At 65.1% G+C, this 108,511-nt stretch carries 121 protein-coding genes (2 of these 121 only partly in view); 60 read left to right on the top strand and 61 right to left on the bottom strand.

The features are described 5' to 3' along the window. The 5 genes from CLM60_RS07415 to CLM60_RS07395 all read left to right on the top strand — a co-directional run. Positions 1 to 1,655, top strand: partial view of a sodium:solute symporter family protein gene (locus CLM60_RS07415; protein WP_095588525.1) — the 3' portion only. It extends 112 nt beyond the left edge of the window; the window shows 1,655 of its 1,767 coding nt (coding positions 113-1,767); its start codon lies off the left edge, out of view; it ends in the stop codon at positions 1,653 to 1,655. A gap of 88 nt (positions 1,656 to 1,743) precedes the next feature. Next, positions 1,744 to 3,564 carry a putative nucleotidyltransferase substrate binding domain-containing protein gene (locus tag CLM60_RS07410; RefSeq protein WP_425427215.1) on the top strand — a complete coding sequence of 607 codons (1,821 nt, stop codon included), beginning with the start codon at positions 1,744 to 1,746 and terminating at the stop codon, positions 3,562 to 3,564. A gap of 24 nt (positions 3,565 to 3,588) precedes the next feature. After that, positions 3,589 to 4,113, top strand: coding sequence for a hypothetical protein (locus tag CLM60_RS07405; protein WP_095588523.1), 525 nt, complete (start codon positions 3,589 to 3,591; stop codon positions 4,111 to 4,113). Next, positions 4,113 to 4,505: a response regulator transcription factor gene (locus CLM60_RS07400; protein ID WP_095588522.1), complete on the top strand. Its 393-nt coding sequence runs from the start codon at positions 4,113 to 4,115 to the stop codon at positions 4,503 to 4,505. The genes CLM60_RS07405 and CLM60_RS07400 overlap by 1 nt, the downstream gene beginning before the upstream one ends. After that, positions 4,495 to 6,570, top strand: a complete 2,076-nt coding sequence (locus CLM60_RS07395; RefSeq protein WP_095588683.1) for a 3'-5' exonuclease — start codon at positions 4,495 to 4,497, stop codon at positions 6,568 to 6,570. The genes CLM60_RS07400 and CLM60_RS07395 overlap by 11 nt, the downstream gene beginning before the upstream one ends. Here the strand turns inward: CLM60_RS07395 and truA are convergent. Beyond that, entirely contained in the window at positions 6,563 to 7,330 is a 768-nt protein-coding gene (truA, locus tag CLM60_RS07390; protein ID WP_095588521.1) for a tRNA pseudouridine(38-40) synthase TruA, read from the bottom strand. The two genes, CLM60_RS07395 and truA, sit on opposite strands and share 8 nt — an antisense overlap. Positions 7,331 to 7,534: 204 nt before the next feature. Here truA and CLM60_RS07385 point away from each other — a divergent pair, with 204 nt between their 5' ends. Next, complete coding sequence (locus CLM60_RS07385; protein ID WP_095588520.1) at positions 7,535 to 8,950, top strand: YcjX family GTP-binding protein; 1,416 nt, start codon at positions 7,535 to 7,537, stop codon at positions 8,948 to 8,950. Next, positions 8,947 to 9,978, top strand: a complete 1,032-nt coding sequence (locus CLM60_RS07380; protein WP_095588519.1) for a YcjF family protein — start codon at positions 8,947 to 8,949, stop codon at positions 9,976 to 9,978. Before CLM60_RS07385 ends, CLM60_RS07380 begins: the two co-directional genes overlap by 4 nt. On the opposite strand, the gene CLM60_RS07375 is transcribed toward CLM60_RS07380, so the two are convergent. Beyond that, on the bottom strand, positions 9,960 to 12,362 hold the full coding sequence (locus CLM60_RS07375) for a calcium-binding protein (RefSeq protein WP_176473821.1): 2,403 nt from the start codon (positions 12,360 to 12,362) through the stop codon (positions 9,960 to 9,962). The genes CLM60_RS07380 and CLM60_RS07375 overlap by 19 nt on opposite strands. Positions 12,363 to 12,673: 311 nt before the next feature. On the opposite strand from CLM60_RS07375, the gene ileS reads away from it, so the two are divergent. After that, positions 12,674 to 15,640: an isoleucine--tRNA ligase gene (ileS, locus tag CLM60_RS07365; RefSeq protein ID WP_095588516.1), complete on the top strand. Its 2,967-nt coding sequence runs from the start codon at positions 12,674 to 12,676 to the stop codon at positions 15,638 to 15,640. 33 nt (positions 15,641 to 15,673) lie between these two features. Here the strand turns inward: ileS and CLM60_RS20880 are convergent, their stop codons facing one another. The 4 genes from CLM60_RS20880 to CLM60_RS07350 form a co-directional block, all read right to left on the bottom strand. Further along, positions 15,674 to 15,832: a hypothetical protein gene (locus CLM60_RS20880; RefSeq protein ID WP_176473820.1), complete on the bottom strand. Its 159-nt coding sequence runs from the start codon at positions 15,830 to 15,832 to the stop codon at positions 15,674 to 15,676. Between the two features lie 2 nt (positions 15,833 to 15,834). Beyond that, positions 15,835 to 16,143, bottom strand: a complete 309-nt coding sequence (locus tag CLM60_RS20875) for a hypothetical protein (protein ID WP_095588515.1) — start codon at positions 16,141 to 16,143, stop codon at positions 15,835 to 15,837. Further along, complete coding sequence (locus CLM60_RS07355; protein WP_095588514.1) at positions 16,143 to 17,723, bottom strand: GMC oxidoreductase; 1,581 nt, start codon at positions 17,721 to 17,723, stop codon at positions 16,143 to 16,145. The genes CLM60_RS20875 and CLM60_RS07355 overlap by 1 nt, the downstream gene beginning before the upstream one ends. Positions 17,724 to 17,911: 188 nt before the next feature. Then, a complete protein-coding gene (locus tag CLM60_RS07350) occupies positions 17,912 to 18,832 on the bottom strand; it encodes a manganese-dependent inorganic pyrophosphatase (RefSeq protein WP_095588513.1) in 921 nt (306 codons plus the stop codon). Between the two features lie 102 nt (positions 18,833 to 18,934). Between CLM60_RS07350 and CLM60_RS07345 the strand changes: the two genes are divergently transcribed. The 3 genes from CLM60_RS07345 to groL all read left to right on the top strand — a co-directional run bounded on the left by CLM60_RS07345 (position 18,935) and on the right by groL (position 21,713). Continuing rightward, a complete protein-coding gene (locus tag CLM60_RS07345; RefSeq protein WP_095588512.1) occupies positions 18,935 to 19,624 on the top strand; it encodes a DUF2161 domain-containing phosphodiesterase in 690 nt (229 codons plus the stop codon). A 115-nt stretch (positions 19,625 to 19,739) separates the two neighbouring features. Continuing rightward, complete coding sequence (locus CLM60_RS07340; RefSeq protein ID WP_095588682.1) at positions 19,740 to 20,027, top strand: co-chaperone GroES; 288 nt, start codon at positions 19,740 to 19,742, stop codon at positions 20,025 to 20,027. 45 nt (positions 20,028 to 20,072) lie between these two features. Next, positions 20,073 to 21,713: a chaperonin GroEL gene (gene groL / locus CLM60_RS07335; RefSeq protein WP_095588511.1), complete on the top strand. Its 1,641-nt coding sequence runs from the start codon at positions 20,073 to 20,075 to the stop codon at positions 21,711 to 21,713. A gap of 71 nt (positions 21,714 to 21,784) precedes the next feature. On the opposite strand, the gene CLM60_RS07330 is transcribed toward groL, so the two are convergent. The 4 genes from CLM60_RS07330 to CLM60_RS07315 form a co-directional block, all read right to left on the bottom strand. Continuing rightward, positions 21,785 to 22,657: an SDR family oxidoreductase gene (locus CLM60_RS07330; protein ID WP_095588510.1), complete on the bottom strand. Its 873-nt coding sequence runs from the start codon at positions 22,655 to 22,657 to the stop codon at positions 21,785 to 21,787. Beyond that, on the bottom strand, positions 22,654 to 23,115 hold the full coding sequence (locus CLM60_RS07325) for a MarR family winged helix-turn-helix transcriptional regulator (RefSeq protein ID WP_095588509.1): 462 nt from the start codon (positions 23,113 to 23,115) through the stop codon (positions 22,654 to 22,656). Before CLM60_RS07325 ends, CLM60_RS07330 begins: the two co-directional genes overlap by 4 nt. Beyond that, a complete protein-coding gene (locus tag CLM60_RS07320; RefSeq protein ID WP_095588508.1) occupies positions 23,115 to 23,405 on the bottom strand; it encodes a putative quinol monooxygenase in 291 nt (96 codons plus the stop codon). Before CLM60_RS07320 ends, CLM60_RS07325 begins: the two co-directional genes overlap by 1 nt. A gap of 125 nt (positions 23,406 to 23,530) precedes the next feature. Beyond that, positions 23,531 to 23,803, bottom strand: coding sequence for a DUF1127 domain-containing protein (locus tag CLM60_RS07315; protein ID WP_095588507.1), 273 nt, complete (start codon positions 23,801 to 23,803; stop codon positions 23,531 to 23,533). Between the two features lie 111 nt (positions 23,804 to 23,914). On the opposite strand from CLM60_RS07315, the gene CLM60_RS07310 reads away from it, so the two are divergent. From CLM60_RS07310 to CLM60_RS07300, 3 genes are read left to right on the top strand one after another with little or no spacing between them, the layout of a single operon-like run. After that, on the top strand, positions 23,915 to 24,790 hold the full coding sequence (locus tag CLM60_RS07310; protein ID WP_217983277.1) for a LysR family transcriptional regulator: 876 nt from the start codon (positions 23,915 to 23,917) through the stop codon (positions 24,788 to 24,790). Between the two features lie 44 nt (positions 24,791 to 24,834). Continuing rightward, positions 24,835 to 25,980 (top strand): alpha-D-ribose 1-methylphosphonate 5-triphosphate diphosphatase, encoded by a 1,146-nt coding sequence (locus tag CLM60_RS07305; RefSeq protein WP_095588505.1) that lies wholly within the window; start codon positions 24,835 to 24,837, stop codon positions 25,978 to 25,980. Between the two features lie 13 nt (positions 25,981 to 25,993). Then, on the top strand, positions 25,994 to 26,854 hold the full coding sequence (locus tag CLM60_RS07300) for a DMT family transporter (RefSeq protein ID WP_095588504.1): 861 nt from the start codon (positions 25,994 to 25,996) through the stop codon (positions 26,852 to 26,854). On the opposite strand, the gene CLM60_RS07295 is transcribed toward CLM60_RS07300, so the two are convergent. After that, positions 26,824 to 27,273, bottom strand: a complete 450-nt coding sequence (locus tag CLM60_RS07295; RefSeq protein ID WP_095588503.1) for an NUDIX domain-containing protein — start codon at positions 27,271 to 27,273, stop codon at positions 26,824 to 26,826. The genes CLM60_RS07300 and CLM60_RS07295 overlap by 31 nt on opposite strands. Positions 27,274 to 27,350: 77 nt before the next feature. Between CLM60_RS07295 and CLM60_RS07290 the strand changes: the two genes are divergently transcribed. Further along, complete coding sequence (locus tag CLM60_RS07290; RefSeq protein WP_095588502.1) at positions 27,351 to 28,073, top strand: lipase family protein; 723 nt, start codon at positions 27,351 to 27,353, stop codon at positions 28,071 to 28,073. Positions 28,074 to 28,077: 4 nt separating this feature from the next. Here CLM60_RS07290 and CLM60_RS07285 read toward each other — a convergent pair whose 3' ends face one another. From CLM60_RS07285 to CLM60_RS07275, 3 genes are read right to left on the bottom strand one after another with little or no spacing between them, the layout of a single operon-like run. Beyond that, positions 28,078 to 29,157 (bottom strand): 5-(carboxyamino)imidazole ribonucleotide synthase, encoded by a 1,080-nt coding sequence (locus CLM60_RS07285; RefSeq protein WP_095588501.1) that lies wholly within the window; start codon positions 29,155 to 29,157, stop codon positions 28,078 to 28,080. After that, a complete protein-coding gene (purE, locus tag CLM60_RS07280; protein WP_095588500.1) occupies positions 29,150 to 29,638 on the bottom strand; it encodes a 5-(carboxyamino)imidazole ribonucleotide mutase in 489 nt (162 codons plus the stop codon). The genes CLM60_RS07285 and purE overlap by 8 nt, the downstream gene beginning before the upstream one ends. A gap of 50 nt (positions 29,639 to 29,688) precedes the next feature. Continuing rightward, complete coding sequence (locus CLM60_RS07275; RefSeq protein ID WP_095588499.1) at positions 29,689 to 29,910, bottom strand: YdcH family protein; 222 nt, start codon at positions 29,908 to 29,910, stop codon at positions 29,689 to 29,691. A gap of 161 nt (positions 29,911 to 30,071) precedes the next feature. Between CLM60_RS07275 and CLM60_RS07270 the strand changes: the two genes are divergently transcribed. The 3 genes from CLM60_RS07270 to CLM60_RS07260 are packed head-to-tail and all read left to right on the top strand — an operon-like array spanning position 30,072 to position 31,624. After that, positions 30,072 to 30,488: an Hsp20 family protein gene (locus CLM60_RS07270; protein WP_095588498.1), complete on the top strand. Its 417-nt coding sequence runs from the start codon at positions 30,072 to 30,074 to the stop codon at positions 30,486 to 30,488. Positions 30,489 to 30,500: 12 nt separating this feature from the next. After that, complete coding sequence (locus tag CLM60_RS07265) at positions 30,501 to 30,728, top strand: DUF1150 family protein (protein WP_095588497.1); 228 nt, start codon at positions 30,501 to 30,503, stop codon at positions 30,726 to 30,728. Further along, positions 30,728 to 31,624, top strand: a complete 897-nt coding sequence (locus CLM60_RS07260; RefSeq protein WP_095588496.1) for a PhzF family phenazine biosynthesis protein — start codon at positions 30,728 to 30,730, stop codon at positions 31,622 to 31,624. The genes CLM60_RS07265 and CLM60_RS07260 overlap by 1 nt, the downstream gene beginning before the upstream one ends. Before the next feature lie 120 nt (positions 31,625 to 31,744). Here CLM60_RS07260 and CLM60_RS07255 read toward each other — a convergent pair whose 3' ends face one another. From CLM60_RS07255 to trxB, 3 genes are all read right to left on the bottom strand, one after another. After that, positions 31,745 to 33,823, bottom strand: coding sequence for a bifunctional sulfate adenylyltransferase/adenylylsulfate kinase (locus CLM60_RS07255; RefSeq protein ID WP_095588495.1), 2,079 nt, complete (start codon positions 33,821 to 33,823; stop codon positions 31,745 to 31,747). A 153-nt stretch (positions 33,824 to 33,976) separates the two neighbouring features. Further along, entirely contained in the window at positions 33,977 to 34,480 is a 504-nt protein-coding gene (locus CLM60_RS07250) for an RES family NAD+ phosphorylase (RefSeq protein WP_095588494.1), read from the bottom strand. A 4-nt stretch (positions 34,481 to 34,484) separates the two neighbouring features. After that, positions 34,485 to 35,426, bottom strand: coding sequence for a thioredoxin-disulfide reductase (gene trxB / locus CLM60_RS07245; RefSeq protein ID WP_095588493.1), 942 nt, complete (start codon positions 35,424 to 35,426; stop codon positions 34,485 to 34,487). Between the two features lie 180 nt (positions 35,427 to 35,606). Between trxB and CLM60_RS07240 the strand changes: the two genes are divergently transcribed. Further along, complete coding sequence (locus tag CLM60_RS07240) at positions 35,607 to 36,107, top strand: Lrp/AsnC family transcriptional regulator (protein ID WP_095588492.1); 501 nt, start codon at positions 35,607 to 35,609, stop codon at positions 36,105 to 36,107. On the opposite strand, the gene CLM60_RS07235 is transcribed toward CLM60_RS07240, so the two are convergent. The 5 genes from CLM60_RS07235 to lgt all read right to left on the bottom strand — a co-directional run bounded on the left by CLM60_RS07235 (position 36,108) and on the right by lgt (position 40,158). Further along, positions 36,108 to 36,902: a Hint domain-containing protein gene (locus CLM60_RS07235; protein ID WP_095588491.1), complete on the bottom strand. Its 795-nt coding sequence runs from the start codon at positions 36,900 to 36,902 to the stop codon at positions 36,108 to 36,110. Positions 36,903 to 37,170: 268 nt separating this feature from the next. After that, positions 37,171 to 37,293: a hypothetical protein gene (locus tag CLM60_RS21315; RefSeq protein ID WP_281256668.1), complete on the bottom strand. Its 123-nt coding sequence runs from the start codon at positions 37,291 to 37,293 to the stop codon at positions 37,171 to 37,173. Positions 37,294 to 37,457: 164 nt separating this feature from the next. Then, complete coding sequence (gene pgeF, locus CLM60_RS07230; protein WP_095588490.1) at positions 37,458 to 38,213, bottom strand: peptidoglycan editing factor PgeF; 756 nt, start codon at positions 38,211 to 38,213, stop codon at positions 37,458 to 37,460. Beyond that, positions 38,210 to 39,274 carry a class I SAM-dependent methyltransferase gene (locus CLM60_RS07225; RefSeq protein ID WP_095588489.1) on the bottom strand — a complete coding sequence of 355 codons (1,065 nt, stop codon included), beginning with the start codon at positions 39,272 to 39,274 and terminating at the stop codon, positions 38,210 to 38,212. The genes pgeF and CLM60_RS07225 overlap by 4 nt, the downstream gene beginning before the upstream one ends. After that, complete coding sequence (gene lgt, locus CLM60_RS07220) at positions 39,271 to 40,158, bottom strand: prolipoprotein diacylglyceryl transferase (protein WP_095588488.1); 888 nt, start codon at positions 40,156 to 40,158, stop codon at positions 39,271 to 39,273. The genes CLM60_RS07225 and lgt overlap by 4 nt, the downstream gene beginning before the upstream one ends. A gap of 95 nt (positions 40,159 to 40,253) precedes the next feature. Between lgt and CLM60_RS07215 the strand changes: the two genes are divergently transcribed. Next, a complete protein-coding gene (locus CLM60_RS07215; RefSeq protein ID WP_095588487.1) occupies positions 40,254 to 40,499 on the top strand; it encodes an accessory factor UbiK family protein in 246 nt (81 codons plus the stop codon). On the opposite strand, the gene CLM60_RS07210 is transcribed toward CLM60_RS07215, so the two are convergent. Further along, positions 40,500 to 40,745: a hypothetical protein gene (locus tag CLM60_RS07210; protein WP_141246478.1), complete on the bottom strand. Its 246-nt coding sequence runs from the start codon at positions 40,743 to 40,745 to the stop codon at positions 40,500 to 40,502. A 183-nt stretch (positions 40,746 to 40,928) separates the two neighbouring features. Here CLM60_RS07210 and CLM60_RS07205 point away from each other — a divergent pair, with 183 nt between their 5' ends. From CLM60_RS07205 to CLM60_RS07180, 6 genes are all read left to right on the top strand, one after another. Then, positions 40,929 to 41,594, top strand: coding sequence for a hypothetical protein (locus CLM60_RS07205; protein ID WP_095588485.1), 666 nt, complete (start codon positions 40,929 to 40,931; stop codon positions 41,592 to 41,594). Positions 41,595 to 41,819: 225 nt separating this feature from the next. Next, positions 41,820 to 42,323, top strand: a complete 504-nt coding sequence (locus CLM60_RS07200; RefSeq protein ID WP_095588484.1) for a type III secretion system chaperone family protein — start codon at positions 41,820 to 41,822, stop codon at positions 42,321 to 42,323. Positions 42,324 to 42,351: 28 nt separating this feature from the next. Continuing rightward, the gene (gene proC, locus CLM60_RS07195) at positions 42,352 to 43,173 is read left to right on the top strand and encodes a pyrroline-5-carboxylate reductase (protein ID WP_095588483.1); all 822 of its coding nucleotides are present in this window, start codon (positions 42,352 to 42,354) and stop codon (positions 43,171 to 43,173) included. Continuing rightward, entirely contained in the window at positions 43,170 to 43,508 is a 339-nt protein-coding gene (locus CLM60_RS07190; RefSeq protein WP_095588482.1) for a tRNA-binding protein, read from the top strand. The genes proC and CLM60_RS07190 overlap by 4 nt, the downstream gene beginning before the upstream one ends. Beyond that, on the top strand, positions 43,508 to 44,464 hold the full coding sequence (locus tag CLM60_RS07185) for a 2-hydroxyacid dehydrogenase (RefSeq protein ID WP_095588481.1): 957 nt from the start codon (positions 43,508 to 43,510) through the stop codon (positions 44,462 to 44,464). The genes CLM60_RS07190 and CLM60_RS07185 overlap by 1 nt, the downstream gene beginning before the upstream one ends. A gap of 29 nt (positions 44,465 to 44,493) precedes the next feature. After that, on the top strand, positions 44,494 to 46,038 hold the full coding sequence (locus CLM60_RS07180) for an acetolactate synthase large subunit (RefSeq protein WP_095588480.1): 1,545 nt from the start codon (positions 44,494 to 44,496) through the stop codon (positions 46,036 to 46,038). On the opposite strand, the gene CLM60_RS07175 is transcribed toward CLM60_RS07180, so the two are convergent. After that, complete coding sequence (locus tag CLM60_RS07175) at positions 46,035 to 46,613, bottom strand: thymidine kinase (RefSeq protein ID WP_095588479.1); 579 nt, start codon at positions 46,611 to 46,613, stop codon at positions 46,035 to 46,037. The two genes, CLM60_RS07180 and CLM60_RS07175, sit on opposite strands and share 4 nt — an antisense overlap. 373 nt (positions 46,614 to 46,986) lie before the next feature. Here CLM60_RS07175 and CLM60_RS07170 point away from each other — a divergent pair, with 373 nt between their 5' ends. Beyond that, positions 46,987 to 47,463: a hypothetical protein gene (locus CLM60_RS07170; protein WP_095588478.1), complete on the top strand. Its 477-nt coding sequence runs from the start codon at positions 46,987 to 46,989 to the stop codon at positions 47,461 to 47,463. Positions 47,464 to 47,466: 3 nt separating this feature from the next. Here CLM60_RS07170 and CLM60_RS07165 read toward each other — a convergent pair whose 3' ends face one another. The 4 genes from CLM60_RS07165 to CLM60_RS07150 form a co-directional block, all read right to left on the bottom strand. Continuing rightward, positions 47,467 to 48,591 (bottom strand): beta-ketoacyl-ACP synthase III, encoded by a 1,125-nt coding sequence (locus tag CLM60_RS07165; RefSeq protein ID WP_095588477.1) that lies wholly within the window; start codon positions 48,589 to 48,591, stop codon positions 47,467 to 47,469. Between the two features lie 68 nt (positions 48,592 to 48,659). Beyond that, a complete protein-coding gene (locus CLM60_RS07160; RefSeq protein ID WP_095588476.1) occupies positions 48,660 to 48,941 on the bottom strand; it encodes a DUF6455 family protein in 282 nt (93 codons plus the stop codon). Beyond that, positions 48,934 to 49,191 carry a DUF6455 family protein gene (locus CLM60_RS07155; protein ID WP_095588475.1) on the bottom strand — a complete coding sequence of 86 codons (258 nt, stop codon included), beginning with the start codon at positions 49,189 to 49,191 and terminating at the stop codon, positions 48,934 to 48,936. The genes CLM60_RS07160 and CLM60_RS07155 overlap by 8 nt, the downstream gene beginning before the upstream one ends. Positions 49,192 to 49,275: 84 nt before the next feature. Continuing rightward, positions 49,276 to 49,986 (bottom strand): M48 family metallopeptidase, encoded by a 711-nt coding sequence (locus CLM60_RS07150; RefSeq protein WP_095588474.1) that lies wholly within the window; start codon positions 49,984 to 49,986, stop codon positions 49,276 to 49,278. Between the two features lie 105 nt (positions 49,987 to 50,091). Between CLM60_RS07150 and CLM60_RS07145 the strand changes: the two genes are divergently transcribed. Continuing rightward, positions 50,092 to 50,349: a hypothetical protein gene (locus CLM60_RS07145; RefSeq protein ID WP_095588473.1), complete on the top strand. Its 258-nt coding sequence runs from the start codon at positions 50,092 to 50,094 to the stop codon at positions 50,347 to 50,349. A gap of 49 nt (positions 50,350 to 50,398) precedes the next feature. Here the strand turns inward: CLM60_RS07145 and CLM60_RS07140 are convergent, their stop codons facing one another. Continuing rightward, a complete protein-coding gene (locus CLM60_RS07140; RefSeq protein ID WP_095588472.1) occupies positions 50,399 to 51,097 on the bottom strand; it encodes a response regulator transcription factor in 699 nt (232 codons plus the stop codon). Beyond that, the gene (locus CLM60_RS07135; RefSeq protein ID WP_095588471.1) at positions 51,094 to 52,665 is read right to left on the bottom strand and encodes an ATP-binding protein; all 1,572 of its coding nucleotides are present in this window, start codon (positions 52,663 to 52,665) and stop codon (positions 51,094 to 51,096) included. The genes CLM60_RS07140 and CLM60_RS07135 overlap by 4 nt, the downstream gene beginning before the upstream one ends. 186 nt (positions 52,666 to 52,851) lie before the next feature. Here CLM60_RS07135 and CLM60_RS07130 point away from each other — a divergent pair, with 186 nt between their 5' ends. From CLM60_RS07130 to CLM60_RS07110, 5 genes are read left to right on the top strand one after another with little or no spacing between them, the layout of a single operon-like run. Next, the gene (locus CLM60_RS07130; RefSeq protein ID WP_095588470.1) at positions 52,852 to 54,081 is read left to right on the top strand and encodes a glycosyltransferase family protein; all 1,230 of its coding nucleotides are present in this window, start codon (positions 52,852 to 52,854) and stop codon (positions 54,079 to 54,081) included. A gap of 16 nt (positions 54,082 to 54,097) precedes the next feature. Then, complete coding sequence (locus tag CLM60_RS07125) at positions 54,098 to 55,339, top strand: glycosyltransferase family 4 protein (RefSeq protein WP_095588469.1); 1,242 nt, start codon at positions 54,098 to 54,100, stop codon at positions 55,337 to 55,339. Next, on the top strand, positions 55,339 to 56,493 hold the full coding sequence (locus CLM60_RS07120; RefSeq protein WP_095588468.1) for a glycosyltransferase family 4 protein: 1,155 nt from the start codon (positions 55,339 to 55,341) through the stop codon (positions 56,491 to 56,493). Before CLM60_RS07125 ends, CLM60_RS07120 begins: the two co-directional genes overlap by 1 nt. Continuing rightward, positions 56,490 to 58,307, top strand: coding sequence for an ABC transporter ATP-binding protein (locus CLM60_RS07115; RefSeq protein ID WP_095588467.1), 1,818 nt, complete (start codon positions 56,490 to 56,492; stop codon positions 58,305 to 58,307). The genes CLM60_RS07120 and CLM60_RS07115 overlap by 4 nt, the downstream gene beginning before the upstream one ends. Next, positions 58,291 to 60,360 carry a phosphotransferase family protein gene (locus CLM60_RS07110; RefSeq protein ID WP_176473819.1) on the top strand — a complete coding sequence of 690 codons (2,070 nt, stop codon included), beginning with the start codon at positions 58,291 to 58,293 and terminating at the stop codon, positions 60,358 to 60,360. Before CLM60_RS07115 ends, CLM60_RS07110 begins: the two co-directional genes overlap by 17 nt. 54 nt (positions 60,361 to 60,414) lie before the next feature. On the opposite strand, the gene CLM60_RS07105 is transcribed toward CLM60_RS07110, so the two are convergent. Next, positions 60,415 to 60,666: a DUF167 domain-containing protein gene (locus tag CLM60_RS07105; RefSeq protein WP_095588465.1), complete on the bottom strand. Its 252-nt coding sequence runs from the start codon at positions 60,664 to 60,666 to the stop codon at positions 60,415 to 60,417. A gap of 205 nt (positions 60,667 to 60,871) precedes the next feature. Here CLM60_RS07105 and CLM60_RS07100 point away from each other — a divergent pair, with 205 nt between their 5' ends. Together CLM60_RS07100 and CLM60_RS07095 are read left to right on the top strand one after the other, a co-directional pair. After that, positions 60,872 to 61,450, top strand: a complete 579-nt coding sequence (locus CLM60_RS07100) for a nitroreductase family protein (protein ID WP_095588464.1) — start codon at positions 60,872 to 60,874, stop codon at positions 61,448 to 61,450. Continuing rightward, complete coding sequence (locus CLM60_RS07095; protein WP_095588463.1) at positions 61,447 to 62,172, top strand: EI24 domain-containing protein; 726 nt, start codon at positions 61,447 to 61,449, stop codon at positions 62,170 to 62,172. Before CLM60_RS07100 ends, CLM60_RS07095 begins: the two co-directional genes overlap by 4 nt. On the opposite strand, the gene CLM60_RS07090 is transcribed toward CLM60_RS07095, so the two are convergent. Next, entirely contained in the window at positions 62,102 to 62,398 is a 297-nt protein-coding gene (locus tag CLM60_RS07090) for a DUF1467 family protein (protein ID WP_095588462.1), read from the bottom strand. The two genes, CLM60_RS07095 and CLM60_RS07090, sit on opposite strands and share 71 nt — an antisense overlap. Continuing rightward, on the bottom strand, positions 62,398 to 62,802 hold the full coding sequence (gene mce, locus CLM60_RS07085; RefSeq protein ID WP_095588461.1) for a methylmalonyl-CoA epimerase: 405 nt from the start codon (positions 62,800 to 62,802) through the stop codon (positions 62,398 to 62,400). Before mce ends, CLM60_RS07090 begins: the two co-directional genes overlap by 1 nt. A 142-nt stretch (positions 62,803 to 62,944) precedes the next feature. Here mce and CLM60_RS07080 point away from each other — a divergent pair, with 142 nt between their 5' ends. Beyond that, a complete protein-coding gene (locus CLM60_RS07080) occupies positions 62,945 to 63,646 on the top strand; it encodes a response regulator (protein ID WP_095588460.1) in 702 nt (233 codons plus the stop codon). Here the strand turns inward: CLM60_RS07080 and CLM60_RS07075 are convergent. Both CLM60_RS07075 and aspS read right to left on the bottom strand, forming a co-directional pair. Beyond that, entirely contained in the window at positions 63,643 to 64,359 is a 717-nt protein-coding gene (locus CLM60_RS07075; protein WP_095588459.1) for a GNAT family N-acetyltransferase, read from the bottom strand. The two genes, CLM60_RS07080 and CLM60_RS07075, sit on opposite strands and share 4 nt — an antisense overlap. A 68-nt stretch (positions 64,360 to 64,427) precedes the next feature. Further along, entirely contained in the window at positions 64,428 to 66,203 is a 1,776-nt protein-coding gene (gene aspS, locus CLM60_RS07070) for an aspartate--tRNA ligase (RefSeq protein WP_095588458.1), read from the bottom strand. Positions 66,204 to 66,375: 172 nt separating this feature from the next. Between aspS and CLM60_RS07065 the strand changes: the two genes are divergently transcribed. Continuing rightward, the gene (locus CLM60_RS07065) at positions 66,376 to 67,575 is read left to right on the top strand and encodes an SAM-dependent methyltransferase (protein ID WP_095588457.1); all 1,200 of its coding nucleotides are present in this window, start codon (positions 66,376 to 66,378) and stop codon (positions 67,573 to 67,575) included. Here CLM60_RS07065 and CLM60_RS07060 read toward each other — a convergent pair. Then, entirely contained in the window at positions 67,572 to 68,234 is a 663-nt protein-coding gene (locus CLM60_RS07060; protein ID WP_095588456.1) for a CPBP family intramembrane glutamic endopeptidase, read from the bottom strand. The two genes, CLM60_RS07065 and CLM60_RS07060, sit on opposite strands and share 4 nt — an antisense overlap. 128 nt (positions 68,235 to 68,362) lie before the next feature. Between CLM60_RS07060 and carB the strand changes: the two genes are divergently transcribed. The 6 genes from carB (at position 68,363) to CLM60_RS20870 (ending at position 75,301) form a co-directional block, all read left to right on the top strand. Next, entirely contained in the window at positions 68,363 to 71,686 is a 3,324-nt protein-coding gene (gene carB, locus CLM60_RS07055) for a carbamoyl-phosphate synthase large subunit (protein WP_095588455.1), read from the top strand. Positions 71,687 to 71,691: 5 nt separating this feature from the next. Further along, complete coding sequence (locus tag CLM60_RS07050) at positions 71,692 to 72,774, top strand: hypothetical protein (RefSeq protein WP_095588454.1); 1,083 nt, start codon at positions 71,692 to 71,694, stop codon at positions 72,772 to 72,774. A 169-nt stretch (positions 72,775 to 72,943) separates the two neighbouring features. Further along, a complete protein-coding gene (locus tag CLM60_RS07045) occupies positions 72,944 to 73,780 on the top strand; it encodes an autoinducer binding domain-containing protein (RefSeq protein WP_095588453.1) in 837 nt (278 codons plus the stop codon). Positions 73,781 to 73,870: 90 nt separating this feature from the next. Then, positions 73,871 to 74,158, top strand: a complete 288-nt coding sequence (locus tag CLM60_RS07040) for a hypothetical protein (protein ID WP_095588452.1) — start codon at positions 73,871 to 73,873, stop codon at positions 74,156 to 74,158. Between the two features lie 76 nt (positions 74,159 to 74,234). Then, positions 74,235 to 74,999, top strand: a complete 765-nt coding sequence (fabI, locus tag CLM60_RS07035) for an enoyl-ACP reductase FabI (RefSeq protein WP_095588451.1) — start codon at positions 74,235 to 74,237, stop codon at positions 74,997 to 74,999. 140 nt (positions 75,000 to 75,139) lie between these two features. Beyond that, entirely contained in the window at positions 75,140 to 75,301 is a 162-nt protein-coding gene (locus CLM60_RS20870; RefSeq protein ID WP_176473818.1) for a hypothetical protein, read from the top strand. On the opposite strand, the gene CLM60_RS07030 is transcribed toward CLM60_RS20870, so the two are convergent. The 15 genes from CLM60_RS07030 to CLM60_RS06965 form a co-directional block, all read right to left on the bottom strand. Beyond that, positions 75,270 to 76,079: a division plane positioning ATPase MipZ gene (locus tag CLM60_RS07030; RefSeq protein WP_095588450.1), complete on the bottom strand. Its 810-nt coding sequence runs from the start codon at positions 76,077 to 76,079 to the stop codon at positions 75,270 to 75,272. The two genes, CLM60_RS20870 and CLM60_RS07030, sit on opposite strands and share 32 nt — an antisense overlap. 213 nt (positions 76,080 to 76,292) lie before the next feature. Continuing rightward, a complete protein-coding gene (gene rpmE, locus CLM60_RS07025) occupies positions 76,293 to 76,514 on the bottom strand; it encodes a 50S ribosomal protein L31 (protein WP_095588449.1) in 222 nt (73 codons plus the stop codon). 11 nt (positions 76,515 to 76,525) lie between these two features. Then, on the bottom strand, positions 76,526 to 76,909 hold the full coding sequence (gene rplS, locus CLM60_RS07020) for a 50S ribosomal protein L19 (RefSeq protein WP_095588448.1): 384 nt from the start codon (positions 76,907 to 76,909) through the stop codon (positions 76,526 to 76,528). Between the two features lie 261 nt (positions 76,910 to 77,170). Continuing rightward, complete coding sequence (locus tag CLM60_RS07015; RefSeq protein WP_095588447.1) at positions 77,171 to 77,479, bottom strand: EthD family reductase; 309 nt, start codon at positions 77,477 to 77,479, stop codon at positions 77,171 to 77,173. 85 nt (positions 77,480 to 77,564) lie between these two features. Continuing rightward, entirely contained in the window at positions 77,565 to 78,368 is an 804-nt protein-coding gene (gene trmD / locus CLM60_RS07010; RefSeq protein WP_095588446.1) for a tRNA (guanosine(37)-N1)-methyltransferase TrmD, read from the bottom strand. After that, positions 78,358 to 78,873, bottom strand: coding sequence for a ribosome maturation factor RimM (rimM, locus tag CLM60_RS07005; protein WP_095588445.1), 516 nt, complete (start codon positions 78,871 to 78,873; stop codon positions 78,358 to 78,360). The genes trmD and rimM overlap by 11 nt, the downstream gene beginning before the upstream one ends. After that, a complete protein-coding gene (locus tag CLM60_RS20865; RefSeq protein ID WP_176473817.1) occupies positions 78,870 to 79,013 on the bottom strand; it encodes a hypothetical protein in 144 nt (47 codons plus the stop codon). The genes rimM and CLM60_RS20865 overlap by 4 nt, the downstream gene beginning before the upstream one ends. A 145-nt stretch (positions 79,014 to 79,158) precedes the next feature. Continuing rightward, positions 79,159 to 79,545, bottom strand: a complete 387-nt coding sequence (rpsP, locus tag CLM60_RS07000) for a 30S ribosomal protein S16 (RefSeq protein WP_095588444.1) — start codon at positions 79,543 to 79,545, stop codon at positions 79,159 to 79,161. 72 nt (positions 79,546 to 79,617) lie between these two features. Further along, the gene (locus tag CLM60_RS06995) at positions 79,618 to 79,914 is read right to left on the bottom strand and encodes a chorismate mutase (protein ID WP_095588443.1); all 297 of its coding nucleotides are present in this window, start codon (positions 79,912 to 79,914) and stop codon (positions 79,618 to 79,620) included. After that, complete coding sequence (locus CLM60_RS06990) at positions 79,907 to 80,512, bottom strand: GNAT family N-acetyltransferase (protein WP_095588442.1); 606 nt, start codon at positions 80,510 to 80,512, stop codon at positions 79,907 to 79,909. Before CLM60_RS06990 ends, CLM60_RS06995 begins: the two co-directional genes overlap by 8 nt. 1 nt (position 80,513) lies before the next feature. After that, on the bottom strand, positions 80,514 to 81,041 hold the full coding sequence (locus CLM60_RS06985) for a GNAT family N-acetyltransferase (RefSeq protein ID WP_095588441.1): 528 nt from the start codon (positions 81,039 to 81,041) through the stop codon (positions 80,514 to 80,516). Beyond that, positions 81,041 to 81,631: a GNAT family N-acetyltransferase gene (locus CLM60_RS06980; protein WP_095588440.1), complete on the bottom strand. Its 591-nt coding sequence runs from the start codon at positions 81,629 to 81,631 to the stop codon at positions 81,041 to 81,043. The genes CLM60_RS06985 and CLM60_RS06980 overlap by 1 nt, the downstream gene beginning before the upstream one ends. 115 nt (positions 81,632 to 81,746) lie before the next feature. After that, on the bottom strand, positions 81,747 to 83,234 hold the full coding sequence (ffh, locus tag CLM60_RS06975) for a signal recognition particle protein (RefSeq protein WP_095588439.1): 1,488 nt from the start codon (positions 83,232 to 83,234) through the stop codon (positions 81,747 to 81,749). A 159-nt stretch (positions 83,235 to 83,393) separates the two neighbouring features. Further along, the gene (locus tag CLM60_RS06970) at positions 83,394 to 83,906 is read right to left on the bottom strand and encodes a hypothetical protein (protein ID WP_095588438.1); all 513 of its coding nucleotides are present in this window, start codon (positions 83,904 to 83,906) and stop codon (positions 83,394 to 83,396) included. A gap of 44 nt (positions 83,907 to 83,950) precedes the next feature. Then, on the bottom strand, positions 83,951 to 84,535 hold the full coding sequence (locus CLM60_RS06965; protein WP_095588437.1) for an FMN-dependent NADH-azoreductase: 585 nt from the start codon (positions 84,533 to 84,535) through the stop codon (positions 83,951 to 83,953). A gap of 99 nt (positions 84,536 to 84,634) precedes the next feature. On the opposite strand from CLM60_RS06965, the gene CLM60_RS06960 reads away from it, so the two are divergent. Both CLM60_RS06960 and CLM60_RS06955 read left to right on the top strand, forming a co-directional pair. Further along, positions 84,635 to 85,516, top strand: coding sequence for a LysR family transcriptional regulator (locus CLM60_RS06960; RefSeq protein WP_095588681.1), 882 nt, complete (start codon positions 84,635 to 84,637; stop codon positions 85,514 to 85,516). 2 nt (positions 85,517 to 85,518) lie between these two features. After that, positions 85,519 to 86,424 (top strand): DMT family transporter, encoded by a 906-nt coding sequence (locus CLM60_RS06955; protein WP_095588436.1) that lies wholly within the window; start codon positions 85,519 to 85,521, stop codon positions 86,422 to 86,424. Between the two features lie 37 nt (positions 86,425 to 86,461). Here the strand turns inward: CLM60_RS06955 and CLM60_RS06950 are convergent, their stop codons facing one another. Then, the gene (locus CLM60_RS06950; protein WP_095588680.1) at positions 86,462 to 86,785 is read right to left on the bottom strand and encodes an ArsR/SmtB family transcription factor; all 324 of its coding nucleotides are present in this window, start codon (positions 86,783 to 86,785) and stop codon (positions 86,462 to 86,464) included. A gap of 105 nt (positions 86,786 to 86,890) precedes the next feature. On the opposite strand from CLM60_RS06950, the gene CLM60_RS06945 reads away from it, so the two are divergent. From CLM60_RS06945 to CLM60_RS06920, 6 genes are all read left to right on the top strand, one after another. Then, complete coding sequence (locus CLM60_RS06945) at positions 86,891 to 87,787, top strand: DMT family transporter (protein WP_095588435.1); 897 nt, start codon at positions 86,891 to 86,893, stop codon at positions 87,785 to 87,787. A gap of 180 nt (positions 87,788 to 87,967) precedes the next feature. Then, positions 87,968 to 88,309, top strand: a complete 342-nt coding sequence (locus CLM60_RS06940) for an AtpZ/AtpI family protein (protein WP_095588434.1) — start codon at positions 87,968 to 87,970, stop codon at positions 88,307 to 88,309. Further along, the gene (locus CLM60_RS06935) at positions 88,299 to 89,057 is read left to right on the top strand and encodes a F0F1 ATP synthase subunit A (protein WP_095588679.1); all 759 of its coding nucleotides are present in this window, start codon (positions 88,299 to 88,301) and stop codon (positions 89,055 to 89,057) included. Before CLM60_RS06940 ends, CLM60_RS06935 begins: the two co-directional genes overlap by 11 nt. Before the next feature lie 48 nt (positions 89,058 to 89,105). Next, positions 89,106 to 89,330: a F0F1 ATP synthase subunit C gene (locus CLM60_RS06930; RefSeq protein ID WP_095588433.1), complete on the top strand. Its 225-nt coding sequence runs from the start codon at positions 89,106 to 89,108 to the stop codon at positions 89,328 to 89,330. Positions 89,331 to 89,414: 84 nt separating this feature from the next. Then, positions 89,415 to 89,975, top strand: coding sequence for a F0F1 ATP synthase subunit B' (locus CLM60_RS06925; RefSeq protein ID WP_095588432.1), 561 nt, complete (start codon positions 89,415 to 89,417; stop codon positions 89,973 to 89,975). A 5-nt stretch (positions 89,976 to 89,980) separates the two neighbouring features. Beyond that, the gene (locus CLM60_RS06920) at positions 89,981 to 90,538 is read left to right on the top strand and encodes a F0F1 ATP synthase subunit B (protein ID WP_095588431.1); all 558 of its coding nucleotides are present in this window, start codon (positions 89,981 to 89,983) and stop codon (positions 90,536 to 90,538) included. 63 nt (positions 90,539 to 90,601) lie between these two features. Here the strand turns inward: CLM60_RS06920 and CLM60_RS06915 are convergent, their stop codons facing one another. From CLM60_RS06915 to CLM60_RS06905, 3 genes are all read right to left on the bottom strand, one after another. After that, a complete protein-coding gene (locus tag CLM60_RS06915; protein WP_095588430.1) occupies positions 90,602 to 91,372 on the bottom strand; it encodes a FadR/GntR family transcriptional regulator in 771 nt (256 codons plus the stop codon). Between the two features lie 100 nt (positions 91,373 to 91,472). Beyond that, complete coding sequence (locus tag CLM60_RS06910; RefSeq protein ID WP_095588429.1) at positions 91,473 to 92,138, bottom strand: YiaD family glycine zipper/OmpA-like lipoprotein; 666 nt, start codon at positions 92,136 to 92,138, stop codon at positions 91,473 to 91,475. 114 nt (positions 92,139 to 92,252) lie between these two features. Further along, positions 92,253 to 93,098 (bottom strand): methylated-DNA--[protein]-cysteine S-methyltransferase, encoded by an 846-nt coding sequence (locus tag CLM60_RS06905; RefSeq protein WP_095588428.1) that lies wholly within the window; start codon positions 93,096 to 93,098, stop codon positions 92,253 to 92,255. Positions 93,099 to 93,191: 93 nt separating this feature from the next. On the opposite strand from CLM60_RS06905, the gene nth reads away from it, so the two are divergent. Both nth and CLM60_RS06895 read left to right on the top strand, forming a co-directional pair. Next, positions 93,192 to 93,836: an endonuclease III gene (gene nth / locus CLM60_RS06900; RefSeq protein WP_095588427.1), complete on the top strand. Its 645-nt coding sequence runs from the start codon at positions 93,192 to 93,194 to the stop codon at positions 93,834 to 93,836. Then, positions 93,833 to 94,819 (top strand): adenosine kinase, encoded by a 987-nt coding sequence (locus CLM60_RS06895; RefSeq protein WP_095588426.1) that lies wholly within the window; start codon positions 93,833 to 93,835, stop codon positions 94,817 to 94,819. Before nth ends, CLM60_RS06895 begins: the two co-directional genes overlap by 4 nt. A gap of 3 nt (positions 94,820 to 94,822) precedes the next feature. Here CLM60_RS06895 and CLM60_RS06890 read toward each other — a convergent pair whose 3' ends face one another. Together CLM60_RS06890 and CLM60_RS06885 are read right to left on the bottom strand one after the other, a co-directional pair. Then, the gene (locus CLM60_RS06890) at positions 94,823 to 96,439 is read right to left on the bottom strand and encodes a DUF4034 domain-containing protein (RefSeq protein ID WP_141246476.1); all 1,617 of its coding nucleotides are present in this window, start codon (positions 96,437 to 96,439) and stop codon (positions 94,823 to 94,825) included. 86 nt (positions 96,440 to 96,525) lie between these two features. Then, the gene (locus CLM60_RS06885; RefSeq protein ID WP_095588424.1) at positions 96,526 to 97,344 is read right to left on the bottom strand and encodes a sulfotransferase family protein; all 819 of its coding nucleotides are present in this window, start codon (positions 97,342 to 97,344) and stop codon (positions 96,526 to 96,528) included. 131 nt (positions 97,345 to 97,475) lie between these two features. Here CLM60_RS06885 and CLM60_RS06880 point away from each other — a divergent pair, with 131 nt between their 5' ends. Next, a complete protein-coding gene (locus tag CLM60_RS06880) occupies positions 97,476 to 99,053 on the top strand; it encodes a DUF5928 domain-containing protein (RefSeq protein ID WP_095588423.1) in 1,578 nt (525 codons plus the stop codon). An 8-nt stretch (positions 99,054 to 99,061) separates the two neighbouring features. Next, on the top strand, positions 99,062 to 99,442 hold the full coding sequence (locus CLM60_RS06875) for an HIT domain-containing protein (RefSeq protein WP_095588422.1): 381 nt from the start codon (positions 99,062 to 99,064) through the stop codon (positions 99,440 to 99,442). Between the two features lie 9 nt (positions 99,443 to 99,451). On the opposite strand, the gene CLM60_RS06870 is transcribed toward CLM60_RS06875, so the two are convergent. Continuing rightward, positions 99,452 to 100,396 carry an ABC transporter ATP-binding protein gene (locus tag CLM60_RS06870; RefSeq protein WP_095588678.1) on the bottom strand — a complete coding sequence of 315 codons (945 nt, stop codon included), beginning with the start codon at positions 100,394 to 100,396 and terminating at the stop codon, positions 99,452 to 99,454. A 97-nt stretch (positions 100,397 to 100,493) separates the two neighbouring features. On the opposite strand from CLM60_RS06870, the gene CLM60_RS06865 reads away from it, so the two are divergent. Next, positions 100,494 to 100,676, top strand: coding sequence for a zinc-finger domain-containing protein (locus tag CLM60_RS06865; RefSeq protein WP_095588421.1), 183 nt, complete (start codon positions 100,494 to 100,496; stop codon positions 100,674 to 100,676). Position 100,677: 1 nt separating this feature from the next. Here CLM60_RS06865 and CLM60_RS06860 read toward each other — a convergent pair whose 3' ends face one another. Then, complete coding sequence (locus CLM60_RS06860; protein WP_141246475.1) at positions 100,678 to 101,634, bottom strand: acyltransferase family protein; 957 nt, start codon at positions 101,632 to 101,634, stop codon at positions 100,678 to 100,680. Between the two features lie 177 nt (positions 101,635 to 101,811). On the opposite strand from CLM60_RS06860, the gene polA reads away from it, so the two are divergent. Next, a complete protein-coding gene (gene polA, locus CLM60_RS06855) occupies positions 101,812 to 104,628 on the top strand; it encodes a DNA polymerase I (protein ID WP_425427214.1) in 2,817 nt (938 codons plus the stop codon). Positions 104,629 to 104,974: 346 nt separating this feature from the next. On the opposite strand, the gene CLM60_RS06850 is transcribed toward polA, so the two are convergent. Beyond that, positions 104,975 to 105,637 carry a PEP-CTERM sorting domain-containing protein gene (locus tag CLM60_RS06850; protein ID WP_095588419.1) on the bottom strand — a complete coding sequence of 221 codons (663 nt, stop codon included), beginning with the start codon at positions 105,635 to 105,637 and terminating at the stop codon, positions 104,975 to 104,977. A 171-nt stretch (positions 105,638 to 105,808) separates the two neighbouring features. Then, positions 105,809 to 106,408 (bottom strand): DUF1285 domain-containing protein, encoded by a 600-nt coding sequence (locus CLM60_RS06845; protein ID WP_095588418.1) that lies wholly within the window; start codon positions 106,406 to 106,408, stop codon positions 105,809 to 105,811. Between the two features lie 60 nt (positions 106,409 to 106,468). Here CLM60_RS06845 and CLM60_RS06840 point away from each other — a divergent pair, with 60 nt between their 5' ends. The 3 genes in view from CLM60_RS06840 to CLM60_RS06830 are tightly spaced (at most 2 nt apart) and all read left to right on the top strand, a layout consistent with a single transcriptional unit that may run on beyond the window. Next, positions 106,469 to 107,476: an AAA family ATPase gene (locus CLM60_RS06840; protein ID WP_095588417.1), complete on the top strand. Its 1,008-nt coding sequence runs from the start codon at positions 106,469 to 106,471 to the stop codon at positions 107,474 to 107,476. 2 nt (positions 107,477 to 107,478) lie between these two features. Continuing rightward, positions 107,479 to 108,348 (top strand): DUF58 domain-containing protein, encoded by an 870-nt coding sequence (locus CLM60_RS06835; protein WP_095588416.1) that lies wholly within the window; start codon positions 107,479 to 107,481, stop codon positions 108,346 to 108,348. After that, positions 108,348 to 108,511 carry the beginning of a DUF4159 domain-containing protein gene (locus CLM60_RS06830; protein ID WP_095588415.1) on the top strand. It continues 2,599 nt past the right edge of the window, so only the first 164 of its 2,763 coding nucleotides appear in the window; its start codon is at positions 108,348 to 108,350; the stop codon falls past the right edge of the window. Before CLM60_RS06835 ends, CLM60_RS06830 begins: the two co-directional genes overlap by 1 nt.

The following is a 108,511-nucleotide window of genomic DNA, read 5'->3' as shown; positions in this document are numbered from 1 at the left end:
GGGGCATCCACCCCGTCACCAACGGTATGGCAACCGCGGCAGACTGGATGTCGGCGGCCTCGTTCATCTCGATGGCGGGCCTGATCGCGTTTACCGGCTATGACAACAGCTCGTTCCTGATGGGCTGGACCGGCGGCTATGTGCTGCTGGCGCTGCTGCTGGCGCCCTACCTGCGCAAGTTCGGCAAGTTCACCGTTTCGGAATTCATCGGTGACCGCTTCTACAGCCCGACCGCGCGTCTGGTTGCGGTGATCTGCCTGATCGTGGCCTCGGTCACCTATGTGATCGGCCAGATGACCGGTGTGGGCGTGGCCTTTGGCCGCTTCCTCGAGGTGTCGAACACCACCGGCCTTCTGATCGGTGCGGCGGTCGTGTTCGCCTATGCGGTGTTCGGCGGCATGAAGGGCGTGACCTATACCCAGGTGGCACAGTACTGCGTGCTGATCGTGGCATACACCATTCCCGCGATCTTCATCTCGCTGCAGCTGACCGGCAACCCGATCCCGGCCCTGGGCCTGTTCGGCGAGCACACCGCTTCGGGTGAACCGCTGCTGGCCAAGCTGGATTCGCTGGTCGAGGAGCTGGGCTTCGCGAACTATACCGGCCACCATGGCGACACCTTCAACATGGTGCTGTTCACCCTGTCGCTGATGATCGGTACCGCGGGTCTGCCGCACGTGATCATGCGCTTCTTCACCGTGCCGAAAGTGGCCGATGCACGCTGGTCCGCCGGCTGGGCGCTGGTCTTCATCGCGCTGCTGTATCTGACGGCCCCGGCCGTGGGTGCGATGGCACGCCTGAACCTGATCACCACCGTCTTCCCCGAAGGCACCGCATCGGCCCCGATCGACTACGAGGCCCGTCCCGACTGGATGGCCACGTGGGAGAAGACCGGCCTGCTGAGCTTCGAGGACAAGAATGGCGACGGCAAGATCCAGTGGTACAACGATGGCTCTGACGCCTTCGCTGCGACCGCGACCGAGCGTGGCTGGGCCGGATCGGAGCTGACCGTGAATCGCGATATCCTGGTTCTGGCCAACCCCGAGATCGCACAGCTTCCGGGTTGGGTCATCGCACTGGTCGCGGCCGGTGGTCTGGCGGCGGCGCTGTCGACGGCGGCAGGTCTGCTGCTGGCGATCTCGTCCGCTGTGTCGCATGACCTGATCAAGGGCGCCATCAATCCGAACATCTCGGAAAAGGGCGAGCTTCTGTCGGCGCGGATCGCAATGGCGGTGGCCATCGTCGTGGCAACCTATCTGGGTCTGAACCCGCCGGGCTTTGCGGCGCAGACCGTTGCGCTGGCCTTCGGTCTGGCGGCGGCGTCGATCTTCCCGGCGCTGATGATGGGCATCTTCTCGAAGCGGATCAACAACACCGGCGCGGTTGCCGGGATGCTGGTCGGCCTGCTGACGACGCTGATCTACATCTTCCTGCACAAGGGCTGGTTCTTCATCCCCGACACCAACAGCTTCACGGATGCAGATCCGCTGCTGGGTACGATCAAGTCGACCTCGTTCGGCGCGGTCGGGGCGCTGCTGAACTTCGCAACTGCCTTCATCGTGTCGAATGCCACGAAGGCGCCGCCGCAGGAGATCCAGGATCTGGTCGAAAGCGTGCGTATCCCGCGTGGGGCAGGCGCTGCTGTCGATCACTAAATCCTTGTGATTTGACCCACGTCATTTGAAAACCGGAATGCCCCCCGATACGGTCGGGGGGCGTTTTATTTTGACAAGGACACCCGCCTTGAGCGACCCCGCCCCCATCGCCGATTTCCTGTCGCATGTGCACCCCTATGACAGCCTGCCGCCCGCGGAACTGACCCGGGTCGCGACGGCGTTCATCCGCAAGCCGATGCGCGCGGGCGACCGGATCTACAGCTTCGGCGAGCCGCTGGACGGGCTTTACGTGGTGCAGGAAGGCGCGGTCGAGGTGTCGGACCAAAGCGGTAATGTCGTGTCGTTACTGGGGCCACGCAACAGTTTCGGCGAACGCGGCCTGTCGCGCGACGGCTATGCCGCGACGACCGCCGATGCCAAGCAGGACGGCGCGGTGCTGGTCCTGCCGCCGGACGAGTTCCGGTTCATGCTGGACGAGCATCCGTCGTTCCGGCGTTTCTTTGACCGCTCGCGCCCGGCCGAGACCAAGCGTTCCGACCTGGCCACCTCGCGCGTGTCGGCGCTGATGGCGCGCGATCCGATCACCTGCCCGCCGGGGGCGCGGGTGCTGGACGCGGCGCAGTTGATGAAGTCGCACAACGTGTCCTGCCTGGGCGTGACCGAACAGGACCGGCTGGTCGGCATCATCACCACAAGCGACATGGTCAACCGGGTGCTGGCGGCCGGGCTTTCGGGGGATGTTCCCGTGCGCCAGGTCATGACGCCCGATCCCATCACGCTGGCGCCCGGCGCCCTGGGCACCGACATCCTGCATGTGATGATCGAGCGCCGGATCGGGCATCTGCCGGTGGTCGAGGATGGCCGCATGATTGGCGTGGTCACCCAGACGGATCTGACCCATTTCCAGGCGCTCAGCTCGGCCACGCTGGTTCAGGACATCGCCACCGCGCTGGACGCGCGCGAACTGGCCGACATCACCGCCCGTATCCCGCAATTGCTGGTGAACCTTGTGGCGTCGGGCAACCGGCACGAGGTCGTGACGCGGCTGATCACCGATATCGGCGACGCCTGCACCCGGCGGCTTCTGGCGCTGGCCGAGGCGAAGCTGGGTCCGCCGCCCGTGCCCTATCTGTGGCTCGCCTGTGGCAGCCAGGGGCGGCAGGAACAGACCGGGGTCAGCGATCAGGACAATTGCCTGTTCCTGTCGGACGACATGCGGCCCGAACACGATGCCTATTTCGCCGCGCTGGCCAAATTCGTGTCCGACGGGCTGGATGTGTGCGGGTATTTCTATTGCCCCGGCGACATGATGGCCACCGCCGACCGCTGGCGCCAGCCGGTGCGGGTCTGGCGCGACTATTTCAAGACCTGGGTCGACAAGCCCGACCCGATGGCGCAGATGCTGGCCAGCGTGATGTTCGACCTGCGCCCCATCGGCGGGGATGAAAGCCTGTTCTCGGGGCTGCAGGCGGAAACGCTGGAAATGGCGTCGAAGAACTCGATCTTCGTGGCGCATATGGCGTCGAACGCGCTGAAGCACACGCCGCCCCTGGGCCTGCTGCGCGGGATCGCGACGATCCGCTCGGGCGAGCACAAGAACCAGCTGGACATGAAGCATAACGGCGTGGTGCCGGTGGTGGATCTGGGGCGGATCTATGCGTTGCAGGGACAGATCACGGCGGCCAACACCCGCGCGCGTCTGGAAGCCGCCGAAAAGGCCGGGGTGGTCAGCGCCAGCGGCGCGCGCGACCTGTTGGATGCCTATGATCTGATCGCGCAGATGCGGCTGGAACATCAGGCGGGTCTGGTCAAGGCGGGCAAGGCGCCCGATAACTATCTGTCGCCATCGGCGCTGTCGGATTTCGAACGCAGCCATTTGCGCGACGCCTTTGTGGTGGTGCGGACCATGCAATCCGCCATCGGGCATGGAAGAGCGGCGCCGGCCTGATCGGCCGGCTTGGGAGGAGTGAACATGTTTTTCGAGTTGGTGGCGACATTGGTTGCCGGTGTCGGGGCCGCGGGCGTCGTGATGTTGTTGAACCGGACCACCGGCGGTCGCCTGCCGCGCTGGGCGATGCCGGTGGGGGCGGGGCTGGCGATGATCGCCATGGCGATCTGGAACGAATACACCTGGTTCGACCGCACGGTGGCGACCCTGCCCGAGGGGGTCGAGGTGACCTCGACCGTCGAAAGCCGGTCCTTCTATCGGCCCTGGACCTATGCCGTGCCCTTCGTGCAGCGCTTTGCGGCGGTCGATGCGGCGGCGGTGCGCCGGCACCCGGCCGCGCCCGACATGCGCGTGACCAGCACGGTGCTGATGAGCCGCTGGTCGCAGCCGGTGCAATTGCCCGTGGTCTATGACTGCGCCGCAAATCGCCGCGCGGGCGGGGATGTTCCGTTTGATCTGGGCGCGGACGGCACCGTCACCGCCACCAACTGGCAGGACGTGGCGCCCGACGATCCCGCCCTGCGCGCGGTCTGCGACGGGGACGGCTGATGACGGGCAAATCCATCCTGATTGTCGAGGACGAGGACAATATCGCCCTGGCGCTGCACCATCTGCTGGGCCGCGAGGGCTATCGCCTGTCGCGGGTGGCCGATGGTGCGCTGGCGCTGGACGCGGTGCGCGATCAGCGCCCCGATCTTGTGCTTCTGGATGTGATGCTGCCGAACGTGTCGGGCTACGAGATCTGCCAGGCCCTGCGCGCCGATGCGGATCTGGCCGATCTGCGGATCCTGATCATGACCGCGCGCGGCACCGAGATCGAGCGCCGCAAGGGGCTGGCCATGGGCGCGGACGGATTCATCACCAAACCGTTCGAGCTGACCCAGCTGCGGCAAGAGGTGGCCCGGCTGCTGACCGATGGGGGGACGGCGGATGAAGCTTGAGAAGCTGAACCTGCGGCTGCGGGTCTTTCTGTTCTTTGCCTTTCTGGCGCTGGCCTGTGTCGCGGTGATCTTCGGTGGGCTCACCTTGGGCTATCAGCGCGCGCAGACGCCGCAGGCGCTGTCGGGCTTCGTGCTGGCCGGGGCGGTCTCGGGGTTCGGCGTTCTGGGGCTGGTGACCTGGGTCTGGTTTCTGTTCGACGAAAACGTGGCCCGCGCGATCCAGCGGCTGGCGGGCGGGTTGCTGACCCGCGCCCATGCCGATGTGATCGACGGGATCGACCAGGACGCTGCGCGCTATCTGGGCGATCTGGCGCCCGCCGCGCAGGCGGTGACCGAAAACCTGTCCGAAACCCGCCAGAAGCTGGCCGCGGCGGTGGAACGGGAAACCGAACAGCTGGCCCAGGAAAAGGCGCGGCTGGCGGCGCTGCTGGCCGATGTGCCCGAAGGGGTTCTGTTGTCATCCGGCGCGCATCAGCTTGTGTTTTACAACGGGTCGTCCGTCGCGCTTCTGGCCGATGACGACGCCGAACCGGCGCTGAACAAATCGGTGTTCCGCTATCTGCGGCCCGGCCCGATCAAGGCCGCCTATCAGCGGCTGCGCGCGGGCGAAGAGGGCGCCTCGACCAGCCTGCTCTGCGCCACCGCGAAAGAGGGCCGCGTCCTGTCGGCCCGGATGCGCCTGCTGCGCCAGCACGATTGCGAGATCAACGGCCCCGGCTATGTGCTGACGCTGCGCGATGTGACCGGCGATCTGGCGGTGCATATGGGGCGCGAGGCGCTGCTGGCCGACATTTTCGACCGCATCCGCCGCCCCGCCGCCAACCTGCAGACGGTCATCGACGCCACCGCCGAGGGCGCCCCGCTGGGCGACGCGCTGGCGGACGAGGTCTCCAGCCTGACCCGGTCGGTGGCCGAGCTGGGCGCGCGCTATGACCAGTCCCGCGCCAGCTGGTGGCCCAAGGGCGAACACCGCGCCGCCGATATCGTCGACGGGATCACCGCGCAACTGGCCCATGACGATATCACCGTGACGGCGGATGCCGACAAGCTGCGGCTGGTCTGCGACGCCTATCAAATCGTCGCGCTGGTCGCGGCGATGTCGGAATACCTGGTCCGGGAACAGGGCGCGGCGGTGCTGTCGCTGCTGATCTCGCCCTCGGACATCGCGGGCGAGGCGCAGATCACCATCGGCTGGCAAGGCGGGCCGCTGCCCTTCGGCACGCTGGACCGCTGGCTGGACCGGCCGCTGGATGTGGGCGTGGCCGACATGACCGGTCGCGCGGTGCTTCAGGCGCATGGCACCGACATGTGGCCCGAACCGGGCAAGGTGGGCCGGTCGGTCCTGCGCCTGCCGATCCGCCAGGCCCAGCCCGAGACCGATGGCCCGGCCGTCGACCCGCGCGCGGCGATCTATGATTTCGACCTGCTGGCCGCCGATGTCAGCGACGACCTGCTGTCGACCCCGCTGCGCGATCTGACCTATGTGGTCTTCGACACCGAAACCACCGGGCTTCTGCCCGAACAGGGGGACGAGATCGTGCAGATCGCCGGCGTCCGCCTGGTCAATGGCCGCCGCGTGGCGGGCGAAAGCTTCGACAGCCTGGTCAATCCCGGCCGCTCGATCCCGCCCGCCTCGACCAAGGTGCATGGCATTACCGAGGCGATGGTGGCCCATGCCGACCCGATCGAATCCGTCGGGCGGCGGTTCCACCGCTTCGCCGAAGGCGCGGTGCTGATCGCCCATAATGCGCCTTTCGATATGGCATTCCTGAAACGCCACGCGCGCGGCATCGGCGCCAGTTTCGACAACCCGGTGCTGGATACGGTGCTGCTGTCGGCGGTGCTTTACGGTCAGACCGAAAAGCACACGCTGGATGCGCTGACCGAACGGCTGGGCATCGCCATCCCGCCCGATCTGCGCCACACGGCCATGGGCGACACGGTGGCCACGGCAGACGCGTTCCTGAAAATGCTGCCGATCCTCAAGGGGCAGGGGATCGAAACCTTCGGCGACATCCTGACCGCGGTGCGCCGCCACAAGCGCCTGCTCGAAGACCTCAACTGAACGGGTCTTCGGGGTAGCCCACCCGCGCCAGGTACAACCCCTGCGGCGGGCAGACGGGGCCACAGGCCGCGCGGTCGCACGCCTCCAACGCGTCCTTCACATCGCCCGGCGCCCAGGATCCGGCGCCCACACGTTCCAGCGTGCCGACAAAGCTGCGCACCTGGTTGTGGAGGAAACTGCGGGCGCGGACATGGAACCGGAACTCGCGCCCCTCGGGGATATCCACCGCCTCGATATCCAGCGCGTCCAGCGTCTTGATCGGGCTCGCCGCCTGACAGATCGAGGCGCGGAAGGTCGTGAAATCATGCCGCCCCAGCAGATGCCGCGCGGCTTCCTGCATCGGCTCCAGCTCCAGCGGATACTGCACCTGCCAGACCTTGCCGCGCTCATGCGTGACCGGCGCGCGGCGGCTGACCAGCCGGAACAGATACTGCCGCTCGACCGCTGAAAACCGCGCGTGGAAATCATCTGCCACCCGCACCGCCCGCAGGATCGCGACCGGGTCGGGTTTCAGATGATGGTTCAGCGCCTCGGATAGCCGGAACGGGTCCCAATCCTTCGCCATCTCGCAATGGGCCACCTGGCCCAACCCATGCACCCCCGCATCGGTGCGCCCGGCGGCGGCGATGGATGGCACATTCGCCTCCAGCTTGGCCAAGGCGGCCTCGACCGCGCCCTGCACGGATGGCTGGTCGGCCTGACGCTGCCACCCCGCAAAGGGCGCGCCATCATATTCGATTTTCAGGGCATATCGCGGCATGGCCCCCCGGTTAGCCTGCTTTGCCGCCCAACGCAATCGGCGCCCGCCCCCCTTCTTCTTGGCACCAATACTCCGGGGTGAATGGGCCGTAAGGCCCAGAGGGGCAGCGCCCCTTCCCCCCGAAAACATCCGCGCCGCGACAAGAGCGGTTTTCCTTTCCCGCCCCCGTGCCTATCTTGAGGCCAGATACAAAGGGGCAGTTGCGTGATTGGTGAACTGGCAGACGGACTGGTGCGCGGGGTCGGGAACGTGACCGACAGCGTGACGGGCGTGTTTTCCGACCCGGTGATCCGGCTGGGGGTGACGGGCCTCAGCCGCGCGGGCAAGACGGTGTTCATCACCTCGCTGGTCGCCAACCTGATGGACCGAGGCCGGATGCCGCAATTACAGGCCGCCGCGACGGGGGCGATCCGCACCGCCTATCTGCAGCCGCAGCCCGACGACACGATACCGCGCTTCGACTATGAAACCCACCTGGCCGCGCTGACGGGCGCCGAACCGCATTGGCCCGACAGCACCCGCGCGGTGTCGGAATTGCGCCTGTCGCTCAAGGTGCAGCCCAGCGGGTTGCTGGGCGCGCTTTCCGGGCCGCGCACCGTGCATCTGGATATCGTCGATTACCCCGGCGAATGGCTGCTGGATCTGGGCCTGCTGGACAAAAGCTTCGCCGACTGGTCGGCCGAAACCCTACAGCGGCTCCAGACCCGCACGATGGCCAGGGATTTCCTGGCGCAGCTGGCCGCGACCGATCCCACCGCCAATCTGGACGAACCGGCGGCACAGGCGTTGGCCGCGGGCTTCACCGATTACCTGAACGCCGCGCGCGAAGCGGGGTTTTCCGACTGTACCCCGGGGCGGTTCCTGCTGCCGGGGGAACTGGCCGGATCGCCCGTGCTGACCTTCGCGCCGCTGCCCGCAACGGAAAAACCGCCGCGCGGGTCGCTCTGGCGGGAATGCGAACGCCGGTTCGAGGCGTATAAGCGCCAGGTCGTCAAACCCTTCTTCCGCGACCATTTCGCCAAGATCGACCGCCAGGTCGTGCTGGTCGACGCGTTGGGCGCGATCCATGCCGGGCCACAGGCGCTGGACGATCTGCGCCGCGCGATGGCCGATATCCTGGGCGCGTTCCGGCCCGGGCGCAACGCGTGGCTCAGCACGCTTTTGCTGGGCAAGCGGGTGGAAAAGATCCTGTTCGCCGCGACCAAGGCCGACCATCTGCACCACACACAGCACCCGCGCCTGACCGCGATCATGACCGCCCTGATGCGCGAGGCGAAGGACCGCGCCGATTTCGCCGGCGCGAAAACCACCGCCATGTCCATCGCCGCCCTGCGCGCCACGGTCGAAGAAACCCTGACCCATGACGGGCGCGATCTGGATTGCGTGCGCGGCACGCTTCTGGACAGCGGCAAGCAGGCCGCCATGTATCCCGGCGAACTGCCTCAGGATCCCGCCCATCTGCTCAGCGCGGCGCGGGCGGGGCGCGACACGTGGCTCGATGGCGATTACAGCATCATGCGTTTCGCGCCCGCCCGGCTGACCCTGAAACCGGGCGAGGGGCCACCGCATATCCGGCTGGACAAGGCCGCCGAATTCCTGATCGGAGACCGCCTGACATGACCAATGGCCCCGTGCTGATCGACCTTGAGGATGCGTCGAAGGAAACCCCCGCCACCGCGCCGCCGGTGCCGGATCTGGCGACGGATGTGCCCACGGGGCGCGCGATGCAGACGCTGGCGGTGCTGGGCGCGCGCCGCCCCTCGCCGCTCTCGCGGTTCTTCTGGTGGGCGGTGGGCGCGCTGATCAGCTTCGTGGTGTCGGTGGCCGCATGGGATTTCGTCACCACGCTTCTGGACCGCAACACGGTGCTGGGCACGGTCGCGCTGACGCTGGTGGGGCTGGTGCTGTGCGCGCTGCTGCTGGTGGCGCTGCGCGAGCTGTCGGGCTTTGCGCGGCTGCGGCGGCTGGATGGCGTGCACAAGGCCGCGAATGCCGCGATTGCCGAGGGCGACCTGAAGGCCGCGCGCGCTGTGGTCGACAAGCTGGAACAGCTTTACGCGGGCCGGGACGAGCTGAAATGGGGCCGCGACCGGCTGGCCGAACGCCGGGCCGAGGTGTTCGACGCCGACGGCCTGATCGGCCTGGCCGAGGCCGAACTGCTTGCGCCGCTCGATACCGCCGCCCGGGCCGAGGTCGAGGCCGCCGCGCGCCAGGTCGCCACCGTAACCGCGCTGGTGCCGCTGGCGCTGGCCGATCTGATCACCGCGCTGACCGCCAACCTGCGGATGATCCGCCGCATTGCCGAGATTTATGGCGGGCGCTCGGGGCTCTTGGGCAACTGGCGGCTGACCCGCACGGTGATGACGCATCTGGTGGCCACGGGCGCGGTCGCGGTGGGCGACGACATGCTCGAGCCGCTGATCGGCGGCGGCATCCTGGGCAAGCTGTCACGCCGCTTTGGCGAGGGGATGGTCAACGGCGCCCTGACCGCCCGCGTCGGCGTCGCCGCGATCGAGGTCTGCCGCCCGCTGCCCTTCCTGCACGAAAAGCGCCCCTCGGTCCGCAAGCTGGTGCAGCGCGCGCTGTCGGGCCTGTTCGGGTCCGACAAACACGCCGAAGGGCGCGCGGATCAGAACATCAACTCGTAATATTGCGTCGGGATGTATTCGTGAATGTCGGCCTCGGTGGCGCGTGCGGCGGCATCGCTGCTGAACGCATCGGCTTCGGAATCGCGCAGCGTGGTGCCGCCGAACCGGTTCAGTGACAGACCGTCGATCGACCCGTCGGACAGGTCCTGCTCGTACCGTCCCAGATAAAGGACAAAGTCCCCGTCCAGATCGGCGTCGAATTCCAGCGTGACCTCGCTGTCGCCAGTGATTTCCGCATGGACAATATCCGGCACGCCGCTCCCGACCCGATGCGCCGAATTGTACAAGTCGAACCCGAAGTTATCCGGCGCGGAGACACCGGCCGCGGCGGAAAACGCGGACGAATCCGCGATCAATTGCCCCTCGACCCCTGAGAAGGTGACCTCGAGCGTGGTGGCAGAGGTTTTCCGAACGCTTTCGATCAGAATGGGTGCATCTTCGCTACCGCTCAGGACATCGTACCATTTGGCGCCGATGCTTTGTCCCATCAGGTGATAACCTTCCGGGCTGAGATGCGTGTAATCGCTGCCGATTTTTGACGGGTTGCTTGCCTGGAACTGGAACTCGGACGTGCCGAAATGGACGTTTTCGTTATCGACGATGGTTTCGATCTGGCTGATCGAAACCTCTTTTTCGCCATAGCCGCGCATCTGGGACAGGCTGATCAGCGTGTCGACATCGGTGCCATAGCTCGCATCGGCAACCGCGTCGACCATCTGGAAATAGGTTTCCAGCAGGTATTGATACCCGAATGTCGCATGGTCGAGATGGGTATCGGCCTGGCCCTGTATATAGGTCAGCGCAAGCGTCGGAAGAAGGTCATAGCCCTGGGCCTGGGCCTCTTCCACAGCCAGTTCAAGCTGGATGCGGAAATTGTCGAAAAGCATCGGCGCGGCGTCGAAGCTGGCATAGAAATCGGCCTGGCCCGCGTTGTTGACAAAGTGGTCATAGGCGCCGCTGTCGTTCTGTACGACGAACACCTGTCCGGTTGCGGTCGCGGCCAGTGCGGCATCGGTGCTGGCGTAAAGATCGGATTGCGATGTCATCAGTTGCAGGATCGAAACGCCGCCGGTTCCGGCGTGGAAATGCCCAATGGTGGGGGCGCTCAACCCGTCGGCGGCATAGCCGTCCAGAACCTGCTGGACCATGCCCGAGGCGTGGGTTTCGGTCTCGTGCTCCTGCAGCGGCTGAAAGCCCTGAAAGGCGGCGCTGTCCACCTCGTTCTTCAACCAGCCCCGGCCCGAAATCCGGTCATTGCCGAAATCCAGTGCCAGCGCCAGCGTCGGGTCGACGGCCGTATCGGTGACAACGCCGCGGTCTGGCCAATAGGTCACGCCGACCGACAGCGATTGCCCCGCCGACACCATCAGCAGGAATTCCGGCGCGGCGGTCTGGGCGCCGGGTGTTTCCAGAACGATCGCGGTTGCGCCGGTGCCGTCGCTGTAATCGATCGTGACCTGCCCGTCGCCCTCGGTCACGCTGAAGCGGCTGTCATCTTCGGCCAGTTCGAACAGATCCTCCAGGCTGGAGACGCGGTAAAGGCTCTTGCCGCCGACATTGCGAAAGGACAGCGAATCCGTGCCGAATTCGAAATCGGTGATCCGGTCGATATCGCCATCCTGCGCGGCGTCGAAAAACGTGTTTCTGCCGCCGAACAGAAAGCCATCCGCGCCCTCGCCGCCGGTCATCGTGTCCGATCCGATACCGCCTGCGATCTTGTCTTTGCCGTCGTTCCCGTTGATCAGGTCGCCGCCATCGGTACCGATCAGGTAATCGTCATGCTGCGAGCCGCGGATATCGGCAGCGGCGCCCTTGGCGTTCAGATAGATCTTTTCGTCCGCGTCGGTGAAATCGTGCACATTCGCGTCGGCGGGGGGCGCGGTCGCGAACCGCACCACGATCTGACGGCTGGCGGTACCGTCGTCATAGCCGATGGTCAGCTGGCTGTCGCTTTGATCGGTGATCGTAAAAGCAGGGTCCTGCGCGGCCAGCGCCAGCATGTCGTCAAGCGTCCTGAGGCGCAGGAACGGCACGCCCGCGACATGGCGCAGGGTCAGTACATCGACGCCCAATTCGAAATCCGTGATCAGGTCGCTCTCGCCGCTTGCGGATGCATCGACAAACTCGGTCTTGCCACCGATCGTGAAGGCATCCTGTCCCGCGCCGCCGGTCAGGATGTCATCGCCCGTGCCGCCAGTCAGGGTGTCATCGCCCGCGCCGCCCGCAATCAGATCGCCGCCGTCACCGCCCATCAGCCGGTCGTCGAAGGACGATCCGGTGATCGTGTCGGCGCCAGCCTTGCCCGAGACCAAAACGCCGCCGGTTTGCAGGGAAAAGTCGAGCGTGTCGTCGGATTTCGATCCGTAGAATGTGGATGCGGGCACTGGTTACTCCGGAATTCAGATGGCGGTCAAAGCGTCGGTTTGGATTAACTTTTTAAAAACGACCGGGCTGACCGCAAGGCCTTTTTCCGGCCCGGCGCGGGTTGGGTCCGAGAGGTGACAAAACTGCACACAGACGATGCTTTACTGCCCCCCGGTCGCATCATATAACGCCCCTCATGACACGCGCATTTGCGATCATCATTCGAATTACCAACCCGGCGCTCTGACACCCATGAGCCGCCGGGACAAGGCGTTTGAGCCCTCGCGCCGCCCCTCGCTGACAGATCAAGATGAGCCAAGGACCACAGGACATGTGCGCCGATACGCCTGACTACAAAGACACGCTGAACCTGCCCGAAACCGAATTCCCGATGCGCGCGGGCCTGCCCAAACGCGAGCCCGCCTGGCTGGACCGCTGGGCCAGGATCGGGGTGTACGACCGCCTGCGCGACACCGCGGGCGACCGCAAGCCGTTCATCCTGCATGACGGCCCGCCCTATGCCAACGGCCACCTGCATATCGGCCACGCGCTGAACAAGACGATCAAGGACATGATCGTGCGCAGCCATCAGATGATGGGCTTCGACAGCCGCTATGTGCCGGGCTGGGATTGTCACGGGCTGCCCATCGAATGGAAGATCGAGGAGCAGTACCGCAAGAAGGGCCGCAACAAGGACGATGTCGATGTCGTCGATTTCCGCCAGGAATGCCGCAAGTTCGCCGAGGAATGGGTGGATATCCAGCGCGATGAGTTCAAGCGGCTGGGGATCACCGGCAACTGGGCCGACCCCTATCTGACGATGGATTACCACGCCGAGGCGGTCATCGCCGAGGAGTTCATGAAGTTCCTGATGAACGGCACGCTCTATCAGGGCTCCAAGCCCGTGATGTGGTCGCCCATCGAACAGACCGCCCTGGCCGAGGCCGAGGTCGAATATCACGACAAGGAAAGCTTCACGATCTGGGTGAAGTTCCGGGTCGTGGACGCGCCGTCGGCACTTTTGGCTGTTGGGCCTGATGGCCAAATTTGCGGCGAACAAAGAAATGGTCCATCTTTGGAAGATGCTCACGTTGTGATCTGGACAACCACGCCTTGGACGATCCCGTCGAACAAGGCGGTCGTCTATGGTGAAAGCTTCGACTACGGTCTTTACGAAGTCACCGGAACACCCAACGAGTGTTGGGCCGAAGTGGGTGAAAGGTTTATCTTGGCTGACAAGCTTGCCGCTGATGTGTTGAAGCGCGCGCGCCTTGAAGACAGCCAGTGGAGGCGCGTCCGCACGGTTCCTGCCGACGAACTTGCCGGTCTGTCCTTGCAGCACCCGCTGGCCGGCGCCGAGGGCGGCAATGGCGAATGGGACGACATCCGCGACTTCCGCGCCGCCGATTTCGTGACCGACACCGAAGGCACGGGCTTTGTGCATTGCGCGCCCTCTCACGGGATGGAGGAATACGAGCTTTACCGCGATCTGAACATGCTGGATCAGGTCATCACCTATAACGTGATGGACGATGGCAGCTTCCGCGCCGATCTGCCGTTCTTTGGCGGTAAATACATCCTGTCGCGCAAGGGCGGCGAGGGGGATGCCAACAAGGCGGTGATCGACAAGCTGATCGAGGTCGGCGGCCTGCTGGCGCGCGGCAAGATCAAGCACTCCTACCCGCATTCCTGGCGGTCCAAGGCGCCCGTCATCTATCGCAACACGCCGCAATGGTTTGCCGCCATCGACCGGCCCGTGGGCGATGGGCAGGACACCTATGGCACCACCATCCGCACCCGCGCGCTCAGCTCGATCGACAAGCTGGTGAAATGGTGGCCGCAAAGCGGGCGCAACCGCCTGCATTCGATGATCGAGGCGCGGCCCGACTGGGTGCTGAGCCGACAGCGCGCCTGGGGCGTGCCGCTGACCTGTTTCACCCGCAAGGGCGCGCTGCCCACCGATGACGGGTTCCTGCTGCGCGACGATGCCGTCAACGCCCGCATCAGCGCCGCGTTCGAGGCCGAAGGCGCCGATTGCTGGTACGCGGCGGGCGCCAAGGAACGGTTCCTGGGCAATGAGTACAATGCCGAGGACTGGGAGCAGGTCTTTGACGTGCTGGACGTGTGGTTCGACAGCGGCTCGACCCACGCCTTTGTCCTGCGCGACCGGGCCGATGGCGCGCCCGACGGGATCGCGGATGTCTATATGGAAGGGACCGACCAGCATCGCGGGTGGTTCCATTCCTCGCTGCTGCAGGCCTGTGGCACGCTGGGCCGCGCGCCCTATCGCAACGTGGTGACCCATGGCTTCACGCTGGACGAGAAGGGCAACAAGATGTCCAAATCGCTCGGCAACACGATCCTGCCCGAAGAGGTCGTGAAGCAATACGGCGCCGATATTCTGCGGCTGTGGGTGGCGCAGACCGACTATACCGCCGACCAGCGGATCGGGCCCGAAATCCTGAAAGGGGTCGCCGACAGCTATCGCCGGTTGCGCAACACGATGCGGTTCATGCTGGGCTCGCTTTCGGCCTTTTCCGAGGCCGACCGTGTGGACGCCGCCGACATGCCGGAACTGGAACGCTGGGTGCTGCACCGGCTGGCGCAGCTGGATCACAAGGTGCGTACCGGCTATGCCCAGTTCGATTTCCAGGGTGTGTTCCAGGCGCTGTTCAATTTCTGCACCGTGGAGCTTTCGGCGTTCTATTTCGATGTGCGCAAGGACGTTCTGTATTGCGATGGGGATACGCCCGAACGCCGCGCGGCGCGCACGGTGCTGGATATCCTGTTCCAGCGTCTGACCACCTGGCTGGCGCCGATCCTGGTCTTCACGATGGAAGAGGTCTGGCTGGAACGGTTCCCGGGCGATGACAGCTCGGTCCATCTGGTCGATTTCCCCGAAACGCCCGCCGATTGGCTGGACGAGCCGCTGGCGGCCAAATGGGACGGCATCCGCCGGGTGCGGCGGGTCGTGACCTCGGCCCTGGAAATCCAGCGCCGCGACAAGGTGATCGGTGCCAGCCTGGAGGCCGCGCCGGTCGTTCACGTGCGCGAGGCCGAGGTTCTGGCGGCGCTGAAATCGGTGGATTTCGCGGATGTCTGCATCACCTCGGACGTGGTTCTGACCGGCGACCCGCTGCCGGCCGAGGCGTTCCGCCTGCCCGAGGTCGAAGGCGTCGGCGTGGTCTTCGAGAAGGCCGAGGGCGAGAAATGCCAGCGCTGCTGGAAGATCCTGCCCGATGTGGGCAGCCACAGCCATCCGGGCACCTGCGCGCGCTGCGACGCCGCGCTTGGGTAACTTTACTGCCCGGCCCTTGATGGGCCGGGCGGATCACCGCGCCCCGCGCCGCATGTGGCGCAGCCCGGCCAGCGCACAGATCAGTGCCAGCAGCAAAAGCAGCGCGCTGAGCGTATAGAAGCTGGCCGGCAGGATGCGCCCCATGATGGGGATCAGCAGCAACAGCAGAACGGCAAGGATCAGCCCGCGCATCGTCACGACCCCGCGGTCTGGGCGATATGGGCGAAAAACCGCGCCTCGGTCCGGGCCAGCATCCAGCCATCGACGATCACGGTGCGCCCGCGTGCGAAATCCTGACGGCTGCGCGCGGGCAGGTCGCGGATCCGGCGGGCGGCCTGGGCGGCGGACAGGGGGCGGACCCCGGCGGCCAGTGCGGCGCGTCCGATCGCTGCGGCGCTTTCCAGCGCGGTGAACGGGGCGGCGGTGGCGGATGCGGGCCATCCGGCCAGCAGCGCCGATGCGGCACCGGCCAGCGCCTCGCGCCGGGACAGGGACAGAGTCATCACATTGCCTCCTTCAAATGATCGGCCAGGCGGATCGCCATGGCCGTGATCGTCAATGTGGGCGTGGCGGCGCCGTGGGTGGGAAAGACCGAGCTGCTGGAAATATAAAGGTTCGATATCCCGTGAGCCTTGCAATTCGCGTCGACCACCCCGGTCCTGGGGTCGTTCGACATCCGTGTCGTGCCGCAATGGTGTTTGCCGTGCCAGATCGGGCCGGGCCATTCGCTGTCATCGCGCAGGATCTGGCTCCAGACCCGGCCATAGCCCAGGCGGCCCATCTCCTCGGCCAGGATCTCGGTCGCGCGGCGATAGCTGGGCAGGGTGCCCTCGTGGAAACGCCAGTCCAGCCCGCAGCGGCGCTGGCCAAAGATATCGTCTCGCTCGTCGATCAGCACCACGCGGCTGTCGGGTTCGGGAATGGATTCCACCACCAGCCAGGGTTCGAACCAGTTGCGGTCGATCAGATCCTGCTTGTCGCCCCTGACATTCTGGAAAAGCGCGTTGGTCGCGCCATCCATGTCGGTCAGCACATTTTGCAGATGCATGCCCAGATGGTCGATTTCGCGCCCCTGCAGCGCCTGCTTCAGCCGCAGCATGGCGATCTTGCCGGGGGAGCGCTGGGGGTTCACGAAGGTGAAGAACAGGAAATTCGGCAGCTGTTCCTTGCGCAAGATATCGGCCGAGGCGCGGATCGCCCCGCGCAGATAGCCGCCTTCGACCTCGGTACTGTCGATATAGGGGCGCAGATGCGCGCCCTTGTCCGGCAGCAGCACGGTCATCGGCGGCCGTATCGAGGCATGGTCCATGAAGAACCGCCCCACCAGGTCATTGCCATTGCCCAAGCCCGCCGTCTGAACCGCGTTCGACAAAAGCAGAAGCCGGGGGATTTCGATCCCGCCCGCAGCCAGGATGTATTTCCTGGCCGTCACCCGGAATTCAGGGCCATCCAGGCCCGAGGCGCGGATGCCCGTCACCTCGGACGCGGTGTCGTTGGTCGCGACTTCGAGCGCGGAGGCGTTCAGTATGACGCGCACATTCTGCGCGGCCCTCAGCTGGTCCTCGTAAACATAGCCGAAGGCGGTCGGCGGGCTTTCGGCGAAGATGAAGGATTCCAGTTTCGCCGGGTCGAAATCGATCTTGTTGAAATCCAGCCGCGCGGCGTTTTCCGGTGTGTCATAAAGCCCGTCCGACGGGGTTTCGACCCGTGCCTGCGCGCGCAGGTAATAGGGGTCCAGATCCTGTCGCGTGATCGGCCAGCCGGAATGGGGGATGCCGGGGCGTTCCTCGAAATCGATGGGCTCCAGCGGCATGGAATTGCCCGCCCAGTGATTGGTCGAACCGCCCAGCATCCGCAGGCGCGAGTCGACCAGCGCGGTGGAGTCGATGCCCAGATTGGGACCGTCATAAAGCGACTGCGCCCTGTCGTCGAAGCCGATGAAGCCGGCTTCCAGCAGCACGACGTCAAGCCCCGTGCCGATCATTTCAAGCGCGATCGAAATCCCGGCGGCACCGCCGCCGACAATACACAGATCGCATTGGAGTTCCGTGCCCTGCGAGAGCACGCCAGAGTCAATAATCATCTCAGCCCGAAGCAAATCAATAAACTATCCGAAAAGACTAGAGAGCGAATTTTGCGCCGATCAAGCGATTCCGCGCCCCAAATGCGAAAACTGATCCAAAATGGCAGGGTGCGGGAAAAAGAGGGGGGTAAAAAAACGGCAAAGGGCGCCCGAAGGCGCCCCAAACCCGATCCGTTATGTCGGTCCGGTCAGACCTTGAGGTTCGGGATGATCTGTTTCTTGCGGCTCATGATGCCGGGCAGAACGACGCTGTCGCCGGTGACGGTGGCGCCAAAGGATTTCTCGGCCACGCTCTTCACCAGGTCGCTGGGGATCAGCAGGGTGGATTCTTCCTTCAGGATGTCCACGACGAACAGCAGCACCTCGTCCACGCCGTCTTCCTTGGCGACATCGGCCATCGACGCGATCAGGCTGTCCTTGCGGCCCAGCGGGATTTCCGGCGCGGTGGTTTCCAGCACGCTGACGCGGAACTTGGTGTCGCCCACGGCGTATTCCTTGCTGTCCATGCGGATCAGCTCTGCGTCCGAAAAGGCCGAGACATCGGATTTCGCGGCGAACATCTCGGTGGCATAGGCGGTCAGGTCGACGCCCAGGTCAGCGGCCAGCTTTTCGGCCAGATCCTTGTCCTGATCGGTGGTGGTGGGGCTGCGGAATTCCAGCGTGTCCGACAGGATGCAGGACAGCATCGCGCCCTTGATGTTTTCGGGCATCTTGGCCGCGTTGTCGCCCATCAGGTTGTACATGATGGTCGCGGTACAGGCCAAAGGCTTGATGGTGATGTCGATCGGACCGTTGGTTTCCAGCCCGCCGGTCAGCTTGTGGTGGTCGATGATCTGGATCACGTTGGCGTCGTTGATCGCGTCGGGCAGTTCGGCAGGGTTGTTGGTGTCGACGATGACAACGTCATCCTCGGCGGTGACAGTCGAAATGATCTGAGGCTTGTCGAAACCCCATTTTTCCAGCACGAAGGCGGCCTCGGTGTTGGGTTCGCCCAGCAGCTTGGCTTCGGCGGGGGTGCCGCGCACCTCGGTCAGGTACCAGGCCCAGATGATGGGCGAGCCGGTGGAATCGGTGTCGGGGGATTTGTGGCCGAATACTTTGATGGTCATGTCACTGTCCGGATAAGATGAATTTCGGCGCCGTTATAGGGCGGGCGCGCGGGCTTGTCACGGGGGCGGTTGCCGCATCGCAGAAGAAGGAGAAGGCAGGGGATGTCCGGGCCGAAGGAAACCGATCTTTATCCGCCGGTAAAGGCGTTTCTGGAAGGCCAGGGATACGAGGTCAAGGCCGAGATCGGCGCGGCTGACGTGGTGGCCTGCCGGGAGGGCGAAGCGCCGGTGATCGTCGAGCTGAAGACCGGGTTCAGCCTGAGCCTGTTTCACCAGGGCGTCGCGCGGCAGGCGGTCACCGATCTGGTCTATCTGGCGGTGCCGCGCGGGCAGGGCCGGCGGTTCGGCAAGGCGCTGACCGACAATGTCGCGCTGTGCCGGCGATTGGGGCTGGGGCTGTTGACCGTACGGCTGCGCGACGGGCTGGTCGAGCCGCATCTGGACCCCGCGCCCTTTACGCCGCGCAAATCGCCCCGGCGCCAGCAGCGGCTATTGCGCGAATTCGCCCGGCGGGTGGGCGACCCCAATACCGGCGGGGCGACGCGGGTGGGGCTGGTCACGGCCTATCGTCAGGACGCGCTGTGCTGTGCGCGGCACCTGTTCGCGCAGGGCCCGACCAGGGGCGCGCTGGTGGCGCGGGCCACGGGGGTGGGGCGGGCCACGCAGATCATGCGCGACGATCATTACGGCTGGTTCGAGCGGGTGGAAACCGGTATCTATCAGTTGACCCCCAAGGGCGCGCAGGCCCTGGCGCAGTATCACGACGCGCTGCCCGATCCCGCCAAGGGGTGAATTTTCCCGGAAAATCCGTTGACTCTGGAAAGTCACAACCTTAGCTACGATGCGTTAGCACTCGAAGGAGGTGAGTGCTAATAAATGAAAACCTCGAACGATGGAGCGTTCCAAAATGGCATTTACTCCGCTGCACGACCGGGTCCTGGTCGAACGTGTCGAAAGCGACGAGAAAACCGCCGGTGGCCTGATCATCCCCGACAGCGCAAAAGAAAAACCCGCCGAAGGCATCGTTGTCGCCGTTGGCGCGGGTGCAAAGGACGAAGATGGCGACCGGATCGCCATGGATGTCAAGGCAGGCGACAAGATCCTGTTCGGCAAGTGGTCCGGCACCGAAGTCACGGTCGACGGCAAAGAGCTGCTGATCATGAAAGAATCCGACATCATGGGCATCATCGCCTAAGTCGCCGATCAATCCCAATTTTCCATTTAGTCAGGAGCAATCAACATGGCTGCTAAGGACGTCAAATTCGAAACCGATGCCCGCAACCGCATGCTGGCCGGTGTCAACATTCTGGCCGACGCCGTCAAGGTGACCCTGGGCCCCAAAGGCCGTAACGTCGTCATCGAAAAATCCTTTGGCGCACCGCGCATCACCAAGGACGGTGTGACCGTTGCCAAGGAAATCGAACTGGAAGACAAGTTCGAGAACATGGGCGCGCAGATGGTGAAAGAAGTCGCCAGCCGCACCAATGACGAAGCCGGCGACGGCACCACCACCGCAACCGTTCTGGCCCAGGCCATCGTGCGCGAAGGCCTGAAGCAGGTCGCCGCCGGTCTGAACCCGATGGACCTGAAGCGTGGCATCGATCTGGCGACCTCGAAAGTGGTCGACGCGATCAAGGAAATGGCCCGCGAAGTCAAAGACAGCGACGAAGTTGCGCAGGTCGGCACCATCTCGGCCAATGGCGAAGCTGAAATCGGCCGCCAGATCGCCGACGCGATGCAGAAGGTCGGCAACGAGGGTGTCATCACCGTCGAGGAAAACAAAGGCCTGGAAACCGAGACCGACGTGGTCGAGGGGATGCAGTTCGACCGTGGCTACCTGTCGCCCTATTTCGTGACCAACCCCGACAAGATGATCGCGGAGCTGGAAGACTGCATGATCCTGCTGCACGAGAAGAAGCTCTCGTCGCTGCAGCCGATGGTGCCGCTGCTGGAATCGGTGATCCAGTCGCAGAAGCCGCTGCTGATCATCGCGGAAGATGTCGAAGGCGAAGCGCTGGCGACCCTGGTCGTCAACAAGCTGCGCGGCGGTCTGAAGATCGCAGCCGTCAAGGCACCGGGCTTCGGCGATCGCCGCAAGGCCATGCTGCAGGACATCGCGATCCTGACCGGCGGTCAGGTCATCAGCGAAGACCTGGGCATGAAGCTGGAAAGCGTCACCATGGACATGCTGGGTACCGCCAAGAAAGTGGCGATCACCAAGGACGAGACCACCATCGTCGACGGTGCCGGTGAAAAGGCCGAGATCGAAGCGCGCGTGGGTCAGATCCGCACCCAGATCGAAGAAACCACCAGCGACTATGACCGTGAAAAGCTGCAGGAACGCGTGGCCAAGCTGGCTGGCGGTGTGGCTGTCATCCGCGTTGGCGGCATGACAGAGGTCGAAGTGAAAGAGCGCAAGGACCGTGTCGATGACGCGCTGAACGCGACCCGCGCGGCCGTTCAGGAAGGCGTGATCGTGGGCGGCGGTGTTGCCCTGGTTCAGGCCGGCAAGGTTCTGGACGGTCTGACCGGCGACAATGCCGATCAGAACGCCGGCATCACCATCGTGCGCAAGGCCATCGAAGCGCCGCTGCGCCAGATCGCCGAGAACGCCGGTGTCGACGGCGCCGTGGTTGCGGGCAAGGTGCGTGAAAGCGCCGAAAGCTCGTTCGGGTTCAACGCGCAGACCGAAGAGTATGGCGACATGTTCAAGTTCGGCGTGATCGACCCGGCCAAGGTGACCCGTACCGCGCTGGAAGATGCGGCATCGGTTGCCGGTCTGCTGATCACCACCCAGGCCATGGTTGCCGACAAGCCCGCCAAAGAAGGCGCCGGCGCACCGGCAATGCCCGACATGGGCGGCATGGGCGGCATGATGTAAGCCATCCCGGTCTTATCGACCAACGAAGGGCCCGCAGCGATGCGGGCCCTTTTGCTTTTGCGGGATCAGGATCAGGCCGCCGGGATCATCGGGCGCAGCGCGGTGATCAGGTCGCGCTGGGGTTCCTCGGTGCCCGCGTTGATGCGCAGCAGCCCCATATCGTCGCCCACCGGCGCGCGCAGCGGCGCTGGGCCGTCGCTGGCCACCAGATCGGCGATGCGGCGGGCCACGTTGGCGGCATCGTTGATCTCTTCGCCCCGGTCGAACAGGCTGTGGAACATCTGCAGCAGGTTGTCGCGCCCGTCGGCCATACCGTCATAGCTGTTCAGGCAGTTCTGATCGCCCGGTGCGGGCGGGTTGTCGACCAGATCGGTCCGGTGCCCGCCGGGTTCGACGATGGTGGTTCGGATGCCCAGCCCCTCGATTTCATAGTGCAGCGATTCCGCATAGCCTTCGAGCGCCCATTTGCTGGCGCAGTACAGCCCGAAATAGGGGATCGCGACCCGCCCGGCTGTCGAGCTGAGGTGGATAAGCTGCCCGGCCCGGCGCCCCCGCATGAAGGGCAGAACGGCGCGCGTGCAGCGCATCGCGCCCAGCACGTTGACCTCGAAACAGCGCTGGGCGTCGGCGGGGGTAAAGGCCTCGGTCAACCCCACGGGCATGACGCCGGCATTGTTGATCAGCACGTCGATCGGCTGGCGTGCCTCGATCATCGACACGGCGGATTGCACCGCGCCATCGTCGGTCACGTCCAGATCCACCGGGATCAGCTCCAGCCCCCGCTCCGCCGCCCATTGCGACAGCGTGGCGGCGGTCTCGGCGTTGCGCCCGGCCAGTTCGCGCATCCCGGCGTAAACGCGGTGCCCGGCCTCGGCCAGGGTCTGGGCGGTCAGGTAACCGATGCCACGGCTGGCGCCGGTCAGAAGTACGGTCTTGGTCGTCATGGTCTTTCCTTCGTGTCTTGTCCGGCATCGCCGGGGTCGGATTGCAGAATGCGAAAATAGTCGGGCAGCAGCCGCTCCAGCGCGGCGGCCCCCTTTGGTGTGATCTGCACCGGCTTGGCGCGGGCATCGTCGATCTTGTCGCCATAGGCGATCAGCCCCTTGCGCAGCAGCGATTTCATCGCGGTGCTGAGCACGGGTTTCGACACATCCATCTTCTGGGCGATTTCGGCCGCCAGGTGATGGTCGCGCGTCTTGTCCCGGTGCAGGATCATCAGGATCAGGAACTGCGTCTGCGACAGGTCGTGTTGGGCCAGGTATTTCTCGATCCGCCGGATCAGCAGGCTGGCATCGCGCAACAGGTGCAGCGCGGCATTGGTCTGGTCTGGATCGACATGGTCATAGGTCGCAGCATAGCCGTCGATCATCTGGCGCGTCGGCAGGTCCTTGAGGAAGAACATCAGGCCACCGGCGTCATCTTGATCACCGCGGGCGGGTGGGCCAGCCAGTCGCCATAGCTGGCGAAAACGCTGGTAATATAGGGTTCGGCATAATGGGCCTGCAACGCGGCCTCGTCCTGCCAGGTTTCGACCAGGTAAAGGTTCGCATCGCCGTCGTTCCCGGCGTGCAATTCGAACCGGTGGCATCCGGGCTCTTCGCGGGTGGGCGCAAGGATCGACTTGAGCGAGGCTTCAACCTGATCGCGAAATTCCGGTTTCGGCGTGATGGTGGCAAAAACGCTGAGGGTCATGGGGGGCTCCGTATTTAGTTATGATGCTAACTATATGTGCGGCGAAACCCGTTTCAATGGCGGCGGCGCAAAAAAAAGACCCGCCATTTGGCGGGCCAGTCAGGGGAAAAGGTATCCGTGCGGCATCAGTGGCTGTGCAAGGCCATGCGGCGCAGCTCTTGCGCGGCGTTTTGCGACAGCGGCAGGCCGGCGGCGCGTTCGACATCGGCGCGGGTGACACCGATATCGCGCAGGATCGCGTCGTCCTTGGACAGAAGGTTGCGGAACGCGGCGCGGTTCTGGCGGTGTTGTGCGCGGGCGCGGAGCCGCCGCCGCAGGGTATCGACCAGATCGCCGATACGTGCGGCGCGCGGACGTGTCGGGGTCAGGAAAAACATATCGCGGGTCAGATGGAACATCGGGTGTCTCCTTGGCTGTGTGCATCTGATGCCAAGATGAGGGCTTGCCTGAGTTCAATCAAACGAATAGATTTGCATCTATCGTTCATTAATATTGAAAGGTGCGGATCCGTGAATGTTCATGCCACCCCACAGGTGCCCCTGCTGGATCTGGACCTGTTGCGCACCCTGATCGCCATCGCCGACAGCGGCAGCTTCTCGGCCGCCGCCACACAGGTTCTGCGCACGCCCTCGGCCGTGTCGATGCAGGTCAAGCGGCTGGAGGATCTGCTGGGCCGCCCCGTTTTCATCCGCGACAGCCGGTCGGTCGCGCTGACCGCCGATGGCGAGCGTGTGGTCGAACACGCGCGTCGGATGCTGGCGCTGAACCGTGACCTGATGGCCCAGTTCATCGACCCCGGTCTGGTGGGCGAGGTGCGCATCGGCGCGCCCGACGACGCGGTCGAAGGGCACCTGACCGAAGCATTGCAGCGGTTTTCCTGCACTCATCCGGGCGTGGTGGTGAATGTGGTGGTCGATGGCACAAGCCGTCTGATCGAACGGGTCGGGGCGCGCCAGATCGACATCGCCGTGATCTCGTGCCAGCCGGGCGACAGCCGCGCCGAGCCGCTTTTTACCGAACAGCTGGTCTGGGCCATGCGCAAGGGCGGGGTGGCCGCCGAACAGAACCCGATCCCGATTTCGGTCTGGGAGGAGGGCTGCGTCTGGCGCAAATACGCGACCGAGGGGCTGGAGGCGCAGGGCCGTGAATACCGCGTGGCGTTCCTGAGCGCGCATCTGGCCGGGCAGAAGGCCGCGATCATGGCCGATCTGGCCATCGCGCCGATCCCGCGGTCCGCTTTGGGGGGCGATGTGGTCATGGCGCGGGCCGATCTGAACCTGCCGCCCCTGCCGGAATACATGCGCGGCATGATCGTCACCGGCGATCCCGCGCCCCCGGTACAGGCCGCTGCCGATCACCTTCGTGCGAGCTTTGCGAACTATTGAAACGCGGGGTTTTCTTTGCGCGCGGGGCCGGGCAATAGGGGCCTATGGATTTGCCAGAACTGGAACTGACCGGCGCCCGCGTGCTGCGCCCCGATGGCTGGGATGACGGCCCCGTCGCCATGGGCGGTGGTCGGATTTCGGGCGGTGGCGGGCGACAGGTCGATCTGTCCGGCTGCCTGATCCTGCCGGGCATTGTCGATCTGCATGGCGATGCGTTCGAACGCCACCTGGCGCCCCGGCGCGGCGCGATGACCGATCTGGGCGCGGGCTTTGCCGCGCTGGATGCCGAACTGGCCGCGCAGGGCATCACCACCGCCGTTCTGGCGCAGTTCTATTCCTATGAGGGCGGGATGCGCCGCCCCGATTTCGCCGAGCGCATGGTCGACGCGCTGGCCGTGGCGCGGCCCGGGCTGCTGACCGACATGCGGCTGCAATTGCGGTTCGAAACCCACATGCTGGACGATTACGACCGGGTGCAGGCGCTGATCGACCGGGCCGGGATCGGCTATGTCGTCTATAACGATCATCTGCCGCATGATGCACTGGCCGCCGGAAAGAAGCCGCCGCGCCTGACCGGGCAGGCGCTGAAATCCCGCCGCAGCCCCGAGGCGCATCTGGCCCTGATGCAGGACATGCATGCGCGCCGCGACCAGGTGCCCGCCGCGCTGGCCGCCCTGTCGGAGCGGTTGCTGGCCAAGGGCGTTCTGCTGGGCAGTCACGACGATGCCACGCCCGAGGTTCGCGCGGGCTTCCGCGAAATGGGCGTGCGGATTGCCGAGTTTCCCGAAACCCGCGACGCCGCGCAGGCCGCAAAGGACGCGGGCGATCCGGTGATTCTGGGCGCGCCCAATGTGATGCGCGGCGCCAGCCACGCGGGCAATGTCAGCGCCATCGAGCTGATCCTGGACGGGATCGGCGATGCGCTGGTGTCGGATTACCACTATCCCGCGCCCTTGCGCGCGGCCTTTGCGCTGGGCGACCGGGGTCTGCCGCTGGAGCATGCCTGGCCGCTGGTTTCCGCCGGTCCCGCCGCGATCCTGGGGCTGGATGACCGGGGGCAGCTGGCGCCGGGCAAGCGCGCGGACCTGATCGTGGTGGACAGTGCGAACCGACGGGTCGGGGCGACATTCGTGGCCGGGCGGCTGGCCTTTGCCGCGGGCCGGATCGGCCATCAGTTGATGCAAGGCTAGGGGAGGGGCGGCGATGCGGCTGTTGTTGTTGGGATTTCTGACCATGAGCGCCTTTGCCGCGAATTCGCTGCTGAACCGGGCCGCGCTCAGCGATCAGGGGATCGGCCCGGCGCAGTTTGCCAGCATTCGGTTGGCGGCGGGGGCGGCGATGCTGCTGATCCTGCTGGCGCTGCGCGAAAGGCGGCTGGTCTGGCAGCCGCGTGCCGACCCGCGCGCGGTGGCGGGGCTTTGGGCCTATATGCTGGGGTTTTCCTTTGCCTATGTCAGCCTGCCGGCGGGGCTGGGCGCGCTGATCCTGTTCGGCGGCGTGCAGATCACCATGTTCGGCGGCGCGGTGCTGGGCGGCGAGCGGGCGCCGCTGGCCCGCTGGCTGGGCGCGGCGATCTCTTTGGGTGGTCTGGGGCTGCTGTTCGCGCCCGGCGCGGGCGGGCCGATTTCGCCCGTGGGGGCGGGGCTGATGGCGCTGGCCGCGATCGGCTGGGGTGTCTATTCGCTGCGCGGGCGGGTGGTGCGCGATCCGCTGGCGGCGACATCGGTGAATTTCGTCTGGGCCCTGCTGGCCAGCCTGCCGGTTCTGGCGCTTTACGGCTGGGACGCGGCGATCACCCCGCGCGGCGTGGCATTGGCGGTGATCTCGGGCGCGGTGACATCGGGGATGGGCTATGCGCTGTGGTACGCGATCCTGCCGCCGCTGGGCGCGACACGCGGGGCGCTGGCGCAGTTGAGCGTGCCGGTGATCGCGCTGGCTGCGGGCTGGGTGTTTCTGGCGGAGCCTGTGGGCCTGCGCGCGGTGCTGGCGGCGCTGCTGGTGCTGGGCGGCGTGGCGGTGGGGCTGGCGGGCCCCTATTTCACCAGCCGTTCCAGCGGGTCATAACGCAGCGGCGCGTCACCCCATGCAACCGCTGGCAGGCTGTCGGGTTTGAACCGCAGGCCCGCCATTTCATCCCGGCTGACCAAGCGGCGGCGGTTCACGATCCCTTCGGGGTCGCGCCATGTGTCGTCCAGTTTGCCGGAGCGGATCGTGGCGCGAAAGAACACCTCGACCTGGTGAAACCCGTCATCGGGGTTGTGGAATTCATTGACCAGACAGGGCGTGCCGACATCGATGCGCAAACCGGTTTCCTCATATACCTCGCGCGTCAGGGTGTCGGGCAGGGAATGTCCGCGCGCCACCCCGCCGCCGGGGGCACACCACAGGTCGCTTTGCCCGCCGGGATAGGCGTTGACCAGCAACAGGCGGTTTTCGTGCAGGATGACGGCGCGGGCGGCCAGTCGCGGGCTGGGATCGGTCATGCGCGCAGCCTGTCGCCATCGCCGGGGTCAGGCAAGCCTTACCTCGTAATCGCGGGCGAAATCCCTAACTTGGAAGGATGCGTGTGTTTCTGACCCTTGTGCTGTTGTTTTTGCCCCAGGCCGTACTGGCCGATTGTGTCGTGTTGCTGCATGGGCTGGCCCGTGGGTCGGGATCGATGGTCGTGATGGCCAACCGGCTGGAGGCCGCGGGCTATCGCACCGTCAACCAATCCTATCCGTCCACCACCGCGCCCATCGATGCGCTGAGCACAGCGGCCGAAATCGGCGCGGCGCGCTGCGGCCGGACGGAGCCTGTGCATTTCGTCACCCACTCCATGGGCGGGATCATCCTGCGCGACTGGCTGGCCGAGGGGCGCCCGGCCAATCTGGGCCGCGTGGTGATGATGGGGCCGCCCAATGGCGGGTCAGAGCTGGTCGACCGGCTGGGCGGGCTGCCGCCATTCGAATGGGTGAACGGCCCGGCAGGGCTGGAGCTGGGCACCGGACCCGACAGCGTGCCGAACCGCTTGCCGGCGGTCGATTTCGATCTGGGCGTGATTGCGGGGGCGCAGTCGATGAACCCGGTCTATTCCGCGATGATCCCGGGGCGCGACGATGGCAAGGTGGCGGTCGCGCGGACCGCCGTGCCGGGCATGCGCGACCACATCACCCTGCCGGTGACGCATACCTTCATGATGATGGATCCGGTCGTCATCGCGCAGGTGGAACATTTCCTGTCCCATGGCGCGTTTCAGCAGGATCTGACGCTGACCGATGTGATCCGCGCGATGGCGGACTGACGCCTTACGCCGATTTCGGCCCCAGCACCCGGTTGGCGTGGCCCATCTTGCGGCCCGGTTTCACATCCGCCTTGCCGTAAAGATGCAGCGCAACCGCCGGGTCGCGGGCAAGCTCCGGCACCTGGTCCATGTCATCGCCGATCAGGTTCAGCATCTGCACATCCGAATGGCGCGAGCCGTCGCCCAGCGGCCAGCCCGCGACAGCGCGGATATGCTGTTCGAACTGGTCGATGACACAGCCGTTCTGGGTCCAGTGGCCGGAATTGTGGACACGCGGGGCGATCTCGTTCACGACCAGCCCGGCGGGTGTCACGAACAGCTCCACCCCCATCACGCCCACATATTTCAGATGGGTCAGGATCTTGCCCGCCAGCAGCACCGCATCGGTGCGCTGCGCCGATGTCAGCCGCGCGGGCAGGGTGGTGGTGTGCAGGATGCCGGCCTTGTGAACATTCTCGCCCGGATCGAAACAGGCGACCTCGCCCGTGGCCCCGCGTGCGGCGATGACCGAAACCTCGTGGCTGAAATCGACGAACCCTTCCAGGATCGCGGGGGCACCGGCCATGTCGGCCAATGCGGTGGCGGCGTCATCGGGGCTGTTCAGCCGCGCCTGTCCCTTGCCGTCATAGCCGAAGCGGCGGGTCTTCAGGATCGCGGGCAGGCCGATTTCCTCAACGGCCTCGGCCAGGTCGACCGCATCATCGACGGCGGCGAAGGGCGCGGTGGTCAGACCCAGATCGGTCAGGAACGCCTTTTCGATCAGCCGGTCCTGGCTGACGCGCAGGGCATCGCGGCCCGGGCGCACCTTGCGCAGGGTTTCCAGCAGGTCGAGCGCCGCGACGGGGATGTTCTCGAACTCATAGGTGATGACATCGACGCTTTGGGCAAAGGCGCGCAGGGCGGCCTCGTCCTCGTAAGGCGCGGTGGTCACGGCATGGGCCACGTCGCCAGCGGGCGGGTTGGCGCCCGGCTCGAATATATGGCTGCGCAGGCCCAGGCGGGACGCCGCGACCGACAGCATGCGGCCCAGCTGGCCGCCGCCCAGAATGCCGATGGTGGCGCCGGTGGGAAGCGGCTCAGTCATCCTGCGGCTCCTCGGGGATCGAGGCCGACAGCGCGTCGCGCCAGGCATCCAGCCGGGCGGCCAGCGCATCGTCCGATACCGCCAGGATGCCCGCCGCCATCAGGCCCGCATTGGCCGCGCCCGCCGCGCCGATGGCCATGGTGGCCACGGGGAACCCCTTAGGCATCTGCACAATGGAATACAGGCTGTCGACACCCGACAGCGCCTTGGTCTGCACGGGCACGCCGATCACCGGCACGCGCGTCTTGCTGGCCATCATGCCGGGCAGATGCGCCGCACCGCCCGCGCCCGCGATGATCACCTTCAGCCCGCGATCGACGGCGGATTTGCCGTAATCCCACAGCCGGTCCGGCGTGCGGTGGGCCGAGACGATGCGCGCCTCGAACGGCACATCGAGCTGATCCAGAATATCTGCGGCTTCCTTCATGGTAGGCCAGTCCGATTGGCTGCCCATGATGATGCCCACGCACGGTTTGCTCATCCTGCCCTCGTCCGTTCTTCGCGAGCGCGCACTATAGCCGGATCAATCGGTTACGCAATGATGTCGGGGATCAGCTGATCTTCGATGGCCGAGATCACGTCCTTCAGCGTCAGTTTGCGCTTTTTCAGACGTTTGATGGCGAACTGATCGGCCGGGCTGCCGCGATCTTCCATCGCCTGGATGGCGTCGTCCAGGTCGCGATGTTCGCGGCGCAGCACCTCGAGCTTCACGCGCAGCACCTCTTCGCTGTTCATTTCGCTGGAAACGTTCATGCCCTGCCTGAGTCGGTTGGTCGTCAGAGTGGTTACGATAGCGTTTTTCGGCCCTTGCGCAAAGGCCGCCCTTGCAGCAGGCCCGGCGCGGCCCCATATTTTCAACAGGTCGCCGCAATCGGGGCCGAATACACGGTGTCGCTGACTTTAGGACTTGCCGCATGACGAAACTGACGCTTGGCTCGCACCCGTTCCTGCTGGGGTTCGAGCAATTGGAACGCCTCGTGGAACGGACCGCGAAATCCGGGAACGAAGGCTATCCGCCCTTCAATATCGAACAGACGCGCGATCATGCCTATCGCATCACGCTGGCCGTGGCGGGGTTCCGCGACGAGGACATGTCGATCACGGTCGAGGACCGGCAATTGGTGATCCGTGGCCGCCAGCCCGAGGACGAGGGCGACCGTGTCTTCCTGCATCGCGGCATTGCCGGGCGGCAATTCCAGCGGTCCTTCGTGATGGCCGACGGGGTCGACGTGGTGGGGGCGACGATGGAAAACGGGCTTTTGCATGTGGATCTGGAACGTGCGCAGCCTGAAACGGTCGTGCAGACCATCCAGATCAACAAGCAAGCGTAAGGAGGTCGTGAGATGAATACGAAATATGATTTCAATGACACCGGCGCGGATCGCATCGTCTATGTCCGTGCCGTGAATGTGGCCGATCTGCCCGCCGAGGTGCAGGAGCAGGCCCAAGGCGCCGAACAGCTTTATGCGGTGCATGACGCCAGCGGCGAACGCCTGGCGCTGGTCGCCGACCGCCGGATGGCGTTCATCCTGGCGCGCCAGAACGACATGGCGCCGGTGCCCGTCCACTGATGCGGCATCTGGCCTGTGACTGGGTCGATGCCTTTACCGACCGTCCCTTTGGCGGCAATGCCTGCGCCGTGGTGCATGACGCCGCGGCGCTGCCGCTTGAGGACCGCCTGGCGCTGGTCCGCGAAACCTCGCTTTCGGAATGTGCTTTTTTGGTGGGGTCCGAGCGGGCCGATTTCGGGGCGCGCTATTACCTGACCGACCGCGAGATTCCGATGGCCGGCCACCCGACCATTGCCACCGTCGCATCGCTGATCCATCGCGGGCTGGTCGATATGTCGACAGGTGCTGCGCGCTTCACGCTGGAGGTCGGCGCAGGTGTGTTGCCGATCGAGGTGGTACGCAGGGATGGGGCCGATATCATCACCATGACCCAGGCCGCGCCGGTCTTTGGCCCGACATTCGATCCGGCCGAGATCGCCGCGATCTATGGGCTGGCGGCGGGCGACGTGATCGGCCGCCCGCAGATCGTGTCGACCGGCACGCCCTTTTGCATCACGTTGCTGCGTGGGCAAGATGCGCTGCGGCGGGCGGTTCTGGATATCGATGCGCTGCACGCGTTCCGCGCGGTCAGCGGCGAGGGGCGCGCCGACCTGATGGAGCCGTTCCTTGTGACGCGCGAGGGCGCGACACCGGCGGGCGACACGTTCAGCCGATTGCTGATGGCCCCGCCCAGCCCGGCCGAGGATCCGTTCACCGGCTCGGCCACCGGCTGCATGGCGGCCTATCTGTGGCATCACGGGCTGATCGAAGGGCCGGAATTCACCGCCGAACAGGGCCACCACATGGGCCGCCCCGGACAGGCGCGGGTTGCCGTTCTGGGGCCGCGCGATGCGATCACCGGTATTCGTGTCGGTGGACAGGGGCGGGTGCTGATGTCGGGCGATCTGCTGCTGTGACCGGTTGCATTTGGGGCGCTGCCCCAAACCCCGGGATATTTGCACCAAGAAGAAACAAGGCATGAAAAAACCGCCGCAGGGTGCTGCGGCGGTTTGGTGTTTTCGGGGGGCGCGCGCGTGTTATTGCGCGGCGATCAGCCCCATGCTTTCCAGCTTCAGGATCACCTGATGCGCGCAGTTGTCGACATCCACACCTTCGGTGTTGACGACCAGCTCGGCGTTTTCAGGGGTTTCGTAGGGGTCCGAGATCCCGGTGAATTCCTTGATCTTGCCTTCGCGGGCCAGCTTGTAGAGCCCCTTGCGGTCGCGGCGCTCGCATTCTTCCAGGCTGGTGGCCACGTGCACCTCGGTGAAGGCGCCATAGGCTTCGATCATCTCGCGCACGGCACGGCGGGTCGCGGTATAGGGCGCGATGGGCGCGCAGATCGCGATACCGCCGTTCTTGGTGATTTCCGAGGCGACATAGCCGATGCGTTTGATGTTGATGTCGCGGTGTTCCTTGGAGAAGCCCAGTTCCGACGACAGGTGTTTGCGCACCACGTCGCCGTCCAGCAGCGTCACCGGGCGGCCGCCCATTTCCATCAGCTTGACCATCAGCGCGTTGGCGATGGTGGATTTGCCCGAGCCGGAGAGACCGGTGAAGAACACGGTGAAGCCCTGTTGGCTGCGCGGCGGCTTGGTGCGGCGCAGTTCGCGGACCACTTCGGGGAAGCTGAACCATTCGGGGATTTCCAGCCCCTCGGCCAGGCGGCGGCGCAGTTCGGTGCCCGAGATGTTCAGGATGGTGACGTTGTCGCGATCCTCGATCTCGTCATTGGGTTCGTACTGGGCGCGTTCCTGGACATAGACCATGTGTTTGAAATCGACCATTTCGATGCCGATTTCTTCCTGGTGTTCGCGGAACAGGTCCTGCGCGTCATAGGGGCCATAGAAATCGTCACCGGCGCTGTTCTTGCCGGGGCCGGCGTGGTCGCGGCCGACGATCATGTGGGTGCAGCCGTGGTTTTTCCGGATCAGTCCGTGCCAGACGGCCTCGCGCGGGCCGGCCATGCGCATCGCCAGGTTCAGCAGCGACATGGTGGTGGTCGAAGCCGGGTATTTGTCCAGCACCGCCTCGTAGCAGCGCACGCGGGTGAAGTGATCGACATCGCCCGGTTTGGTCATGCCGACAACGGGGTGGATCAGCAGGTTGGCCTGGGCTTCCTTGGCCGCGCGGAAGGTCAGTTCCTGGTGCGCGCGGTGCAGCGGGTTGCGGGTCTGGAAGGCCACGATGCGGCGCCAGCCCAGCTTGCGGAAATAGGCGCGCAGCTCGTTGGGCGTGTCGCGGCGGGCGCGGAAATCGTAGTGCACGGGCTGCTGGATGCCGGTCACCGGACCACCCAGATAGACGGGGCCAGCCACGTTGTGCAGATAGTTCACCGCCGGATGCGCCAGATCGTCGGCGCCATAGACCTTTTCAGCCTCGCGCGCCTTGTTGGGCAGGTATTTGTCGGTGATCGACAGGATGGCCAGGATCACGCCTTCCTGGTCGCGCAGGGCGATGTCCTGACCCGGTTCGATGCTGTCGGCGAAGTCCTGGGTCACGTCCAGCGTGATCGGCATCGGCCACAGCGCGCCATCCTTGGTGCGCATGTTTTCCACGACGCCTTCGTAATCGTCCTGGGTCAGGAAGCCCTTGAGCGGGTAGAAGCCGCCATTCATCAGCAGTTCCAGGTCGCAGATCTGGCGCGGGGTCAGGTCCCAGCTGGGCAGCTCGGCGGCCTCCATCTTCAGCTTCTGGGCGCTTTCGTAAGACACGTAAAGCTCGGGGATCGGCGCGAGGTTGTTTTCCATGAGGTGGGTCCTGTGTTTGAGCGGAACCAGTCCGCTGTTGGTTCCGGTAAGCTCGGCATGCAAGGCGTCGTATTCGGCCAGCTTGCCAGCAAGGAAACGATCTGTGAGCCGCGCTTTTTCCGCCCCGCCCCGGGGCGTCAACGCATAGGCAAAGCGTTGACGCTTGTCGGGGCCCGCGCGTTCGCTGATCTTGATCAGACCGGCATCGGCGGCGGTGCGCAGAAGTGCGTTCAGACGCCCCAGCGAGATCCCGATCGCGGCCGCGGTCGCACGCTGCGAGGCCTCTGGCGCCGTATCGAGCTGACGCAGAAGCCGGAAGAGCTGGTCTTCCTCGGCCGAAATGGGTTTTGTCACTGGCGACGTCATAACTGGCGACTCAAAATGTGTTCACGCGTGAACACATCGCATAAGCGGGCGCCAAGGCAAAGCCCTAATTGCCCGAAGGGGCGGAATCGCCCATCCGTTGCAATGCTGCAACGCGGCATCTGCGACAATCGCGCCCGGTGCGCGGCTTTGTTGTCAGGTGGGCTGTGGCCAGGGCCGGGGCGGTCCGGCGCGGGTCAGTTGGGCGGCGCCGTCTGCGTTCCAGCGAAACAGGGTCAGGTGGGTGCGGGCGGGTTCGGCGCTCGAGGCATAAAGCATCCCGTCCAGCCCCAATGCGCGCACCCGGTCGCTGATCGCCCATGTGGGCGAGGGCTGGCCAAGGGCGCGCAGGCTGTGCCAGTCGATGGCGCGATGTGTCGTGTCGATCCCCAGCCGGGCGGTGGCCACGGGGTCGCGCAGATCGACGATACGGGCGTTTCGGACGTTCAGCGGAAAGATCGCGCGCGGCGGGTCGTCCGGGCGCATATAGCGGCGGGTGCCCAGAACCGTGCCCGCGCGGCTGGTCGACAGATAGATCGCCCGCTGCCCGCCATGGTGTGACCGCCCTTCGGGCGCGGTGGCCGGGGCGAGCACATCGCCCGCCCGGGCCAGGAATGTCATCCACCAGCACCGCCCGTTGAAGACGATGCTGCCCTGCATGGGCTTATTCCTGCTCGGCCAGGTAGCGTTCGGCTTCCAGCGCGGCCATGCAGCCCATGCCGGCGCTGGTCACCGCCTGGCGATACTTGTGGTCGGTCAGGTCGCCCGCGGCAAAGACACCGGGGATCGAGGTTTCGGTGCTATCGGGTTTGGTCACCACATAGCCGCCCATATGGGTTTCCAGCTGGTCCTTGACCAGTTCCGACGCGGGCGCGTGGCCGATGGCGACAAAGAAGCCCTTGCACGGAACCTCGGTGATTTCGCCGGTTTCGACATGCTTGGCGCGCACCCCTTCGACGCCCAGCGGCGCCTCGGTCCCGATGACCTCGTCGACCTGGTGGTTCCACAGGATCTCGACCTTGGGGTTTTTGAACAGACGGTCCTGCAGGATCTTTTCCGACCGCAGCTCGTCCCGGCGGTGGATCAGGGTGACCTTGCTGGCGAAGTTGGTCAGGAACAGCGCCTCTTCCACGGCGGTGTTGCCGCCGCCGATCACCACGACCTCTTGCCCGCGATAGAAGAACCCGTCGCAGGTGGCGCAGGCCGAAACGCCGAAGCCCTTGAATTTCTCTTCCGACGGCAGGCCCAGCCATTTCGCCTGGGCACCGGTCGCCAGGATCACCGCATCGGCGGTATAGGTCGTGCCGCTGTCGCCCTTGGCCACGATCGGGCGCGCTTTCAGGTCGATCTCGTTGATGTGGTCGCTGATGATCTCGGTACCGACGGCGCGGGCGTGGGCCTCCATGTTGACCATCAGGTCGGGGCCCTGGATCTCGGTCTCGCCGGGCCAGTTCTCGACCTCGGTCGTGATGGTCAGCTGACCGCCCGGCTGGATGCCCTGGACCAGGATCGGGTTCAGCATCGCGCGCGAGCCATAGACGGCCGCGGTATAGCCCGCCGGGCCCGAGCCGATGATAAGCAGTTTGGTGTGGCGCGTGTCGGTCATGAGCGACTCCCCCGGAATACGTGTCGAGGGCCGATATAAGTTTCCTGCGCGCGACATGAAAGCCCCGATCACGGGAAGCTGTTCCGGCGGGCGTTTTAACTTGTTGCGTCGGCGTGAAATATTATTGCGCTCAGATCGCCCCAGACATATCATCCGCGAAAATTCGGAGAAAGAACCGGGATGCCCATGTCCAAACTCGACCCCATCGACCGCAAGATCCTTGCCGAATTGCAGGCCGATGGGCGGATGACCAATGTCGAGCTGGCGCGGCGTGTCGGGATTTCGGCCCCGCCCTGTCTGCGCCGCGTGCGCACATTGGAGGAGGCAGGCTTCATCCGGGGCTATCACGCCGATGTCGATCCGCGCGAGCTGGGGTTCGAGGTTCAGGTCTTTGCGATGGTCGGACTGCAAAGCCAGGCCGAGGCCGATCTGCGCGCGTTTGAACAACGTTGCGACGGCTGGCCGCTGGTCCGCGAATGTCACATGCTGAACGGCGAGGTCGATTTTATCCTGAAATGCGTGGCCCCCGATCTGAGCACGTTCCAGACCTTTCTGACCGAACAGCTGACCGCCGCCGACAATGTGGGCAGCGTCAAGACCTCGCTGGTGATCCGGGGCGCCAAGGACGAGCCCGGCGTTCCCTTCGATGTGTTGGAAGAGCGGCTGTCGCGCAGCGCCTGATCAGACGCCCGCGCGCAGGTTTTCCAGCTCGAACGCGGTCATGCGCGGCAGCGGCATCATGCCGAAATCCGACAATGACCGCACATGCGGGAACAGCCCCAGAAAGATATCGCGAATCTCGGGCTCGACCATCATGTCGGCGTGCTGGCCGGGGTGATAGGTCTCGACCTCGAGCCCGTTGGCCATCACGATCTGCTGGCCATGCAACGCCAGGTGATAGACCCGCACCGGGGCGGCGGGCTGGATCCGGATCGCGCTGATGCCGTCGACAAAGGCGCGCGCGGGGGCAAAGCCCGCATCGCTGCCGAACATCTCCTGGCAGCCGGCGCCCTTGTACAAAAGCCGCGCGCGGGCGCCCAGCATCAGGTCCGGCATCGGGCGGCCCAGCCCGAAACTGTCGGCGGTGATCCGGGTCAGCGTGGCCGATTCCGTCGACTGGCCCGCCGCGCCGGGATAGACCGTCATCGAGCCGACCCACAGGACCGGCTGCATCCCCGCGCGCCCGGTTTCCAGCATCATGCCGGGCTGCAGATCCTCGATCGCGACGGGGCCGGATTCTGTCGAAAACAAGGTGCCCCGGGCGAATCCGGCAAACGCATCCTCGAACACCGGGGTGGCGGGGGCGACGCGCATGAAATCCACCTGTTCCCCCTCGGGCGTCAGGCTGCGCACCTCGTACCGGCGGGTGATCGGCGTGTTGCGCTGGGGCAGATGCTCCAACCGTGCCGAGGGCGTCTTGCGGGGGGTAATATTGGCAGAAGCCGCACCATGTGCGGCGGGGCGGGGGTAAACCATGCGATCGTTCCTTATCGGGCCGGTCACATCTGCGGAATTCCCCACCGAATGTTGCAGAAGGACATTAACTGTCGGCTATTTTGCGATATTGGATCGGGATCTGTCAAAATTTAACGTGTATTGGCCTTAACGGCACCGCCAATCCCGAAGCCGAAATGCCGATTGTTTCGGGTGGGCCCGGGATTCCCGCCGCAGCTGCGTTCCGATGGGGCGAATCGAAAGACCCCCCGCCGGGCGAGGGGTCTTTGGCAGGACAGTGCATGTCCGGTCAGGCCGTGCGGTTCACCGCCACGGGCCGCGCCACGGCGGCGCGGTTGGCGCGCGCCCAGGGCAGGAAAACGGGCTTGTTGCTTTCGCGCAGAACCCAGGCCATCCAGCGTTTCGTCGTCATCATGAGACCCCTTTCATATGACAGGGCCGCGCGCGGTGCCCGACCCGAGAAATACATTTTGATTCAACTTCCGCCGGTTTTCAGTCTGGGTCGCGAATGCGGCCCGGCCATGACCGGCACCCCCGGCAATGCGGCAATCTTGCGGCGATTGAATGGCTGAACCGTTAAAGCCGGATGGTTGCGATCAGGCGGCCATAATCGGCCTCGCCCGCGTGCACGCTGCGGCGATACGAGAAGAACCGCGCCGGATCGGAATAGGTGCAATGGCGCGTCCACTGGGCCTGGCCGATGCCCGCCTGGCGCAGGCGATGCAGCCCGAAGGCGGGCAGGTCGAACATCATCCGGTCCCCGCCGCCACCGGCGAAAAAGCGGCTGTTTTCGGGGTCTTCGGTCATGAAGTTGTCGAAGAATTCCGGCCCGACCTCATACGCGGCCTGGCTGATGGACGGGCCGATCACGGCGACCGTGTCGTCACGATGGGCGCCCAGGGTTTCCATTGCCTGAAGCGTGTTTTCCAGCACCCCGTCCAGCGCCCCGCGCCAGCCCGCATGGGCCGCGCCGATGACGCCGGCCTTGTGATCGGCGAACAGCACCGGCTGGCAATCGGCGGTCAGGATCGCCAGCACCAGACCGGGCGTGGCGGTGACCACGGCATCGGCGTCGGGGGCCGCGTCACGGGCGGATTCGGCGGTGATCACATCGGCCGAATGCACCTGGTTCAGCGACACCAGCGCGTCGGGTTCCGCCCCCATCGCCCCCGCCACGCGGGCACGGTTGATCAGAACCGCCTCTGTCTGGTCGGACGAGCCGCGCCCGCAATTCAGCCCCGAAAACACACCCGACGACGCCCCGCCCTTGCGCGTGAAGAACCCGTGGCGCAGCGGCGCAAGCAGGTCGGATGTCAGTATTTCCAGCGTCATTGGGCAAATCCCGGGGGACAAGGGGCCTGGTTCGGATAAAGGGCGAGTGTCTTGAAGAGCGTTCCCATTTCTGACGGGTGGGTCAAGCGGCGATGTGCGGCGATGTGGCTCTCCAGCGCCGGACCGCTGAGTTTTTCGGCCAGGGCCTGGGCCCGTGCGGTGATGCCTAGCCGCTCCAGTAACACGCCCTGCGGGGTCATCTCCGTATGGGCGATGCCGGTGGCGGCTTGGGCCAGTGCCTGAAAATCCACATGGGCGGTCAGATCGGCCTGACCGGGGCTGGCCAGCGGGTCCTCGGGCTTGTGCGCGCGCTGGGCCTGCAACGTGTCGCCCAGCGAATGCCAGTCGCCATAGTCGATCACCAGCGCCACGCCGCCATGGGCGCCGATCCGTTCGGCGATGGTCTGCACGATGCCGGGCGCGGCGGGGCAAAGCTCCACCAGGTCGCCGGGTTTCGTGTCGTCCAGCCGGTGGTCCAGCGCCGCCAGCGGCGCCGGGGCGGACAGGCCCAGCGTCAGCGCGCCGTCCTGCACCCCCACCTGGCGTTCGCGCCAACCGTTCGGGTCGCGTTGAAACTGGCGGATCGGCAGGGCGTCGAAAAATTCGTTGGCCACCAGATAAAGCGGCAGATCGGGCAGGTCCGCGATCCGGTCCAGCCAGGTGACGGGGGCGCCCGCCAGCCGGTCGCGCTGGACCTGCCGCAGGGTGGGCGAGGCTTCGATCAGGTGCACCTGTGCGGCGTCGGCAAAGCCGGGCACGTGGCGAGTCGCGCGCAGGATGTCGGCCATCAGCGTGCCGCGCCCCGGCCCCGGCTCGGCCAGGGCAAAGGCGGATGGTTGCCCCTGATCCAGCCAGCATTGCGCCAGGAACAGGCCGACCAGCTCGCCGAACATCTGGCTAATCTCGGGCGCGGTGGTGAAATCGCCGCCCGCGCCAAAGGGGTCGCGCGTGCTGTAATAGCCGTGCTCGGGATGCAGCAGGCATTCGGCCATGTAATCGGCCACCGTGATCGGCCCGGTGGCGGCAATGCGCCGGGTCAGGATCTGCGCCAGCGCCGTCATGCGCGCTTCCGCGCCAACGCGATCAGCCCAAGCCCCAGCGCCACCATCGGCAACGACAGCAGCTGGCCCATGCTGATCCCATAGCCGTGCCAGTGCAGCACCAGCCCCAGCGGGTTCTCGGGCGTGATGAATTGCGGGTCGGCCTGGCGGAAGTATTCGACGACAAACCGCGCCAGCCCATAACCCAGAAAGAATAGCCCGACCGTCTGGCCGGGCACCCGCAGCCAGCCCCGGCGATAGACCAGAAACAGCAGGACCGCGCCCAGCAGCAGCCCCTCCAACCCCGCTTCGTAGAGCTGCGAGGGGTGGCGCGCGCAAGGCACCTGATCCCAGCCGGGGCAGTATTGCGCCATCTCGCCGGGAAACACGACGGCCCAGGGCACGTCCGACGGCCGGCCCCACAACTCGGCATTGATGAAATTCGCGATCCGCCCGAACAGCAGCCCCGGCGGTGTGGCCATGGCCAGCGCATCGGCGGTCGACAACAGCGCGATCCGGTGTTTGCGGCAGAACAGGATCAGCGCCAGCATCACCCCCAGCAGACCGCCGTGAAAGGCCATGCCGCCTTCCCACAGTTTCACGATATCGGCGGGGTTCTGCAGGTAATGACCGGGCCTGTAGAACAGGACGAATCCCAGCCGCCCGCCCAGAATGATGCCCAGGATCACCCAGGTCAGCAGCTCTTCGACCTGATCGGGCGTCATCGGCGCGCGGCCGCCGGGCCACAGCCGGTCGGTTTTCACCAGCCGCAGCACCAGCCGCCAGCCCAGCAGGATGCCCGCGATATAGGCCAGCGCATACCAGCGCAGCGCCAGTTCAAAGCCGAAAAGGTTGATCGAGAGGATCTCGGACGAGAGGTCGGGGAAGGGGATGACGGCCTGCATGTCTGCCTCTTTCGGGGTGGTCGGGGGGGAAGTCAACCTTGAGCTTCGGGTCCATGCAGCCCATATAGGAACCGAATGTAACGCCGGAGGCGGAAATGCAGACGCGCAACAAGTTTTTCGAGGATATGTCCCAGCTGATGACCAACGCCATGGGCGTGGCGCAGGGTGCCAAGGACGAAGCCGAAACCGCGATGAAGGGGCTGATCGACCGCTGGCTGGCCGATCGCGATTTCGTCACGCGCGAGGAATTCGATGCCGTGCGCGCGATGGCCCAGAAGGCGCGCGAAGAGAACGAGGCGCTGAAAGCCCGGATTGAGGCGCTGGAAAAAGCCGCCGGCTGATCACATCGGCCGGTCGCCCAGGGCCTGACAGTCCAGCGTGTGGACCAGCATGTCCAGCGCATCCAGCGTGCCGGTTTTCTTCAGCCCGCGCAATTCATTGTAAATCTGGTCCAGCGTGCGCGCGAACCCAACCGTGGCGGCGTCGCGATCCGCCTGGGTCTTGCCGTTGCGGATCTGGTACTGGTGCCTTTCGGCCATGCTGACCAGCGCGCAGAGCTGGCTGAGTCTGACGGTTTGACAGGTCACGGGTTACCTCCTGCGCGGGAAATGCCGCGCGATTTACTGGTTCAATCAACGATCAGACCCGCGCCGCCCTGCGCGCAAGTCAATGACATGTAAGATTTATCAATCTTGCGTTGTCAAGATATTTTCGTCTTGTCGCTAAATTTGGATTTATTTGTCGTCCCTGCTTCGCCAGAGTGCGCGGCAATGATATTGAATGCCCGAAAATCAGACGCGCTGGGGGCGCGCATCCGCGCCCTGGTCGAGGACGGTCTGATCCGCAAGAAAGTCTCTGCCCGGAAAGCCTCGATCGATGTGGTCGGGCATGACGGGCTCGTGCGCGACATCCGGGCGGGGCGCATTCCCAGCTTCGACCGGCTGGTGGCGCTGTTCGAATATCTGTCGATCCCGGTACAGTTCGGCCCGGCCGCGCGCGGCATGGCCGAGGATGGCCCGGCGTCGGATCTGAACCGCCCCGAGGCGCTGCGCGCGGGTTATCTGCCGGTGCCGTGGCACCGGCTGTCGGCACAGCGCGGCGCGGGGCCGGTGGCCTTTGCCAACGCGCAGTTGCAGCAGATGGGCCTGTCGCCGGACAGCCTGTGGTTCATCATCCCCGACCGGTCGCTTCTGGCACAGGCCGGGGCGGGCGCGCAGGCCCTGATCGACGAGGCCGCCCCGCGTCAGGCCACGCCCGCGCCCTGGTGTTTCCTGGATGATGGACAGGTGGTGATGGCGCGCCTGCACTGGCAGCCCGACGGGTTGCTGGTGGTGTCGGGTGACGCGCCGGGGGCCGAGGTGCGGGTGCTGTCGCCCGGTGGCGCGGCGGCGATCACGCCGCTGGGGCGGGTTGTCTGGCTGGGCCTGACGCTCTGATCCCGGGCCCTTCGGGCCGCAAAAGTTAACGCGCCCAATAATTACGCTTATCCACAAGATATTGCGGCGGACCCCGTGGCCGTCACAAAAATTCTTCTTTACACAAGTGGTCTTTGCTTCCACCATATCTGGTAGGAACAGGCAGGAATACCCGCCGATCCTAGAGCAGGCACCTAAGCCTTGTGGGCTGCCACCCGCAAGTTGCTACAACCAAAGAGGCCGGGCATGTCACTATCCGAAGACTTCCTTCAAACCGAAGAGCTGCACCCCATCGACATCGTCGAACACCTTGCCGAACACCACGAATGGGATTTCGACCGGGTGGCCGATGATCAGATCGCCATGGCGGTCGAGGGGCAATGGCGGACCTATTCGATCACGCTGGCCTGGTCGGGCTATGACGAGACGCTGCGCCTGATCTGCACCTTCGAGATGGAGCCGCCCGAGGACAAGATGCCCCAGGTGTACGAGGCGATGAACCGGGTCAACGACATGTGCTGGGCGGGCGCCTTCACCTATTGGGAGGCGCAGCGGCTGATGGTCTATCGCTATGGTCTGGTTCTGGCGGGCGGGCAGCTGGCCAGCCCTGAACAGATCGACAGGCTGATCAATGCCGCCGTGCGGTCGTCGGAACGGTTCTATCCCGCGTTCCAGCTGGTCGCCTGGGCCGACAAGACGGCGGACGAAGCGCTTCAGGTCGCCATTGCAGAGGCTTACGGCCGCGCCTAATCTGCCCCCGAGTTGAACGGGGGTAGGCATGGATTTCGACACGATCACGACACGGGGCCTGGTGCTGCTGGGATGCGGCAAGATGGGTTCGGCGATGTTGCAGGGGTGGCTGGCCAATGGGCTGGCCACTTCGTCTGTCTGGGTGGTCGATCCGAACCCGTCGGACTGGCTGCGCGGGCTGGAGGGGCAGGGGCTGCATCTGAACGCCGACCTGCCCGCCGCGCCCGCCATCGTGCTGGTGGCGGTCAAGCCACAGATGATGGGCGACGCGCTGCCGACACTGGCGGCGATGGGGGGTGGCGACACGCTGTTTCTGAGCGTGGCGGCCGGCACCCCGATTGCGGCCTTCGAAACCGTGCTGGGTGCCGATACGCCGATCATCCGCGCCATGCCCAACACGCCCGCCGCCGTGGGGCGCGGAATTACGGCACTGATCGGCAATGCAAAGGTGGCCGAGGGGCAGATGCAGCTGGCCGAAACCCTGTTGTCGGCGGTGGGCCAGACCGTGCGGTTGGCGGGCGAGGGGCAGATGGATGCGGTCACCGCCGTGTCGGGGTCCGGCCCGGCCTATGTCTTTCACCTGATCGAAACGCTGGCCGCGGCGGGCGTGGCGCAGGGGTTGCCGGAAGACTTGGCGATGCAACTGGCCAAGGCCACGGTGGGCGGCGCGGGCCAACTGGCCGAAACCGCTGACGAGGATCCGGCGCAGCTGCGCGTCAACGTGACCTCGCCCGGCGGGACGACGGCTGCGGCGCTGAATGTATTGATGGATGAAACCACCGGCTTTCCGGCCCTGCTGACCCGTGCGGTCAAGGCCGCCGCCGACCGCAGCCGGGAGCTGGCGCAATGAATGACCTGAGCTTCGACGACTTCATGAAGGTCGATATCCGTGTGGGCCGCATCACCCGCGCCGAACCCTACCCCGAGGCGCGCAAGCCCGCGATCAAGCTGTGGGTCGATTTCGGCCCCGAGATCGGCGAGAAGAAAAGCTCGGCCCAGATCACGGTGCATTACACGCCCCAGGACCTGCCCGGGCGGCTGGTGCTGGGCGTGGTGAACTTCCCGCCGCGCCAGATCGGCAAGTTCATGTCCGAGGTTCTGGTGCTGGGCGCGCCCGACGCGGATGGCGAGGTTGTGCTGCTGACGCCCGACAAGGATGTGCCGGTCGGGGGGCGGATGTTCTGATGGCCCGTATCCTGCTTGCCCGTCCCATGCCGGACAGTGTCCGCGCCGCCGCCGCCGAGATCGCCGAGGTCGAGGTGCGCGAAAGCAACCTGCCGATGAAACCGGGCGAGATGCGCGCGGCGTTGACGATCTATGACGCGGTGATGCCGACGCTGGGGGATATGTTCACCGCGCGCACCTTTGACGGGCTGACCAATCCGCGGGCCAAGATCCTGGCCAATTTCGGCGTTGGCTATAACCATATCGACGTTGCGGCGGCCCGTGCGGCGGGTGTCGCGGTGTCGAACACACCCGGTGCCGTGACCGATGCCACTGCCGATATCGCCATGACGCTGATCCTGATGTCCTGCCGCCGCGCGGGCGAGGGGGAGCGGCTGGTGCGCGCCGCGCAGTGGACAGGCTGGCACCCGACCCAGATGCTGGGGCTGAACGTGACCGGGCGCACCGTGGGGATCGTCGGCATGGGCCGCATCGGCAAGGCGATTGCCAAACGCTGTCACCACGGGTTCGGGATGCAGGTGAAATTCTTCAACCGCTCGCCCGTGGCCGAGCCGGGCGTGCCCGCAACGCAGGTGGACAGCCTGACCGATCTGGCCGCCGGGGTGGATATCCTGGTGGTGGCGGTGCCCGGCGGGCCGGAAACGCATCATCTGATCGGGCCGGACGTGCTGGCCGCGATGCAAGCCCATGCGCATCTGATCAATATCTCGCGCGGGGATGTGGTGGACGAGGAAGTGCTGATCGCCGCGCTACAAACCGGCCGGATCGCCGGGGCGGGCTTGGATGTCTATGAGTTCGAGCCGCAGGTGCCGCCGGCGCTGATCGCGCTGGAAAACGCGGTGCTGCTGCCGCATCTGGGCACCGCCGCGCTGGAGGTGCGCGAGGCGATGGGCATGATGGCGCTGGACAATATCCGGGCGGTTCTGGCGGGCGAGGCCGCACCGAACGCGGTCTGAGCGGACCCCACACGCAGCAGGAGGCCCCGATGAACGGCGCGGAATCCCTTGTCAGAACCTTTCTCGATGCCGGTGTGACGGTCTGTTTCGCCAATCCCGGCACGTCCGAGATGCATTTTGTGGCCGCGCTGGATGCCCATCCCGACATGCGCTGTGTCCTGTGCCTGTTCGAGGGCGGCACAACGGGCGCGGCGGATGGCTATTTCCGGATGACACGCGATCCGGCGGCGACGCTGCTGCATCTGGCGCCGGGCTTCGGCAATGCTTTTGCCAATGCCCATAACGCGGCCAAGGCGGGCAGCGGGATGGTCAATGTGGTGGGCGATCACGCGACCTATCACCAGCGCTATGAAAGCCCGCTGAAAAGCGACGCGCCGGGGGTCAGTCGGACGGTCTCCGACTGGACGCGGGTGTCGGGTGATGCGGCGTCGGTCGCCACCGATGGTGCGGCGGCGGTTCAGGCGGCGCGAGGGCTGAACGGGCAGGTGGCGACGCTGATCCTGCCCGCGAATACGGCGTGGGATAACGCCGATGTGCCCGCTGCGACGCCCGCACCCGCGCCCCTGCGCCAGGCCGATGACGCGGCCATTGCCGTTGCGGCCGACGCGCTGCGCCAGCCCGGTGCGGCGCTGATGATCGGTGGCGGGCACATGTCCGAAGGGCTGTTGCATCTGGGCGGCCAGATCGCACAGGCGACCGGCTGTCGGCTGATGGGCCCCTATTTCACGCCACGCATCCGGCGTGGGGCCGGGACGGCCCGGATCGACCGGCTGGCCTATCACATCGATCAGAACACCCAGATCCTGGCGGGGACCGACACGTTGGTCCTGTGTGGCGCGGCGCGGCCCGTGGGGTTCTTTGCCTATCCCGGCAAGCCCAGCCTGCCCGAACCGCCGGGTTGCCGGGTGATCGAGCTGTGCGATGCGCGGATGGATTATGCGGCCAGCCTGCAATCGCTGGCGCGGGCCGTGGGGGTGGACCCCGAAACCGCCCCACCGGTCGAGGTGCTGGACATCCCCGACCTGCCCACCGGCAAGCTGGACGCCGAAAAAGTCGGCGCGGTGGTGGCGCATCTGATGCCCGAAAACGCGATCATGGTGGATGAGGGGGTCACATCCTCGGCCCCGGTACAGGCGGCGACACGCACCGCGCGACCGCATGATTGGCTGCACACGATGGGCGGGGCGATCGGAAACTGCCTGCCGATGGCGGTGGGGGCGGCGGTCGCCTGTCCGGAGCGTAAGGTGATTGCCCAGACCGGCGATGGCTCGGCCATGTACACAATCCAGTCGCTTTGGACGATGGCGCGCGAGCAGCTGGATGTGACGGTGATTGTCTTTGCCAATCGCGGGTATCAGATCCTGTGGGGTGAATTGTCCAATGTCGGCGCGGGGCAATCGGGGCGCAATGCCGCGGCGATGTTCGATATTGCCAACCCCGAACTGGATTTCGTCGCGCTGGCGCTGGGCCATGGGGTGCCGGGCGTGCGGGCCGAAACGGCCGAAGATTTCGCAACCGCCCTGCGGCGCGGGCTGGAAACGCCCGGGCCGTTTTTGATCGAGGCGGTTATTTAACAGCCCATTTCGGCGCGCCAGTGTCGGCGGCAGAGCGAGACATAGGTCTCGTTCCCGCCGATCTGGACCTGCGCGCCCTCTCGCAGCGCCTTGCCGTCGGCACCCTTGCGCACGACCATGGTGGCCTTTTTCCCGCAATGGCAGATCGTGCGCACCTCGCGCATTTCATCGGCCAGCGCCAGCAGCGCGGCCGAGCCGGGAAACAGCTCGCCCCGGAAATCGACGCGCAGCCCGTAACACATCACCGGCACGCCCAGATCATCGACGACCCGGGCCAGTTGCCAGACCTGATCCTTGGTCAGGAATTGGGCCTCGTCGATGAAAACACAGGCACAGGCATCGGCCTCGATCCGCGCGGCGATCATGTCGAACAGGTCGTCGCCGCTGCGGAACCCGTCCGCATCCGCCCCGATCCCGATGCGCGAGGCAATGCGCCCGTCGCCCGCCCGGTCGTCCAGCGCGGCGGTCAGCAGATAGGTCCGCATTCCGCGTTCATGATAGTTGTGGGAAGCTTGAAGCAGGATCGTCGATTTGCCCGCGTTCATGGTCGAATAGTGAAAGTAGAGCTTGGCCATGAAAGCTTGTCCCACCCTTGAAGGGTGGGATCAAGCGGAAGTGCGGGTGGGGGCAATCCAACTGCTCGGGTGACCAAACAATGGCCGTTCGCGATACGTTTTCGGTCCTGGGCTGGCTTGCGCCGGGGATGAAGCTTTGGACCGGTGCACCTTTTATAACGCTATGTAGGGCCACTGTTCTGCTGCCGTTTGACCGGCCCCGTCACCCCTTCCTGACAGGAAAACAGTTGACCCCCACCCGAATCCGACGCTGGGAACGTCGGTAACTCGCTACTATCCCGTTACCCTCGGGATGGTTTATATATGACAAATTCGTTCAGACGGATTAATGGGAAAGGACGGGGGTCTTTCCCCTAACCACAAGGTTGAATGGATGACTACGGAAACAAGTAAAGCGGCCGTTGGCAGTTACCTGAAGAAACACACCGAAGCTTTGGTCAAGGATGTGGGCATCGAAGCCGCCTGTCAGCTGACCGGCCGGTCCAAGGCAACGCTGGGCCGATATTACTCGGACGCGGAAGAGCACGCAGAGCGTTTCATGCCCGTCGACGCGGTCGCCGCGCTGGAAGCCGCATCGCGTTTTCCCCATGTGACCACGGCCCTGGCCGAGCTTCAGGGGATCACGCTGTCCTATGACCAGCAACGCAAGAACAGCGAGAAAAGCGGTGGCGTGAATGCCGATGTGGTGGCGTTGTCGCAGCGTTTCGCGATGCTGATGGCGGAATACAACCAGTCGATCGAGGACGGCATCATCAGCATCAACGAGGCCAAGCGGCTGTTGCGGGAAACCGTCGCGCTGCAAGAGGTGCTGCTGGACATGAAGCTGCACCTGGAAGACGAATCGGTCTGATCGTCAGCCGCGCCGTTCGACCAGGACTGATCCAACCGAATAGCCCGCGCCGAACGAACAGATCAGCCCGACATCGCCGGGCGTCAGATCTGCCGAGTGACGGGAAAAGGCGATGATCGATCCGGCCGAGGACGTGTTTGCATAATCTTGCAGGATGTTGGGCTGTTCGCCGGGTTCCGGCGTGCGGCCCAGAACCTTGCGCCCGATGAAGTCGTTCATCGACTTGTTGGCCTGATGCAGCCACAGCCGTTTCAGGTCGTCCGCGCCGATGCCCTCGTCGGTCATGTGGTCCTGGATATGGGCCGAGACCAGCGGCAGCACCTCTTTGAAGACCTTGCGCCCGTTTTGCATGAACTGCATGTCGCGGCGGTCGGCCAGGCCATCGGGCCGGGTGCGGCGCAGGAAGCCGTTATTGTTGCGGATATTGTTCGAAAACTGCGTCGCGCAGCGGGTCGACCGGATGGTGAAACGCGGGCCCGTCGCATCGGCCTCGCGTTCCAGCAGCACCGCGGTGCAGACATCGCCGAAGATGAAATGACAATCCCGGTCGCGCCATTCCAGATGGGCCGAGCAGATCTCGGGGTTGACGACCAACGCCTTGGCGATGCTGCCAGACCGGATCATGTCGGCGGCGGCCTGAATACCGAACGTGGCCGAGGAGCAGGCGACGTTCATGTCGAAGCCGAACCCGCCGCAACCCAGCAGGTCCTGCACCTCGATCGCAATGGCGGGATAGGCGCGCTCGTGGTTCGACGCGGCCACGATCACCGCATCCACGTTTTCGGCGGCGACATTGGCCTGGGTCAGCGCCTTGGTGCAGGCATCGAGCGCCATCTCGGCCATGATGCCCGGCTCGTCATCGCTGCGCTGGCGCAGCAGCGGGTGCATCACGGCGGGGTCCAGCACGCCGGTCTTGTCCATCACGAAACGCTGTTCGATCCCCGAGGCGCTGACGATGAAATCGGCTGACGAATGCGCCATCGCGTCGACCTCGCCCGCCGCGATCGCATCGGCATGTGCGGCGTTGAACCGGTCGGCATAGGCGTTGAACGCCACGACAAGCTCGTCATTGGTGATGATTTCGGACGGGGTGAAGACCCCGCTTCCGGTGATTGCGACCTGATCCATCGGCGCCTCCCCTCAAGGTGGGGCCGAGGAATAGCCGAACATGGCTGCGGGTCAAGCCGCTTTGCCGTCTAGCGCGGGCGGTTCCGGCCCAGCCGGTTGAGGATTCCGCGGATTTCGCAGAAGCCGGGCGCGGGTTCGCCCACCGCCTCGGCCCGGGCCATCCAGCCCACACACCGGTCCGACATCGCGCATCCCCGGCAGGTGTTCACCAGATCGGTAAATTCATGCGTGCTGAGCCGGCCGTCGCGCATCACGTCGGAAAACCGGATCCCCAGCGTGCGGGCCATGCCCCGGCTCAGCCAGAAATGCCGGTCCAGATCGCCGGGACGGGCAAGTGCGGGCTCAGCCATCGGACCGCATCGCCAACAGCCGCGCGACATTCTCGCAGTAATCGGGCGGTTCGGACAGGACCGCGCCACTGTCCAGCAGATCCGCGCAGGCCGCCGGTTGCAGGCAGCGCACGCAGCGCTGGATCAGCGCGGTTTCGTCTTCGGGCGGGAAATTCCCTGCTTGGGCCTGTTGTGCGAGGTCGACCCCCACCGCATCGGACATGCGGTGGAAAAGCGTTCGGTGCTGTTCCATTTTGGACCCTTCGGGCATGGTGGCTCTCCTTGGTCTGCAACGCGCTTCACGTTGATTGAACCATTCGGCAAGCCAGCCCGCCTTGATCAGGGTCAAGGCGCCCTAGAGCTGCGAGGCGACCTTGTTCACCGCGCGGCGGCGTTCGGCATTGGGCGGGTGCGTGCCCAGGAACCGGTCGCCCGGATCGGGGATGCGGAAAAAGAACTCGGCCCCGCGGCGCGGATTGTACCCGGCCTTGTGCGCGATCACCGCGCCCAGCGAATCCGCCTCAAGCTCCATATCCTTGGAAAAGGCGCGCGCGCCCACCGTGCCGCCCAGATCCTGCGCGGTCTGCACGCCCGCATCGCCCGCACCGCCAATCGACGCCAGCACGCCGGCGATCAGCGCCCCGGCCACCGCCGATTGCTGCTGTTTGGCGATATGCTGCTGGATGTGGTGCGAGGCCTCGTGCCCCAAAACAAAGGCCAGCTCGTCCTGATTGCGCGCATCGCCGATCAGGGCGACGTTGAACACGATGATCGGCCGCCCCGATTTGCTGAGCGTCTGGAACGCGTTGGCGGGCTGGTTCGCGCGGTCATCAACCCGGATGTCGAAATCGCAATTCACGCCCTTGGTGCGGGCCCGGCATTCGCGTTCGGCCACCGGCTCGACCCGCGCCACGACGGCGCGGAAATTCCGGGCGGCGGTGCTGGCCGACAGCTTGGGCGCCGATTGCGACTGTGCCTGGGGTTTCGATTGCGGCGTGGTCGATTGCTGTGTCGTGGTCACGCAACCGGCCAGAGCCAGACAGAACAGGGGAACGATGAAACGCATGCGATACCTATCGGTCGTTGACGTCCTGAATGTAGCAAACCTGGCGCCGGGTTCCAGTGCGTAAAAGCGGTTTGCATTCGCCGGGCCGCAGGCTAGCCTGATCACATGTTTACGATCGAGCATGAATTCGATGCCACCGTGGTGACCCTGGTCGACGAAGGCCCGGGCCACCTGCAGGAAGACATCACCATCAACGCTTTCGACGATTGCGTCACCATCGAACAGCTGGACCCCCGAACCGAGCGGGTCCAGAAGATCACCCTGTCCATCGCCCAGCTGGAAGATCTGAGCGCCGCGCTGGACCTGCCCGAAGGGGTCTATCGTCTGGTGCGGGATGGCAAGCCCGCGGGCCGCGACGGCTAAGCGGCAGAGCACGCGCCGGTCTGGAATGTGCGTGCCGCGCACACGGGTGTCAGGCGGTTTCGATCGTATAGCCGAAGCCGCGCACGTTGCGCAGAACCACTGTGTCTGTCGCGCCATGAAGCTTGCGCCGCAGGTAGGACACATAAACTTCGACGACATTCGTGTGCGGGTCGAAGTCATAGCCCCAGACCGCCTTCAACAGCTCGGTTCGGCTCATGACCCGGCCCTGATTTTCCAAAAGGGCGGCAAGCAGGGCGAATTCGGTCGCGGTCAGCGACAGCGGCGCACCGTCGACCTCGGCCGCGGCGGCTGACCGGTCCAGGCGGAGCGGACCCAGCGTCGATACGGGCGGGGCATGCCCGGCCTGGCCCGAATGACCCGCGCGGCGCAACAGAACCTTTACCCGTGCTGCAAGCTCGGACAGCGCAAACGGCTTGGTCAGATAGTCATCCGCCCCGGCATCCAGCCCTTGCAGCTTCTCCTCCAGGCTGTCGCGCGCGGTAAGCATCAGGATCATCACCCCGCTGCCAGCCGCCCGCAGGGCACGGCACAGCTCTGCCCCTTCGGCGTCGGGCAGCGTGCGATCAAGGACGATCAGCGCGGGCGGGTCGGCAGCGACGTGCTCGACAAGCCCCGCGCCAAACGTCCGCACCGATACCTCGTGCCCCTCAAGGCGCAGGCCCGAGGTCACGATCTCGCAGATCTCGAAATCGTCTTCGACAAGCAGGATTCGGGCTGGTGCGTTCATGATTTCACCACTGGCAGCTCAAGCCGCACCACGGCCCCGCCATCGGTGCCGTTGGCGATGCGAAGGGCACCGCCGTGGCCCTCCATTATCCACGAGGCAATGGACAACCCCAGCCCGGTGCCACGCCCGCGCCCCTTGCGGAACCGGCGCGCGGGGATTGCGATTTCTTCCTCGCTGAAGCCCGGCCCTTCGTCGGCAACAGCCATTATGGCGGTGTCGTCCGTCCGTTCCAAGGTCACCGATACCGTGCTGCCCTCGGGTGCGGCCTCGACCGCATTGTCCAGCGGGATCAGCAACGCCTGACGCAGCCGGTCGCCGTCGCCTTCGACGATCAACGGCTCCGCCGGTTGACGCGGCAGCAGAAAGATCTGTTTGCGCGATGCCAGCTCGCGGCTGTCCAGAAGGGCATCGGCCAGCACATCCTGCAAAACGACGGGGCCGCGTTCGATCGGGATCACCCCGGCCTCGGACCGGGCGAGGAACAGCAGGTCCTCGACCAGCCGGCCAAGATGGTTCGACGTGTGCACGATCCGCTTCAGCACCTGTCGCATGCCGTCCGCATCGGTTTGCGAATCGGCCAGCGCCACCTCGGCCCGGCCACGCAGGACGGTAAGCGGCGTCCGCAATTCGTGGCTGATATCTGCAAGAAAGCGCGAGCGTTGCTCGGACTGGACCTCAAGATGGCGCAGGGCTTCGCTCAGCGCCTCGGTCCGCTCGGCCACCTGCCGTTCCAGATCCTGACGCGCGTCGATCAAGGCGTTGCGCTGGGCGGCGATCCGCGCGGCCATATGGTCGAAGCCGCGGCCAACCTCGCCGAACTCGTCGCGGCGATTGTCGCCCACGCTGGTTGCCAGATCGCCGGCCGTGACCGCGCGCACGCCTTCGCTGAGCCGTCCAATCGGCCGCAGCACGCTGCGATGCAGGAACATCGACAGAACCGCCGCCCCGACCAGCGCGGCAAGGGCCAGAAAGCCCGCAATCCACAACAGGCGGGATGCCGACGCGCGCGACTGGGCTAGGGCGGCGGTCACTTCGAGCCGCTCGCGCGCGACGGATTCCTCGGCCAGTCGGTCAAGCACCGCGCCAAGACCCTCTTCGATCTCGTTGCTATAGATTTCGACCGCCAATGCGCGGTTTCCGCCGCCAAGCGCGCCCATCAACCGCAGCCGGGCCTCCTCTAGCCGGACGACGGCGCCGCGCAGGCTTCGCATCCGTTCAAGTTCCTGGTTCTCTTCCGCGATTTCGTCGATGTCGCCTATTTCCTGAAGCTCGGCGATCTCGTCCTCTACCTGCGCTTCCATCTTGCCGATTGTCGCCAGAAGGGTGTCGCGTGCCGCTTCCGCCTCGGTCGGGTCGAGGCCGAGGATGATCAGTTCAGCGATCTGTTCCGCATATTTGTCCGCCATCTGGGCGATGGTCTGGACCGTCAGCGTCTGCTCGTAACTGTCGCTGATCTCGCGCATGACCGACTTGCTGCCGCGCACCGTTGTCAGCATGACGGCCGCAACAGCCCCCGCAGCAAGGACAAGCGCCACCTGTGCAAGAACGATTTTGGCGGCAATGCGCATTCGGTCCCCCCTTTGGTCTTGGGCGCGACCTTAGCCGCGCCCGGGGGGATGGGCACGACGCTTTTGCGTTCTCTAATAGAATTCTAATGCTTCTTAAGCCTCTTCTAACGGGTCCGATGAAGAAGACGCGCGTTAACTGACCGAGACGGTGGCGACGCGCCACGCAAAGCTTCGGGAACAGTACAGATGTTCGAAGACCCCAAAATTGGCCGTCCGGCCGGTGCCGCCGGCGGCCGCCGCGCCGCGCCGATGCGGATCATGCTCTATTCTCATGACACGCTGGGCTATGGTCACTTGCGGCGCAATCTGCTTCTGGCGGCGGCCCTGTCCGAGATCACGCCGCGGCCCGAGATATTGCTGATCGGCGGCATGCGCGAGGCGGGTGCCTTTACCATGCCCGCCGGCGTCGATTGTGTGACGCTGCCCGCCTATGCCAAGCAAAGCGACGGCAGCTATTGGCCCCGCGATCTGGGCGGCGATCTTGCGCGTCTTGCCGACCTGCGCGCCCGCACCATCCGTTCGACCGCCGAAGGCTTCGACCCCGATCTGGTGATCGTCGACAACGTGCCGCGCGGCGCGCAATACGAGCTTGACCGGACCTTGCGGTTCCTGCGCGCGCGCGGACGGGCCCGCGTCATTCTGGGGCTGCGCGACGTGATCGACGACAGCGCGACCGTGCGGCGCCAGTGGTTGCGCCAACGCAACTTCGAGACCGTTCGCCGATTTTACGATGGGGTCTGGGTTTACGGCGATGCGGCGTTCTATGACCTTTTGAAAGATTGCGAGATGCAGGCGCCGTTTGCGGGCAAGGCGGTGCATGTCGGTTATCTGGACCCGACGGGCCGGCGCGATGCGGCACAGGCCGCACGGGACCTGGCGATGGTCACGGACGCGGACCCGCGCCCATATGTCTATTGCGCCGTGGGCGGTGGGCGCGACGGCCTTGCGCTGTGCCGGGCGTTCGCCCGCGCTCGCCTGCCCGAAGGGCATCGCGGCGTGCTTGTGACCGGTTCGCAAATGCCGGACAGCGACAAGGACAGCGTCGCGGCAATGGCGGATGGGCGCGACGATCTGACCGTGTTGCCCTTTCTGCGCGAGCCCATCGGTGTGATGGCGCATGCTGCCCGCCTGATCGGCATGGGGGGATACAACACCACGATGGAGATGCTGGCGCTGGACCCGCCCGCGCTGATCGTTCCGCGGGATGCGCCGCGCCGCGAACAGGTGATGCGCACCGAAAGACTGGCCGCGCGCGGGCTGGTGTCGATGATCCTGCCGGATGCGCTGACGCCCAAGGCGCTGTCGAACTGGCTGGCGGCCCCGGCGCCCCGCCCGGGCTGCGCGCCCGATATGGGCGGTCTGGCGCGCATCCGATCGCTTGCCGCCGCGATCCCTTCCAGCCTTCTCGTGGCCTGACCTTCGGAGATCTCTCATGACCGCAATCACCCCCCCTGTTGGCCGCATCGGATATGTCCTGAAACGTTATCCGCGCTTTTCCGAGACATTCATCGTGACCGAAATCCTTGCCCACGAAGCCGCCGGGCAGGATATCGACATCTTCGCCTTGCGCCCGGTGGACGAGACGCATTTTCAGGACATGCTGGGGCGCGTGCGGGCACCTGTGACGCGGATCAGGGACCGCTTTTCGGGGGTAGAGGGTCTGTGGCAGCGGCTGGATGCGGCGCGTGCGGAACTTCCCCAGGCCTGGGACGCGTTGCGTGCGGCTGATGGTGTGGCCTCGGGGCAGGATGTCGCCCAAGCGCTGGAACTGGCCGTGCTGGCCAAGCGCCGTGGTCTTGTCCATCTGCATGCGCATTTCGGAACCGTGTCGACCTCGGTCGCGCGGCTGGCTGCCGCGATGGCGGGTATCGGGTACAGCTTCACCGCGCATGCAAAGGACATATACCACGACTATACGACCCCGCAGCGCCTGGACCTGAAGCTGCGCGATGCCGATTTCTGCGTCACGGTTTCGGACTATAACATCGCCCATCTTCAGGGGCGCTTCGGCCCCGGACCGCGCCTTGCCCGGGTCTATAACGGCCTTGACCTCGGCCGTTTCACCCATGTTCCCCCGGACGCCGATGCAACCGAAATCCTTGCCGTTGGCCGGCTGGTCGAGAAAAAGGGTTTTCACATCCTGATCGAAGCGATCCGCCTGATGGTGGCCGAGGGGCGCATGCCGGTTTGCCGGATCGTCGGCGATGGCGACGAGCGCGAGAACCTGGCCTGTCAGATCAGGGATGCGGGGCTGTCGGACCATATCCGCCTTGAGGGGCCACGCCCGCAATCCGAGGTGATCGCGATGATCCGCCGCGCCGCGCTGATGGCCTGCCCCTGCGTGGTGGGGTCGGACGGAAACCGCGACGGGTTGCCGACCGTTCTGGTCGAGGCGATGGCGCTGGGGCTGCCGGTGGTTTCGACGGATGTGGTCGGTATCCCTGAACTGGTGCGCGATGGCGACACCGGGCTTGTCGCGCCTGAATCGGACCCGCAGGCACTGGCCACCGCGATGGCGCGCCTGCTGGACGATGTCGCATTGCGCCGCGACCTGTCATTGCGCGCCCGCGCGCTGATCGCGCAATCGTTCGACGCCACCACCGCAGCTTCGGCGCTGCGGGGATACTGGGCCGATGCGCTGGCACGTCGCGCCAACGGACGCGAGGCAGCCTGATGCGGGTGGTCTATGTCTCTACCGATCCCGGGATCCCTGTCTGGGGTACCAAGGGCGCGTCCGTGCATGTGCAAGAGATGCTGCGCGCGCTGGTCCGCCGGGGCGTTGCGGTGACGGTCCTGTCGCCGCGGCTGGAGGGGACAGCCCCCGCCGATCTGGCCGATGTCGCCACCCAGGTCCTGCCGCCCGCGCCCAAGGGGGACCCCGCTGTGCGGGCCAAGGGCCTGCTTGCGATGAACCAGACCGTTATCGCCGCGCTGGACGCGCTGGCCCCTGATTTCGTCTATGAACGCCATGCGCTTTATGCCCATGCCGCGAGCGAATGGGCGCGATCCGCAGGCGTGCCGATGGTGCTGGAGGTCAACGCGCCGCTGCTGGCCGAGCAATCCGCGCATCGCACCCTTTCCCTGCCAGGCGCGGCAGAGACATCGGTTCGGCGGGCCATGAGCGCGGCGTGCCTGGTCTCGGCGGTTTCAGAGCCTGTGGCGGATCACGCGCGCCAGATGGGCGCGCGTTCGGTGCTGGTCGAGCCGAACGCCATCGACCCGGCGCGCTTTCCCAATCCCGCGCCCCTTAAGGCGGCGCCCTTTACGCTGGGCTTTCTGGGGTCGCTCAAGCCCTGGCATGGGCTGCCGCTGCTGATCGATGCCTTTGCACGGCTGCGGGCGCAAATCCCCGATGCGCGTCTGCTGGTCGTGGGCGATGGCCCTGAACGTGCCGCCTGTGCGGCGCGATTGCGGGAACTGGGTTGCGACGACGGGGCCGCGTTTACCGGTGCCCTTCCCGCGTGCCGTGTCCCGGCTGAACTGGCCGGCATGGATGTGGGCTGCGCGCCTTATGGCAAGTCCGACGGTTTCTATTTCTCGCCTCTCAAGATCTATGAATACATGGCCGCCGGGCTTCCGGTCGTTACGACCCGCGTGGGACATCTGCCCGAGATCGTTCGCGACGGCGTGACCGGTCGTGTCGTGCCGCCGGGCGACGCGGCGGCATTGGCCCGCGCGCTGGTGGTATTGGCCAACGACGCCGATTTCCGGCGCAAGACGGGTCGCGCCGGGCGCGCCAGCGTTCTGGCGGATCGCACCTGGGATGGCGTGGCCGAGCGTGTGATCGGCCGTGCGACCTGTGGGCGGTACGCGGGTTCTGCGGCATGAGCCGCCCTGTGCATCTGTCGGAAACGCTGCCGGGCCTTGGCCGCGTCGTGCGCCGGCTTGCGCCCTATCTGCGTGGTCATCGGCTTATGCTTGCGGGGTCGGTTCTGGCGCTGGTCCTCGCCACCATTGCGCGTCTGGCCGAGCCTTGGGCGCTGAAATTCGTGATCGACAGCGTGGTCCCTTCGGCCACGGGCGCGCCCGCGCTGTCGGGTCGCGATCCCATGCTGATCCTGACGCTCTGTGCCAGTGGTCTGCTTCTGACGGTGCTTTTGCGTGCGCTGTTTCAGTTTCTTGCCACGATGGGATTTGCGCGTGTCGGCAATACGGTCCTGACCCGGGTGCGGGCCGATCTGTTCCGGCATTTGCAGTCGCTTTCGATCGGCTTCCACACGCGCGCGCGGGCCGGTGACCTGACAATGCGTCTTGTGGGCGATGTCGGGATGTTGAAGGAAACGATGGTCACGGCGGCCATGCCGCTGGCCGCGAATGCACTCATTTTCGTCGGCATGGTGGGCGTCATGTTCTGGCTTGACTGGCAGCTTGCACTGATCGCGCTTGCGCCCTTGCCGGTGCTGATGATCCTGTCACGGCTTCTGGCGGGGCGCATCCACGAGGTCAGCCGCACACAGCGCAAGCGGCAAGGGCATCTTGCCGCGACCTCGACCGAGACTCTGGCCGGTATCCGCTCGGTTCAGGCATTGGGCCTGGAGGGGCGAACCGCGGCCGTCTTCGGCGGCGCCAATCAGGGCGACATGCGTGCAGGCATCCGCGGTGCGCGCCTGACGGCGGGGCTTGAGCGTTCGGTCGACGTTCTGGCGGGGCTGGGCCTGGCCGCGATCCTGTTCTTCGGCACGCTGCAGGTTCTGTCGGCACGCATCACGCCGGGCGATCTGCTGATCTTTGTCAGTTACCTCAAACACACTTTTCGGCCCGTTCGGGGCTATGCCAAATACACCGCGCGTCTTGCCAAGGCGACAGCCGCCGCAGAGCGCGTCGTGGCCTTGATGGACGAAACCGACGCGGTGCGCGACCGCCGGGATGCGGTCCCTGCGCCGACACTGACCGGCGCGCTGCGGTTCGAGGATGTCCGTTTCGCGCATTCCGGCGGTGCGGCGGTTTTCGACGGGCTCGAATTCGATATCGCTGCGGGCGAGCATGTGGCGGTGGTCGGGCCGTCGGGTACGGGCAAGTCGACGCTGGCAAGCCTGGCGCTGCGGCTTTTCGATCCCGAACGCGGTCGGGTGTTGGCAGACGGCGTCGACCTGCGTGATGTGACGCTGGCGTCGCTGCGCGCGCAGGTGGCGCTTGTCCCGCAAGAGCCGTTGATCGTGTCGGGCACGGTACGTGACAATCTTCTTCTCGGCCTGGACCGCGTGCCGACCGAGGACGAGATCAACGCCGCCGCCCGCGCGGCTGCGGCGCATGGCTTCATCGCGGCCTTGCCGGGGGGATATGACGCCCGGATCGCCGAGCGTGGCGGTTCGCTTTCGGCGGGGCAACGCCAGCGAATGTCGATTGCGCGCGCGCTTCTGCGCCAGACGCCGATCCTGATCCTCGATGAACCGACGACCGGTCTTGACGGTCCGTCCGAGATCGAGGTCGCCCAGGCCATCGCCGCTGCCGCCAAGGGGCGCACAACGCTTCTGATCACGCATGATCTGGCGCTTGCGGCCACCTGTGACCGCATCGTGGTGCTGGATGGCGGCCGCGTGGTCGAAACCGGCACATTAGACGACTTGAAAACGGCGGGGGGCTGGTTCGCCACCGCCCATGCCCGCCAGAGAGGAGACAGGTCCCATGCGCTTGCATCCTGATACCCAGATCGCCCTGCGCGAGCCCGAGCTTCCGGGTCTTGCCGGTGTGCTCGACGCGCCCGCGCTTGCCGCCCGGGCCGGGCTTGGGGGGCTTCGGCCGTCCTATCTGCTTTATAAACCATGGACGAGCTGTGTCGCGGGGCTGATGCCCGAGGGTGGCGGGTTGGAGCCCTGGCTGGCCGCCACCTATCCACAGGACCGCTTCAACGAAGTGCGCGCCCGCCCGGAATGGCAGGAAGGTGCGATCTTTCTGGACGACACCCAAAGCGTCCTTGTGCCGCTGTCCCTGGCGCGCAAACCCAAGGCCGCGCAGGCACTGGCCGATCCGGAACGGCGCAGAAAGCTTTTGGCGCGGGTCGGGCTGGATGGATGCGCGCTTACGCTTCTTCGCTACAAGCCGGGCCGCCGTCTGGTGCTGCGCGCCGACGGGCCAGAGGGACCCCGTGCCATATTGAAACTGCACGCAAGGGAGGCGGACTTTGCCCGGGCAGTTGCGGGGGCGCAATTTGGTGCGGCCAGCGTTGGCGCCGATTTCATCGGGGCCTGCAAACGGGCCCGTGCCATCGCAACGCGCTGGGTGCCGGGCCATGTGCTGCATCCTGCCGCCGGGCTTGACGCGTTCGTGCGGGCCGGTGGGGCGTTGGCCGCTGCGCACGCGGCCCGGCCGCCGCAGGGACACGCGCCCCTGACCCTTGCAGAGCCAAAGACACTGGCCCAGCATATCGGCTGGCTTCTGCCGGGGCTGGATGCCGACGCCCGTTCGGTGGCGCGCCGTATGCCGCCTGTGCCCGAAAGCGCGGCGGTTGTGCTTCATGGCGATTTCAGTGCCGATCAGATCGTCCACGGACCGGAACGCATGCAGATCGTCGACTGGGACCGGACCTGTGCCGGACCGGGCGCCTATGACCTTGGGACCGCGCTGGCGGCGCTGGATCTGGACGGGTTGCGCGGCGCGGACGCGGCCGAGGCTGCGGGGGACGCGCTTGTTGCCGGCTATCGCGCGGCCGGCGGGCGGGCATCTGACGCCGATATCGCGGCCTGTCGCGCGCGCGCGCTGCTGGCGCGCGCGGATGACGGGTTCCGTGTCCGACGCCCCAACTGGGACGTTGAGGCCGCCGGGGTTCTGAAACGGATCGACAGGGTCCTTGATCATGGGCTTCATGCGACCGCGCATCTGGACGCCGCGCTTGATCCCCGGGTCCTGAGGCCGCAGTTCGATGCGTCCTCGGCGACGTTGATACGCCTCAAGCCACGGCGCCGGGCTTTGGTCCGGTATCGGGGTCCGGGGGGCGTGGTTCTTGGCAAGATGCGCGCCAAGGGGCAGGATGCGGTTGCCCCGGCTGTTCAGGCGGGATTGCGCAAGATGGGACTTGATGGTCGCGACGGCATTGGGGTGCCGCGCGTGCTGGGCTCTTTCGCAGATCCGCCGCTCTGGCTGCAGGAAGAGGTCGCGGGCACCCCGTTGGGTCAGCTGATCGACGGACAGGACGCCGCGATGGCGATGCGCCGCGCCGGGCGCGCGCTGTCCAGGCTTCATCTGGTGCCACCGCAGTCCAGCCGTCGCTGGCGCCATGCCGATGAGCTGGCCGTCCTGTCCAAGGCTGTCGCGGACGGCCCCTATGCGGATCTGGCGACGCTTGCGGCCGAACGCCTTGCCGCCTTGCCGCCCGCGCCCGAGGTCGGCCTGCATCGCGATTTCTACTTTGATCAGGTCGTGGTGGGGCACGATATCCTGTGGCTAGTCGATCTTGACCTGCACGCGCGCGGGGATGCCGCAATCGATGTCGGGAATTTCCTGGCGCATCTGACCGAGCTGGACCTGCGCCGTGGTGGCGACGGGCGCGGCTATGCGGCGCTGGCTGAAAGTTTCGTCCAGGGCTATGCGGTGCTGGGCGGGCCGCTGGATCATGCGCGGATCGATCTGTTTCACTGGCTTTCGCTCGCGCGTCACGTCGCGATCGCACGGCGCTTCGCCGATCGTCGTCATACGGTGCCCGTCATTGCCGCGCTTTGCCGCGCGAAGCTTGGTCGCGCAAAGCTGCAACACGCTTGAGCCCTGCCACGACGGGCCAGAGTGTGTTGCGGCCCGCGCGCTGGCGGTTGCGGGTCAGCCCCGCACCCGGAACACCTTGTCCCGCGCGTTTGCGCCGCGGATCAGCTCCAGCCGGGATTTCGGGACGCCGGTGGCCTTGGCCAGCAGTTTCACCACCGCTGCGTTGGCCTTACCGTCTTCGGGCGGGGCGGTGACATAGGCGCGCAGGCCGTTTTCATCCTGTACCAGTGCATTGCGCGAGGCTTTGGGGGTGGCGCGCAGGGCGATCTCGGTTCCCGGGTGGGCCAGGTGTGTCAGGTCAGGCATGGGCGGGCTTTCCGGTGGGGCTCTGCCCGAAGGTGCCAGACCCGGGACGGAATGGCCATGGGGGCAGGGGCGCTGCCCCTCTGCCCCGGTGACCCGGGGCATTCACCCCGGAGTATTTTGCGGAGCAATGAAGGGGGCAATGGTGGGCGGGCCTTGAATTTCGAGCGTCTTTGCCCGACATCGGGCCTGTAACGAGGAGAGTTTGATGCCCGATCCCAACCCGCAGGCGATGGAATTCCTGCTGTCGCGCCGCTCGCGCCCTGCCAAGACACTGGCCGGTCCGGTGCCGGATGACGCCGCGCTGATGCCGATTTTGACGGCTGCGGCGCGCACGCCCGATCATGGCAAGCTGGAGCCCTGGCGGTTTATCGTGTTGCGTCAGGCGGCGCTGAAACGGCTGGCGGCGCTGTCGCGGGCCCGGGGGGCCGCATTGCAGATGGCGCCCGAGAAGGTCGACAAGATGGCGCGCCAGTTCGACGATGCGGAACTGGCCGTTGCGGTGATTGCCGCGCCGCAGCCGTCCGAGAAAGTGCCCGAGATCGAACAGATCCTGTCCGCCGGGGCGGTGTGCCTGTCGATGCTGAACGCGGCGCTGGCCAGCGGCTGGGGGGCGAACTGGCTGTCGGGCTGGGCCTCGCATGACCGCGATTTCGTCGAGACGGGGCTGGGGCTTTCGGCGCAGGAAAGCGTGGCGGGGTTCATCCATATCGGGACCGAGACCAGCGCGCCGCCGGATCGTCCGCGCCCGGATTTGGGCGCGATCACGACCTGGGTCGAGGCATGATTTTCGATGCGTTCCTGAAATCGCTGGGCCAGCTGGGCGATCCGCGATTCCAGTCGGTCTTGTGGAAGGGGATCGGGTTGACCGTCGCGCTGCTGGTGGCGGTGACCTGGGGGTTTGTGACGCTGATCGGCTGGTTCGTGCCCGATACGTTGACCATCCCTTGGGTGGGCGAGATCGGCTGGACCGACAATGTGCTGTCCTTTGCCGCCGTGGGGCTGATGATGGTGTTGTCGGTGTTCCTGATGGTGCCTGTCGCCTCGGCCTTTACCGGGATTTTCCTCGATGACGTGGCCGAGGCGGTCGAGGATCGCCATTACCCCGGTCTGCCCCCCGCGCCGCGGCTGGGCTTTGGCGCGATGATCACCGACAGCCTGGCTTTCCTGGGGGTGCTGCTGCTGGCCAACCTGCTGATGCTGTTGATCTATCTGATTTCCGGCCCGCTTGTGCCGCTGCTGTTCTGGGCGGTGAACGGCTTCCTGCTGGGGCGGGAATATTTCCAGATGGCGGCGATGCGGCGTCTGGGGCGCGCGGGCGCGGTCGCCCTGCGCAAGCGGCATTTCGGCACGATCTGGCTGGCCGGTATCCTGATGGCGATCCCGCTATCGGTGCCGCTGGTCAACCTGCTGGTGCCGATCCTGGGGGCCGCGACCTTTACTCATTTGGTCCAGCGGCTTCAGGCGCGGGACCCATCCGGCCAAAGAAGTCCAGATCCCGCACGGTGATCGCGCCCGAGATGATGGTGCCCGCGATCAGCGCCCACAGAACGGTGCTGATCACGGTGACCACAAGCGCGGTGCGCCGGGGGTTGAAATCGGCCGGGGCGCTGGCATGGGTGCCCGGTTCGATCTGGCCCGCTTCGGCCTGCGTGCGCTTCATGAAGGGAAGCGTGACGAACAGCACCAGAAACCAGATCACCGCGAACAGGACGATGGCCGATGTGATGCCCATCAGACCTGCTCCAGCTCCACCAGGCAGCCGTTGAAATCCTTGGGGTGCAGGAACAGCACCGGCTTTCCATGGGCGCCGATCTTGGGCTCGCCCGAGCCCAGAACGCGGGCGCCTTCGGCTTTCAGCTTGTCGCGCGCGGCCAGGATATCGTCGACCTCGTAACAGATGTGATGAATGCCGCCGGCGGGGTTCTTTTCCAGGAAACCGGCGATGGGGCTGCCCTCGCCCAAGGGATAGAGCAGTTCGATCTTGGTGTTGGGCAGTTCGATGAAGACCACCGTGACGCCGTGATCGGGTTCGTCCTGCGGTGCGCCGACATTGGCGCCCAGCGTGTTGCGGTACTGGGCCGATGCGGCGTCCAGGTCGGGTACCGCGATGGCGACGTGGTTAAGGCGTCCGATCATTGGGGGCTCCTCCGGGTCAATCAGGTTGCGCAGGTTATGGGGCGGTGCACCGTCATACGCAAGCCCGCGCGGGTGGCCTGCGGCAATTAACCGGCGGTTAGGGATGATTCCGTTTACTGGGGCAAAGCACAGGAGTCGCCCCATGACCGATGACATTCTCACATTCCCCTTTGCGGCCAGCGCGTCGCGGACCCGCCCGCTGATGGGTGTGACCGTGATGCTGGTCGATGACAGCCGATTTGCCTCGGACGCGGTGCGGCTGTTGTGCCAGCGTTCCGGCGCGCGGATCCGGCGGGCCGATTGCCTGACCTCGGCCCGGCGGCATCTGCAGGTCTATCAGCCAACGGTCGCCATTGTGGATATCGGCCTGCCGGACGGGTCGGGGGCGGCGCTGATCGCGGAACTGGCCGCCGCGCGCCCGCGGGTGCCGGTCATTCTGGGAACCAGCGGTGACGATGGCGCGCGCGACGATGTGATGGCCGCCGGGGCCGATGGGTTCCTGGCCAAGCCGGTGGAATCGATTGCGCAGTTTCAGGCGCTGATCCTGTCGCTGCTGGACGATCCCGATCGCGGCCAGCCCCATGCGCCGACCCAGGATCGGGTGACGCCCGATCCGATCGCGCTGCGCGACGATCTGCGCCATGCCGCGCAGGTCCTGCGCGAGGGGGCCGATGACGCCCGCGTGCGCTATGTCGCGCAATTCACCGGCGGGTTGGCGCGCAGCGCGGGCGATCTGTCGCTGGCAAGGGCCGCGCAATCGCTGGGGCAGGGCGCCGATCCCGGCGTGGTGTCGGGCCTGTTCGACGCGTTGAGCGACAGTTTGAACGAGGCCAGCCCGGTCTAAGGGTGCAGCGCCGGATCCCGCGCCACCAGAACGGGCGCGGTCAGTGCTGACAGGCTGCGCCTTTGCCGCCCTTCGGCGTCGAAATTGTCGGGCGCGAGCCAGGTGTCATAGGCGGCTTTCAACATGGGCCATTCGCTGTCGATGCAGGCGAACCATGCGGTGTCGCGGTTGCGGCCCTTGACCACCGTGGCCTGGCGAAAGATGCCCTCATAGCTGAGGCCCAACCGCTGCGCCGCCCGGCGCGAGGCCAGGTTCAGCGCGTTGCATTTCCATTCGTACCGGCGATAGCCCGCCCCGAACGCCCAGCCCATCATCAGCACCATCGCCTCGGTCGCGGCACGGGTGCGTTGCAGCGCGGGGCCATAGCAGATGAAGCCGACCTCGATCGCGCCCGATGCGGGATCGATTCGCAGGAAACTGGCCTGTCCGCCGATCTGCCCGGTTTCCAGGTCGGTGATGGCATAGAGCATCGGATCGGTCACCGGCGCGGCGGCTTGGACCCATTCCGCCAGCGCGGGTTGATCGGGGAAGGGGCCCACCGGCATGTAATCCCACAGCGCGTCATGCCCGGCATAGGCGGCATAAAGCCCCGGCACATGGCGTTCGGGATTGAACCGGTCCAGCCGGGCATAGCGCCCGACCAGCGCCCCACCATCGGGGGGCTGCGGGGCCACCCAGCCCGGTACCGGTGTGCCCAGCTTTTCATCCGACATGATCGGTCCCCCGCCCGCGATTCCGTCCGCGCAGGCTAGCCCGAATTCCGGGGGCGGGGAAAGCGGGTTCAGTCCTGTTCGACCACCCGCAGCGACAGTTCGCGCAACTGTTCGTTGGTGGGATCGCTGGGCGCGTTCATCATTAGGTCTTCGGCCCGCTGGTTCATCGGGAACATGATGACCTCGCGGATATTGGCCTCGTCCGCCAGCAGCATCACGATCCGGTCGATGCCCGCCGCGCAGCCGCCGTGGGGCGGGGCGCCGTATTGGAACGCGTTGACCATGCCGCCGAAGCGCTTCTTGACCTCGTCCTCGCCGTAGCCCGCGAGTTCAAAGGCCTTGAACATGATCTCGGGCTTGTGGTTCCGGATCGCACCCGACACCAGCTCGTAGCCGTTGCAGGCCAGGTCATATTGGAACCCGCGCACGGCCAGCGGGTCGCCCGCCAGCGCGTCCATCCCGCCCTGCGGCATGGAGAACGGGTTGTGGTCGAAATCCAGCGCGCCGGTTTCGTCATCCTTCTGATAGATCGGGAAATCCACGATCCAGGCAAAGGCGAAGCGGTCCTGTTCGGTCAGGCCCAGCTCGTCGCCGATCACGCTGCGGGCGCGGCCCGCGACGGATTCGAACGCCTTGGGCTTGCCGCCCAGGAAGAACGCGGCATCGCCCACGCCCAGGTCCAGCTGCTGGCGGATCGCCTCGGTCCGCTCAGGCCCGATATTCTTGGCCAGGGGGCCGGCGGCTTCCATGCCGTTTTCGCCCTCGCGCCAGAAGATATACCCCATTCCGGGCAGACCTTCCTGTTGCGCGAACTTGTTCATCCGGTCGCAGAACTTGCGCGAGCCGCCGCCCGGCGCCGGGATGGCGCGGATCTGGGTGCCGTCCTGCTCCAGCAGCTTCGCGAAGATCGCGAAGCCACTATCGCGGAAGTGGTCGGAGACCACTTGCATTTTAATGGGATTGCGCAGGTCGGGCTTGTCGGTGCCGTACCAAAGGGCCGCATCGGCATAGGAAATCTGCGGCCAGTCCTGATCGACCGACGCACCCTCGCCGAATTCCTCGAACACGCCCTGCAGCACCGGCTGGATCGTATCGAACACGTCCTGCTGGGTGACAAAGGACATCTCCATGTCCAGCTGATAGAAATCGGTGGGCGAGCGGTCTGCGCGCGGGTCTTCGTCGCGGAAGCACGGCGCGATCTGGAAATACTTGTCGAAGCCCGCGACCATCATCAGTTGCTTGAACTGCTGCGGGGCCTGGGGCAGGGCATAGAACTTGCCCGGATGCAGGCGGCTTGGCACCAGGAAGTCGCGCGCGCCCTCGGGGCTTGATGCGGTGATGATCGGCGTCTGGTATTCGCGGAAACCCTTGTCCCACATCCGGCGGCGCATGCTGGCGATCACGTCGCTGCGCAGGGTCATGTTCTTCTGCATCGCCTCGCGGCGCAGGTCCAGGAACCGGTATTTCAGGCGCGTTTCCTCGGGGTATTCCTGATCGCCGAAGACCATCAGCGGCAGCTCGCCCGCCGCGCCCAGAACCTCCAGATCGCGGACGAACACCTCGACCTCGCCCGTGGGCAGGGCGGGGTTCACCAGGCTTTCGTCGCGCGCCAGCACGTTGCCGTCGATGCGGATGCACCATTCCGAGCGGACCTTCTCCAGCTCGGCGAAGACGGGGCTGTCGCCGTCGGCGATCACCTGGGTGATGCCGTAATGGTCGCGCAGGTCGATGAACAGCACGCCGCCGTGGTCGCGGATCCGGTGCACCCAGCCCGACAGGCGGACGGTTTCCCCGACGTTTTCTTTGGTCAGTGCGGCACAGGTATGGCTGCGGAAGGCGTGCATTTTCTGTCCTCTCGGGCGGTCAGAGTCTCGGTCCGGGCCGATACACATGGATGTGGGCGGGAAGTCAAGGGAGCGATGGTCCGCAACCCGGTTTTGACAGCGCCCGGCAGAGCCGACAGTATCGGCCCGAAGGGGAGGTGCAACACCCAACCATCGGCACGAGGGATGGCTTATGTGGCACGGATTGTTGGATCGCACATTGCAGCGGCTGATCGTGGATGGCCGCATGGATCTGGTCTTTCCTGATGGAACGCGGCGCCGATACGGGCAGGGCACGGGCGCGCCGATCACCGTGCGGCTGCACGACGCCGCCCTCCCGCGCCGGATCGTCCTGAACCCCGAGCTGGCGGTGGGCGAGGGCTATATGGATCAGACGCTGACCATCGATGGCGACGATCTTTACGGGTTGATGGCGCTGGTGCTGGAAAACCGCGGGCGCGGGCGGTCGGCCCCGGCGGTCGCGCTGAACCACGCGCTGCGCCAGATGCTGCGCAGGGTGCAGCAATACAACCCGATCAGCCGGGCGCAGTCGAATGTGGCCCATCACTATGACCTGTCGGGGCAGCTTTACGATCTGTTCCTGGACGAGGACCGGCAATATTCCTGCGCCTATTTCAAGACGCCGCAGGACACGCTGGAACAGGCGCAGGCGCAGAAAAAGGCGCATATTGCGGGCAAGCTGCTGCTGAAGCCCGACATGCGGGTTCTGGATATCGGCTGCGGCTGGGGCGGCATGGCGCTGACGCTGGCGCGGGATCATGGGGTGCGGGTCGTGGGCGTCACGCTGAGCCGCGAGCAGCACAAGGTCGCCACCGCGCGCGCAGCGGCGGCGGGGTTGTCGGACCGGATCGACATCCGCCTGACCGACTATCGCCAGGTGACCGAGACCTTTGACCGGATCGTGTCGGTGGGCATGTTCGAACATGTGGGCGTGCCGCATTACCGCGAGTATTTCACCCATGTCCGCGACAAGCTGACCGAGGATGGCGTGGCGCTGATCCACACGATCGGGCGCAAGACCCCGCCCGCCACGACCAGCCCGTGGCTTTTGAAATACATCTTTCCCGGCGGCTATGTGCCGGCGCTGTCGGAAACCATGGCGGCGGTCGAACGGGCGGGGCTCTGGGCCTGTGATATCGAGGTCTGGCGCCTGCATTACGCCGAGACGTTGCGGCACTGGTATGACCGGTTCATGGACCGGATCGACGAGGCAGAGGCGCTCTATGACGCGCGATTCTGCCGTATGTGGCGGTATTACCTGATCGCGTCCGAGCTGTCGTTCCGGCTGAACCAGCAGGTGGTGTTCCAGTTGCAGCTGTCGCGCCGCCAGGACGCCGTGCCGCTGACGCGGGACTATCTGTACGGGGGCTAGAACGGGCGTTCGACATTCCCGGAATAGAAAAAGATCCCCATCCCGATGGCAAAGATCAGCTGCCCGGCGATGGCATGCAGCACCACGGCCTGCGGGAAGTTCCGCTGCCGGACATAGGAATGGGCAAAGACCAGCCCGCCGCAAAAGGTCATCAGCGCGACGATCCAGCTCCAGTACATCAGATGCGCCAGCGAGAACGCCGCGGCGTTCAGCATCAGCCCCACGTGACGGTCCGGCAGCAGGGCGCCATAGCGCGCATAATAAAGCGCGCGATAGATCAGCTCTTGCGGCAGGGCCGACAGGATCGGGTACAGCAGCAGAATCATCACCAGCAGCCGGGGCTGGTGACGGGCCAGGCCAAACAGGTTGCCCGGCGCGACCCAGGACATGATCGCCACACAGGTCGCCGCGGTCACCACCGCCAGCCCCAGAACCAGCCGCAGGTCGATCCGCCCGGCGCCATCCAGCAGCGCCGACCAGCGGAACCCCGGCGACCGGTTCAACAGCCACAACCCCACCGCCATCACCGAGAAAAGCGCGGGAAACATCAATTCCGGCGGCAAAACCAACGCCATAGCCACCGGCGCCACCAGATAGAGCGTCGCAAATTCCGCCCACAGCCGGGCCCGCGTTCCGTCCGCATGTGCAATCTGAAACATTTGGCCCGTATCCCCCGGCTTTCCCTGTTCTGACATAGGGCCGTCCGCCGCGTTAGCCAACAGGTCTTGCGCCCGGGTTCCGCTTGGCTATAAACCGCAGCAATTTGCCAGCCCTGGGGTCCCGTGACATGCCGAAAAGAACCGATATCAAATCCATCATGATCATCGGCGCAGGCCCCATCGTCATCGGGCAGGCGTGCGAGTTCGACTATTCCGGCGCCCAGGCCTGCAAGGCGCTGCGCGAAGAAGGGTACCGGGTGATCCTGGTCAATTCGAACCCCGCCACGATCATGACCGACCCGGGCCTGGCCGACGCCACCTATATCGAGCCGATCACGCCGGAAATCGTCGCCAAGATCATCGAAAAGGAACGCCCCGACGCGCTGCTGCCCACGATGGGCGGTCAGACGGGGCTGAACACCTCTCTCGCGCTGGAAGAGATGGGCGTTCTGGACAAGTTCGGGGTCGAGATGATCGGCGCCAAGCGCGACGCGATCGAAATGGCCGAGGATCGCGCGCTGTTCCGCGATGCGATGGACCGGCTGGGCATCGAAAACCCGCGCGCCACCATCGTCACCGCACCCAAGGGCGCCAATGGCGCCAAGGATCTGTCCGCAGGCGTGGCGCTGGCGATGGCCGCGCTGGACGAGATCGGCCTGCCCGCGATCATCCGCCCCGCCTTTACGCTGGGCGGCACCGGCGGCGGCGTGGCCTATAACCGCGACGATTACGAGGCGATTTGCCGGTCGGGCATGGATGCCTCGCCCGTGGGTCAGATCCTGGTTGATGAATCGCTGCTGGGCTGGAAGGAATACGAGATGGAGGTCGTCCGCGACAAGGCCGACAACGCCATCATCGTCTGTTCCATCGAAAACGTCGATCCGATGGGCGTGCACACGGGCGATTCGATCACCGTGGCGCCCGCGCTGACGCTGACCGACAAAGAATACCAGATCATGCGCAACCACTCGATCAACGTGCTGCGCGAGATCGGCGTCGAAACCGGCGGCTCGAACGTGCAATGGGCGGTGAACCCGGTCGATGGCCGCATGGTCGTGATCGAGATGAACCCGCGCGTGTCGCGGTCGTCCGCGCTGGCGTCCAAGGCGACGGGCTTCCCGATTGCCAAGATCGCCGCGAAACTCGCCGTGGGCTATACGCTGGATGAGCTGGACAACGACATCACCAAGGTGACGCCGGCCAGCTTCGAGCCCACCATCGACTATGTCGTCACCAAGATCCCGAAATTCGCGTTCGAGAAATTCCCGGGCTCGGAACCCTATCTGACCACCGCGATGAAATCGGTGGGAGAGGCGATGGCGATTGGCCGCACGATCCACGAATCGCTGCAAAAGGCGCTGGCCAGCATGGAAAGCGGCCTGACCGGCTTTGACGAGGTCGTTATCGAAGGCGCGCCCGACAAGGCCGCCGTCATAAAGGCGATCAGCCGGCAGACCCCCGACCGCATGCGCACCATCGCGCAGGCCATGCGCCACGGGCTGACCGATGACGAGATTCAGGCCGCCACCGCGTTCGACCCGTGGTTCCTGGCCCGCATCCGCGAGATCGTCGAGGCCGAGGCCGACCTGCGCAAGCACGGCCTGCCGGTGACGGAACAGGGCCTGCGCCGGATCAAGATGATGGGCTTCACCGATGCCCGCCTGGCCAAGCTGACGGGGCGGGATGAGGATAACGTCCGCCGCGCCCGCCTGAACCTGGGCGTCAAGGCCGTGTTCAAGCGCATCGACACCTGCGCGGCCGAGTTCGAGGCGCAGACGCCCTATATGTATTCGACCTATGAAGAGCCGATGATGGGCGAGGTCGAATGCGAAGCCCGCCCCAGCGATAAGAAAAAGGTCGTGATCCTGGGCGGTGGCCCGAACCGGATCGGCCAGGGGATCGAGTTCGACTATTGCTGCTGTCACGCCTGTTTTGCGCTGACCGAGCAGGGGTACGAGACCATCATGATCAACTGCAACCCCGAGACGGTCAGCACCGACTATGACACCTCGGACCGACTGTATTTCGAGCCGCTGACCTTTGAGCATGTGATGGAAATCCTGCGGGTCGAACAGGAAAACGGCACACTGCACGGCGTGATCGTCCAGTTCGGCGGCCAGACCCCGCTGAAGCTGGCCAATGCGCTGAATGATGCGGGCATCCCGATCCTGGGCACCACGCCCGACGCCATCGACCTGGCCGAGGACCGCGAGCGGTTCCAGGCGCTGGTCAACGATCTGGGCCTGAAACAGCCCAAGAACGGCATCGCCAGCACCGACAAACAGGCGCTGGCCATCGCCGCCGATATCGGCTTCCCGCTGGTCATTCGCCCGTCCTATGTGCTGGGCGGCCGCGCGATGGAAATCGTCCGCGATCAGGCGCAGCTGGAACGCTATATCGCCGAGGCCGTGGTGGTCTCGGGCGACAGCCCGGTTCTGCTGGACAGCTATCTGTCGGGCGCGGTGGAATGCGATGTCGATGCGCTGTGCGACGGGCAGAACGTCCATGTGGCGGGCATCATGCAGCATATCGAGGAAGCCGGCGTGCATTCGGGCGACAGCGCCTGTTCGCTGCCGCCCTATTCGCTGTCGGACGAAATCATCGCCCAGCTGAAGGAACAGACCGTCAAACTGGCCCGCGCGCTGAACGTGGTCGGCCTGATGAACGTGCAATTCGCGGTCAAGAATGGCGAGATCTACTTGATCGAGGTCAACCCGCGCGCCAGCCGCACCGTGCCCTTCGTGGCCAAGGCGACCGACAGCGCGATCGCGTCCATCGCTGCGCGCCTGATGGCGGGCGAGCCGCTGTCGAACTTCCCGCTGCGCCCGCCCTACAAGCCCGGCACGATGGAACAGCCCATCGCCGACCCGATGACGCTGGCCGATCCGAACATGCCATGGTTCAGCGTGAAAGAAGCGGTTCTGCCCTTCGCGCGGTTCCCCGGTGTCGACACGATCCTGGGGCCGGAAATGCGGTCAACGGGCGAGGTCATGGGCTGGGATCACTCCTTCCCGCGCGCGTTCCTCAAGGCGCAGCTGGGCGCGGGCACCGACCTGCCGACCGACGGCGCGGTGTTCTTCTCGATCAAGGATGACGACAAGACGCCCGAGCTGGTCGAAACCGCACAGATCCTGGTGGATCTGGGGTTCGAGATCATCGCAACCCGCGGCACGGCATCCTTCCTCGAGGGGCACGGGATCGCCTGCGTGGTGGTCAACAAGGTCTATGAGGGGCGCCCGAACATCGTCGACATGATGAAGGACGGCCGCATCAGCCTGGTCATGAACACTACCGAAGGCGCACAGGCGGTCGAAGACAGCCGCGAGATCCGCTCGGTCGCGCTCTATGACAAGATCCCCTATTTCACCACCGCCGCCGCCAGCCACGCCGCCGCGCTTGCCATGGCCTCGCGCAATGAGGGCGAGATCGGCGTACGCAGCCTGCAAGGCTGAGCGTTATGGGCACCGCCACGATCCAGTTGAACGGTCTGGCGCTGCCCGCGGAACGCTTTCGCCGCCATGTGCCCGCCGCAGCGCAGGATCTGCCGGACAGCTTCGGCGCGCGGCACGATTTCAACTGGCTGTGGTACGATGCCTTCTGGCGCGACGGGCGGGTCCACCTGATCTGTCCGAAGCTCTTCAACTTCGAACCTTTGGTCCGTGCCGCTACCTGGCACCTGGACGGCGCCCCGGCCCGGATCGCGCGCATCCGCCGCCGGCGCCGCCATGACATCATCACCCTGCGGGCACGGGTAAAACCCCGCGAAATCGCGGTCGCCTTCGACGGGTTTGCGGGCCAAAGCGCGGTGGGCGACTGCCCGTTCGACCTGTTTCGCGGCCTGAACGCCCATGTGGCGATTTCGCAGAACAACGACCTGCAATGGATCCACGACTTTGCCCTGTTCCACAAACGCGAACACGGGCTTCAGGCGATGCTTCTGTTCGACAATGCCTCGGACCGCTACACGCCCGAAGACATCCACGCGGCGTTGGAACCGGTGGGGCTGGATACGGTGGCGGTGGTGCCCACGCCCTATCCCTATGGCCCGACGGGCCGCTACAAATACCTGCAGACCAGCGTGCTGGACATCGCGCGCCTGCGCTTCCTGCGCGACAGCCGCGCGACCCTCGTCTGCGATATCGACGAACTTTTCCTGACCGATGGTCCCAGCCTTTTCGATGTCGCGGCCGGGTCGCGGCTGGGCTTTGCCAGCTTCAACGGCTATTGGCACTATCCCGGCGCCGACCATACCGGCCCGGCCAGCCACCGCGATCATGTCTACACCCATACCCCGCGCCGGGGATCGAATTCGAAATACTGTATCGTCCCGGGCGGCCCGCTGCGCTGGCTGGGCTGGGACGTGCACAAACCCGACTTCATGTCGCTGGACAAGCTGGTGCGTCATGACCGCATCCGGTTCATGCATTGCCGGGCCGTCACCACCAACTGGAAGGGCGGCAATCGCTATGACAGCCCCGGCGATCTGGTGATCGACCCCGATGCGCAGCGCGCGCTGTCGCGCGTCTTTGGCGCGTCATAGCCATGTCCTTTCATTGCTCTGAAAATACTCCGGGGGGCCGGGGGCAGCGCCCCCGGCGCCCGCTGTGGCCCGGCGCGGCCATACGACACTGTTATCGAATTTTGCTTCACAGGCGCTTTGCGGTAAGACAAAAAGGGAATGGTAACGGTTCTGCGAACAGGTGTGTGTGATGATTGAAGCGGTGATTCCAAACTTCGATTCCGAACTGGAAACGCTACAGCATCTCGGTCCGTCGGGCTTCGTTCTGGTCTTCAACATGACTTTCACCGGGCCCGAGGATTTCTATTCCTCCTACCCCGCGGAATGGCAGCAGATCTATCAGGACGAGGCGCTGACGATCACCGATCCGATCATGCACTGGGTCATGACCCATTCGGGCTTTGCACGCTGGTCGGATATCCGCTTTCCCGACCCCGGTCAGATCATGAAACGCGCGCGGCAGTACGACATGAACTTCGGCGCGGTCTTTTCCGCCGAGCTGGACGGGAAACGCTGCCTGATGACGCTGGCGCGGGCCGACCGGGAATTCACCGAGGAAGAGCTTGAGCTGCTGCATTCCAAGTTTCAGCGCTATCTGACCTTCATGGCGGCCGGATGCGGTTCGGACCAACCCCTGGCCGAAGCGCCGCGCCCTCAAAAAGCGGTCGCCGGGGCGCCCAGAATGCGAAACATGTTCATGTTCAACGAATTTCAGATTCAGGGCTATGTCGGCGCCATCCGGGTGCAGGACGCCTTTATCGAGATCGACGTTGCCGTCACCCATGCCCGGATCGATCCCGAAACCGGGCAGCGGCTGGAAGAGATCGCCTGGAACACCGTGCGGGCCGGGGCCGACACCTATGGCTACGAATGGGCGCGCGACCGGTTGTCCAGCGGCGATCTGGTCCATATCCGCGGCGAGATCGCCCGCCCCGTCGCGACCGGGCAACAGGCGGCATCGGCGCTGCTGGCCAATTCGGTCGCCTATGTGCCGCTGCGCAAGGCCGACCCGGGCCGCCCGGCCTAGGGGACGCGTTCCGCGACCGGGCATTTTCCGCCCCGGTCCCGCGCCTGTCCGTGCTAGGATGCCCGCATTGTACCGAAGGAGATTTCAGCAATGCACCGTTTCATCCTGCCCGTTCTTCTGCTGGCCGCCTGCACGCCCCCGACACCCGCGCCGCCCCCCGACACCGATCTGCCCTTGGTGCGCAGCTATCGCGCCGAGGGGGACCAGTGCATGCTGGTGGGCGAAAATGGCTATACCAACCAGTTTCTCGACCACACCAGCGATCTTGTGGCCTGTCCCACCGATTACGAGGGGCTGGGCGTTTTCGTGACCGAAACCGGCGCGGTTCAGGTCGACACCTATCAGGGCTGGACGCTGTTCACCGTCGCGCGCGCGTAATCCGCGCGGCTTTTCAGACCGTCGTCCGTCCGTTACAGCTTTGGGTTAGGGGAGGGCCGTCAGCAGGAGTTGTGGCATGTTTTCCCTATCCGGACAAAAGGCGCTGATCGTCGGTATCGCGAACGCGCATTCCATCGCCTATGGCTGCGCCCGCGCGCTCAAGGCGCAGGGCGCGGACCTGGCCATCACCTATCTCAACCCCAAGGCCGAGCCTTTCGTCCGGCCCCTGGCCGAAGAGCTGGAGGCCGAGATCTTCGCCCCGCTCGACGTGACCCAGCCCGCGCAGATGGACGCGCTGTTCCAGCAGATCGCAACGGAATGGGGGCGGCTGGACAGCCTGCTGCATTCCATCGCCTTTTGCCCGGCCGAGGATCTGCATGGCCGCGTCACCGATTGTTCGCGCGCGGGCTTTGCCCAGGCGATGGATATCTCGGTCGGCTCGTTCATCGAGCTGGTGCGCCGGGCCGAGCCGCTGATGGGGGCAGGGGGCACCTGTCTGACGGTCAGCTATTACGGCGCCGAAAAGGTGGTGGAACATTACAACGTGATGGGTCCGGTCAAGGCGGCGCTGGAATCCGTCACGCAATACATGGCCGCCGAACTGGGCGCGAAAAAGATCTCGGTCCACGCGCTGTCGCCGGGGCCGCTCAAGACGCGGGCGGCATCGGGGATCGACCATTTCGACCAGATGCTGGACAGCGCCGCGGCGCGTGCGCCGACCCACCAGCTTGCCACGATCGACGATGTCGGTGCCTATGCCGCGTTCCTGTGCAGCCCCGCGGCGCGGAATGTCACCGGCGGGGTGCATTACATCGATGGCGGTTATCACATCGTGGGATAGATGTGGTTGCGATTGTCGCAACAAGCTCAACCAATTGTTCACCAACTTCCCGCTATGATCCGAAAACCGTCAGGGCCGCGCCACAGTTTCGCCGCGCAGCGCCCTGAAGATTCTCGGCATAGACGCGATGGGAGAGCGCCATGAAACTGCTTCGGATGATCGGAAAGACCACAGGTCAACGTGCAAAAGGCAACACGTTCGACAAACGGCTGGAAACGCTGGAAACCGACGCGGACACGCGCCGCGTTCAGGTATCGGCATTCGGCAAGGTCAGAAATCAACCTGTACGCCGGGCAGCCTGATTTCGTTCATCAGGTCACGCAGCTCCTGCCGGGCGGCGACGTTCGACAGGTTCAGCCCCTTGACGCCGATATCCTTCAGATCCAGCAGGGTCAGACCATTGGGGAACAGCTCGCGGAAGATCACGCGCTCGCTGAACCCCGGTGCGACGCGGAAGCCGATGCGGCGCGACAGGTTGTCCAGCGCATCGCCCATCTTCTTCTTGTTGTGCATCTGTTGCGCGCCCAGCCGGTTGCGCAGCACGATCCAGTCGATCGGCGGCAGCCCGGCCTGCGCCCGCAGCTGGCGCGCGTGCCAGACCATCTCGGAATAGATCGACGGGCCCAGGATCTTGCCATCTGCCGGATCGAACCGCGCCAGCAGGTCGAAATCGATGAAACTGTCATTCAGCGGCGTGATCAGCGTATCGGCCAGCGAATGCGCCACCTGGCTCAGGCGGGTATGCGAACCGGGGCAATCGATCAGGATGAAATCGACATTGTTTTCCAGTGTCGAAACTGCGGCCGACAGGCGCCGGTCAAAGATATTCTCGCCCGGGTCCAATTGGCTTTTGTCGATTTCCGGCAATTCGGCATATTCGGGTGTCGCCAGGTCCAGCCCATTGCGGGCGCAATAGCCCAGGCGATTGCTGACATAGCGGCCAAAGCTGCGCTGGCGCAGGTCCAAGTCCAGCACGCCCACCTTGTGGCCCATGCGCGACAATGCGGTGGCCACATGCATCGACACCGTGGATTTCCCGGCCCCGCCCTTTTCGTTTCCGACAACGATAATATGCGCCATGTCCTCGAATTCCGTTTATTGCCGCCATTCTGTGGGCGATTTGTTTCTTTCTAGGGTCTGCGCTGATCTAAGGAAAGATCGGGCTGCTGACAATTCCAGAATGTGGCGCGGACGCATGAGTGGCCGCAAATCGGCAAAGGCCAATCCGCAATTGCCGAAATGAAAAACGCCGCCCGGTCGGGGCGGCGTTCGTCATTCCGAAACGGCGTTGGATCAGAAACCCAGGCCTTCGTATTTCTTCTTGAACTTGGACACGCGGCCGCCGGTGTCCATCAGTTTCGACGAGCCGCCGGTCCAGGCGGGGTGCGCCGAAGGGTCGATGTCCAGCGACATCGTATCGCCTTCCTTGCCCCAGGTCGAACGCATCTGGATCACGGTGCCATCGGTCAGTTTCACGTCGATGAAGTGATAATCGGGGTGCAGATCTTTTTTCATATCCGGTTTCCTTACGCTTCGGCGCCGGCTTTGGGCTTATAGCTGCTGACTTCGGCGATACGGGCGGATTTGCCGCGACGCGAACGCAGGTAATACAGTTTGGCGCGGCGCACACGGCCACGGCGCACGACCTCGATGCTGTCGATATTGGTCGAATAGAGGGGGAACACACGCTCCACGCCCTCGCCGAACGAGATCTTGCGCACGGTGAACGAACCGGCAATGCCTTCGCCGTTCTTGCGCGCGATGCACACGCCTTCATAGTTCTGAACACGGGTGCGGGTGCCCTCGGTCACCTTGTAACCGACACGGATGGTATCCCCGGCCTTGAAATCCGGGATGGTCTTGCCAAGCTGAGCGATCTGCTCGGCTTCAAGCTGTGCGATCAGGTCCATCGCGACGTCTCCTATATGCTCACGGTTTGTCCCGTGAAGTTTGCACGCGCCCCAGAGCTCTTGGTCTTCGTCCGGGTCCGCCAGATGCGCCCGCCAGAGAATAGGTCAGCATTTCTTTCCCGGGAGTGCCCGGTTTCCCGCGCAAAGGTCTTAATCGCCACCGAAGAATGTGGGAATCACAAGACCAGCCGCGCGCGGAATGGGCGGGGTAAACCACGGTTCTGCCCTTATATCAAGGGTATTTTCAGCCGTTTCGATGGTTCAGCCGATGGTTTCGCCCAACAGCATCTGCGGCGCGCTGTCGGTGAAGTTGGCGATGTCCGCGACCACGGGCCCGGCTTTGCTCAGCGCGGCGTCCAGTTCGCCCTGATCGGCAAAGACGATGCTGGCCACCGCATGGAAACCCGCAGTGCCACCGCCGGGGGCGCCGGTGCCCTTTGTGACCAGCGTGTGGTCGATATGCGCGCCCATATATTCACCCACCATCGGCAGGTGGGTGTTGATGTAATAATCCATGTCGAATTTGGTCCCCTCGGTCGCGGGGTAAATCACCTGAAGTGTCACGGCCATGTCGGTTCCTCCCAGTACTGGGGCGCAGTATGGCGGTGACGATGCGGTGCTGGCAACGCCCTGGCGCGGGGTTGCGACCAATGTCTTAGTCTTCGTCCCGCTTGAAACGCGCCCACAGATCCGGGCGCCGTTCACGGGTCAGCGCCTCGGCCTCGGCCTGCCGCCATTCGGCGATCTTGCCGTGGTGGCCGGACATCAGCACCTCGGGGATCTCGCGCCCCTGCCAGACCGCCGGGCGGGTGTATTGCGGATGCTCCAGCAGCCCGTTGGAATGGCTTTCGTCCTCGGTCGAGGCTTCGTTGCCCAGCACGCCGGGGATCAGCCGGACGGTGGCGTCGATCATGGCTTGGGCCGCGATCTCGCCCCCGGTCAGGACGAAATCGCCCAGGCTGACCTCCTCGATCCGGTGATGGTCCAGCACCCGCTGGTCCACCCCTTCGAACCGGCCGCACAGCATCGTCAGCCCCTGCGCCCCGGCCCAGCGGCGCGCGGTCGCCTGATCGAACGGCGTGCCGCGCGGCGACAGGTACACCACCGGCCAATCGGCGCGCGCGGGCGGGGTGCCGATGGCGGCCTGGCGCAGCGCCGCATCCACCACATCGGCGCGCAGGACCATGCCCGCGCCGCCACCCGCGGGCGTGTCGTCGACATTGCGGTGCTTGCCGATGCCAAAGGGGCGCAGGTCGATGGGTTCCAGCGCCCACAGCCCCTGATCCAGCGCCTTGCCGGTCAGCGACTGGCCCAGAACGCCCGGAAAGGCCTGCGGGAACAGGGTGATGATCTTGGCCGTCCACGCGCCGCGCAGGCGCGGGCGTTCGGCCATCAGGTCGCGCGGCTGAAGCGAGGCGCTGATCGACAGCCGCCCGTGGGACCGGGGCTTATCCGTCATCGGGGAACACGCCTTCGGGCGGGTCGGCGATGATCCGGCCCGCTTTCAGGTCGACGGTCGGCACGGCCTCGCGGGTGAAGGGCAAAAGCGCGGTGGTCTTCAGCCCGGGGCCGAAGATTTCCAGCATGTCGCCCGCGCCGTGATCATGCACCGCGCGCACCACGCCCAGCACCTTGCCACCGGTGTCCAGCACCTGCAGCCCGATCAGATCGGCGTGATAAAACTCGTCATCGGGCAGGTCGGGCAGGGCGTCGCGCGGGGCAAACAGCTGCACACCCTTCATCGCGTCGGCCTCTTCCTTGGTGCCGACGCCCGACAGGCGCGCGGCAAAGCCGTTCTTGACCGGCCGGGTGATAGTGACGGTCACGCTGCGGCCATCGCTGGTGGTCAGTGGGCCATAATCGCCCAGCCCCGCGGGATCGGCGGTAAAGCTTTTCAGCCGCACCTCGCCCCGCACGCCGAAGGACCCGGAAATGGCACCGACGCAGATCTTGTCGTTACTCATGGCGATATCCCCCGGCAGATCCGGTTTTCGATGGTCCCGCCCGCCTGTGTACAGGCCTTGGCGGATTGGTCGGCCTGAAACCACATGCCAAAGCCGAAGGCCGTGGCCGGGATCAGGATCTTGCGCGCCAGCCAGAACATCACCGCGCCCTTTCAGGCATGGATCGGCTGGCGGCAAAGGTGCAAGAGCCGCCCGCCGGGGCGGCCCTTGCCGGTTTCGATCGGCCACAGCGATGTGTGAACCCAGGGCGCATGACCCCTCCCGTACCGCTTGCGCGGGGGCAGATTACTCTGCCGCCTGCTCTTCGGTGTCTTCGGCCGGGGCTTCGGCGGCTTCCGCTGCCTTGGCGGCTTTCTCTTCGGCGCGCTCGACGGCTTTCTTGCCGGGGGCGGCCTTCTTGGGGTTGTTGCGCTCTTTCTTGTTCAGAACGCCCGCGGCTTCCAGCATGCGGCTGATACGGTCGGTCGGCTGCGCGCCTTCGCCCAGCCAGTACTGAACGCGTTCCATGTCCATTTTCACGCGCTCTTCGCTGTCTTTGGGCAGCAGCGGGTTATAGGTGCCCAGCTTTTCGATATAGCGGCCATCGCGGGGCATGCGGCTGTCAGCCGCAACGATGCGATAGAAGGGACGCTTTTTCGAGCCGCCACGGGCCAGACGAATTTTGATAGCCATTTGTTTTCTCCTTGAACTGGCGATCAGCGGCAAGGCCGCTTGGTCTTGGTGTTTGGCGCACCAAAGGTGCGCTTACTCTTGGTGTCTCTTGTGGTGTTGGATGACTTCCTGAATGACGAAATTCAGGAACTTCTTGGCGAATTCGGGGTCCAGATCGGCTTCCAGCGCCATGCGCTGCAAGCGTTCGATCTGTTGGCTTTCGCGCATCGGATCCGATGGCGGAAGATCGTGCGTGGCCTTCAGCACGCCCACGGCCTGGGTGTGCTTGAACCGTTCGGCCAGGGTATAGACCAGGATCGCGTCCAGCCGGTCGATGCTGTCGCGATGGCCTTTCAGCAGCTCGGCGGCGCGTGTCGTTTGATCAGTCAATGGCCCAGCCTTTCGGTTTGAACAGCGGATCGCAGTAATGCCCGATCTCCAGCGCGATACCGTCGGCGATCTGGCTGTTTTTCAACGCCTCGGGCGCGGGGTGGCGATAGACCGCGTCATTGCCGTCGATGGTCCTGGCCTCGGTATCCTTGACCGCCCCCAGACGCTCGGCCAGCCGGATGCTGTCCAGGTTCTTGGGGTCGATATAGCTGACCGCGCCGTCCCAGCCCCGCTGGGTATAGAAAAACCGCCGCGCCGCGTCCGTGGCTTCCAGCGCATAGCCGCGCCCCGCCTTGTCGGGCCAGATGATCCAGGCGATCTCGCGCTCGGGCCAGACGGCGGGCTGCCAGCCACCGGCCATGCCCACGGTCTCGGCGCTGTCCTTCAGGTGGATCATCCACATGCCGAAGCCGCGGATTTCCCAATGACCGATCTCGGCGGCATACAGCATCCAGGTCTCATAGGGGTTCAGCGGCCCGCCCATGAACCGCGACCGATAGGACGCGAAGGTCGCCTTGAAATCCGGATAATCCCCGGGCTCGGGGCCGCGCAAAACCAGCCGCCGGGTTTCCAGAACGGGGATGTCGAGATGGCCCATCTCAGCACACCTCCGGCTTCGGATGGCGGTAGACGATGATATCGGCATCCTCGAACGGATGCGCGGCGCCTGGCTCGGCATGGCATCCCAGCCGTTCTGCCAGCGCACGTGACCGTTGGTTCGCGGCGTCGATATAACTGATGGCGGTGGTCCAGCCCAACACGTCATAGGCATAGCGGCGCACCGCCTGCGCGGCCTCGAACGCGATTCCGCGCCCCTCTGCCTGTTCATACAGAACCCAGCCCAGTTCGGGCTCTGTCCAGCCGTCGGGATAAAGCGGCCCGACAACGCCAAGGGCCGCGTCCGAGCCGCGCTCGGTGACGGTAAACATGCCATAGCCGTGGATCGCCCAATGCCCCCAGCGCGACGCAAAGTTGCGCCACGCGACCATGCGTGTGAAGGGACCGCCCACGAACTGTGCCCGGTCCGATGTCCGGAATTCGGCATCGGCTTCCCAGTCGGCGGCCTTGGGGCCGCGAAGGATCAGACGTTCGGTTTCAAGTTCGGGGATGGTCAGGGTGATCTGCATCACATCCCCCCGTCGGGGCTGTGGCGGAAGACCCGGCAATCATCATCCAGCTCTGCGGCGGCCGCTTCATCAGGCTTCGCGCCCAGCCGCTGCGCCAGAGCGATCGATCGCGTGTTTTCCGGCGCCACGTAGCTTACCAGGGTGCTCAATCCCATCGCACCAAAGGCATAGTCGCGGGCGGCGCGCACGGCTTCGGTGGCAAAACCCCGCCCCCCGGCATCAGGCCGGAACAGATAGCCCAGCTCATGCGCGCGGTCGCCATATGCCATCGCGACCGAAACGAACCCCAAAACCCGCGTATCCTCGCGCGCAACGACGGTCCACATCCCACAACCGCGCAGCAGCCATCCAGCGACATACTGGGTGAAATCCAGCCAGGCATCGCGGCGCGACAACGGCCCATCCATATGTACCGCGCGATCCGACATCATGATCGCGGCATAGCTGTCGAAATCTCCGATCACCGGCGCGCGCAGCACCAGCCGCGCAGTGTCCAGCTGTGGCACGCGATCCACCAACAGCGCGGCCAGCCGGTCGGGCGCCCCCTGCGGGGCGGCTTCCCAAGGCAAAGGGGCCTTGGCGCAAATCATGCCCCCACCCCTTCTTCTTGGCACAAATATCCTCGGGGAGCGCGAGGGGCAGACAGCCCCTCGCTCCCGCATGGCGCCAGATGCGCCGCCGCCTGGATATGTGCCGAAACCGCGATCACTTCTTCTTCCCGAACCCGCTCAGCCCCGGGGGCAGGGCCGCGCCGCCGCCCAGGCCGGGCAAGCCGCCGCCCTGGCCCAATTGCTTGGCGGCCGCTTCCATCGCGGCGGGGTCGTTCATGTCGGGCATGCCGCCTTTGCCGAACATGCCCTTCATGGCCTGTTTCAGCATGCCGCCCTTACCCATCTTGCCCATTTTCTTCATCATGTCCGACATCTGCCGGTGCATCTTCAGCAGCTTGTTGAGGTCCGAAACCTCCATCCCCGCGCCGGCGGCGATGCGTTTCTTGCGGCTGGCCTGCAACAGTTGCGGGTTGGCGCGTTCCTTCTTGGTCATCGACTGGATCAGCGCGATCTGGCGCTTGATCACCTTGTCGTCCATGCCCGCATCCTGCACCTGCTTGGCCATCTTGCCCATGCCGGGCATCATGCCCATGATGCCTTCCATCCCGCCCATCTTGAGCATCTGTTCCAGCTGCATCTTCAGGTCGTTCATGTTGAACCGGCCCTTCTGGAACCGCTCCATCATCTTTTCGGCCTGTTCGGCTTCGATGGTTTCCTGCGCCTTCTCGACCAGGGCCACGATGTCGCCCATGCCGAGGATCCGGCCCGCGATGCGGTCCGGCTCGAAGGTCTCCAGCGCGTCCATCTTCTCGCCCAGGCCGACGAAACGGATGGGCTTGCCGGTCACCGCGCGCATCGACAGCGCCGCACCGCCACGCCCGTCGCCATCCATCCGGGTCAGGACAACGCCCGAAATCCCGATCTTGTCGTCGAATTCCTGCGCGACCTCGACCGCGACCTGGCCGGTCAGCCCGTCGACCACCAGCAGCGTCTCGCGCGGGTCGACGGCGTTGCGGACCTGCTCGACCTCGTCCATCAGGACCTCGTCGATATGCAACCGCCCGGCGGTGTCCAGCATATAGACGTCATAGCCGCCCATCGTTGCCTGCTGTTTGGCGCGCTTGGCGATGTCGACGGGTTTCTGGCCCGGCACGATCGGCAGGGTATCGACGCCGATCTGGGTGCCCAGCACCGCCAGCTGATCCATCGCTGCCGGGCGATACACGTCGAGCGAGGCCATGAGGACGCGCTTGCCCTCTTTGTCCTTCAGCCGCTTGGCCAGCTTGCCGGTGGTGGTCGTCTTGCCGCCGCCCTGCAGGCCGACCATCAGGATCGGCGCGGGCGGGTTGTCGACCTTCAGCTTGCCGGGATCTTCGTCGCCGGTCAGGACATGGACCAGCTCGTCATGGACGATCTTGACCACCTGCTGGCCCGGGGTCACGGATTTGGTGACCGCCTGGCCGGTGGCCTTTTCCTGTACCGCCTTGACGAAATCGCGCGCCACGGGCAGCGACACGTCGGCCTCCAGCAGGGCGACGCGCACCTCGCGCAGGGCGGTCTTGACGTCATCCTCGGACAGCGCGCCCTGCTTGGTCAGCCGGTCGAATACGCCAGAGAGGCGTTCGGACAGATTTTCAAACATGCTCTCGGCTCCTTCGCCCGTTGCAACTTGCCCCTTCCAGATAGGAAAGAACGCCCAAAACGCCAATGTCCCCCGTGGGCGAAACCTCGCTGACGGGGGGCGATCCCGGATCGGTCCGGGACCGGAAGGTTGGCACACTTCCGGAAAACTTGGCGCGCTTTACCGCGCGGGGGGCATCGAGTCAACCGCCGCGCCCGGTGGCGGCGCCAGAAAGGCGCGCAAGGTGTCCAGCATCACCTGCTGTTCGGTCGGGTTCAGGCGGCCGTGATCCTGCAGGAACCGTTCCACATCCCGGCCGCTGTAACGGCCGACCAGCCGGTCGTCGCGGATCGCCAGGTTCAGCCGCGTGAACTCATAGGCGCGATCATGGCAGGTCAGGCATTTCTGGCGAAACAGGCTGCCCGAGTCGATCTGGTGGCGGAAATTCAGCAGGAACAGGTCCAGCGTGGCCGGGTCCAGCCCGCCCGCGTGGGTGGTCAGGAACGCCGCGACAGGACGCCCGCCGGGACCGACGATCCGGTCGTCCACGATGTGCAGGGTCTGGCTGACGAAGGGGCCGGAATGCCCGTGGCATCCCATGCAGCGGGCCTCGAACTGCTGATGGAAATCGGCGGCGCGGGCCAGCGGGGCCGACAGCAGAAGGGCCAGGAGGATAAGGCGGATGTGTCCCATGGCCAAAGCTTAGCCGGGACACATCCGTTTTCAATTGCGCTGGATCAAGCGGCCAGGTTCAGCGCGTCGATGGCGGCCTCGGCCGCTTCGACCGCGTTCTCGGCGCCCGCGTTCAGGCCCTCGGCTGCGACGAATTCCACATCGGTGATACCCAGGAAGGCCAGCACCTGGCGCACATGCCCCGAGGCGAAATCGACGGGCGAGCCCATGGGCACGCCGCCCGAGGCATAGGCCACGATGGCGCGCTTGCCGCTCAGCAGGCCTTCGGGGCCGGCTTCGCTGTATTGAAAGGTCAGGCCGACACGGGCGACCAGATCGACCCAGGCCTTGAATGCCGCGGGCGCGCCGAAATTATAGATCGGCAGGCCGATCACCAGCACGTCGGCCTCTTTCAACTCGGCCACTAGCGTGTCCGACAGCGCCAGCGTTTCGCGCTGGGCGTCGGTGCGGTCGGCGGCGGGGGTGAAATTGGCATAGACCCAGTTTTCGTCCAGCAACGGCAGCGGCTGCGCCAGGTCGCGGGTCACGACCTTTGCGTCGCCGAAACGGGAGACGATGCGGTCGGTCAGTTGGCGCGACACCGAGCCGGTATGGCGGGCGGAGGTGTCCAGGCGAAGAATGGTTGTCATGAGAGGGGGCTCCTGTTCTCAGATTCCCACACAAATTAGCCGTTGCAAAAATGAACACAATTTTCGAATATCGCGCAGGATTTGTTTGCGGGTGCACAGATGGATTTTGACAACTGGGATGAGGTCCGCACGGCGTTCCAAGTGGCGCGGATCGGGACGGTCAGCGGCGCCGCCGATGCGCTGGGGGTGCACCATGCCACGGTGATCCGCCATATCGACGCGCTGGAAAGCCGGCTGGGGGTCAAGCTGTTCCAGCGGCACGCGCGGGGCTATACCCCCACCGATGCGGGGCTGGATCTGTTGCAGGTGGCGCAGGCCACCGCCGATCAGTTCGAACAGCTGGCCGGGCGGCTGCGCGGCCATGGCGCGGCGATGACGGGCGAGCTGGTCGTGACCACGATCGACACGCTGTCGCCGCTGGTCACCCCGGTTGTCAGCGCCTTTCAGGAGGAACACCCCGATCTGATCATCCGCCTGATCACCGACGCAAGGGTCTTTCGCCTGGAATATGGCGAGGCGCATGTGGCGATCCGCGCGGGCAACGCCCCCGACGAGCCCGACAATGTGGTGCAGGCGCTTTATACCCAGCAATCGGGGCTTTACGCCCATCGCGATTATATCGCCGCCCATGGCATGCCCGACACCGAGGCCAAGCTGGCCGAACACCGGTTCATCGGCCCGACCGAGGAAACCCACCGCGCGAAATTCTATCGCTGGCTGTTCCAGAACCTGCCGCATCAGGCGATCACCTTCCGCACGTCCGAGATCCGCACCGCGATGGATGCGCTCAAGGCCGGGGCGGGGATCGGGTTCATGCCGCTTTGGGCGGTGCGCGACCTGCCCGAGCTGGTGCAGGTGCGCCCGCCGATCGCCGAGTGGGACGCCGAATTGTGGCTGGTCACCCATGTCGATCTGCACCGCACGGCCAAGGTACAGGCCTTTACCCACACGTTGAAAGAAGCGGCGAAGGACTGGCCCTGATCATGGGGCAGCAGGCGCGCGGCCATCTGGCGATGCTGGCGTTTTCGGCGCTGGTGGCGGGATCGTTCAGCTTTGGCGGCCGGATCGCGAACCAGATCGACCCGGTGGCGCTGACCGCGCTGCGCTTTGCGCTGGCCGCGGGGCTGATCGGGGTGGCGGTCGTCGCGGGGCCCGGCTTTCGCCGTTCGCATTTCGCCGCGCCCTGGCGGTACCTGGTGCTGGGACTGTGTTTCGCGATCTATTTCGTGCTGATGTTCGAGGGGCTGAAGACCGCGCCGCCGGTATCGACCTCGGCCGTGTTCACGCTGACGCCGATCCTGTCGGGGCTGTTCGGCTGGCTGTTGTTGCGCCAGATCACCACGCCGCGCATGGCGCTGGCGCTGGCCATTGGCGGGGCGGGGGCGCTTTGGGTGATCTTTCGCGCGGATTGGGAGGCGCTGCTGCGGTTCGATATCGGGCGGGGAGAGGCGATCTATTTCATCGGGGTGGTGGCGCATGCGGCCTATACCCCGCTGGTGCGGAAGCTGAACCGGGGCGAGCCGCCGGTGGTGTTCACCTTTGGCATGATGCTGGCGGCGCTGGCGGTTCTGCTGGTCTATGGCGCGCCGCGGATGGTGGCGACCGATTGGTCGGCTGTGCCCGCGCGGGTGTGGTGGGTGCTGCTGTACCTGGCGATCTTTGCCAGCGCGATGACCTTCGTACTGCTGCAATACGCGGCGCTGCGCCTGCCATCGGCCAAGGTGATGGCCTATACCTATCTGACGCCCAGCTGGGTTATCGGGTGGGAGGTCGTGCTGGGCGCGGGCGTGCCGCCGGTGGCGGTTCTGGCCGGGATCGGGCTGACGATCATTGCGCTGGTGCTGTTGCTGAAGGACGAGGAGCAGGGGGCGCTGCCCCCACCGCCCTGATGGGCGGTTCCCCCGGAGTATTTCGGCCAAGAAGAAGTCAGTCGCGCAATTGCTGTTCGAGGAACGCCTCGAACGCGTCCAGGTTCACGGCTTCGAACTGGCCGAAGCTTTGCATCCAGATCGAGGCATCGCGCAGGGCGTCGGGCTCTAGCTTGCACCATTTCACCCGGCCGCGCTTTTCCTGGCTGATCAGGCCCGCGCGGGTCAGGATGGTCAGGTGTTTCGAGATCGCTGCCAGCGACATGTCGAAAGGGTCTGCCACATCCGTCACCGCCATGTCGTCTTCCAGCAACATCTGCAGGATGCGCCGCCGCGTGGCGTCGGACAGGGCGGCGAAGACGGTGTCGAGCGGATCGGTCATGGCGCCGCAGGTTAGCCGCAAAGCGGTCGGCCGGAAAGGGCGCATGATGCGGGTTGTCCTGTGGGCGCGGATGCGGCAAGTCTGTGTCATCAGCGGAGAGGTTGCATGCGCACAGGCTATTGGATCGCCATTTTCGCCCTGGGCATGGGCTGGGGCGCGTCATTTTTCCTGAACGAGATCCTGTTGCGCGAGCTGGGGCCGATGATGATCGCGCTGGGCCGGGTTGGGCTGGGCGCGCTGGGCTGTTGGCTGTGGCTTTTCGCGGCGGGCCGGGCCGGGGGCATGCCCCGGGGCACGCTGCGGGTGCTGATCCTGTTCGCGCTGGCTCAATATGCCATTCCGCTGACCGTGTTTCCGGTGATGCAGCAGCATATCACCTCGTCCGCGGCGGGGATCATCAATGCGATGACGCCGATCATGGTGGTGCTGGTCAGCCATTTCTGGCCGGGGGGCGAGCGCGCGACGCCGCTGCGCGTGCTGGGGGTGATCCTGGGCTTTGCGGGGATCGTGCTGCTGGTGTCGCCCGCGTTCCGGGGGCAGGGCGGGTCGGCGCCCTGGGCGCTGTTGGCAACGATGGTCGCGCCGCTGTGCTATGGGTTCGCGCTGAACATTCTGCGGCGGCTGGATGCGATGGACCGCACATTGCTGACCGCGTGGTCGCTGACGCTGGGCACGGTGGCGGTGGCGCCGGTCGCGCTGGCGATGGAGGGCGTGCCGCGGATCGCCCGGGCCGAAACCTGGGCCGCGCTTTTGGTGATCGGTTTCGTGCTGACCTCGGCCGCGTTCATCCTGCTGTTCTGGCTGATCCCGCGCGTGGGCGGCACGGTGGCATCGACCGTAACCTTTCTGACGCCGGTCTCGGCGGTGCTGCTGGGGGTGCTGGTGCTGGACGAGCTGCTGGCGCCGGTTCAGCTGTTGGGGATGGCGGTGATCTTTGCCGGGCTGGTGGCGATCGACGGGCGGTTGCTGCGGTGGCTGGGCGATCGTCAACCGAATGGTTGAATAATCCCGCGCGCCCGAAAACCGGCGCGGCGGCGCGTCCGGGCGGTGGCGGAAGAATCGCGCTTCAAAAATAACTCAGCAAAAACAGGTGGTTGCGCTGATCTGTGATGGCGCTCACGTCGCTTGACTCGGATGCCCCCTGTCACTAGGTTCGCCGCGACTGTCCCAGGGGGGCTTACCGTGACCGATCCAGATCAGAACGCGCGTCTGAAAAGCCTGGATGCACGCATCTCGGCGGCCAAGAAGGCCCGCGCGCCCGAGAAATCCCACCAGGAGACACATTATTCCCAGGCCAACTTGGCCTGGCGGATGGTGACAGAGCTTGTGGCCGGTCTGGGGATCGGTTTCGGCATCGGGTTTGGGCTGGATACCCTGTTGGGGACGACGCCGTGGCTGATGCTGGTGTTCATATTCTTTGGCCTTGCGGCAGGGGTTCAGACCATGCTGCGCACCGCCAAGGAGATCGGGAAACGTCAGCAGGCCCCCGGGGCCGGCAAAGATGGGGATGACGATGGCGACTGAGACGCACGGCGCAGAAGAAGGCGGGCTGGTATTCCACCCGATGGACCAGTTCATCGTGAAGCCGCTGATGGGTGGCGACAAGATCGCGTTCTATACCCCCACCAATGCGGCGCTGTGGATGGCGCTTGCGGTTCTGTGCGTGGTTCTGCTGCTGGTGCTGGGCACCCGCGGGCGGGCGATCATTCCCAGCCGCGTGCAGTCGATCGCCGAGCTGGCCTATGGCTTTATCTACAAGATGGTCGAGGACGTGGCGGGCAAGGATGCGATGGGCTTCTTCCCCTATGTCATGACGCTGTTCATGTTCATCGTCTTCGCGAACTTCCTGGGTCTGATCCCGATGTCCTTTACCGCGACCGCGCATTTCGCCGTGACCGTGATGCTGGCGCTGCTGGTCTTCGTCACGGTGACGGTGGTGGGTTTCGTCAAGAACGGCGCCAAGTTCCTGGAGCTGTTCTGGGTCAAGTCGGCGCCGCTGGCGCTGCGGCCGATCCTGGCGGTCATCGAGCTGATTTCGTACTTCGTCCGTCCCGTCAGCCACTCCATTCGTCTGGCCGGCAACGTGATGGCCGGTCACGCGGTGATCAAGGTTTTCGCGGGCTTTGCCGCGGTGTCGCTGATCAGCCCGGTGTCGATCCTGGCAATCACGGCGATGTACGGGCTTGAGGTCCTGGTGGCCTTTATCCAGGCCTATGTCTTCACAATTCTGACCTGCGTGTATCTGAAGGATGCGCTGCATCCGTCGCACTAAGGTCTGAACACCTAAAATCGAAACTTCCAAATCGTAAGGAGATACATCATGGAAGGCGAACTGGCACATATCGGCGCTGGCATTGCAGGTCTGGGTACGGGCATTGCGGCGCTTGGGGTCGGCAACGTTGCTGCAAACTTCCTGTCGGGTGCCCTGCGCAACCCGTCGGCGGCTGGCGAACAGACCGCAACCCTTTTCATCGGCATCGCATTCGCAGAAGCGCTGGGCATCTTCTCGTTCCTGGTCGCGCTGCTGCTGATGTTCGCTGTCTGATCCTTACGGAACTGTAATCCTTACGCGCGGAAGGGGCGGGCTGACCTGGCCCTTCCGTGACCGGAAGTTCCCAAGGAGGACGCTATGGCGACTGAAACGCATGGTGATGGTCTGGCCGACGCCACGGGCGTAGCCGAACATGCCGCCGGGTCCGCGCCCGGTATGCCGCAGCTGGACTTCAGCCACTGGGGCAACCAGATCTTCTGGCTGTTGATCGCGCTGGTCGCGATCTATCTCATTCTGTCGCGCATCGCGCTGCCGCGCATCGCGTCGGTTCTGTCCGAGCGTCAGGGCACGATCACCAACGATCTGGCCGCCGCCGAAGAGCTGAAGCTGAAGGCCGAGGAAGCCGAAGCCGCCTATAACCAGGCGCTGGCGGATGCCCGGACCGAGGCGCAGAAAATCATCGCCGACACCAAGGCCGAGATCCAGGCGGATCTGGACGCCGCAACGGCCAAGGCCGATGCCGAGATCGCCGCGCGCGCCGCGGAATCGGAAAAGGCGATTGCCGAAATTCGCGACAACGCGCTGCAAAGCGTGACCGAGGTCGCAAAGGACACCGCAGCCGAGATCGTCTCCGCGCTGGGCCAGTCGGCCGACGCGAAGACCATCGCCGATGCCGTGTCTGCACGGATGAAAGGGTGAGACTGATGAAAAAGCTGATCACCCTGGCCATGATCGCCGCCGCCAGCCCCGCGCTGGCCGCGTCGGGGCCGTTCTTTTCGCTGAAGAACACAGATTTCGTCGTTCTGCTGGCGTTCCTGCTGTTCATCGGCGTGCTGATCTACATGAAGGTGCCCTCGACCCTGGGTGCCATGCTGGACAAGCGGGCCGAAGGCATCCGCGCCGAGCTGGACGAAGCCCGCGCCCTGCGGGAAGAGGCACAGACGCTGCTGGCATCCTATGAGCGCAAGCAGCAGGAAGTGACCGAGCAGTCCGAGCGCATCGTGGCCCATGCCAAGGAAGAGGCCGAGCTGGCCGCGACCGAGGCGAAGAAGGATCTGGAGGCGTCGATCGCACGCCGCCTGCAAGCGGCCCAGGATCAGATCGCATCGGCCGAAGCCGCCGCCGTGAAAGAGGTGCGCGACACCGCCGTCACCGTGGCCGTCAGCGCCGCCAGCGACGTGATCGCCAAGGGCATGACCGCACAGGATGGCGCAGGCCTGATCGACGCGGCCATTGCCGAGGTCAAGTCGAAGCTGCACTGACCCGCAGGCCCATCGCATTGGATTGAACCCGGCGCCTGCGCCGGGTTTTTTCTTTGTCGGGGGTCAGTCGCGGCTGGTTTCGTGTTCCAGCCGCTGCCGCGCGATGCGTTCGTTCCGGGCGGCGATCAGGTCATCGCGCAGCGCCTCGCCCACGAAATCCAGATGCGCCTCGATCGCGGCGCGGGCGCCTTCGGGGTCGCGGGCCTGCAGCGCATCGTTGATCGCGCGGTGCTGGTCCAGCAGCATGTCACGCGTCGTGCGCTGCTTGAACATGACCTGGCGGTTATAGAACACCCCCTCGCGCAGCAGATCGAACATCGACCGCATCATGTGCAGCATCACCACGTTGTGGCTGGCCTCGATGATGGCCATGTGGAATTCCGCGTCCAGCCGCGCCTCGTCGGTCGGGTTGCGCTTGGAATGGGCGGCCTCCATCTTGCGAAAGACGGTATCGACCACCTTCAGGTCGGTATCGGACCCCACCCGCGCGGCGCGCGCGGCGGCCAGCCCTTCCAGATCGCGGCGGAACGACAGGTAATCGAACACCGCCTCGTCATGGTCCGAAAACAGCCGGATCAGCGCGGGGGCAAAGGCCGAGCCCATGACATCGGCCACGAAGATGCCCGCGCCCGCGCGGCTGATCAGCAACCCGTTTTCCTGAAGCCGGGCCACCGCCTCGCGCAGGGACGGGCGCGATACGCCCATCTTCTCGGACAGTTCCCGTTCCGACGGCAGCCGTTCACCTGGGCGCAGGATGCCGCGCAGGATCAGCTGTTCGATCTGGCGGACCACCGCGTTGGACAGTTTATCGGCCTCGATCTTCTGGAACGGCATGGTCTTACCCTCGATTGGTCAAGTCATATGACCGCATTGGGATATGCGCAACGAAAAAGGCCGGGCGCGGGGCCCGGCCTGAATCGCGATCGTGGACCGATCAGGTGGTGGGACGGATGATGATCTCGACCCGGCGGTTCTGCGCGCGGCCCTCGGGCGTCAGGTTCGACGCGATGGGCGCATCCTCGCCCCGGCCATAGGACCGGATGCGGTTCGATGCCACGCCGCTGCCGATCAGCACGTCGGTGACGGCATTGGCCCGGCGCGACGACAGCGCCTGGTTATAGCTGGCGCCGCCGGTATTGTCGGTATGCCCGATCACGTCGACGGTGCTGTTGGGATACTTGTTCAGGCTGCCGGCCAGAACCCGCAGGTCGCTTTGCAGCCCGGGGTTCACATAGGCGCTGTCGACCTCGAACAGGATGTCCTGCGGCATGGTCACGATCAGCTCGTTGCCGGTGTTGACCACCCCGATCTGACCATTGTCGAAATCGCGCTGCAGCTCGGCCGCCTGCTTGTCCAGCTGGTTGCCGATGGCCGCACCTGCGGCGCCGCCGATCACGGCGCCCAGAACGGCGCTGCGGTTGCGTTCCTTGGAATTGTCGCCGGTCAATGCGCCGATCACCGCGCCCGTGGCCGCGCCGATGGCGACGCCTTCCTTGGTGCGGCGGTTGGGGTCATTGGTCTGCACGGATGTGTCGGTACAGGCGCTCAGCGCCAGCAGACCCGCGGTTGCAATCGAAAGCGTGGGAATCGCTCGTTTCATGTATGCCTCGTCACTTGGCCGGTTCGACCGGCTGATGGGCGTCATATAGCAACTCTGGCGATGTTATCGAATAGCAAGCGGCGGATCTGCGGTTATCTGCCGATATTTCCCCGCCTAGGACGCCTCGGCATGGGCGCTTTCCCAGGCCAGCATGGCGCGTTTCACCGGCAGGCCCCAGTGATAACCGCCCAGGCCCCCAGTCTTGCGCAGCGCCCGGTGACAGGGGATCAGCCAGCTGATCGGGTTGCGCCCCACGGCGGTGCCCACGGCGCGCACCGCGCGCGGGTTGCCGATGGCGCGGGCGATGTCGGAATAGGTGGTGACATGGCCCGTGGGCACGGACAGCAGCGCCTCCCACACCTTGATCTGGAAGGGCGCGCCGATCAGATGCAGCGGGGTTTGGCCGCTTTGATCCATCGCCGTACGCAGCAGGGGGGCAACGGTTGCGGCGTCTTCGATGAACGTGGCTTCGGGCCAGCGGGCCTGCATGTCGGCCAGCGTGGCCTCGGGCCCGGTTTCGGCGGCAAAGCCCAGCCCGCACAGCCCCTTGTCGGTCGCCATGGCCAGCGCCGGGCCAAACGGGCTGTCGCACCAGCCCCAGCGGATCGTCAGGCCGTCGCCCTGCCGGGCATAGTCGCCGGGGCTCATCGCCTCCCACCGCAGGAACAGGTCGTGCAGCCGCCCGGACCCCGACAGCCCCACCGCATCGGCGGTGTCCAGCGTCGTGTGCCGGTCATGCAGCAGCGCCTTGGCATGGCCCAGCGTCAGGTATTGCTGCAAGCGTTTGGGCGATACCCCGGCCCAGCGGCTGAAAACGCGCTGGAAATGCGCCGGGCTCATCTGCATGTCGGCGGCCAGCGCGTCCAGCGACAGGCCGGTGCCCCCGGCGGCGTCAATGCGTTCGATGGCGCGGCGGATGATGCCGTAATGATAGGCGTTTTCGGTGGCGGTGTCGGACATGGGATCTCTCCTGTCCGGTCAACATAGGATGGGCAGGCGATCCGTGCGACCCGGAACTTGCGGCTTTGATCCGATGCGGGCATATGGACGGTCATGGCCAAGCAGCTCGACTATCACACGATCCATCAGATCTTCACCCGCTTCCACGAGGCTGACCCAGAGCCCAAGGGCGAGCTGGAGCATGTGAACGCCTTCACGCTGGTGGTGGCCGTCGCGCTGAGCGCGCAGGCGACCGATGTGGGCGTGAACAAGGCCACGCGCGAGTTGTTCCAGATCGCCGATACCCCGCAAAAGATGCTGGATCTGGGCGAAGAGGGCCTGATCGAACATATCAAGACGATCGGGCTTTACCGGCAAAAGGCCAAGAACGTCATCAAGCTGAGCCGCATCCTGGTCGAGGATTACGGCGGCGTCGTGCCATCGTCGCGCGCCGCGCTGACCTCGCTGCCCGGGGTGGGGCGCAAGACCGCCAATGTGGTGCTGAACATGTGGTTCAAGCAGCCCGCACAGGCGGTCGACACCCATATCTTTCGTGTCGGCAACCGCACCGGTATCGCGCCGGGCAAGGATGTCGATGCCGTGGAACGCGCGATCGAGGACAATATCCCGGCCGAGTTCCAGCAGCACGCCCACCACTGGCTGATCCTGCATGGCCGCTATACCTGCAAGGCGCGCAAGCCGCTTTGCGCCACCTGTATCATCCGTGATCTCTGCCCTTTTGAGGAGAAGACCCTGTGACCAAGACCTATCAGGTTGTCGGTATCGGCAACGCCATCGTCGATGTGCTGACCCAGTGCGATGACAGTTTCCTGGAGCTCATGGGCATCCAGAAGGGGATCATGCAACTGGTCGAACGGAACCGGGGCGAGATGCTGTATGGCGCGATGCTGAACCGGACCCAGGCGCCGGGCGGGTCGGTGGCCAACACGCTGGCGGGGCTGGGGAACCTGGGCCTGAGCACGGGGTTCATCGGGCGGGTGCATGACGATGCGCTGGGACAGTTCTATGCCAATGAAATGGCCCATGGCGGCACCGATTTCGTCAACCCGCCGGTGCCGGGGGGCGAGCTGCCGACCTCGCGTTCGATGATCTTTGTCTCACCCGATGGCGAGCGGTCGATGAACACCTATCTGGGCATCTCGTCGGAACTGGGCCCCGAGGATGTGGCCGACGATGTGGCGGGCCAGGCCGAGATCCTGTTCCTGGAGGGGTATCTTTACGACAAGCCCAAGGGCAAGCAGGCGTTCGAGCGTGCCTCGAAGCTTTGCCGTGACAACGGCGGCAAGGCGGGCATCGCGCTGTCCGATCCGTTCTGCGTCGACCGCCACCGCGACGATTTTCGCAGGCTGGTGCGCGAGCTGGATTATGTGATCGGCAATGAACACGAATGGGAATCGCTGTACCAGACCGACCTGAGCGCGGCGCTGGAACAGGCGGCATCGGAAAGCGGGCTGGTGGTGTGCACCCGGTCGGGCCATGACGTGGTGCTGGTGCGCGGCGAAGAAGAGGCCGTGGTGCCCGTCAACCGCGTGGTGCCCGTCGATGCCACCGGCGCGGGCGACCAGTTCGCCGCCGGGTTCCTCTATGGCTTTGCCACCGGCCAGTCGCTGGCCACCTGCGGCCGCATGGGCTGCGTCGCCGCGGCCGAGGTCATCAGCCATTTCGGCGCCCGCCCCGAGGCCGACCTGAAGGAGCTGTTCCGCAAAGAGGGGCTGATCTGAGCGCTATCGCGTCGGGTCACTGGGGGTCAGCAGGTCACCGAAGGCCGTCAATGGCAGCGGATCGTATTGCAGGATCTCATAGGGCATAACCGCTTCTTTGCGGCAGGCCTTGCGCAGTGCCTCGTCCTCGACCACCGAGCTCGCCCGTTCCAGATCCTCGGGAACATTCTGGCAGGAAATGCCTTCGTAATATTCCCCCTGCCGTGCGCAACTTTCAACCAAGAGCCGTGCGGAACGCATCAGCGGGCATTGGGCAAATTCGGCCATGTCCAAGGCTGTTTCGTAGCGGGAATCCCCTTCGGCGCTTGATTGAAGAATCTCGTTCGCCTTGTTGCGCGTCCGATAATAGAAACCGAACATGTCCATTGCCGGGGTGGTCGGGTCGCTTGCATAGGCGACCAGATTTACAAAGAACGGGAAAGCCGTGCGATAAGCGTTATCGGGATTCATTCCGCGGACGATCTGAGCCCCTTGTCCCCACACGGCGGCACGGCGCTCGCCATATTTCAGCGCGTTTTTCCAATAGGGGAACGCATTCCGGGCCTTCGCTTCGGATCGACTCCCATGCTGCTGCCAGATGGGCTTTGTTTCGTGACCCGAGCGCATGATGGCGTATTCGATGTTGTATGGGTCGCGATCGAATTTTTGCAGAAACTGCTCACCCGCAACCTGGCGGACCTGTTGTGCAAAATCGGGAAAATTTTGCGAGTTGAGCTGCAGATTGACCGCGGCTCTTTCAAGCTCGTGGAAATCACCGCCATCGCGCGCCATTTTCAGGATTGCGTCAGCCAGCTCGGCCTCTCTGGTTTTGTCAAACCCGGGAACATCAGCGACATAGACGGTGACGATATCGTGGTTGTATCCGGATGTATCGCCGCTGCGAAACTTGTCCGCGAAATGCTGTCTGGCCCAAGTCAAAGCATCATGGTCCAGGGAAACATCGATTATCGATTGCGCGACACAGTCGGTATAGCTTGCCTGGTCGGTCATGCGTGTCAGGTCGCAGACCATCTCGACCAGTTCCCATGAACCACCCCATTTCGGGCTGGCGGGGTAAACAGCGTTGCGGATCGTTCTGTAGTTTGGCGTGTCACGCATGACGTTTTCGACGAATTGCAGCAGTTCCTCGCCGGTCATCCGGGACTGCGCGACTGTGCTGAATATCGCGTCAGAAGCCGGAACATAATCAGGCGCAAGCGCGAAGGCTGCCACCGCAAGTTCGCTGGCTTGTTCCATTCGGCGTTTGTATCCCTCTAGCGATTTGGGATGTGTCAGGCTGGAATACTTCCGCCCGCGGATCTGCCAGGCGATATGATACTCGCGCCACATCAATGCGGTCTTGGCATAGGCGGAGTCCGGCAGTGCCTCGACCCAGCGTTCCAGCGTTTCGCCGGCGTCGGGATGCGTGGTTTTGAACAGCCTGTTATAGTCCCGCACCGTTTCAAATTCGCCGGTTTCAAGCGAAGTCTCGTGCGCCTTGCGCATCTGATCCTCAAGCGCGGTGTAATCCCCGTCAACCAGCGCGAACCAGACCTGATCTTTTTCGGCTTGGGATAGCCCGGCATGGACCGGGGCAATGCCTGTCAGGGTCATGAATAAGGCAATCAAGAAATGTCTCATCGAAACCTCGCGCTGGGGGCGTGGCGCAAGGGTGACGAACAATTCAGGCGAGATTTTGTCGGGGCGGCCGGTGGCGGGCTGGTTTTTTAATCGCCCAGCTTGGCGTGAACCTCGTCCAAGTCGATCTCGCCCACCGGCATCTTGTTGGCGGGGTTTTCGAAATCGTATTTGAACAGCTCGAAATCGCGTTTGTAGACCTCGTATATCAGGTGCATCGACAGGTCGTCGAAGTAGTCCTCGACCGGGTGGGCGCGCTTGGGGCCGTGGCCTTCGGATTCGTTGAAACGCGGGATTGTGGCCAGGTCGACCTTGACCGGCGTGTCGATCGCATCCAGCACGCCCTGCATGCCGTCGTTGAATTTCTCGGTCCAGACGATGCGGTCATACCGGCCGCCATTGACGATGAAGGTCGACACATGGCCCGACATGGCCGACCAGTGGATGTCGGGGTCCATCGGGCGGCGCCAGCGCATGGTGTCGCGGGCAAACAGCAGGAAGCGGCGAAAGCTCTTGATCTGGTCGAATTCGAACCCGGTTTCGGGATCGCCGACCTCGATCCCGTATTTCTGGATCAAGAGCGGCACCAGGTTGCCGCGATAGCGTTTGCCGTTCCGCTGGATGCCGCAGATCTTGTCGAAAAACGACGACAGGATCCGGGTATAGGGGTTGCGCACACAGGTGAAGGCGAAGGATTTGTGCGCCAGCACATTGTCGCTGATCGGCTTCTGGCTGTGGTCCAGCGCCCATTTGTGCAGCCCGTCGGTCGCGTCGTGGATATCGCCGTCGAAAAAACGGTTATGGTCGGAAAAATACATGATCTGTCCGATGGTCGAACAGGCGCATTTCGGCACCACGCGGTACACCACGCTTTCGCTTTCGGTCATCCATGTGCCCGGAAATCCCATCGCACCGCCTTCCAATCACTTTCACAACACGCGCTGAACGGCGCTGCGTACAAAAAAGCAAAGAATGCCTGTATCTTCAATGACCGTTCACGTTATGACCGTATTCAACCAATTCGCATCACCGGAGCGTCATGGCCAAGATCGGCTTCATCCTGCTGTGTCACAAGGACCCCGAGGCGGTCATCGCGCAGGCGCGGCAGTTGACGGCGGCGGGCGATTTCATGGCGATTCACTTCGACGCCAGCGCCAGCCCCGGCGATTTCCGCCAGATCGCGGAGGCGCTGGCCGACAATCCCAACGTGGTGCTGGCCGACAAGCGGGTGCGCTGCGGCTGGGGTGCGTGGTCGCTGGTACAGGCGACGCTGAACGCCCTGATTGCGGCCGAACAGGCATTTCCCACCGCCACGCATTTCTACATGCTGTCGGGCGATTGCATGCCGATCAAATCGGCGGAATTCGTGCATGATTTCCTGGATGCGCGCGATATCGACTATATCGAAAGCTTCGATTTCTTCGCCTCGGACTGGATCAAGACCGGCATCAAGGAAGAGCGTCTGATCTATCGCCATTTCTTCAACGAACGTCAGCACAAGCGCCTGTTCTATGCCTCGATGGACCTGCAGCGGCGGCTGGGGCTAAAGCGGCGCTGGCCCGCGGATCTGCGGATCATGATCGGCAGCCAGTGGTGGTGCCTGCGCCGCAACACGGTCGAGGCGGTTCTGGATTTCTGCCGCAAGCGGCGCGATGTGCTGCGGTTCTTTCGCACCACCTGGATCCCGGACGAGACCTTCTTTCAGACCATCGTGCGCCACCTGATCCCCGAGGATGAGCTGAACAGCCGCACGCTGACCTTTCTGATGTTTTCCGATTATGGCATGCCTGTCACGTTCTATAACGACCATTTCGACCTGCTGCTGAGCCAGGATTACCTGTTCGCGCGCAAGATCTCGCCCCAGGCCCATGACCTGAAGGACCGGCTGGGCGACCTCTATGGCAGCGGGCGGCGCGATTTCGTGATCTCGGACGAGGGGCGGGATTTGTACAAGTTCCTGACCGGGCGCGGGCGGGTCGGGCGCCGCTATGCCCAGCGGTTCTGGGAGGCCGAGACCAGCCTGGGCCGGGGGCGCGAGCTGCTGATCGTGACGTGCAAGAAATGGCATGTGGCCAAGCGGCTGGCCGAACAGGTGCGCGCGCAGACCAACCTGCCGTCGATCGACTACCTGTTCGACGAAGAGGACACCGATCTGCCCGATCTGGGCGGTATCCAGTCGACGCTGGGCAAGCGGACCCGCCACCGCCGGGCGCTGCTGCGGATGCTGTTCGATTTCTATGACACCGACCGGCTGTTGATCTGCATGGACCCCAGCAATCTGGACCTGATGCGGGATTTCTATGCCGACCGCTGTGTTACCCGCCTGCTCGAGGTGCAGTGCGAATTCAGCGACGATTACCTGCTGGGACATGCGCGCCGCGTCGGGCTGACGACCGACCGGACCCCGCCCGACACACTGGCGCGGCTGCTGCCGACGATCCGCTATGATGTGAAGTTCGAAAGCGAACGCATCCGCGAGGCGGATTTTCCCAACCACAGCTTCCTGCACGAAACCGCCAGCGTGGACGACAACGCCCTGCGCCTTTCGGAGTTCCTGAGCCTGCCGGTTCCGGTCACCCGCGAGATCGCAGGTACCGATCATATTTTTGCCGATTGAGGACTGACATGGCCTATGACTATGACCCCGAAAACGTGTTCGCAAAGATCCTGCGGGGCGAGATCCCGAACGACACGGTGCTGGAAACCGAACATTCGCTGGCGTTTCGCGATATCGCGCCGCAGACGCCCACCCATGTGCTGGTGATCCCCAAGGGACCTTATGTTTCCTATGACCACTTCGCGCTGGAAGCGACCGAGGCCGAGATCGTGGATTTCACCCGCACGATCGGGGCCATCTGCAAGATGATGGGCGTTCAACCCAGCGAGGGGGGCGGCGGGTTCCGCATGATCTCGAACGCGGGCGAGGATGCGATCCAGGAGGTGCCGCATCTGCATTTCCACATCCTGGCGGGCCGCCCGCTGGGCCGGATCCTGACCCCGGCCTGAGCGGGGTATCTAGGCCGCGCTGCCACGATCCGATGTCAGGGCGACGAAAACGTCCTCCAGGTCCGGTTCCAGCGTGGCCACGTCCCGCAGCCGCAGCCCGGCATCGCGCAACGCCTCGATCACCGCGCCGGTGCCGATCTGGTCCCGGTGATAGGTGAAGGCCAGCGCGCCGTCGGGGCGGCGGTCCATCTGAACGCCCGGCGGCGGGGTCAGATCGGCGGGCACGTCGCCCTCGGGGTGGATGACCAGCGTCTTGGCATCCATCCGGCCCAGCAGCGCAGATGTGCTGTCGCGCACGATCAGCTCGCCATGGTTGATGATGGCGATCTCGTCGCACATCTCCTGCGCCTCTTCCAGGTAATGGGTGGTCAGGATGATCGTCATCCCCTGTTCGTTCAGCGCCCGCACATTCGACCACAGCATCTGGCGCAGCTCGATATCGACCCCCGCCGTGGGTTCGTCCAGCACCAGGATCTGCGGCCGGTGGACCAGCGCCTTGCCCAGCAGAAGCCGCCGCTTCATCCCGCCCGACAGGGTGCGGGCATAGGCCTCGGCCTTGTCCTCCAGCCCGATCAGGCGCAGGATCTCGTCGGTGCGGCGCTGGGCGCGGGGCACGCCGTAAAGCCCCGCCTGCACCTCGAGCGCGCCGCGCGGGGTAAAGAACGGGTCCATGTTCAGTTCCTGCGGCATCACGCCGATGGCGGCACGCGACTGGCGCGGGTTCACGTCCTGGTCAAAGCCCCAGATCCGCACCTTGCCCGCGCTTTTGATCACCAGCCCGGCCAGGATGTTGATCAGCGTGGATTTCCCGGCGCCGTTCGGCCCCAGCAGGCCAAAGATCGACCCGGCGGGAATGCTCAGGTCGATGCCCTTCAGCGCCTCTTTCGGGGGTGTGCCGGCGGACCCGGCATAGGTCTTGCGCAGGCCTTCGATTTCAATCGCATTTCCGGTCATCGCGGTGCCTTCTGTCTTGCCCGTCTGCGCCCAATCGCTATCATGGCCGCCAGCCATATGCCACCGCCCATGGGTGGACCAAGACGGAGCCTGCCAGATGACCATAGACGCCCCCGAGACCGAGATCGTAAGCACCTGGCGCGTGGCCTGCGACGGGGGCGAGGGCGCGCTGGGCCACCCGCGCGTCTGGCTGTCGATCCCGCATGACACGGGTTTTGTCGAATGCGGCTATTGCGACAAGAAATACATCCACGAAAGCTTCGCCAAGGCCGAAGACTGATCTAGCGCAGCCAGCGTCCCAGAATCGGGATCTGCAGCGGCAGCGCCATGGCAAAGGCCAGCAGCACGATCAGGATGCTGCCCGAAAGGGTGGCGGGAATGCCCACGGTCGCGCTCATGATCGCGATGCTCAGCAGGTGGACCAGATAGATGTCCATTGACATCACGCCCGCCGCCTTGGTCCAACGGAAGCGCGGCGTGGGCAGAAACAGCGACAGCGCCATCAGCGGCGCGGCAAAGATCAACTGCTGCGCACCCTGATACCCGAATTGTTGCAGCATAAGCCCGAACAGGCTGGTCCCCATCGCTGCGGCCAGCAGCGCAAGCGGGGCGTGGCGCAGGGCAAAGATCACGATGCCCACAACGACCGATGGCAGGTACAGTACCGAAAGCGCCAGGAACGGCGGCAGCTCTGCATGGGTCCAGAGCCTGAGCGCGCCAAGCGTGACCAGCGCGGCCAGTCCAATGCCGATCGCAGCCGCCTGCGGGGTCCGGATCTCGAACCGGATGGATTGCGCGGCCATGAATATCCCGGCGCTGATCACCGCAGCCCAGGGCAGAAACCAAAGCTGGCCGAAACTGCCCGCGGGTGGCAGCCATTTGGCAACCTCGTCCCAGAAAGAGCCGCCCGACACCATGGTCTGGGCAGCCTTGGCGGACAGATAGATCAGATTCCACACGACGAAGGGGTAAAGCAGCTTGATGCAGCGGCTGCGCAGCACCGGGCCCAACGGGCCTGTGTGGCGGCTGGCGCCATGCAGGGCGAACCAAACCATGACCAGCGTGAAATATCCCACGGCGGTTTCGCCAGCCTGCCCGCCGGGCGCGTGGGCATGAAACAGCACGATCACCAGCGCCGCCAGAAACCGCATGTAATCAACGGTCGGATTATAGCCCTTGACCAGCGCAAGGCCGGGCAAGGCGGATCTGCCGGGAAGCGGATTGAGGTCTTGCGTCATCAGTGCGTTTTACCCTGTGGGGGCAGATTGCGGTTGGGCGGGCTGCCGATGTTAGGGTGAACATGCGCCATGTCCGGGTTTTTTCCAACCTGTTTCCCGGCGTGGCCGGTTCCTGCGGGTTGCGGTGTGCGCAGCCTCTTGCCATGCGGGACGCGGCGCATCAAAAAGGGGCACAAAATGAAGGAACATCCGATGAGCTTTGGCAAGGGCCACCATTTGCACCTGATCGACGGATCGGCCTTCATCTTTAGGGCGTTTCATGCGCTGCCGCCGCTGACGCGGAAATCCGACGGGCTGCCCATCGGGGCGGTCGCGGGGTTCTGCAACATGATCTTCAAGATGGTCGAGGACAACAAGGGCCCCGACGCGCCGACCCATGTGGCTGTGGTGTTCGACAAGGGCAGCCATACCTTCCGCAATGACCTCTATGACCTGTACAAGGCCAACCGCGATGAGATGCCCGAGGATCTGCGCCCGCAGATCCCGCTGACGCGCGAGGCGACGCGCGCCTTCAACATCGCCTGCGTCGAGCAGGAGGGGTTCGAGGCCGACGACATCATCGCCACCCTGTCGCGCCAGGCTCAGGCCGCCGGTGGCCGCGTGACCATCATCAGCAGTGACAAGGACCTGATGCAGCTGGTCGGCGACGGGATCGAGATGCTGGATGCGATGAAGAACAAGCGCATCGGCGTCGAACAGGTCGAAGAGAAATTCGGCGTCGGCCCCGACCGGGTGGTCGACGTACAGGCGCTGGCCGGCGACAGTGTCGACAACGTGCCCGGCGCGCCGGGGATCGGCATCAAGACCGCCGCGCTTTTGATCAACGAATACGGCGATCTGGAAAACCTGCTGGACCGCGCCGAAGAGATCAAGCAGCCCAAGCGCCGCCAGACCCTGATCGACAACCGCGCCCAGATCGAGCTGTCGAAGAAGCTGGTGACGCTGGACGACGCGATGGCGCTGGACTTCACCCTGGACACGCTCGAGATGCGCGAGCCCGACCCCGAGGTCTTGATGCCCTTTCTGGCGCAGATGGAGTTCCGGACCCTGACCAAACGGGTGGCCGACACGATGGGGGTCGAGGCGCCGGTGATCGCCGATGCCCCGGCCGCCGCCGAAAGCGCGGGCGTGGATCTGCCCGAAAGCCTGCCCTTCGATGCGGATGCCTATGAATGCGTGCGCGATGCGGCGGCGCTTCAGGTCTGGATCGACCGGGCCATCGCGCGTGGCTACGTCGCCGTCGATACCGAAACCACCGGCCTGGACGAGATGCGCGCCGATCTGGTGGGGATCTGCCTGTCGGTCGAGCCCGGGCAGGCCTGTTATGTGCCGCTGGCGCACAAGGACGGCGCCGATGACCTGTTCGGTTCGGGCAGCCTGGTCGACGGCCAGATGCCGCTGCAACAGGCGCTGGATATGCTGAAGCCGCTGTTTCAGGACCCCAGCGTGCTGAAGATCGGCCAGAACATGAAATACGACGCCAAGATCCTGGCGCGCTATGGCATCGATGTCGCCCCGATCGACGACACGATGCTGCTGTCCTATGCGCTGAATGCCGGGCTGCACGGGCATGGGATGGATGCGCTTTCCGAGCGCTATCTGGCGCATGAGCCGATCCCGATCAAATCGCTGCTGGGCACGGGCAAATCGGCGATCACCTTTGACCGGGTGCCGATTGACGATGCGGTGAAATATGCCGCCGAGGACGCCGATATCACCCTGCGCCTGTGGCAGCAGTTCAAGCCGAAGCTGCATCAACACCGCGTCACCACCGTCTATGAAACGCTGGAGCGCCCGCTGGTGCCGGTGCTGGCCCAGATGGAGATGACGGGCATCCAGGTCGACCGCGATACGCTGTCGCGCATGTCCAACGCCTTTGCCCAGAAAATGGCGGGGCTGGAGGCCGAGATTCACGAGCTGGCCGGGCAAAGCTTCAACGTGGGTAGCCCCAAGCAGCTGGGCGAGATCCTGTTCGATCAGATGGACCTGCCCGGCGGCAAGAAGGGCAAGACCGGTGCCTATGCCACCGGTGCCGACGTGTTGGAGGATCTGGCGGCCGAAGGCCACGACCTGCCCGCGCGGGTGCTGGACTGGCGGCAATTGTCGAAGCTGAAATCGACCTATACCGACGCGCTGCAGGACCACATCAACCCCGATACGGGCCGCGTGCATACGTCATACGTGCAGACCGGGGCGAATACCGGCCGCTTGGCCTCGACCGATCCGAACTTGCAGAACATCCCCGTCCGGACCGAGGAAGGCCGCCGCATCCGCGAGGCGTTCGTCGCGCCCGAAGGCAAGGTTCTGCTCAGCCTCGATTACAGCCAGATCGAGCTGCGCATCCTGGCCCATGTGGCCGATATCGACGCGCTGAAACAGGCGTTCCGCGACGGGCAGGACATCCACGCCATGACCGCGTCCGAGATGTTCGGCGTGCCGATCGAAGGCATGGATCCGATGATCCGACGGCAGGCCAAGGCGATCAATTTCGGCGTGATCTATGGCATCTCGGGCTTCGGTCTGGCGCGCAACCTGCGCATCCCCAGGTCCGAGGCGCAGGGCTTCATCGACCGTTATTTCGAACGCTTCCCGGGCATCAAGGAATACATGGACGCGACCGTCGCCTTCGCCAAGGAGCACGGCTATGTCCAGACCCTGTTCGGGCGGCGCATCCACACTCCCGAGATCGGCGCCAAGGGGCCGCAGGCCGGGTTCGCCCGCCGCGCGGCGATCAACGCGCCCATCCAGGGCACGGCGGCGGATGTGATCCGCCGCGCGATGATCCGCATGCCGGATGCCATCGCCGACCTGCCCGCCAAGATGCTGTTGCAGGTGCATGACGAATTGCTGTTCGAGGTCGACACCCCGGCGATCGACGACACCATCGCGGCGGTGCGAAGGGTCATGGAAACGGCCTGCGAACCGGCGCTGAAACTGGACGTGCCGCTGACCGTCGACGCGGGCCAGGGCGCCAATTGGGCCGAGGCGCATTGACGGGCCTGTCAGGGCGCTTTCTATGACCGCTGTGTGGGACGGAAGCGGACATCGGCTTTTAGCCGCGTGGTGCCCGGCCGCGGGTGGGCGTCCATCCGGCTGAGCGGTGCGCTTGATGGTGCCAAATACATCTTCGCTCAAATGTCAGCGCGCCGGTGAAAGGCGCCCGCCCGGGGGGCGGTCGGGCACCGCGCGGCGGGGCTGAAGCCCCTTTATTCCGCGCGAACGGGCGCATGACCTGTATCCGGCAGGGACACAAAGCGAACCTGCGAAACGCTCACCGAGCCACCAAGAAAAAAAGGGGCCCTGCTGGAGGCCCCAAGTTGTTCTGGTTTTGCTGTCGGCCTCAGGCGCGTTTGCGTCGGAGCAGCCAGCCGCCGCCCAGCAGCGCGCTCAGCAGAAGCGGCAGGGTCGCGGGGACCGGGACGACCGAGGGCAGGTATTGCGCGCGCACCGTGTCGATGGCCGGTGCGTTGAAGCGGCCGTTCAGGCGCGGGTTGTTGAAAATGTGGTTGCTGGTGAACAGCAGCGTGTCGAACAGCCCCGAGAAGCTGAGCACGGTGCCACCGGCGACATCGCGGCTGCGTCCGCGGTCCACGGAATCGCCTTCCAGGAACGCCTCCCACGTGATGTTGTGGTTGGTGGACCAGCCGAAGTTGAATTCCAGCCCCTCGAAGATGCGGTCCTGCGCGGCGGCAATCGACAGGTGGCCGTTGCCGTAGCCGTACAGATAGTTGCCGCTGAACGTGGGGAACGAGCTGGCGCAGCCGGCATAGCCGCAGCCATTGTTGTTGGTCGACAGGTTAACCCGGGTAAAGGTCATTCCGTCTTCGGTGAACTGACCGCCCAGGCTGGCGGTGTCGTCGAAGGTGGCGGTCGCATCGGTGCGTGTGACCGACGACCCTGTGCCGGTCGATTGCACGACGGCCGCCGCCGCCGGCGTGACCAGCGCCGCAAACCCAAGGCAAAGCGCGGCCAGGCCGCCCGAGATGTTCATTGTCCGTTTCATGGCCGTTCCAATACGCCCCAATCGTTACCACTCGGTTGACGAGTTAGGGGGCGGCTGTGCCCTTCGCTCGGCGGAAAGGGGGTGATTTTGCGGCCACTTCGTGAATCGCGAAAAAGTCGGCGGGAAACGGGGCGATTGATCGCAAAGCGGGTTAAATCGGGCGGCAGGGGATCAGGTCAGCGCGTGGGCGGGAATCAGCCGGAAGAAGGTCCCGCCAGAGCGGATGCCGAACCAGGCGGTGCCGTCGATCACCTCTTCCTGCCCCAGATCGACCATGCGATAGAAGCTCTTGCGGTCGATCCGCGCCTCGAGCCCCGCGCGGATGGCGACATAGGGGGCGGGGGCGTCCGATTCGGGGCTCTGGGCCACGCGGATCGGGTGATCGGGCCCCGCCGGCGCGGTATCGCCCAACGCGGTCTCGAATATCAAAACCTGGTCGGTGCCGGGATTTTCCACAGTGAAATCAACGGCGACAAAGGGCACGTCATCGACCGTGATCCCCACCTTTTCCACCGGCGTCACAAGGAAATAGGCATCCCCGTCGCGCCGCAGGATGGTCGAGAACAGCCGCACCATGCGCGGCCGGTTGATCGGCGTGCCCTGATAGAACCAGGTGCCGTCGCGGGCGATGCGCATGTCGATATCGCCGCAAAAGGGCGGGTTCCACAGATGCACCGGCGGCAGACCGCCATTTGCCGCCTTTTGCGCCGCTTGCGCCAGCCGATCCGGTGACGGGGTCACAATGTTTTGTCCGTTCTGATTTTTTGCCATTTGTGTGTGACGCCATATCTGCCTTTAATAGGGGTATATAGCACCGCAAGGAGACCTGTCATGAGCGACGATGCGCAACTGGTGGCCGATATCGAAAGCCTCGCCTCGCGTCTGATCGAGGCCAAGGCCAGCATCACCAGGCGTTTCATCGGTCAGCCACGGGTCGTCGACCTGACGCTGACGGCGCTTTTGTGTGGCGGGCACGGGCTGTTGATCGGCCTGCCGGGGCTGGGCAAGACCCGGCTGGTGGATACGGTGTCGACGGTCATGGGGCTGCATGGCGCGCGGATCCAGTTCACGCCCGACCTGATGCCCGCCGATATTCTGGGCTCCGAGGTTCTGGAAACCGGGGCCGATGGCAGCCGGGCGTTCCGGTTCGTGCAGGGGCCGATCTTCTGCCAGCTTCTGATGGCCGACGAGATCAACCGCGCCAGCCCGCGGACGCAATCGGCGCTGTTGCAGGCGATGCAGGAAAAATCCGTGACCATCGCTGGGCAGGAACACGCGCTGACCCCGCCATTCCACGTGCTGGCCACACAGAACCCCATCGAACAAGAGGGCACCTATCCCCTGCCCGAGGCACAGCTGGACCGGTTCCTGGTGCAGATCGATGTGCCCTATCCCGAACGCAAGGCCGAGCATGACATCCTGATCGCCACGACCGGCGTGGCCGAAGACAGCGCGCATCAGGTGTTCACCGCCGACGAGCTGATTGCCGCCCAGACCACCGTGCGCCGGATGCCGGTGGGCGAGGGGGTGGTGGAATGCATCCTGGATCTGGTGCGCGCCTGTCGCCCCGGCGGGCCGGACGCGCCCGAGGTGGTGACCGAGAATGTCGCCTGGGGCCCGGGGCCGCGCGCCGCACAGGCGCTGATGCTGACGGTGCGGGCGCGGGCGCTGCTGGACGGGCGGCTGGCGCCCTCGATCGACGATGTTATGGATATGGCCGGGCCGGTGCTGAAACACCGCATGGCGCTCAGCTTTGCCGCGCGCGCCCGTGGCGCCGACCTGTCGGGGATCATCGACGATGTCGCCCGTTCGGTCGTCAAGGTGGAGGCCGCCGCATAACCATGCCCGCGCTGCTTCGATCCCGTGCCGAGACACTTGCCGGTACGCTGCCACCGCTTCTGGCCGAGGCCGAGCATCTGGCCGCGACCGTGCTGCTGGGCGAACACGGCCGGCGGCGCGCGGGGCAGGGGGACGAATTCTGGCAATACCGCCCCGCCCATCCGGGCGACGAGGCGCGGATGGTCGACTGGCGCCGTTCGGCCCGGTCGGATGCGCATTTCGTGCGCGAAAAGGAATGGCAGGCCGCGCAAAGCGTGCAGATATGGGTCGACAATGCCCGTTCCATGACATTTTCGGGCGCTGCCGATCACCCCGACAAATCCCAACGCGCCCGGCTGCTGGCGCTGGCGGTGTCGATCCTGCTGATGCGGGGGGGCGAACGGGTGGGGCTGGCCGGCCTGACCCTGCCGCCACGTACCGGCGAGCTGCAATTGCTGCGCCTGGCCGAGGCGTTCAGCGCCCAGGATCCCGACAGCGACTATGGCAGCCCCGAAAGCCGGGGCATGCTGCCGCATTCGCGGGCGGTCTTCATCTCGGACTTTCTGGGCGATTTGGCCCCGGTCGAGGCCGCGCTGACCAAGGCCGCCGACCGTGGGGTCAAGGGCGCGCTGCTTCAGGTGCTGGACCCGGCGGAAGAGGCGTTCCCGTTTGACGGGCGCACGATCTTTGAAAGCATGGGCGGCGGCATCCGGCATGAAACGCTGAAGGCGGGCGAGCTGCGCGACCGCTATCTGCAACGTCTGGCCGACCGCAAGGCGCGGCTGGCCGACCTGGCGCGGCTGACCGGCTGGCATTTCGATTGCTACCATACTGGCGACAGCGCGCAACCCGCTCTGCTGTGGCTGTTCCGCGCGTTGGAGCGGCAAATCTGATGTGGATCCTTGGCCCCATAGGTTTCACCGCGCCGTGGCTGCTGATCGGGTTGGCCGCGCTGCCGATCCTGTGGTTCCTGCTGCGCGCGGTGCCGCCCGCGCCGATCCGGCGGCGGTTTCCCGGTGTGGCGCTGCTGCTGGGGCTGAGCGATGACGAGACACA

The sequence above is a fragment of the Actibacterium ureilyticum genome (assembly GCF_002285435.1).
In the GTDB taxonomy this organism is placed as follows: domain Bacteria; phylum Pseudomonadota; class Alphaproteobacteria; order Rhodobacterales; family Rhodobacteraceae; genus Actibacterium_C; species Actibacterium_C ureilyticum.
Note: the sequence above shows the minus strand (reverse complement) of the source record. Positions and strands in the feature narration are given on the sequence as shown.

Bases quoted from the DNA above. Each gene is read 5' to 3' on its own strand.
- CLM60_RS07405 (WP_095588523.1), top strand. From the start codon at position 3,589: ATGTTTTTCGAGTTGGTGGCGACATTGGTTGCCGGTGTCGGGGCCGCG.
- CLM60_RS07400 (WP_095588522.1), top strand. From the start codon at position 4,113: ATGACGGGCAAATCCATCCTGATTGTCGAGGACGAGGACAATATCGCC.
- CLM60_RS07395 (WP_095588683.1), top strand. From the start codon at position 4,495: ATGAAGCTTGAGAAGCTGAACCTGCGGCTGCGGGTCTTTCTGTTCTTT.
- truA (WP_095588521.1), bottom strand. From the start codon at position 7,330: ATGCCGCGATATGCCCTGAAAATCGAATATGATGGCGCGCCCTTTGCG.
- CLM60_RS07380 (WP_095588519.1), top strand. From the start codon at position 8,947: ATGACCAATGGCCCCGTGCTGATCGACCTTGAGGATGCGTCGAAGGAA.
- ileS (WP_095588516.1), top strand. From the start codon at position 12,674: ATGTGCGCCGATACGCCTGACTACAAAGACACGCTGAACCTGCCCGAA.
- CLM60_RS20880 (WP_176473820.1), bottom strand. From the start codon at position 15,832: ATGCGCGGGCTGATCCTTGCCGTTCTGCTGTTGCTGCTGATCCCCATC.
- CLM60_RS20875 (WP_095588515.1), bottom strand. From the start codon at position 16,143: ATGACTCTGTCCCTGTCCCGGCGCGAGGCGCTGGCCGGTGCCGCATCG.
- CLM60_RS07355 (WP_095588514.1), bottom strand. From the start codon at position 17,723: ATGATTATTGACTCTGGCGTGCTCTCGCAGGGCACGGAACTCCAATGC.
- CLM60_RS07350 (WP_095588513.1), bottom strand. From the start codon at position 18,832: ATGACCATCAAAGTATTCGGCCACAAATCCCCCGACACCGATTCCACC.
- CLM60_RS07345 (WP_095588512.1), top strand. From the start codon at position 18,935: ATGTCCGGGCCGAAGGAAACCGATCTTTATCCGCCGGTAAAGGCGTTT.
- CLM60_RS07340 (WP_095588682.1), top strand. From the start codon at position 19,740: ATGGCATTTACTCCGCTGCACGACCGGGTCCTGGTCGAACGTGTCGAA.
- groL (WP_095588511.1), top strand. From the start codon at position 20,073: ATGGCTGCTAAGGACGTCAAATTCGAAACCGATGCCCGCAACCGCATG.
- CLM60_RS07330 (WP_095588510.1), bottom strand. From the start codon at position 22,657: ATGACGACCAAGACCGTACTTCTGACCGGCGCCAGCCGTGGCATCGGT.
- CLM60_RS07325 (WP_095588509.1), bottom strand. From the start codon at position 23,115: ATGTTCTTCCTCAAGGACCTGCCGACGCGCCAGATGATCGACGGCTAT.
- CLM60_RS07320 (WP_095588508.1), bottom strand. From the start codon at position 23,405: ATGACCCTCAGCGTTTTTGCCACCATCACGCCGAAACCGGAATTTCGC.
- CLM60_RS07315 (WP_095588507.1), bottom strand. From the start codon at position 23,803: ATGTTCCATCTGACCCGCGATATGTTTTTCCTGACCCCGACACGTCCG.
- CLM60_RS07305 (WP_095588505.1), top strand. From the start codon at position 24,835: ATGGATTTGCCAGAACTGGAACTGACCGGCGCCCGCGTGCTGCGCCCC.
- CLM60_RS07300 (WP_095588504.1), top strand. From the start codon at position 25,994: ATGCGGCTGTTGTTGTTGGGATTTCTGACCATGAGCGCCTTTGCCGCG.
- CLM60_RS07295 (WP_095588503.1), bottom strand. From the start codon at position 27,273: ATGACCGATCCCAGCCCGCGACTGGCCGCCCGCGCCGTCATCCTGCAC.
- CLM60_RS07290 (WP_095588502.1), top strand. From the start codon at position 27,351: ATGCGTGTGTTTCTGACCCTTGTGCTGTTGTTTTTGCCCCAGGCCGTA.
- CLM60_RS07285 (WP_095588501.1), bottom strand. From the start codon at position 29,157: ATGACTGAGCCGCTTCCCACCGGCGCCACCATCGGCATTCTGGGCGGC.
- purE (WP_095588500.1), bottom strand. From the start codon at position 29,638: ATGAGCAAACCGTGCGTGGGCATCATCATGGGCAGCCAATCGGACTGG.
- CLM60_RS07275 (WP_095588499.1), bottom strand. From the start codon at position 29,910: ATGAACGTTTCCAGCGAAATGAACAGCGAAGAGGTGCTGCGCGTGAAG.
- CLM60_RS07270 (WP_095588498.1), top strand. From the start codon at position 30,072: ATGACGAAACTGACGCTTGGCTCGCACCCGTTCCTGCTGGGGTTCGAG.
- CLM60_RS07265 (WP_095588497.1), top strand. From the start codon at position 30,501: ATGAATACGAAATATGATTTCAATGACACCGGCGCGGATCGCATCGTC.
- CLM60_RS07260 (WP_095588496.1), top strand. From the start codon at position 30,728: ATGCGGCATCTGGCCTGTGACTGGGTCGATGCCTTTACCGACCGTCCC.
- CLM60_RS07255 (WP_095588495.1), bottom strand. From the start codon at position 33,823: ATGACGTCGCCAGTGACAAAACCCATTTCGGCCGAGGAAGACCAGCTC.
- CLM60_RS07250 (WP_095588494.1), bottom strand. From the start codon at position 34,480: ATGCAGGGCAGCATCGTCTTCAACGGGCGGTGCTGGTGGATGACATTC.
- trxB (WP_095588493.1), bottom strand. From the start codon at position 35,426: ATGACCGACACGCGCCACACCAAACTGCTTATCATCGGCTCGGGCCCG.
- CLM60_RS07240 (WP_095588492.1), top strand. From the start codon at position 35,607: ATGCCCATGTCCAAACTCGACCCCATCGACCGCAAGATCCTTGCCGAA.
- CLM60_RS07235 (WP_095588491.1), bottom strand. From the start codon at position 36,902: ATGGTTTACCCCCGCCCCGCCGCACATGGTGCGGCTTCTGCCAATATT.
- CLM60_RS21315 (WP_281256668.1), bottom strand. From the start codon at position 37,293: ATGACGACGAAACGCTGGATGGCCTGGGTTCTGCGCGAAAGCAACAAG.
- pgeF (WP_095588490.1), bottom strand. From the start codon at position 38,213: ATGACGCTGGAAATACTGACATCCGACCTGCTTGCGCCGCTGCGCCAC.
- CLM60_RS07225 (WP_095588489.1), bottom strand. From the start codon at position 39,274: ATGACGGCGCTGGCGCAGATCCTGACCCGGCGCATTGCCGCCACCGGG.
- lgt (WP_095588488.1), bottom strand. From the start codon at position 40,158: ATGCAGGCCGTCATCCCCTTCCCCGACCTCTCGTCCGAGATCCTCTCG.
- CLM60_RS07215 (WP_095588487.1), top strand. From the start codon at position 40,254: ATGCAGACGCGCAACAAGTTTTTCGAGGATATGTCCCAGCTGATGACC.
- CLM60_RS07205 (WP_095588485.1), top strand. From the start codon at position 40,929: ATGATATTGAATGCCCGAAAATCAGACGCGCTGGGGGCGCGCATCCGC.
- CLM60_RS07200 (WP_095588484.1), top strand. From the start codon at position 41,820: ATGTCACTATCCGAAGACTTCCTTCAAACCGAAGAGCTGCACCCCATC.
- proC (WP_095588483.1), top strand. From the start codon at position 42,352: ATGGATTTCGACACGATCACGACACGGGGCCTGGTGCTGCTGGGATGC.
- CLM60_RS07190 (WP_095588482.1), top strand. From the start codon at position 43,170: ATGAATGACCTGAGCTTCGACGACTTCATGAAGGTCGATATCCGTGTG.
- CLM60_RS07185 (WP_095588481.1), top strand. From the start codon at position 43,508: ATGGCCCGTATCCTGCTTGCCCGTCCCATGCCGGACAGTGTCCGCGCC.
- CLM60_RS07180 (WP_095588480.1), top strand. From the start codon at position 44,494: ATGAACGGCGCGGAATCCCTTGTCAGAACCTTTCTCGATGCCGGTGTG.
- CLM60_RS07175 (WP_095588479.1), bottom strand. From the start codon at position 46,613: ATGGCCAAGCTCTACTTTCACTATTCGACCATGAACGCGGGCAAATCG.
- CLM60_RS07170 (WP_095588478.1), top strand. From the start codon at position 46,987: ATGACTACGGAAACAAGTAAAGCGGCCGTTGGCAGTTACCTGAAGAAA.
- CLM60_RS07165 (WP_095588477.1), bottom strand. From the start codon at position 48,591: ATGGATCAGGTCGCAATCACCGGAAGCGGGGTCTTCACCCCGTCCGAA.
- CLM60_RS07160 (WP_095588476.1), bottom strand. From the start codon at position 48,941: ATGGCTGAGCCCGCACTTGCCCGTCCCGGCGATCTGGACCGGCATTTC.
- CLM60_RS07155 (WP_095588475.1), bottom strand. From the start codon at position 49,191: ATGCCCGAAGGGTCCAAAATGGAACAGCACCGAACGCTTTTCCACCGC.
- CLM60_RS07150 (WP_095588474.1), bottom strand. From the start codon at position 49,986: ATGCGTTTCATCGTTCCCCTGTTCTGTCTGGCTCTGGCCGGTTGCGTG.
- CLM60_RS07145 (WP_095588473.1), top strand. From the start codon at position 50,092: ATGTTTACGATCGAGCATGAATTCGATGCCACCGTGGTGACCCTGGTC.
- CLM60_RS07140 (WP_095588472.1), bottom strand. From the start codon at position 51,097: ATGAACGCACCAGCCCGAATCCTGCTTGTCGAAGACGATTTCGAGATC.
- CLM60_RS07135 (WP_095588471.1), bottom strand. From the start codon at position 52,665: ATGCGCATTGCCGCCAAAATCGTTCTTGCACAGGTGGCGCTTGTCCTT.
- CLM60_RS07130 (WP_095588470.1), top strand. From the start codon at position 52,852: ATGTTCGAAGACCCCAAAATTGGCCGTCCGGCCGGTGCCGCCGGCGGC.
- CLM60_RS07125 (WP_095588469.1), top strand. From the start codon at position 54,098: ATGACCGCAATCACCCCCCCTGTTGGCCGCATCGGATATGTCCTGAAA.
- CLM60_RS07120 (WP_095588468.1), top strand. From the start codon at position 55,339: ATGCGGGTGGTCTATGTCTCTACCGATCCCGGGATCCCTGTCTGGGGT.
- CLM60_RS07115 (WP_095588467.1), top strand. From the start codon at position 56,490: ATGAGCCGCCCTGTGCATCTGTCGGAAACGCTGCCGGGCCTTGGCCGC.
- CLM60_RS07110 (WP_176473819.1), top strand. From the start codon at position 58,291: ATGCGCTTGCATCCTGATACCCAGATCGCCCTGCGCGAGCCCGAGCTT.
- CLM60_RS07105 (WP_095588465.1), bottom strand. From the start codon at position 60,666: ATGCCTGACCTGACACACCTGGCCCACCCGGGAACCGAGATCGCCCTG.
- CLM60_RS07100 (WP_095588464.1), top strand. From the start codon at position 60,872: ATGCCCGATCCCAACCCGCAGGCGATGGAATTCCTGCTGTCGCGCCGC.
- CLM60_RS07095 (WP_095588463.1), top strand. From the start codon at position 61,447: ATGATTTTCGATGCGTTCCTGAAATCGCTGGGCCAGCTGGGCGATCCG.
- CLM60_RS07090 (WP_095588462.1), bottom strand. From the start codon at position 62,398: ATGGGCATCACATCGGCCATCGTCCTGTTCGCGGTGATCTGGTTTCTG.
- mce (WP_095588461.1), bottom strand. From the start codon at position 62,802: ATGATCGGACGCCTTAACCACGTCGCCATCGCGGTACCCGACCTGGAC.
- CLM60_RS07080 (WP_095588460.1), top strand. From the start codon at position 62,945: ATGACCGATGACATTCTCACATTCCCCTTTGCGGCCAGCGCGTCGCGG.
- CLM60_RS07075 (WP_095588459.1), bottom strand. From the start codon at position 64,359: ATGTCGGATGAAAAGCTGGGCACACCGGTACCGGGCTGGGTGGCCCCG.
- aspS (WP_095588458.1), bottom strand. From the start codon at position 66,203: ATGCACGCCTTCCGCAGCCATACCTGTGCCGCACTGACCAAAGAAAAC.
- CLM60_RS07065 (WP_095588457.1), top strand. From the start codon at position 66,376: ATGTGGCACGGATTGTTGGATCGCACATTGCAGCGGCTGATCGTGGAT.
- CLM60_RS07060 (WP_095588456.1), bottom strand. From the start codon at position 68,234: ATGTTTCAGATTGCACATGCGGACGGAACGCGGGCCCGGCTGTGGGCG.
- carB (WP_095588455.1), top strand. From the start codon at position 68,363: ATGCCGAAAAGAACCGATATCAAATCCATCATGATCATCGGCGCAGGC.
- CLM60_RS07050 (WP_095588454.1), top strand. From the start codon at position 71,692: ATGGGCACCGCCACGATCCAGTTGAACGGTCTGGCGCTGCCCGCGGAA.
- CLM60_RS07045 (WP_095588453.1), top strand. From the start codon at position 72,944: ATGATTGAAGCGGTGATTCCAAACTTCGATTCCGAACTGGAAACGCTA.
- CLM60_RS07040 (WP_095588452.1), top strand. From the start codon at position 73,871: ATGCACCGTTTCATCCTGCCCGTTCTTCTGCTGGCCGCCTGCACGCCC.
- fabI (WP_095588451.1), top strand. From the start codon at position 74,235: ATGTTTTCCCTATCCGGACAAAAGGCGCTGATCGTCGGTATCGCGAAC.
- CLM60_RS20870 (WP_176473818.1), top strand. From the start codon at position 75,140: ATGAAACTGCTTCGGATGATCGGAAAGACCACAGGTCAACGTGCAAAA.
- CLM60_RS07030 (WP_095588450.1), bottom strand. From the start codon at position 76,079: ATGGCGCATATTATCGTTGTCGGAAACGAAAAGGGCGGGGCCGGGAAA.
- rpmE (WP_095588449.1), bottom strand. From the start codon at position 76,514: ATGAAAAAAGATCTGCACCCCGATTATCACTTCATCGACGTGAAACTG.
- rplS (WP_095588448.1), bottom strand. From the start codon at position 76,909: ATGGACCTGATCGCACAGCTTGAAGCCGAGCAGATCGCTCAGCTTGGC.
- CLM60_RS07015 (WP_095588447.1), bottom strand. From the start codon at position 77,479: ATGGCCGTGACACTTCAGGTGATTTACCCCGCGACCGAGGGGACCAAA.
- trmD (WP_095588446.1), bottom strand. From the start codon at position 78,368: ATGACGGATAAGCCCCGGTCCCACGGGCGGCTGTCGATCAGCGCCTCG.
- rimM (WP_095588445.1), bottom strand. From the start codon at position 78,873: ATGAGTAACGACAAGATCTGCGTCGGTGCCATTTCCGGGTCCTTCGGC.
- CLM60_RS20865 (WP_176473817.1), bottom strand. From the start codon at position 79,013: ATGTTCTGGCTGGCGCGCAAGATCCTGATCCCGGCCACGGCCTTCGGC.
- rpsP (WP_095588444.1), bottom strand. From the start codon at position 79,545: ATGGCTATCAAAATTCGTCTGGCCCGTGGCGGCTCGAAAAAGCGTCCC.
- CLM60_RS06990 (WP_095588442.1), bottom strand. From the start codon at position 80,512: ATGGGCCATCTCGACATCCCCGTTCTGGAAACCCGGCGGCTGGTTTTG.
- CLM60_RS06985 (WP_095588441.1), bottom strand. From the start codon at position 81,041: ATGCAGATCACCCTGACCATCCCCGAACTTGAAACCGAACGTCTGATC.
- CLM60_RS06980 (WP_095588440.1), bottom strand. From the start codon at position 81,631: ATGATTTGCGCCAAGGCCCCTTTGCCTTGGGAAGCCGCCCCGCAGGGG.
- ffh (WP_095588439.1), bottom strand. From the start codon at position 83,234: ATGTTTGAAAATCTGTCCGAACGCCTCTCTGGCGTATTCGACCGGCTG.
- CLM60_RS06970 (WP_095588438.1), bottom strand. From the start codon at position 83,906: ATGGGACACATCCGCCTTATCCTCCTGGCCCTTCTGCTGTCGGCCCCG.
- CLM60_RS06965 (WP_095588437.1), bottom strand. From the start codon at position 84,535: ATGACAACCATTCTTCGCCTGGACACCTCCGCCCGCCATACCGGCTCG.
- CLM60_RS06960 (WP_095588681.1), top strand. From the start codon at position 84,635: ATGGATTTTGACAACTGGGATGAGGTCCGCACGGCGTTCCAAGTGGCG.
- CLM60_RS06955 (WP_095588436.1), top strand. From the start codon at position 85,519: ATGGGGCAGCAGGCGCGCGGCCATCTGGCGATGCTGGCGTTTTCGGCG.
- CLM60_RS06950 (WP_095588680.1), bottom strand. From the start codon at position 86,785: ATGACCGATCCGCTCGACACCGTCTTCGCCGCCCTGTCCGACGCCACG.
- CLM60_RS06945 (WP_095588435.1), top strand. From the start codon at position 86,891: ATGCGCACAGGCTATTGGATCGCCATTTTCGCCCTGGGCATGGGCTGG.
- CLM60_RS06935 (WP_095588679.1), top strand. From the start codon at position 88,299: ATGGCGACTGAGACGCACGGCGCAGAAGAAGGCGGGCTGGTATTCCAC.
- CLM60_RS06930 (WP_095588433.1), top strand. From the start codon at position 89,106: ATGGAAGGCGAACTGGCACATATCGGCGCTGGCATTGCAGGTCTGGGT.
- CLM60_RS06925 (WP_095588432.1), top strand. From the start codon at position 89,415: ATGGCGACTGAAACGCATGGTGATGGTCTGGCCGACGCCACGGGCGTA.
- CLM60_RS06920 (WP_095588431.1), top strand. From the start codon at position 89,981: ATGAAAAAGCTGATCACCCTGGCCATGATCGCCGCCGCCAGCCCCGCG.
- CLM60_RS06915 (WP_095588430.1), bottom strand. From the start codon at position 91,372: ATGCCGTTCCAGAAGATCGAGGCCGATAAACTGTCCAACGCGGTGGTC.
- CLM60_RS06910 (WP_095588429.1), bottom strand. From the start codon at position 92,138: ATGAAACGAGCGATTCCCACGCTTTCGATTGCAACCGCGGGTCTGCTG.
- CLM60_RS06905 (WP_095588428.1), bottom strand. From the start codon at position 93,098: ATGTCCGACACCGCCACCGAAAACGCCTATCATTACGGCATCATCCGC.
- nth (WP_095588427.1), top strand. From the start codon at position 93,192: ATGGCCAAGCAGCTCGACTATCACACGATCCATCAGATCTTCACCCGC.
- CLM60_RS06890 (WP_141246476.1), bottom strand. From the start codon at position 96,439: ATGAGACATTTCTTGATTGCCTTATTCATGACCCTGACAGGCATTGCC.
- CLM60_RS06885 (WP_095588424.1), bottom strand. From the start codon at position 97,344: ATGGGATTTCCGGGCACATGGATGACCGAAAGCGAAAGCGTGGTGTAC.
- CLM60_RS06880 (WP_095588423.1), top strand. From the start codon at position 97,476: ATGGCCAAGATCGGCTTCATCCTGCTGTGTCACAAGGACCCCGAGGCG.
- CLM60_RS06875 (WP_095588422.1), top strand. From the start codon at position 99,062: ATGGCCTATGACTATGACCCCGAAAACGTGTTCGCAAAGATCCTGCGG.
- CLM60_RS06870 (WP_095588678.1), bottom strand. From the start codon at position 100,396: ATGACCGGAAATGCGATTGAAATCGAAGGCCTGCGCAAGACCTATGCC.
- CLM60_RS06865 (WP_095588421.1), top strand. From the start codon at position 100,494: ATGACCATAGACGCCCCCGAGACCGAGATCGTAAGCACCTGGCGCGTG.
- CLM60_RS06860 (WP_141246475.1), bottom strand. From the start codon at position 101,634: ATGACGCAAGACCTCAATCCGCTTCCCGGCAGATCCGCCTTGCCCGGC.
- polA (WP_425427214.1), top strand. From the start codon at position 101,812: ATGAAGGAACATCCGATGAGCTTTGGCAAGGGCCACCATTTGCACCTG.
- CLM60_RS06850 (WP_095588419.1), bottom strand. From the start codon at position 105,637: ATGAAACGGACAATGAACATCTCGGGCGGCCTGGCCGCGCTTTGCCTT.
- CLM60_RS06845 (WP_095588418.1), bottom strand. From the start codon at position 106,408: ATGGCAAAAAATCAGAACGGACAAAACATTGTGACCCCGTCACCGGAT.
- CLM60_RS06840 (WP_095588417.1), top strand. From the start codon at position 106,469: ATGAGCGACGATGCGCAACTGGTGGCCGATATCGAAAGCCTCGCCTCG.
- CLM60_RS06835 (WP_095588416.1), top strand. From the start codon at position 107,479: ATGCCCGCGCTGCTTCGATCCCGTGCCGAGACACTTGCCGGTACGCTG.